This window comes from Janibacter melonis (assembly GCF_003721155.3).
Classification (GTDB): Bacteria; Actinomycetota; Actinomycetes; order Actinomycetales; family Dermatophilaceae; genus Marihabitans; species Marihabitans melonis.
The window spans coordinates 3033521-3143340 of the sequence record NZ_CP044548.2; the positions used below are offsets into that span (position 1 = coordinate 3033521).

The following is a 109820-nucleotide window of genomic DNA, read 5'->3' on the forward strand; positions in this document are numbered from 1 at the left end:
CCGCTCGGCTGGGTGCAGCCCGAGCGTCTCGGCGACTCCTTCGTCGAGGCCGACCTCGCGCTCGGCGGCACCCTCGCCCGCGAGGGCGGCTCGCTGCGCTCCGCGCTCGACGCGGCGTTGTCCTCGCCGAGCCGGCGCGGTGTCGTCGTCGACGCCGACGGCGTGCTCGTCGGCACGTGCCGGGCACCCGAGGTCGTGCGTGTCATCGAGGAGCAGGAGCGTCCCGAGGGAGGCGACGATGGAGTGGATCCTCGAGCATCCTGACGACATCGCCCGGCTGGCGCTGCGGCACACCTGGCTCGCCGGGCTGCCCCTGATCATCGGCCTGGCCATCTCGCTCGTCCTCGGCTGGCTCGCCCACCGGCTGTCCTGGCTGCGCGCCGTCGCGCTCACCGGCTCCGGGCTGCTCTACACGATCCCGTCGCTGGCCCTCTTCGTGCTCATGCCGCTGCTGCTCGGCACGAGCATCCTCTCGCCGGTCAACGTCGTCGTCGCGATGACGATCTACACGATCGCCCTCCTCGTGCGCACGGTGGTCGACGGGCTCGACTCCGTGCCCGCCGAGGCGACCCAGGCGGCGACCGCGATCGGCTACGGCCGCGTCCGCCGGCTGCTCTCCGTCGAGCTGCCGCTCGCCGTGCCGGTCATCGCCGCGGGCCTGCGCGTCGCCGCGGTGAGCAACGTGAGCATCGTCAGCGTCGCCTCGCTCGTCGGCGTCTCCCAGCTCGGCGACCTCCTCGTCGACGGCTTCAACCGCGCCATCGGCGGCGAGCTCGTGGCCGGTGTGCTGGGCTGCGTCGTGCTCGCACTGCTCTTCGACGCGATCATCCGTCTCGCCGAGCGACTGCTCACCCCCTGGCGCCAGAGCACGAAGGGGGCGCGCGCATGACCTCCTCGATCATCGAGTGGCTGACGAGCGCGTCGTCCTGGCAGGGTGACGGCGGCATCGGGGCCCGTCTGCTCGAGCACCTCATGTACACGGCGATCGTCCTCGTCCTCGCGGCTGCCATCGCGATCCCGCTCGGTCTGTGGGTCGGGCACACCGGCCGCGGCCGGTGGCTCGTGTCGCTGGCCAACGCGCTGCGCGCTGTGCCGACCCTCGGTCTGCTCTTCGCGCTCGTGCTGTGGCTCGGACCGCGGCTGAGCGGTGAGCTGTACTTCCTCCTGCCGAGCGTCATCGTGCTCGTCCTGCTCGCCGTGCCCCCGCTGCTCTCGGGCACCTACGCCGGTGTCGAGGCCGTCGACCCGGCTGCCCGCGACGCGGCGAAGGGGGTCGGCCTGTCCTCCGGGCAGGTGCTGCGCCAGGTCGAGATCCCCTGCGCGCTGCCGCTCATGCTGTCCGGGCTGCGCTCCGCGCTGCTCCAGGTCGTCGCCACGGCGACCATCGCCGCCTACGTCGGCCTCGGCGGTCTCGGCCGCTTCATCATCGACGGCCTCGCCGTCCAGGACTACGCGCAGACCGCCGGGGGCGCCGTCCTCGTCGCCCTCCTCGCCGTGCTGCTCGACCTCGTCGCCTCGAGCGTCGGCCGGCTCGTCGTCTCACCAGGCCTTCGGGCCGACCCCACCCGCGCCACCCATCGGCGCACCCCCCTTCGCCGCTCGACGGCACCCACCACAGGAGACATCGCATGAGCACCGTGACCCGCCGATCGGCCCTCGCCCTCACCGGCCTCGCGGCCCTGACCGGACTCGCCGCCTGCGGCGGCGGGGACGACCCGCTGGCCAGCTCGTCCACCTCGCAGGAGGGCGGCGGCGGCTCGGGCAGCGTCGTCGTCGGCTCCGCCGACTTCTCCGAGTCGATCCTGCTCGCCGAGATCTACGCCGGGGCCCTCAAGGCCAAGGGCGTCGACGCCTCGACGAAGACCGGCATCGGCGCCCGCGAGGTCTACCTCAAGGCGCTCGAGGAGGGCTCGGTCCAGGTCGTGCCCGAGTACACCGGCGCGCTCGCCCTGTACTACGACAAGGACTTCGCCGAGACCGACCCGGAGAAGACCTACGAGGCGCTCGAGGCCGCCCTGCCCGACACCCTCGCCGTCCTCGACAAGTCGGCCGCCGAGGACAACGACTCCATCGTCGTCACCAAGGAGACCGCGGACAGCAAGTCGCTGACGAAGGTCTCGGACCTCCAGCCGATCGCCGGTGACCTCACCCTCGCCGCGCCGCCGGAGTTCAAGAGCCGCGCGCAGGGCATCCCCGGGCTGAAGAAGACCTACGACATCACCTTCGGCAGCTTCCGGCCGCTCAAGCCCGGTCAGGCCACGGTGCAGGCGCTGAAGAACGGCCAGGTCGACGCGGCGAACATCTTCAGCACCGACCCCTCGATCGCCGAGAACGACTTCGTCGTGCTCGAGGACGACAAGAAGCTCTACGGCAGCCAGAACATCGTGCCGCTCGTGCGCAAGGACCAGGAGGAGGCCGTCGCCGAGACGCTCAACGCGGTCTCGGAGAAGCTGACGACCGAGGTCGTCGCGGACCTGCTCAAGCGCACGGACATCGACAAGGAGGACCCGAAGGACGTCGCGCAGGCCTTCCTCGAGGAGCAGGGTCTCGCGTGAGCGAGCCCTCGGTCCTCACGCAGGTCCGAGGTGTCCTCGGCGTCATCACGCTCAACCGGCCGCGCGCGATCAACGCGCTCGACCTGTCGATGATGCAGTCGGTCACCGAGGTGCTCGACCGGTGGCGTGACGACGACGCGGTGCACGCGGTCGCGCTCGTCGGGGCGGGGGAGCGGGGGTTCTGCGCGGGGGGCGACGTCCGCGCGGTGCGTCAGGCCCACCTCGACGGCCACGACGCGGCCGCCTTCTTCGCGCAGGAGTACGCGGTCGACCTGGCCCTCGCCGAGTACGCCAAGCCCGTCGTCGCCGTCATGGACGGCATCACGATGGGCGGCGGCGTGGGGCTTGGGATGAACGCCGACCTGCGGCTCGTCACCGAGCGCACGCGGATGGCCATGCCCGAGACGGGGATCGGCTTCTTCCCCGACGTCGGCGCGACCTACCGCCTGTCGCGCTCGCCCGACGAGCTCGGCACGCACGTGGCTCTGACGGGCGCCACCTTCGACGGGCCGGACGCCGTCGTGCTCGGGCTCGCCGACGTCGTCGTCGACTCCGGTGAGGTGGAGGGGCTGCTGGCCTCGATCGCCGACGGAGCGCCCGTCGAGGTCCCGGCGACGGGCGAGGTCGCGTCGTCGCTCGACGCGCAGCGCAGCTGGACCCGCGCGTGCTACGCGGGCGACGACGCCTCGGCAGTCGTCGCCCGGCTCGAGCAGAGCGGCGTCGAGGCGGCACATGAGGCTGCGCAGGTCATCCGGTCGCGATCTCCGCTCGCCGTCGCCATCACCCTGGCGCACCTGCGCCGCGCGGCGTCGGCGGGCTCGCTTGCCGAGGTGCTCGACGCCGACGCGGCCCTCGCCGCGGCGATGCTCGACGGCTCCGACTTCGCCGAAGGGGTCCGCGCCCAGCTCGTCGACAAGGACCGCACCCCCCACTGGCAGCATGAGCGGGTCGAGGACGTCACCCCCGAGCAGGTCGCCGCCTACCTCGGCTGACGAGGACCCGCGCGCTCACCCGAGCGGGCCGACGACGACCTCGTCGCCGACCCGCAGCACCCCGCCGCGCTCGACGTCGAGGTAGACGGCTGCGCACGTCTCGCGCTCGGCGGCCAGGCGCTTGAGCCATCCGTCGCCGGGCGCGATCGCCCCGTCCTGGTCGATGTCGATCATGCGGCACCGGGGGATCCGCTCGGCCACGACGAGGGTGACCTCGCCGACGGCGACCGGGCGGCCGACCCAGTCGTCCTCGACGAAGGGCTCGTCCGTCTCGACGACGAGGTTGGCCCGGAGCCGACGCGGGTCGGCGGCCACCCCCCAGCGCTCCTCGCACCAGGCGAGGGTGGCGGTCCCGACGAGGGAGACGTGACCCGAGTCGAAGTGCGGGGTGCTCGTCTCGGGGAGCACCCGGACCATCGCCCCCATCGCCTCGCTGAGGTGAGCATCGAGGACCGGGTCTTCGGCCGACGCGGACCCACCACCCCACGACACCTCGACGGTGCCGTCGGACCGCGTGGTGGCCCGGTGCTCGAAGACCGCGTCGCGCCGGCGGAAGCGGCGGCTGCTCTTGCCCGACGCGAGCTTGCCGTCGTCGTCGACCACCGCGTACCAGCGATCCCCGACGAGGCCTCGTCGGTCGACGTCGACGTGCTGCAGGTCTTCGCCGCCCATCGACTTCACCGGGTAGCGACGGATGCTGCGCAGGGTCATGGGCACCCGACGACGCTATCGGCTGCCGACCGGCCGGGCCGCAGACACGACGAAGGGGGACCTGCCGGTCGGCGGGTCCCCCTTCGTCATCGGGTGGTCACTCCCAGGAGGGCTTCGCGTTCTGCTGGCGCAGGTCGTCGAGATCGGTGTCCTCGGACGTGGCCGTGGCGGACGGCTCAGCGGGCGAAGGGGTGTCCGCCGCGGGCTCGGTCGGGGTGACCTCGCCGTCGGTGGGCTCCTCGGAGCCGGTGACGGTCTCCTGCCCGGCGACCTCGGGCTCCGTGGCCTCGTCCGCGGCCGGGGACTCCGGCTCGGGCTCGGGCTGTGCAGCCGGGGCGGGGGAGGAGGTCTCCCAGGACGGCGCGGCGTTCTGCGCCGCGAGATCGCCGTCCGACGCCGTGTCGCCGGCCGGGGTCGGCGCATCCGCTGCCGGCTCGGTCGGGGTGACCTCGCCCTGGGTGGGCTCCTCGGAGCCGGTGACGGTCTCCTGTCCGCCGACGTCGGGCTCCGTGGCCTCGCCCGCGGCCGGAGACTCGGGCTCGGGCTCGGCGGCCGGGGCGGGGGAGGAGGTCTCCCAGGAGGGGGCGGCGTTCGCCGAGGCGACCTCGGTCTCCCATGAGGGGGCGGCGTTGGCCGCGGCCTGGTCGGTCGCGGGGGAGGGCTGGTCCGCCGCGGGCTCGGTCGGGGTGACCTCGCCCTGGGTGGGCTCCTCGGAGCCGGTGACGGTCTCCTGCCCGCCGACCTCGGGCTGCGTGGCCTCACCTGCGGCCGGAGACTCCGGCTCGCCCTCGCCCTCGCCGGCAGGGGCGGGCGAGCTGGTCTCCCACGACGGGGCAGCGTTCGCTGCGGCCGTGTCGCTCTCCCAGGACGGAGCGGCGTTGGCCGATGCGGCGCCCTCGGACTCCCACGACGGGGCAGCGTTCGCGGCAGCAGCGTCGGACGGAGCAGCAGCCGGCTCCTCCTTCGCCTCGACCGGGGCAGCCTGCGGGGTCTCGCTCTCCCACGACGGAGCGGAGTTCGCGGCCGCAGCGTCGGAGGGAGCGGTGGCCGGCTCCTCCTTCGCCTCGACCGGAGCAGCCTGCGGGGTCTCGCTCTCCCACGACGGAGCGGCGTTGGCCGACGCGGTGCCCTCGGACTCCCAGGACGGGGCGGAGTTCTGGTCGGCGACGGTCTCGCGACCCTCGACGGCCTCCGGGTCCTCGCCGGCCTCCTCGACGGCTGCCGCCGTCGCGGCGGTCTCGGCCGCGCTCGGGGGCTCGGGGGTCGCCCCCTTCGCGTCCTGGCCGTCCTGCGGGGCGGGCACGGCCGTCTTGGGCTCGGCCTGCGCCTGCTCCTGCGACTCCGTCGTCCCCGCCGTCTCCGGTGCCTCACGGACCGAGGCGAGGAGCATCTGGGCGATGTCGACGACCTCGATGTCCTCGCTCGCGCCCTCGGACTGCTTGGCCGTCAGGCCGTCGCTGAGCATGACGCGACAGAAGGGGCAGCCGACGGCGATGCGCTCGGCACCGGTCGCGATGGCCTCCTCCGTGCGGTTGAGGTTGATCCGCGAGCCGAGCTGCTCCTCCATCCACATGCGCGCGCCACCGGCGCCGCAGCAGAAGGACTTCTCCTTGGTGCGCTCCATCTCGCGCAGCTCGACACCGGGCAGGGCCCCGATGAGCTCCCGCGGCGGGGCGTACACCTGGTTGTGCCGACCGAGGTAGCACGGGTCGTGGTAGGTCACGCTCGTGCCCGTGGAGGCGACGTTCTTCAGGCTCGACTTCTCCGGGGCGCTGGGGCGGCGCACCGGGGCGAGCTTCTTCTCCCGGACGAGACGGTTGAGCAGCTGGGTGTGGTGGAGCACCTCGTAGGTGCCGCCGAGCTGCGGGTACTCGTTCTTGATGGTGTTGAAGCAGTGGGCGCAGGTGACGACGATCTTCGTCGCGCCGACCTCGTCGAGCGTCGCGACGTTCTGCTCGGCGAGCATCTGGAAGAGGACCTCGTTGCCCGCGCGGCGGGCGGAGTCACCGGTGCACGTCTCGCCGTTGCCGAGGACGGCGAAGTCCACCCCGGCGATGTCGAAGAGCTCGGCCACGGCGCGCGTCGTCTTCTTCGCGCGGTCCTCGTAGGCGCCGGCGCAGCCGACCCAGAAGAGGTAGTCGACCTCGTCGGCGGACTCGACGTCCTCGCCGAGCACCTTGACCGTGAAGGGCAGGTCCTTGGCCCAGTCCATGCGCGCCTTCGCGCCCATGCCCCACGGGTTGCCCTTGCTCTCGAGCTTCTTGAAGAGGCCGCCGAGCTCGCTCGGGAAGGCCGACTCGATGAGGTTCTGGTAGCGGCGCATGTCGACGATGTGGTCGACGTGCTCGATGTCGACGGGGCACTGCTCGACGCAGGCGCCGCACGTCGTGCACGACCACAGGACGTCCTCGTCGATGACGGCGTCGGGCCCGTGCGGGTTGTAGGCCGACAGCGGGTTGTCGACGTCGTAGCCGGTCTGGCCGACGAGCGACATCGCGTCCCAGTCGATCGCGGTCGCCGTGGCTACCGATCCACCGTCGGTGGCCGTCTCGTCCGGCCCGGTGGCGAAGGCCGAGGCGGGGATCGCCCCCTTCGCGGTCTGCGGGCTGGCCGAGCCGCTCGAGATGATCCCGGAGACGTCGCGGGCGGCGGCGACGAAGGGGGCCTTGGCGTGCGCGTGATCACGCAGCGTCATCATGAGCATCTTCGGCGAGAGCGGCTTGTCGGTGTTCCACGCGGGGCACTGGCTCTGGCAGCGACCGCACTCCGTGCACGTGGAGAAGTCGAGCAGGCCCTTCCACGTGAAGTCCTCGACCTTGCCGACGCCGAGGCTGATCTCGTCCTCGGTCTCCTCCATCTCCTCCATGACCTCCATGGAGAAGGGCTTGCCGCCCACCGTCATCGGCTGGAGCGCCCCGAGCGAGGTCGCGCCGTCCGCGTGCCGCTTGAAGTAGATGTTGAAGAACGCGAGGAAGCGGTGCCAGGCGACGCCCATCGTCGGGTTGAGCGAGACGGTGATCATCCACGCGTAGGAGATGAGCAGCTTGACGAGCGCGACGACGACGATCGCCGCCTCGAGCGCCCCCACGGACAGACCGCCGAAGATCGCGCCGAGCCATGCGGTGAGCGGGAAGTGCAGCAGCGTGGCCTGCTCGGCCTCGCCCGTGCTGCGCAGGAGCGCGTACTCGAGACCGCGCAGCAGGGTGATGCACAGCGCGACGCCGAGGATCGTCGCCTCGACGTAGTACGCCTGCCAGAAGGTCGAGCCGTAGAAGCGCGAGCGGCGGCCGTCCTCGCCCGCCGCCGAGCGCGGGTGGTTCTTCTGGCGGATCGCGATGAGCGCGACGATGCCGACGAGGCCGCCGACGGCGAAGAGCTCGGTGACCCACTCGTAGGGCCAGAAGTGCCCGATGAGCGGGAGCACGAAGTGGGGGTCGGCCAGCTGGAAGGTGGCCTGGACGAGAGTGAGGAAGAGGATCCCGAAGGAGAGCATCGTCACCCAGTGGGCGATCGCCACGACCGGCAGACGGGCCATGCGGGTGTGCCCGAGGAACTCCCGGAAGAGCGTCGTCGTGCGGACCGCGGGGCGGTCCGTACGGCTCGAGTCGGGCTGGCCGAGCTTGAAGGTGCTGACGAAGTGCCGCACGGCGCGGGCCAGCATGGCCCACCCGACGACGGTCACGGTCAGCCCGATGACGAGGGCGACGATCTCCAGAGCGGACATGTCGCGAATCCTACGGGCGGGTAACGGGCTCGTCGTCCCGGCTGTGACCTTGCTCGCCGCCCCCGGCGTGGCCGGCGTCGGCCGGCTCGGGGCTCGACGCCGACGGCCTGCCGGGCCGCAGTCTTGGGGGCCGGACCAGGTTGTCGCGATCAATAACAGGGTGTTGGAATAGCCATAACGCGATGTTCGTTATGGCGACGAGCATCACCGACCCCTCCCGGAAGGACCGCCGTGCCCATCTACGACGACGTCACCAAGCTCATCGGCCGCACCCCGCTGGTGAAGATCAACCGGATCATCAGCAGCGACGCGACCGTCGCGGCGAAGCTGGAGTTCTACAACCCCGCGAGCTCGGTCAAGGACCGCATCGGCGTCGCGATCGTCGACGCCGCGGAGGCGTCCGGTCAGCTCAAGCCCGGCGGCACCATCGTCGAGGCCACCTCCGGTAACACCGGTATCGCGCTGGCGATGGTCGGCGCCGCCCGTGGCTACGACGTCGTGCTGACGATGCCCGAGACGATGAGCAAGGAGCGTCGCGCGCTCCTGCGCGCGTACGGCGCCGAGCTCATCCTCACCGAGGGCCCGAAGGGCATGAAGGGCGCGGTGGAGAAGGCCAACGAGGTCGCCGCAGACCGCGAGGGCGCAGTCCTCGCCCGCCAGTTCGCGAACGAGGCCAACCCCGAGATCCACCGCCGCACGACGGCAGAGGAGATCTGGGCCGACACCGACGGCCAGGTCGACATCGTCGTCGCGGGCATCGGCACCGGTGGCACCATCACCGGCGTCGGCCAGGTCCTCAAGGAGCGCAAGCCCGGCGTGCAGATCGTCGCGGTCGAGCCCGAGGAGTCCGCCATCCTCAACGGCGGCCAGCCCGGCCCGCACAAGATCCAGGGCATCGGCGCGAACTTCGTCCCCGAGATCCTCGACACCGAGGTCTACGACGAGGTCATCGACATCAACGCCGAGACCTCCGTCGAGTGGGCCCGCAAGGCCGCCACCGACGAGGGCCTGCTCGTCGGCATCTCCTCCGGTGCCGCCCTCGCCGCGGCCGACCAGCTCGCGAAGCGCCCGGAGAACGCCGGCAAGACCATCGTCGTCATCATCCCCAGCTTCGGCGAGCGGTACCTGTCGACGATCCTCTTCTCGGATCTGCTCGACTGACCCCATGGACCTGCTCGCTCCCCCTTCGCCGATGCCGGATCACCCGACCCCGTGGATGACCGTCCGTGAGGACGTCGACGCGGCGATGCGGCGTGACCCCGCGGCGACGTCGCGGCTGGTCGTCCTGCTCACCTCGGCCGGGCTGCACGCGATCTGGCTGCACCGGATCGCCCACCGCTGGTGGCAGCGGCCCGCGACGAGGTGGCCGGCGCGGCTGCTCGCGTACGTCTCGCGGGCGGTGACGGGGGTCGAGATCCACCCGGGGGCGCACATCGGGCGCCGCTTCTTCATCGACCACGGGATGGGTGTCGTCATCGGCGAGACCGCCCAGATCGGTGACGACGTCATGCTCTACCACGGCGTGACGCTCGGCGGGACGTCGCACGCACGGGTCAAGCGGCACCCGACGCTCGGCGACTCCGTGCTCGTCGGCGCCGGGGCGAAGATCCTCGGCCCGGTCCACGTCGGCAGCAACGTCAAGGTCGGCGCCAACTCGGTCGTCGTCAAGGACGTGCCGACCGGCGCGGTCGCGACGGGCGTGCCCGCGGTCTACCGCTTCCCGCAGGTGGAGGAGCAGCGCGCCGTCACCGAGCGTGACGTCGACCCGCTCGACCTGCCCTTCCTCGACCCGGCGATCTTCATCTGAGGACCGTCACGAGGCATGACGAAGGGGGTGCGACCAGGTGGTCGCACCCCCTTCGTCGTGCGTGGGGCGGGTCCGCGTCCGGGCTAGCGCTCGACGCTCGAGCGCACGTCGCGCTCGGAGTCAGCGCTGATCCGGCCGGCGCCCTCGCGCAGGCGGTCCCCGGCGGCGGTGGCCGCGGTGCTCACGGCGTCGAGCGCGGCGGGGGCGACCCGGGTCTTCGCGACGTGGCGTGCGGAGGCGACCTGGCGCTGCACCGGTTGTGAGCGCCACAGCTGGCCGGAGCCGGCCTTGATCTGGGCGTAGCGCTCTCGTCCGGCGCGGGTGCCGAGGACGTACCCGGCCGCGGCACCGGCGATGAAGGTCAGCCTGGCCATGCGGGCTCCTCTCGTCTCGTCTCGGGCGGGCGAGCCGCTCGGATGTGCTGCGACACTACCCGCCGCCTCGGGTTACGGTGAGGCCCGGCGGCCCCCTCGTGGGGCCTCTGGCGGGTTCGCATAGTGGCCGAGTGCAGTCGCCTTGAAAGCGACCAGGGGGAGACCCCTCGTGGGTTCAAATCCCACACCCGCCGCCCTGGACGGGCCGGCTCGGTGCCAGGTCCTACGGCGCGCTCCACCGGGTCGGCTCGCGCGTCATCGCGACGAGCCGGCTCTGCAGCCGGCGCAGACGCGCCGCGTCGACCTCGCCGCCCCACAGCAAGGCCGCGCTCGCGCCGTCGGCTGCGGCGAGCACGAGCTCGACGACGTCCTGCGGGAGGCCGTCGGCCGCGAGGTTCCGCTCCCAGCGCAGCTGGTCGGCGTGCGCGAGCTCGCGCACCGCGGGGATCGTCATGAGCTGGGCGGTGAGCAGGATGTCGTCGCGCAGCCCGTGCGGGTCGAGCGGCTCGTCGAGGCACGTGCGGACGTAGGCGCGGGTGAGGCGGCCCGGGGCCCCGTCATCCGGGTCGTCCGCGGCCTCGACCGCCGCCCGGAAGCGCTCGGTCTGGTCCTCGGCGAGCGCCAGCAGGAGGGTCTCCTTGCTCGCGAAGTGGTAGACGAGCCCGCCCTTGGACAGGCCCGCCTCGGCCGCCACCGCGTCGAGCGTGGCTCCGGGGCCGGTGCGACGGACGACGGCGGCGGCCGCGTCCAGCACGAGACGTCGGGTCTGCTCGGGGTTGCGGCCGGCGGTGCGGGGCATCAGGCTCGGGTCTCCAGGGGCTCGGGGACGGGTGCGGCCTCGGGGGCCGTCTCGGACGGGATGGTGCGCCAGGCGACGAGCGCCGCCACGGCCATGATGGCTGCTGCAGACAGCGAGGCCACCTGCATGGCCCCGACGAAGGCCTCGCGCGCGGCCTCGCCCGCGGGCGAGCCGGCCTCGAGCACGCCGGTGGCCCCGGCGAAAGAGTCCTGCGCCGTGGCTCGGGCCGACGGGGTGATCTCACCGGGCAGATGCAGGCCGGAGCGGTAGGCGAGGGTGACGACGGACCCGAGCACCGCGATGCCCAGGGCGACCCCGAGCTCGTAGGCCGTCTCGGACACCGACGCGGCGGCGCCGGCCCGGGCGCGTGGCACCGCCGAGACGACGGCATCGGTCGCGAGCGTCATCGCCAGCCCGACGCCGAGCCCGATCGGCACGAGGGCCAGGCCGAGCCAGAGGTAGCCAGGGGCGGCCTCGGCGACCGCGACCGCGACGAGGCCGACGGACGCGACGGCCAGGCCTGCGGCGATGGCGCGGCCCATGCCGAGGCGGCGTCGGGCCGCGCCGACGAGCACGACGACGGCGATGGACGCGAGGGTCGCCGGCATCTCGGCCAGCCCGGCGACGAGCGGGCGCATCCCACGGGCCAGCTGCAGGTACTGCGAGAAGAAGAAGAGCAGCCCGGTGAGGGCGAAGATCGAGATGAGGGTCGCGAGCACCGCGCCGGTGAAGGCCGGGTTGCGGAAGAGGCTGACGTCGATCGTCGGGTCGGGGCTGCGGCGCTGCCGGCTGACGAAGGCGAGACCGGCGAGGACGCCGAGCGCGACGAGCCCGATCGTCGTGAGGTCGAGCCCGTGCGTCGTGGCGTGCTTGACCGCGTAGACGACCGGCACCACGGTCACGGCCGACAGTGCGGCGCTCACGAGGTCGAAGCGACCCGGTGCGGGGTTGCGCGACTCGGGCAGCAGGAGCAGGCCGCCGACGACGATGGCGAGGACGACCGGCACGTTGATGAGGAAGACCGAGCCCCACCAGAAGCGCTCGAGCAGCACGCCGCCGACGAGGGGGCCGAGGGCGAGCCCGCCGCCCGAGGCCGCGGCCCAGACGGCGATGGCGCGGCTGCGCTCGACCGGGTCGACGAAGAGGTCTCGGATGATCGACAACGTGCTCGGCATGATCGTCGCCCCGGCGACGCCGAGGAGCAGGCGGGCGGCGATGAGGGCACCTGCGGTGGGGGCGAAGGCCGCTGCCGCCGAGGCCGCCCCGAACGCAGTCGCACCCACGAGCAGGGTGCGGCGCCGCCCGAAGCGGTCGGCGACCGTGCCCATCGTCACGAGCAGCCCGGCGAGGGCGAGCGAGTAGATGTCGCCGATCCACAGGACCTGGGTCCCGCTGGGCGCGAGGTCGCGCGTCAGGCTCGGCACCGCCAGGTAGAGGACGGTGCTGTCGATCGCGAGGAGCAGCACGGCCCCGACGAGGACGGACAGCGCCGCCCAGCGGCGTCGGGGGGAGAGGGGCGTGGCGGTGCTCATCCATTTACTATACCGACTGGTCGGTGCAGTAATCCACTCGTCCCTGTTGTGGCTGTCGGTGCACGGGAGTTACATGGATCCATGAGCCACTGCGCGATCGTCCCGCCGCACCTCCTCGACGCCCTCGCCGCCTCCGGTGACCCCGAGCTCGCCGCCCGCGCGCGGCACGTGCGAGCGGTCGACGCCGAGCTGCGCCGGGCTCGGCGCACGCGCGGCGCGCTCCCGGACGAGGGGGCGACCCCGGCCGCACCTGGCGTGGGCGGCGCCCGCAGCGTCCACGACGCGAAGGGGGAGCAGCAGCTGCCCGGTGACCTCGTGCGCGGCGAGGGCGACCCCGCGACGGGTGACGCGGCCGTCGACGAGGCGTACGGCGGGCTCGGCGCGACCCGCGACTTCTGGCGGACGGTGTACGGCCGTGACTCCCTCGACGGTCGCGGCATGGGCCTCGTCGGCACCGTCCACTACGGCCAGCAGTACGACAACGCCTTCTGGGACGGCTCGCAGATGGTCTTCGGCGACGGCGACGGCGTGATCTTCACCCGCTTCACCGCGAGCCTCGACGTCATCGGCCACGAGCTCGCCCACGGGGTCACCGAGCTCACCTCCGGCCTCGTCTACCAGGGCCAGTCGGGTGCGCTCAACGAGCACGTCTCCGACGTCTTCGGGGTGCTCGTCAAGCAGCGCCACCTCGGCCAGGACGCCGACGCGGCCGACTGGCTCGTCGGTGCCGAGCTGCTCGCCCCGGGGGTGCAGGGTCGGGCGCTGCGCTCGATGTCGGAGCCGGGCACGGCCTACGACGACCCCCGCATGGGCAAGGACCCGCAGCCGGGTCACATGGACGACTTCGTCGTGACGAGCGCCGACAACGGCGGCGTCCACATCAACTCGGGCATCCCGAACCGCGCCTTCTACCTGCTCGCCACGGCGCTGGGCGGGCCCGCGTGGGAGCGCGCCGGCCAGATCTGGGTCGACACGATCCTCGGCGACATCCGGGCCGACTGCGACTTCGCCCGCTTCGCCGCGCTCACCGTGGTCGCCGCCCGGGCCCGCTACGACGACGAGGTCGCCGCCCAGGTGCTCGCCGCCTGGCAGGGCGTCGGCGTGGTCCCGGCCGAGGGCGAGAGCCCCCAGGGGTCCTCGGACGCGTCGGCGGGCGAGCCGCAGCCCGCTCCGACCCACACGACCGAGCTCACGCTCACCCGGTCCGGGGGTGTCGCCGGTCTCGTACGCCGGCGGACCGTCACCCTCGGCGAGCTGCCCGACGACGACCGCACCGCCCTGGCCTCGCTGCTCACCGATCCCGAGCTCGCCGCGTACGCGGCCGCGGAGCCGAGCCGCCCGGACGCCTTCTGCTACGGGCTCTCCTGCGACCAGCCGCCCCTCGACGTGCAGGTCCCCGAGCCGGTGCTCCCGCCTCCGACCCGAGCGCTCCTCGACCGCACCATCGCCGCGGGCGGTCCGCAGGCCGAGCCCCCGGCCGAGCCCGGCGCCGGCCAGTCGTAGGGTGCCCGGGTGAGCGAGCAGGGGCAGACGCAGACGAGCCGGCGCACCGTCGTCGTCCTCAACGGGCCCAACCTCAACCTCCTCGGCGAGCGAGAGCCCCACATCTACGGGCACGAGACGCTGGCCGACGTCGAGGCGATGTGCGCCGCGCGGGCCGGCGAGCTCGGGTGGACGCTCGACTTCCGCCAGACCAACCACGAGGGCGTTCTCATCGACGCCGTCCACGAGGTCCGGCACGACGCCGTCGGCGTAGTGATCAACGCCGGTGGCTGGACCCACACCTCGGTGGCCATCCGCGACGCGCTCACCAACGTCAGCGGCCCGGTCGTCGAGGTCCACATCAGCGACATCCATGCCCGCGAGGCCTTCCGGAGCCACTCCTACATCTCCGACATCGCAGACGACGTGATCGTCGGGCGCGGCACCGCTGGGTACCTCGAGGCGCTCGACGCGATCCGCGCCCGGGTAGCCTCGTCCAGGCCCCCGGCCTGAGCCGGTTCCATCTCACCGGCTCCGCTCAGGGCGCGCACGTCAGCGGCATTGCTGATAGCGTCGGCGCTGAGTTGCAGTACGACTTCGCACGTTGTCGCGGGTCCGGCCCACCAGTCGGTCTGTTGTCGCGGGTAGGGGATCTTTGCAGCTAGCACAAGGAGCTACCTGCTCCACAGATCACACGAAAGAGATTCACCCCATGGCACAGGGCACCGTTAAGTGGTTCAACGCTGAAAAGGGCTTCGGCTTCATCGCCCAGGACGGCGGTGGCCCGGACGTGTTCGTTCACTACTCCGCCATCGACACCACCGGCTACCGCAGCCTCGAAGAGGCGCAGCGCGTCGAGTTCGAGGTCACCGAGGGTCCCAAGGGCCCCCAGGCCGACCGCGTCCGTCCCGTCTGAGGATCTGACGTACGGCGCGCGCAGCGCGCCACCAGCACCGCACCGAGGCCCCCGGCACTGCCGGGGGCCTCGGTCTGCGTCCCGCAGCATTCGGGCTGGATGGTCACGGGTTGATATCGTCGCCGGGCGATGACGGATGACAGCGAGTGGACGCAGCCCGAGGGCGAGCACGAGGGCCACGGCTCCGAGTCCGAGGGGTCCGCTGCCGCGACCCGCTCGCGGCGCCTCGAGGAGCGGCTCCAGCGGCGCCGCCGGCGGCGGCGTCGTCTCCGCGTCGCGGGCATCGCCGTCGCCTGCGTCGTCGGGCTCGTCGGCGCCGGCGTGGCAGTCGCGGGCTACCGCCTCAACGGCAACATCACCCGGGTCGACATCGGCACCGGCTCGACCGCCCGCCCCGAGAACAGCGGCGGACCGGCGGGCCCGCTCAACATCCTCGTCATCGGCTCCGACACCCGCCAGGGGCTCGGGACGACCGAGTACGGCACGGACACCGTCGAGGGCGGGGCGCACTCCGACACCAACCTCGTCGTGCACATCTCCGCCGATCGCAGGTCCGCCTTCGTCGTCTCCATCCCGCGCGACTCGATGACGATGGCGCCCAAGGACTGCGAGGACCCCGCCTCGACCGTGGAGAACGGCGAGATGCGGCAGTGGAACTACAACTTCAACAAGGGCGGCCCGGCCTGCACGGTCAAGACCCTCGAGGGTCTGACCGGGGTGTACGTCGACCACGTCGTCGTCGTCGACTTCTCCGGCTTCCAGAAGATGGTCGACGCGCTCGGCGGCGTCGAGGTGTGCCTGCCCCAGCCGCTCGAGGACTCCGACGCGCACGTCACGCTGCCTGCCGGGCGGCAGAAGGTCGACGGCAAGGAGGCGCTCGGCTACGTCCGCGCCCGCAAGTCGCTCGGCGACGGCTCGGACCTCGGGCGCATCGAGCGCCAGCAGGCCTTCATGTCCTCGATGGCCCAGGAGGCGACGAAGAGCTCGCTGCTCCTGCGCCCCGACCGCCTCTACTCCTTCCTCGACGCCGCTACGGAGTCGATGACCGCTGACGAGGACCTCTCCCTCGGCGTCCTGCGGGACATCGCGAGCAGCCTGCGCGGCTTCGGCATCGACAACCTCTCCTTCGTCACGGTGCCGACCGAGCCCTACCCGGCCGACTCCAACCGCGTGCAGTGGCAGGAGAAGCCGGCGGCCGAGCTGTGGGACGCCGTGCGCGACGACACCGAGCTGCCGGGCGCGAAGAAGAAGACCACGCCCGCCACGCCGCTCACCGTCACCCCCGACAAGATCTCGGTCTCGGTCGTCAACGACACGAGCGCCGAGGGCCTGGCGACCCAGGAGTCCACGGCGCTCGGCGTCCAGGGCTTCGGGGCCACCGTCGCCGGGACCGGGCCCACCGGGCGGGTCACCGGCGTCCAGGTGCGGTACGCCCCGGGCGAGAAGGAGGCGGCCCGGACCGTCGCCGCCGCCTACCCGGGGGCCAAGCTCGTCGAGGACGACAGTGCCACCGACGCGGTGGTCCTCGTGCTCGGCATGGGTGCGCCGACGGCCCGCGAGGTCGAGGGACGCACGGGCACGAAGGACATCCCGGCGCCGACGGTCTCCGCGCCCCCGGCGCCCGGCAAGATCACCCCGCGCACGGCCACCGAGGACATCTGCGGCTGATCGCTTTGGAGACCACGCACTCGGCCGGTTAGTGTGTGCGGGTTGTCTGGAGGCGTCGCCTAGTCCGGTCTATGGCGCCGCACTGCTAATGCGGTTTGGGCTAACCGCCCATCGAGGGTTCAAATCCCTCCGCCTCCGCAGCAGAAGGGCCCCGCACCTCTGGTGCGGGGCCCTTCGTCATGTGCGGTGACCCGCAAGGGGCGCCTCGCGCTCGCTCACCAGCGACGCATGAGGGCGAACTTGGCCACGGTCGCCGCGACGGTGCACCCACCGACGACGAGAGTCTGCAGGGGCGTCGGCGCGTGCGGCAGGACCGCCCCGAGGGCGGCGAGCCCTCCTGCGGTCATGGCCCACGTCGCACCGAAGATCGCCAGGCCCTGGGCCTGGTGACGCAGGGCACCCCTCGCCCCCGACAGGCCGAAGGTCCACCTCCGGTTGGCCGAGGTGTTGACGACGGTCGCGACGAGCAGGGCGAGCAGGTTGCTCGGCTGCGGCGCGACGGCTGTCGCCAGGACTGCGAAGAGCGCGAGGTGGAGCAGCGTCGTGGTCGCCCCGACGAGCGCGAAGCGCACGACCTGCCCGCCGACGACACCGCCCACGGGGGCGTTGCGCCCGACCCGCTCCCGGATCTGCTCGACCGGCAGCTCGCCGCGACGCAGCGCCCGATGGACCCGGCGCATCCCGCGCAGGTCGTCCAGCGCCGTACCGACGACGTCGACCCGGCTGTCCGGGTCGTCCCACCAGTCCACGGGCACCTCGTGGATGCGCAGGCGGCAGCGCTCGGCGAGGACGAGCAGCTCGGTGTCGAAGAACCACGCGGTGTCCTCGACGAGCGGCAGCAGCTCGGCGGCGACGTCGGCGCGCACGGCCTTGAAGCCGCACTGGGCGTCGCTGAACCCGACCCCGAGACCGGCCCGCAGCAGCAGGTTGTACCCGCGCGACGTCGTCTCGCGCAGCGTCCCCCGCACGACACGGCTCGTGCGGTGCAGACGGGTGCCGATCGCGAGATCGCTGTGCCCGGACATGAGCGGCGCGACGAGCGGCCACAGCGCGTCGAGATCGGTGGAGAGGTCGACGTCCATGTATGCGAGCACCGGGGCGTCCGACGCCGCCCACACAGCACGCAGGGCGCGTCCACGCCCCTTGGCGTCGAGGTGCACGGCGGCGACCTCGGGCAGCACCTCGACGAGGTCCAGCGCGACCTGCCACGTGCGGTCCGTGCTCGCGTTGTCGGCCACGGTGATCCGGTAGGGGTAGGGGAAGGTGTCGCGCAGGTGCGCGTGCAGCCGGCGCACGCACGCCGCGAGCGTGACCTCCTCGTCGTAGACCGGCACGACGACGTCGAGCACGGGCGACGGCCCGGGGCGCTCCTGCTGCACCCGGGTCACCGGGTCGGGGGTCGTCGCCGGGGCGAAGGGGGGACCTGTCACCTCGGGCGTCGGCTCGGTGCGCACGAGGGTGCTCATGACGCCGCCTGCGTCGTGGCGAGCGGCGCGGTGAGGTCGTAGAAGGTCGTCCCGTCGATGCTCACCTGCTCGTACCGGCTCGAGGCCCACTCGAGGATCTGCGCGGCCGACCCCGAGCCCGACCCACCCATCCCGCTGCCGGCGAGCAGGTAGTGGATGTCGCCGTCGGCGACGAGCTGCTGCATCTCCTCGAGGGTCGGGCTCGGGTCTGAGCCGTTGAAGCCTCCGATCGCCATGACGGGCAGCTCGGTCGCGAGCTGCAGGCCCGCGGCGTTCTGGCTGCCGACCGCCGCCGCGACCCAGCGGTAGCGGGACGCGTCCTGGGAGAGGGCTGCGACGACCTCGGTGCTCGGGGTGCTGGCGTCGAGCAGCCCACCCATGCCACCGGCACCGCCACCGGCCGGAGCGCCGCCCGGTGCTGCACCCGGCGCGGTGCCCTGCCCGGGCATGGCCTGGGGAGGCTGAGCGCCCTGTCTTCCCTGGCCCCCGGGACCTCCCTGGTTCCCAGGTCCGCCCTGCCCGCCCGGACCTCCCTGACCCCCGGGCCCGCCCCCGCCAGCGGTGCTCGGGCCTGCCGTGACGATCGACCCGGTGTGCGCCTGCGAGATCGTCGTCGCGGAGTAGGCCGTCGGGCCGAGCAGCAGCGCGACGACGGCGGCGCTCGCGACGGCCGCGGCTGCCCGGCGGCTCACCCGTTCGGCGAGGAGCAGACCGAGGGCGGCTGCGAGGCCGAGGACGAGGACGCTCACCCGCAGCCAGTCGCCATACGCGGTCGTGCGGCTGAGCAGGACGGCGGACCACGCCGCTCCGACGGCGGTCGCGCCGGCGAGGACGAGCCTGCCCCCCAGGCGTCCACGAGCCGACCACGCGTCCGCGGCGCCCATGCCGACGAGCGCGGCCACGGCCGGGGCGAGAGCGACGGTGTAGTACTCGTGGAAGATCCCGGCCATGAAGGAGAAGGTGAGGGCGGTGACGACGAGCCAGCCGCCCCACACGACGTAGGCGGCGCGACGCAGGTCGGTGCGCGGGGCGCGTCCCCGCAGCCACAGCCCGGCGACGAGCAGGACGAGCGCGGTGGGGACGAGCCACGAGATCTGCCCGCCGATGCTCGAGGAGAAGAGGCGACCGATGCCGGTCTCGCCCCAGCCACCACCGCCGCCGACCGAGCCCGTCTCCTCGCCGTTGATCCGGCCCAGGCCGTTGTACCCGAAGGTCAGCTCGAGGAAGGAGTTGGTCTGGCTGCCGCCGATGTACGGTCGCATGCTCGCGGGCACGAGCTCGACGACCGCGACCCACCACCCCGCGGACACGACGGCGGCTGCCGACGCGACCAGCGCGCCGAGGGCACGCCGCCGTCCGCTCGTCCGGGCGGCGAGGAGCCAGGCCAGCCCCAGCGCGGGGACGACGAGCAGGACCTGCAGGGTCTTCGTGAGGAAGCCCAGGCCGACGAGCACGCCGACGAGGCCCATCCACCGCACGGAGCCGCGCTCGACGGCACGGACGGTCGCCCAGGCGGCGAGGGCCATGAGCAGCACGAGCAGCGCATCAGGGTTGTTGAAGCGGAACATGAGCACCGCGACCGGGGTGAGTGCGAAGACCGCACCGGCGAGCAGCCCGGCACCGGCCCCCGAGACCCGCTTGGCCGTCGATGCGACGACGCCGGTCGTCGCGACGCCCATGAGCACCTGCGGCAGCAGGATGCTCAGGCTGCTCAGCCCGAGCAGGCGCACCGACAGGGCCATGACCCACAGCGACGCCGGCGGCTTGTCGACGGTGATCGACCCGCTCGCGTCCGACGCCCCGTAGAAGAAGGCCTCCCACGACTGGCTCCCGGCCTGCGCGGCCGCCGAGTAGAAGGAGTTCGCCCAGCCGCTCGCCGTGAGCTGCCAGCTGTACGTCGCGAGGGTGAGGGCGAGCAGGGCGACGAGGGCGGGGCGGGCCCACGCCGGGTCGTCGGCCGGGCCGCGCCACATCCGCGCGAGGCGGTGGCGGGCCGCGGCCGGCCGGGTGCCGACCTGGCGGGCGAAGGGGGAGCCGGCGGCGCCGTCGGCGGTGCGGGGGAGGGTTGTCGAGTGCATGCCGACACGCTCGAGCCCGCCGCTGTGGTCGGCCTGTGGCGGTCCTGAGGTGCGCTCCTGACTGCCTCGCCACCGGCGGTGCAGGGACTCCCTTCGCTGAGCGCACGGTCCTCGCCACCGTCGGATGGCGGCCCTAGCCTGGGGCGGTCATGGCTCGGGGGACGAGAGCGGGGGACACGGTGATGAAGGTGCCGGGGGAGCGGGCGGACCGCGAGGTGCTCACGATGTCGGAGGAGCTCGCCGAGCGCGGTGAGGTGCTCATCGGCACGACGACGTACGAGCCGTCGGTGCAGGAGGCGGAGGCGATGCTCCAGGCCGTGCGCAAGCGCGCTGACGGGTGGCGCAACGGGGTGGGGGCGACCCTCACGCTCGTCCTGGCCAGCCTCGCCGTGAAGCCGGGCGAGGGCTTCATGAAGTACACCGGAGACACCCGTGTCGCGCTCATGCTGCTCATCGGGGGGTCGCTGCTCAGCGCGCTCGTCGCTCTCTTCCTGCTCGTCAACGCGGCGAACGGCCCGACCTGGCTGCGCGAGCTCGTGGGGCACGAGGCGACCCCGCAGCGGTACCTGCGTCGGGTCGTCGGGGCGCGGCGTGACCTGCGGGTCGGCCAGGGCCTCTGGGTCGTGTCGCTGCTGCTCTTCTGCGGTGCGGTCCTCGCGACCTGGCTGACGCCGCTGCCCTGACGCGGTCCGCCGCGCCGTCAGACCGTGTCGAGCCGCACCGCTGCCGCCTTGACGACGAGGTGGACGGTCTCGCCCGGCCCGAGACCGAGGTCGGCCACCGCGGCCGGGGTGAGGTCGGCGACGAGGGCGCCGAGGTCCGTCGTGGCGCGCAGCCGCGCCGCCGAGCCCGAGGGCTCGACTGACACGACCGTGCCGGCGACGACGTTGCGCGGGCTGCCTCCGGGCGGACGGCGGTGCACGGCGACCGTCTCAGGGCGGAAGGTCGCGACGGCCCGCGTGCCCTCCGGCGCGTCGACGGGCAGCCCGTGCAGGACGCCGCCAGAGGTCCGCAGCTCGCCAGGCGGTCCGAGCACACCGCTGACGAGGTTGACCCCGGCCAGCCGGGCGGCGAAGAGGGAGCGCGGGGCGCTCACGAGGTCGCGGACCGGGCCCTGCTCGACGACCCGCCCGCCGTCGACGACGACCGCGTGATCGGCCAGCAACGCTGCGTCGACGACGTCGTGGGTGACGACGACGGCCGTCCTCCCCCGCAGCACCTCGCGCAGGACGTGACGCACCTGGGGCGCGGCGTCGACGTCGAGCGCGGAGAACGGCTCGTCGAGGAGCACCACGTCGGGCTCGGCGGCCAGGGCCCGGGCGAGCGCCACACGTGCGGCCTGGCCGCCGGAGAGGGTGCCCGGACGGCGGTCGGCGAGGTGCCCCGCGCCGACCCGCTCGAGCCAGCGGGCCGCTGACGCGCGTGCCGCGCGCCGGCTTGCACCGCCCGCGCGCGGACCGAAGGCGACGTCGTCGAGCGCGCTGAGGTGGGGCAGCAGCAGCGGGTCCTGCGACAGCAGCGCGACCCGGCGACGATGGGGCGGGAGGTGGTCGAGTCGTCGACCGTCGAGCAGCACGCTCGAGCCCGCGGGACGGTGCACGCCCGCGATCGTCGCGAGCACGGTCGACTTGCCGGTCCCGTTGGGTCCGAGCAGCGCCGTCGTCTGCCCCCCGGGCACGACGAAGGACACGTCCACCCCGCGGTCGGGGTCGCGGACCTCGACCTCGAGGCCGGCGGACGTGCTCATCGGCGCACGTCCGGCCGCGCGAGCGCCATGACGACGACGGCGACGACGACGAGGAGGACCGAGAGCGCGACGGCAGCGTCGGGGTCGCTCTCGCGCTCGAGGTAGATCTGCAGCGGCAGGGTCCGGGTCGTGCCCTGCAAGGACCCGGCGAAGGTGAGGGTCGCGCCGAACTCTCCGAGCGAGCGGGCGAAGGCGAGGACGGTGCCGGAGACGAGCGCCGGCCGCACGAGCGGGAGGGTGACCCGTCGGAAGACGACGGAGGGTGAGGCACCGAGTGTGGCGGCCACCCCTTCGTGCCGGCCGCCGACCGAGCGCAACGCCCCGTCGAGGCTCACGACGAGGAAGGGGAGGGAGACGAAGGTCTGCGCGATGACGACGGCGAGCGTCGTGAAGGCGACCCGGACGCCGAGCGCGTCCAGGTGCGACCCGAGCAGACCCTGCCGCCCGAGGAGGGTGACGAGGGCGATGCCCGCGACGACCGGCGGGAGCACGAGCGGCAGGAGCACGAGGGTGCGCACGACGACGTTGTCGAAGAGGCGGAGCCGGGCGAGCGCGAGGGCGAGCGGCACCCCGAGGAGCAGGCAGAGCACGGTCGACGCGCTCGCGGTGCGCAGGCTGAGCCACAGGGCGTCGAGCGCGCGCTCCGAGGTGAGCAGGGCGGGCAGCCCGGCGACGTCGACGCTCGCGAGCATCCCCACCACGGGCGCGGCGAGGACGAGCGCCCCGAGGACTGCGGGCAGCAGGGCCCAGCGCGGCACCGTCGCGACGTCAGGGCGCGGCAAAGCCGGCCGCCTCCAGGTGCCCCTCTGCATCCCCCGTCGCGTCCGCGAGGACGGCCGCGACGAGCTCGTCGGCGAGGTCGTGGTGCTCGCTGCCGGCGAGCGTGGCGACCGGGTAGGTCGTCGTCGTGTTGTCCTCGTCCGGGATCTCCACCGTGCCGACGTCGTCCGAGCTCTGGGCGTCGGTGACGTAGACGATGCCCGCGTCGGCCTCGCCGCTGGCGACCTTGCCGAGGACGTCGGTGACCTTGGCCTCCTCGGAGACGGGGGCGAAGGTGAGGCCCGACGCCTCCTCGACCCGCTCCGCGGCCGCCCCGCAGGGCACCTGCGGGGCGCACAGGACGAGGTCGACGTCGCCCTCGAGGTCGGCGAGCGAGGTGATCTTCGCGGGGTTGTCCTTCGGCACGACGACGGTCATCGAGTTCGTCGCGAAGGTCTGCGGCGAGCCGGAGACCAGGTCGGCGTCCTCGACGGTGCCCATCGTCCGCTCGTCCGCCGTCGCGAGCACGTCGGCGGGCGCGCCGTCGACGAGCTGGGCGGCGAGGTCCGAGGAGCCGGCGAAGGAGAAGCGCACCGTGACGCCCGGGTGGTCCGCCTCGAAGTCGTCGGCGATCTGCTCGAAGGGGCGCTGCAGGCTGGCGGCGGCGAAGACGGTGAGCTCGCTCGACCCGCCGTCGGCGTCACCCCCGCTGCACGCCGAGAGCCCGAGGGCGACGACGGCCAGGGCCGCGAGGCCGGCGCGGGTCATGCCCGGCCGTCCGGGGTCTCGATGACGACCTGCGTCGACTTGATGACGGCGACCGCGACGACGCCGGGCTCGAGACCCATCTCGCGCACGGCCTCGGCGCTGAGCAGCGAGACGACGCGGAAGGGGCCGCACTGCAGCTCGACCTGAGCCATGACCGTGTCGGCGACGACCTCGGTGACGATGCCGACGAGCCGGTTGCGCGCCGACGTGTGCCGCCCGACCGGGTCGGGCAGCGCGCGCAGGTGCTCACGGGCGTGGTGCGCTACTGAGACCGCGTCGACCGTGCGGCGACCGCCGTCGTCCTCGCCGGCGACGAGCGTGCCCGCATCGACCATCCGTCGGATGGTGTCGGTGCTCACGGCGAGGAAGTCAGCGGCCTCATGGATACGCAGATGCGGCATAAAGGTGACTCTACAGACGCACCTGCGACCTCAGGTCGAGGGTCAGTCGGGCAGGTGCACGGCGAAGGAGGTCTGCCCCGGGCGCGACGCGAGCTCGATGCGGCCGCCGTGCGCGCCGACGACCGACTCGACGATGCTCAGGCCGAGCCCGGTCGACCCGCCGGCGCGGTTGCGCGCGTCGTCTCCCCGGGTGAAGCGCTCGAAGACCTCGGGCTGCAGCTCCTCGGGGACCCCGGGCCCGTCGTCGGTGACGACGAGGACGACCTCGCCGTCCTCCCTTCGCAGGCTCGTCGTCACCGTCGTGCCCGCAGGGGTGTGCGTGCGGGCGTTCGCGAGGAGGTTGACGAGCACCTGACGCAGGCGACCCTCGTCCCCGACGACCTCGACCGGCTCGTCGGGCAGGTCGAGGCGCCAGCGGTGCTCGGGAGCGGCCGCGTGGATGTCGCCGACGGCCGTCATCGCGATCATCGTGAGGTCGACTGGCTCGCGCTCGAGGGCCCGACCCGCGTCGAGCCGCGCGAGCAGGAGGAGGTCCTCGACGAGACCTTGCATCCGCAGCGCCTCGGACTCGACCCGGCCGAGGGCGTGGCGCACCGAGGTCGGCACCGGCTCGCTCTCGCGCCGGGAGAGCTCGGCGTAGCCGCGGATCGAGGCGAGGGGCGTGCGCAGCTCGTGGCTCGCGTCGGCGACGAACTGCCGCACCCGGGACTCCGAGCGCTGGCGCGCCTCGAGGGCCCCGGCGACGTTGTCGAGCATCGAGTTGAGCGCGTGGCCGACCTGGCCCACCTCGGTCCGGGGGTCGGTGTCCTCCTCGGGCACCCGCTCGGCGAGGGCGACCTCGCCGGAGTCGAGGGGGAGCCGGGAGACCTGCGTGGCCGTCGCCGCGACGCGGCGCAGCGGCAGCAGGGAGCGGCGGATGAGCCAGCTGCCGACCGCCACCGTCGCGAGCAGCCCGGCGAGCGAGGCGGAGCCGAGCACGACGAGGAGGCTGCGGGTCGCGTCGGTGGCCGGGGCCAGCGGCTGACCGGTGACGACCGTCGCCCCGCTCGCGGTGCGCAGCGCGACCATCCGGTAGTCGCCGAGCCCCGAGACGTCGACGGTGCGCGGCGCCGGGGCGATCCCGGCGTCGGCAACGGCGGACAGCGCCGCGCTGGGCAGCGCCACCCGCTCGCCCTGCCGGACGACGTACCCGGTCGCCTGGCCGTCCACGAGGCAGACGAGGACCGAGCCCTCGCCGCGACCGGGGCCGCCACGGGTGCACGGGGCCGGGTAGGCGCCGTCGCCGTCGCCGTCACGGTCCTCGTACGGCGGTTCGCGGCGCAGCGTGTCGACCTGGGTCGCGACCTGCTCGTCGATCTGGGCGATGAGCTGGTGGCGCATGAGCAGGACGGTCGCGGTGCCGGTGACGATGGTGACGACGACGAAGAGGGCGACGACGGAGGCGACGAGCTGGGTCGTCAGCGAGGTCCCGCGACCGGGGCGGGCGGTGGTCATCCGACCGGCTTGAGCACGTACCCGGCGCCGCGCATCGTGTGGATCATCGGGTCGCGGCCCGCGTCGATCTTCTTGCGCAGGTAGGAGATGTAGAGCTCGACGACGTTGGCCTGCCCGCCGAAGTCGTAGCTCCACACGCGGTCGAGGATCTGCGCCTTCGAGAGCACCCGGCGGGGGTTGCGCATGAGGTAGCGCAGCAGCTCGAACTCCGTCGCGGTGAGCGAGATCTCCTCGCCGCCCCGGGTCACCTCGTGGCTGTCCTCGTCGAGGGTGAGGTCGCCGACGACGAGCAGCGGGCTGCCCTCTCCGGTGCTCACGGCGGTGCGGCGCATGAGGGCCCGGACCCGCGCGACCACCTCTTCGAGGCTGAAGGGCTTCGTCACGTAGTCGTCGCCCCCGGCGGTGAGCCCGGCGACACGGTCCTCGACGGCGTCCTTCGCGGTGAGGAAGAGCACCGGCACCGCCTCGTCGTGCTCGCGCATCCGGCGCAGCACCTCCATGCCGTCGAAGTCGGGCAGCATCATGTCGAGGACGACCGCGTCGGGTCCGAAGTCCTTGGCCGCGCGCACCGCCGCGGTCCCCGTGCCGGCCGTGCGCACATCCCAGCCCTCGTACCGCAGCGCCATCGACAGCAGCTCGGTGAGGTTGGCCTCGTCGTCGACGACGAGGACGCGCACCGGAGAGCCGTCGGGTCGGGTGAGTCGCGGGGCGGCGGAGGAGCTCGTCATGCGGCCAGTAGACACCTGGGGTCCGGGCGTGCGCTATGGCTCACCTGTGCGATCCCTGTGGGCGACGAAGGGGGGAGTCTCAGCCCGGCGAAGGGGGAGGGACAGCCCCGCCACAGCCGAGCCGGTGAGCCTTCGGTCATGGACACGACGACCACGCCCACGACCCCGTCGACCGCACCTGCTCTGCGCCGCCCGTCGTGGTCGGGCAGGAAGCCCCCGGTCGCCGCCACCCGCGCGAGCGTCGAGGGTCGAGGTGCCCGGGTCGCCGGCCTGGATGACGAGCATCTCGCCGGCCGAGGGGCGAGGGTCTCCCGGCCCGGGTGACCCGGCGCGTGCCGGGGAACCCAAGACGAACCGGGATACCCGAGACGGGCCGGGACGTGTCTCGGTCAGCGGCGGGCGAGCTGGTCCGGGCCGGGGTGCGCGGTCAGCCCTCGGCCTCGAGACCACGTCGTCGGTGGCGGTCAGCTGCCGGGCGAGTACCAGCCGTAGGCGTGGTCACCGGGGGTGAAGCCGGCCTCGGCGTAGAGACGGGCGGCGGCGGTGCCGTCCTCGGCGACGATGACGAGCTCGCGTGCCCCTCGCCGGACCGCCCAGCGGGCCGCGACCCCGAGCAGGTGCCGGGCCAGACCCTGCCGACGGTGGGCGGAGCCGGTGAGGACGGACTGGTAGCGCGCGGTCGTCGGCTCGAGGTCACGCAGCACGACGATGCCCAGCGACGCGGCTAGCCGGTCGTCCTCGTCGAACGCGCCGAACCACGCCGCGTCGCCGTCAGCGACGAGGCGCCGCCGGATCACCGTCTGGCGCATGACGAAGGCCCGGTACTCCTGCGCTGGGTGCTCACCGGTCTCGGCGTTGTGCTCGAGCTCGGCGACGAGCCGGGCACCCCAGTCGGCGTCGCTCTCGAGCGAGGTGACCCGGTAGCCCGTCGGGAGCGGTGTCGTCGGCGGGGCGATCTCGCTCGTCAGGCTCTCGACGACGTCGGGCCGCAGCCCCGCCTCGCGCCAGGCCCCCGCGCAGGACGGCTGCGGCAGGCCGATCGCGCGGTGACGCGCCCGGGGGAACTCACCAGCGAACCGCGCGAGCCATGTCGCCGCGTCATCGGGGTCGCCCGTCGTCACCTGGATGAAGTTGCCCCAGTGGTAGTCGGGCGCGCTCGGCGTGCGCACGACGAGGTGGTCACCGTGGTCGACGACGTCGGCGCCGCCCAGCACGTCGACGGCGATGTCGGTGCGAGTCGAGATGGGCAGCCCGGCGAGCATGCGTCGAACCTAGCCCGACCGACGCCTCCCGGCGCGGTGAGGAGGGCCCGGCGTGCACCCCCTTCGCCCCGCCGGTGCGACGCACGAGCGCGCCCGGGCCGAGTCGGCCCGGGCGCGCCCGGTCATGCGATGCGGATCGGCGTCAGCGACGCAGCACCTGGACCTCGGTCACCGCCATCTTCGCGGCACCGGAGTATGCGGTGGTGCAGTCGGTCGCGTTGTTCGGGTCGTTGTCCTGCTCGCCCTGGAAGGCGGGCCCGCCCGAGCACTGGTTGGTGACCAGCTCGACCTTGACGTGGGTCGCCGGGGTGCGCGGGATCTCGAAGGTGCGCATCTTCAGCTCCGGGGCGACCGGCCGCGGGGCGTCCCCGGGGAAGGCGTCCGCGGGCGAGGTGTAGGCCTCGCTGAAGTCGGCGTCCTGCGAGCAGGTGACGCGACCCTTGGCGTCGCACGTCGAGATCGTGAACTGACGCACGTTCTGGAAGCGACCGGCGACACCCGGCTGCGGGAGAGCGCTCACCTGGACCTTGCGGACCTGCTGGCGGCCACCGACGAGGTCGATGGTGAAGGACCGCTGAGCCGCCGTCGGGGTGGTGACGGTGGTGCCCGTCGTGCCCTCGTCGCCGTCGGCCATCGCCTGCACCGCGGTGCCCTCACCGGTGATGGTGGCACCGGCGGTGGTGTCGGAGAGGTTGTCGATGAGCTTGACCGGCATGTTGCGGGTCTGACCGGCCTTGGCGGAGAAGGTGACGCGGGTCTGCGCCTTGCCCGGTGCGGTCACCGTGTAGGTGCGCTCGCCGGCACCGATCTCGAAGGTCGCCGGCAGGGCCGTCGCCGGGTCGGTGTCGGCCACCGGGGTGGACCGAGCGGTGTACTCGCCGACGTAGACCTTCGTCCCGGGGACCGGGCGGCCGTCCTCGTCGGTCGGCGCCGCGGTGAGCGTGGCCGAGCGGGAGTACGGGGAGCGGAAGGACGGGATCGGGTCGGAGTCGGCCGCGTTGCGCGACGAGGCCCCGTCACCCATGCCGCGACCGGCGAAGCCGTCCCACAGCAGGTCCTGGTTGGCCCCGCCGAAGCGGAGCAGGTCGGCGGCGAGCATCGCGTTGCGCGCGTCGATCATGCTCACCGAGCCCGACGGCATGAGCAGCCAGGCGTCGAAGACGAGCTGCATCCAGCGACGGTTGCCCGGGCAGGTGTTGACGGCCTTGGTGCCCGAGGCGCACGCCTTCTGCTCCTCGGCCGTGCCGGCGCCGTAGCGACCGATGAAGGCGCTGCGGATGTCGCCCTGCGTGGCCGACCAGATCTCGCCGTCCGCGTGCACCTGCGGGCCGGTGAGGTCGTAGCCGACGTTGCTGTAGTTCAGCGGGCTGTCGCTGAAGTTGTAGTTGCGGATGCCGCGGTCGGGGTTGCCCGTGACGAAGGAGCCCATCGGGGTGGCCTTCGGGCCGACCGGCGCGTAGCCCCACTCCTGGAGGTACTCGGTCGCCATGAGGTCCGACCAGCTCTCGCCCATCGCACCGGCCTGCAGACCGGACAGACCCATGTCGGGACCGCCCGCCATGCGGTTGCTGATGCCGTGGCCGTACTCGTGGCCGATGACCGACATGTCGTAGTCGCCGTCGACGCACGGGGCGTAGAAGGCGCCGGCGAGCGGCTGCCACAGGTACATGTTGCTGTAGCCGCTCACGCCGTCCGGCGGGGTGCCGAAGTTGGCGTTGTTGCGGTCACCGCGCAGCGCGCCGGACTGGGAGTAGCCGAGGGTCGGGTCGTTGCCGATGCCGCCCTTGCCGTAGTTGTCGCGCTGGAAGTTCCAGGCCTTCTCGGTGAAGCCGAGGTTGTAGGCCCAGTCGTGCATGCGGTTGTGCATGCCGAAGAGGTTCGCGGTCGCGGCGTCGATGTCGTTGCGCGCCGCGCTCGTGTAGCTCGCCGGGTCGCACTTGCTGTTTGCCCACTGGTTGGTCCAGCTGTAGACGTAGCTGCGGTCGCCGCGCAGCGCGGCGGGGGTGACGGGGCCCGTACCCAGCCAGCGCTCGCCGGCGAAGGTGTTGTTGCCGCTCGTCGTCGTCGTGCTGAGCTTCGTGGCCGGGTCGACGTCCCAGGCGAGCGGGGAGGCGGGGTTGGCCACGGTCTCGGCACAGCCGGCGGCTGCCGTCCAGCACCACTCGACGCGGGTGTCGGGGGCTCCCTCGACACCGCTGGGGGTGCCGGTGAAGACCTTCCAGCGCGGGTTGTCGGAGTCGAAGTCGACGAGGGCCTCACGGGCGATCGTCTCGCCGCTCTGGGCGTCGACGTAGACGGAGTAGCCGCTGTCCTGGTCCTCGCGGACGACGACCTGGTAGGCCTGGCGGGCGTCCTCGCCCGGCACCGGGACGGCGACGAGCTTGGCCTGCTGGGTGCCGTGCAGACCGGAGGCCGTCATGTCGGTCCAGCCCTTGCCGGAGCTGCGCTGCGCAGAGCCCGCGCGCTTGATCCCCTTCGCGTCCGCGCCGACGTCCTCGGCGGCCTTGTCGAGGGCCTCCTCCGGGGTGAGCGCGGCCGCCTTGCGGGCGCCGGTGGCTCCGTCGACGGGGGCGAGGGTGGAGCTGACGTAGCGGACAGAGCCCTTGTCGACCGCGACGACGACCATGCCGTCGATGCCGGCGGGCACGCCGTCGATGACCTGGCGCAGCATGACCACCGAGCTCTTGCCGACCTCGTTGGTCGTCACGTGCTCCATCGCCGAGATGTCGGCCGAGGTGAGCCCGAAGGCAGTGGCGTTGTCCTCGAGGTAGGCGCGAGCCGCGTCGACCGGGTCGGAGCCGAGACCGGTGGCCAGGGGAGAGCTCGCCGACGTCGGGGTCACGGTGTCCACGGAGCCGAAGCGGTTCCACGTGACGACCGGCTCCGAGGTGGCCGAGCGGGCGGTGGCGCTCTTGGCCGACAGACCCTTGCCGGCGGAGCGCTGGGCGCTCGACGGCTTGGCGCTGCCCTTGCGGTTGTCGACGTCGGGCAGGAGGTCGTGCGCGTGCTCGTCCCCGGCGGCCGGTACCCCGGTCGGAGTGGAGGGCGAGGGCGGTGCGCTCGGGGCGGCACTCGCCCCGTCGACGGCCATCGCGAAGACGAGGGCTGCTGAGGCGGCGACTGCTGCCGACGTGGTCAGCCCACGGCGTGGGTGTCTGGTCATGGATGCTCCCTGGTCGGCCCCGGTAGGGGCGGCTGCACGGTGCGGTCAGTCAATCCAGGAAGCGGTATGAGGCGCATCACCTCTTGGTCTGGGTTTGTTCAGGATCTGCCGGTGGTAGGGGCCGGTGGCACACTCGCGGCGTGAGCGACGACTACCTCGCGGTGAACCGCGCGAACTGGGACGACCGGGCCGGTATCCACGAGCACTCGCCGGGCTACGACCGCGAGCGGCTGCTGTCCGGTGAGCACGAGCTGAGCCATGTCGTCGCCTTCGACCGCCCGCGCCTGGGCGACATCAGCGGGCTGCGCACGGTGCACCTGCAGTGCCACATCGGCACCGACACCTTGTCGCTGCACCGGCTCGGGGCGCGGGTCGTCGGGCTCGACCTCTCGCCCTCCTCGCTCGCCGCGGCACGTCGCCTCGCGGCGGACGCCGGGGCCGACGTCGAGTACGTCGAGGCCGACGTCTACTCGGCGCCGAGCGCGCTCGCCGATCACGCCCCCTTCGACCTCGTCTACACCGGGATCGGTGCGCTCGGCTGGCTGCCGAGCATCGACCGGTGGGCCCGGACGGTCGCCGCGCTGCTGCGGCCCGGCGGCCGGCTCTTCATCCGTGAGGGGCACCCCGTGCTGTGGGCGTGCGACGACCCGCGCCCGGACGGTCTCGTCGTCCTCGCATATCCCTACTTCGAGACGCCGGCGCCGACGGTGTGGGACGACGCCTCGACCTACGTCGAGCCGGCGCCGGGGAGCGGCGGGGGCATCACCGCCACCGTGACCCACGAGTGGAACCACGGTCTGGGCGAGATCTTCACGGCGCTGACCCGTCACGGCATGGACGTCGTCGCGCTCGAGGAGCACCGCACCGTGCCCTACCTCGCGCTCGGCGACCAGATGGTGGCCGACCCCGAGCTGCCGGGGGAGTACCGCCTCGCCGAGGGCGACGACCGGCTGCCGCTGACGTACACCTTGCAGGCCGTCCGGCGCGGCTGACCGAGGCTACCCAGCAGTAACGGGACACGTGGGGGCCTTGCCCCCGCATGGAGCGGGCTAGCCCCTCACAGGTCCCGTTGCTGCCGGGTCACCGCGCCGGGGCGGGGACGCGCATGGCGAGCAGCCGGCTGCTCAGCGCCTTGCCGTGCGTGTCGACGGCCAGCGACGTCGTGACGCCGCCGTCGAGCGCGTGCTGGCAGACGAGCTGGACGCCCTGGACGAGCGGCACCTCGTAGCGGGTGACATGACCGCGCAGGTGCTCGCCGAGGTGCTCGACGACGCGCTCGACGGTGAGCACCTCGCACAGCCACCCGTAGTCGGCGTCGTCGAGGGGGAAGACGGACAGGATCGAGGTGTCGCCCTTGTCGCCGGCGCGGGCGTGGGCGAGCTCGTGGAGCAGGACGTCGGTCATCGGGTCTCCAGGACGTCGACGTGGGTACGGACGGCAGAGCGGTCGACGAGCGTCGAGACGATGCCGATGACCTCCTCGACGCGGGTGCGCACGCCACCGCCACCGGCCGGGCCGTTGACGTAGAGCGCCTCGACCTCGTCGCACACCTCACGAGCGGTGTCGGCGTCGGGCGCGGTGGCGGCCACTCGCAGCCGGGTGTCGGAGAGGTTGACGCCCGTGCCCGCGCCGACGACGTCGACGCGCGGGGTGATGCCGAGCGCGGCGAGCCGCGTCGTGACCACCTCACCGGCGAGCCGGGCGCGCTCTACGCACCCGGGCCCCGCGTAGGAGATGCCGCCCTCCGCGCGGTAGCCGGCCGCGTACCCGACGCTGACCTTGAGCTGCTCGGGGGCGGGACGTCCGCGGGCACCGCTGACCCGCACGCGGTTCGGCCCCGCCGTCTCGAGCTGCACGCCGTAGAGGTCGAGCGTGACATCCGGGGTGAGGTACGCGCCGGGGTCGCTGATCTCGTAGAGCAGCTGCTCTCGCACGGTCGCGCGGTCCAGCCGGCCGCCGGTGCCGTCGACCGTGCCGAGCGTCGCCGTGCCGTCCGCGCTGACGTCGGCCCAGGGGAGGCCGACGTGGGCGAGGTCGGGCACCCCCTTCGCGCCGAAGGGGGACGTGGGGTCCGCGAAGTACCCGCCGCTCACCTGGGTGCCGCACTCGAGGAGGTGGCCGACGAGCGTGCCGTGGGCCGCGAGGGCCGGGTCGTCGAGGTCCCAGCCGAGCCGGTGGGCGAGCGGGGCGACGAAGAGCGAGGGGTCGGCGACGCGGCCGGCGAGGACGACCTCCGCCGCGGTGTCGAGCGCGGCCATGAGCGTGGCGGCGCCGGTGTAGGCGTTCGCCGAGATGATCTCGCCGTAGGACGACAGCGGGCGGCCGTGCTCGAGGGAGGGCTGCTCGAGGTCGAGCCCGGCGAGCACGTCGTCACCGGTGACGGCCGCCACCCGGCAGCGCAGCCCGAGCTGCTCGGCGACCGCGACGGTCTCGCGGGCGGCGGCCGTCGGGTTGGCGGCACCGAGGTTGCTGACGATGCGCGTGCCGCGGGGGAGGGCCTCGGGCAGGAGCGCGCGCAGCCGTCGCGAAGTGCGGTCGTCGTGGCCGGTGGTCGGGTCGGCGCGGCGTCGCCGCTGACCGAGGGCGATGGTGCGCTCGGCGAGGCACTCGAGGACGAGGTCGTCGAGCTGCCCGTCGCGCACGAGGTCGACGGCGGGGGCGATGCGGTCACCGGCGAAGCCGGCGCCGCTGCCGATGCGGACGTGGGTGCGGTCGACGGTGCTCACCAGCTGATCGCCCCGGTGAGCAGGGCGACGGTCGTCATGACGAGCGTCGTGCCGAGCGCCCAGCCGAAGAGCCGGCGCTGGTGGGCCCCTAGGTCGACGTCGCTCATCCCGACGAGGATGAAGGTCGCGGCCGTGAGCGGGCTCAGGGGGAAGCCGGTCGTCATCTGGCCGAGGATCGCGGCCCGGCCGATCTCCGCGGGGTCGCCGCCGAGCGAGGTCGTCGTCTCGGCGAGCACGGGCAGCACACCGAAGTAGTACGCGTCAGGGGTGAAGACGAGGCTGGCGGGCATCGAGGTGATGGCGGTGAGCACGGGCAGCGAGCCCCCGGCGGAGGTCGGGATGACGGAGACGAGCGACTCGGCCATCGCGGTGATCATGCCGCTGCCGTTGAGGATGCCGGTGAGCACGCCCGCGGCGAAGATCATCGCGACGACCATGACGACGTTGCCGCCGTGCCGCTCGAAGAGCGCCTGCTGGTCCTCCCACCGGGGCAGGTTGACGAGCAGCGCGATGGCGAAGGCGACGACGAAGACGACGTGCAGCTCGAGCAGCTGGAGCAGCAGGATGACGACGAGGCCGAGCGTGAGGAGCACGTTGACCGCCTGCACCCAGCGCGCCTGACGGCCGACCTGCGGGCGCTCGGGCAGCTGGAGCAGGGCGGTGATGTCGGAGCGGTCGACGCCGTCCTCGGCGTCCTTCGCCCGGATGCGGTCGCGCTCGCGTCGCCCGATGAAGGCGGCGGCGAAGAGGACCCAGATGATGCCGGCGGCCATCGCCGGGATGACCGGCACGAAGATCTCGCTGCTGTCGAGGTCGAGGGTGGCCATCGCCCGGGCGGTGGGGCCGCCCCACGGGATCATGTTCATCACGCCGGCGGCCAGGCCGACGACGCAGGTGAGCACGAGCGGGCTCATCCCGAGACGGCGGTAGATCGGCAGGAAGGTCGAGACCGTGATGAGGAAGGTCGAGGCGCCGTCCCCGTCGAGGGCGACCATGAGGGTGATGACCGCCGTGCCCAGCGCGATCTTCATCGGGTCGGCACCGGCCCAGCGCAGGACGACCCGGATGACGGGGTCGAAGAGCCCGCGGTCGACCATGAGGCTGAAGTAGAGGATCGCGAAGGCGATCATGATCGCGACCGGGGCGACCGTCAGCAGGCCCTTCGCGATGAACTCGCCGAGCTCGCCGGTGAAGCCGCCGAGGACCCCGAAGACGACGGGCACGAGGACGAGCCCGAGCAGCACCGACACCTTGCGGGTGAAGGTGAGGGCGAGGAAGACGCCGACGGTGGCGAATCCGAGGACGGCGAGCATGACGAGACCTCCGTGGGGACGGATCGGCCCCGAGGCGTCGGCGCCGACCGACCGAGTGTGTCGGCGCCTACTTATGCATGTCTAACACCTCTTCTCGATAGATTGATCGGCTGTGAGCATCAACCCGACACTCGCGCAGTGCCGCGCCGTCGTCGCCGTGGCGCGCCATCGCAGCTTCAGCCAGGCGGCCCGCCGGCTGCACGTCGCCCAGTCCTCGCTGAGCCGCACGGTCGCGGAGGTCGAGAGGGCGTGCGGCGTGCAGCTCTTCGCGCGCACGACCCGGCACGTCGCGCCGACCGCCGAGGGGGTCGCCTTCGTCGAGATGGCCGAGCGCATCCTGCGGGTCTACGACGAGGAGCTGGCGCACTTCGGCGGCTACCTCGAGGGCCAGCGGGGGGTCCTGCGGGTCGCCGCGCTCCCGTCGCTCGCCGCGACGCTGCTGCCGCAGGTCGTCGACCGCTTCCGCGAGGCATTGCCGGGGGTTGACGTGCAGCTCGAGGACTCGCTCGCCGCCCAGCTCGCGGCGGCCGTGCGAGCCGGCCGGGTCGACCTCGCCCTCACCGCCGAGACCGGTGGCCTGCCCGGGGCGAAGGGGGATGACCCCTTGCGCTTCGAGGTGGTCGCGGGCGACGACCTCGTGTGCCTCGTCGCGCGAGGCCACCCCTTCGCCCGTCGCGCGGAGCTGGCCTGGGCCGAGCTGGCCAGCGAGCCCTTCATCTCCTTCGACGAGGCGAGCTCGATCCGGGCGATCACGGACGCGACCTTCGCCGCGTGCGACGTCGAGCCGCGTCGGCGGCTCACCGCGCGCAACGTCGCGACGGTCGCGGGCATGTGCGCGGCGGGCCTCGGCGTGACCGCGGTGCCCGGCTTCGTCGTGCCGCTCATGGCCTTCGCCGACCTCGTGCCCGTGCCGCTCGTCGACCCGGTCGTGCGCCGTCAGGTCGGCGTCCTCACCGACCCGCGACGTCAACCGAGCCCGGCCGTGCGCACGATGCTCGAGGTGCTGCGATCCCTGCCGGACGAGCCGGTCGTGCTCCCTCCGGGAGCGGGCTGGGCGGGCGCCGCGACGCGCTGAGCAGAGGTGCGCGACGGCCGATTTCGTCTGCTCGGCACGGACGGGGTAAAGTCGGCCCTCGTCGCCAGGCGTCACGCCGGGAGACACGCGCCCGTAGCTCAACGGATAGAGCATCTGACTACGGATCAGAAGGTTAGGGGTTCGAATCCCTTCGGGCGCACTCTGTGTTGAGACAGAGGGACGAGGGCCTCGGCCCGGCGGATGCGCCGGCCGAGGCCCTCGTCGTGTCCCCGGGGGTGGTCGAGGTGTGAGAGCCGACCGCGGCCGCGACCTCATGACGGTCCACGCCGACCTGCTGCCCTACGCTCGCCGGCATGGGGACGATGCTGCTCTCGGACCGTCGGCTGCTCCGGTCCGGTGGGCGGCGGCGGGGGTGGTCGGCGTGACGACGCCCGAGGAGCACGAGAGCGCACGGGTGCTCGGCAGCCTGCGCGCCGAGGACGGCCGCGGCGTGGTGCGTCTCGAGGACCGCGTCCGGGCGGCGCCCGACGACGTGTGGTCGGCGCTCACCAGTCGTGACCGCCTGGCGGTGTGGCTCGGTGAGGTCGACGGCGACCTGCGCGAAGGGGGCGAGCTGAGAGCCCGCTTCGTCGCGACCGGCTGGGAGGGCGTGGTCCGGGTGCGCGAGTGCCGACCGGGCGAGCGCCTCGTCGTCGAGACGAGCACCCCGGACCAGCCGGACGGGCGCTTCGAGATCAGCCTCGACGTCGAAGGGGAGTGCACCCACCTCGTCGTCGAGGACCACGGCGTCCCGCTTGACCAGGTCGCCGCCTACGCAGCGGGCGACCAGGTGCACGTCGAGGACCTCGTCTCCCACCTCGGCGGAGGTGAGCGCTGCGACGCCCGCGCGCGCTTCGAGGTGCTGCACCCGCTCTACCAGCGGCTCGGCCTGCTCGGCTGACCGACGATGTCGGGGCTCGTTTCTTGCAGGACGTTGCAAGTTCGGGGCCGTTCTCTGCCCGGCATCAGGCCTGGTCAGCAGGCTCGTGACGAGTGGCTCACACTTTCCTGGCGATCCCCGGCCGGGTGGTCTAGCGGGGGTCCCAGGCGTGGTTAGGTGGGCCCGCGGACGCCGTCGCCCGTGGTGACGAGACGAGTCACCCGACGACGTCCTGCGGTCCCGGCGCGGACGCGCCGGGGTGTCATCGAAGGGCGGAGAAGCGTGATCACGACGACGGCCGATGTGGACCAGGCGCTCGAGGCGGCAGGTCTGACCAACGAGTCCGTGGCGCAGTTCGTGCGCCAGTGGGCCGAGCACACCGGTGCAGAGCGGATCGAGGTCGTGAGCGCTGCTGACGACGCGCGCCTCGTGCAGGAGGCGCTCGAGGCCGGCGAGCTCAAGCCGGCGGGCGAGGGGATGTACTACTCCCGCTCCTTCAGCAAGGACACCGCCCGCTCCGAGGAGCGCACCATCGTCGCGACGAGCGACGAGGCCGATCGCGGCCAGTACAACAACTGGAAGCCGGCCTCCGAGGTGCGCCCGGTCGTCGAGGGCCACATGAAGGACGCCCTCGCCGGCAAGACGATGTACGTCATCCCTTACCTCATGGCACCGAAGGGGTCCGCCCTCGCGAAGTTCGCGGCGGGCGTCGAGCTCACCGACAACCGCAACGTCGTCATGCAGATGATCCGCATGGCCCGCGTCGGCGTCGAGTACATCAACGACATGGGTGACGACTTCGTGCGCGCCGTCCACGTCACCGGTGACCTCGAGAACCTCAAGCAGGGCACGCCCGACGACATGCGCAACTTCGTCACCGTCGCCGACGAGCGCACGATCCTGCACTTCGGCAGCTCCTACGGCGGCAACGCGCTGCTCGGCAAGATCGCCCACGGCCTGCGCCAGGGCTCCTACGACGGGTGGAAGAACGGCTTCCTCGTCGAGCAGTTCATGCTCCTCGGCATCACGGACAAGCAGACCGGCAAGAAGTACAACATCGCCGGCGGCTTCCCCAGCGCCTCGGGCAAGACCAACCTCGCGATGACCCTGGCGCCCGACGCCCTCGGTGACCGCTACTACGTCGAGTTCTACGGCGACGACATCGCGTGGATCTGGGTCGACGAGGACGGCGTCCTGCGCGGCTTCAACCCCGAGAACGGCGTCTTCGGCGTCGCCAAGGACACGAACGAGAAGACCAACCCGACGGCGATCGAGTCGATCCAGCCCGGCTCCGGCGCGATCTTCACCAACGTCGCCTACAACGAGAAGACCGGCGACGTGTGGTGGGAGGGCCGCGGCGAGCGCCCGAGCGACCTCGACGGCTGGCTGGACTGGAAGGGCGAGCGCATCGCTGACCGGTCCGAGGACGAGATGGACGCCCCCTGGGCGCACCCGAACTCGCGCTTCACGACCGTCCTGTCACAGGTGCCCAACGTCGCCGACGACTACGAGGACCCCCGCGGTGTCGAGATCCACGGCATCATCTTCGGCGGCCGCACCCGCGACCGCGAGCCGCTCATCCGCGCCATCGACGACCTCGCGGAGGGCGTCTACGACGGCCTGACGCTCGGCGCCGAGGCGACCGCGGCGGCGGACGGCAAGGAGGGCGTGCTGCGTTACGACCCGATGTCGATGCGCCCCTTCATGAGCTACGGCGAGGGTGCCTACGCCCAGCACTGGCTCGACGTCGTCGGCCAGGCGAAGAACCAGCCCGTCTTCGCCCACGTCAACTGGTTCCAGCGCGGCGAGGACGGCCGCTTCCTGTGGCCGGGCTACCGCGAGAACCTGCGGCCCCTCGTGTGGCTCATGCAGTACCGCGCCGGCGAGGTCACCGGTCAGCGCACCCCGGTCGGCGTCATCCCGACCCGTGACGAGCTGCTGCTCGAGGGTCTCGACGAGCAGGCGCTCGCCGACCTCGACACCGTCCTCACGATCGACAAGGCGCGCTGGCAGGAGGAGATGGGCTACCGCGAGGAGCACCTCCGGCAGTTCCACGACCTGCCCGAGCAGATCTGGCAGGCGCACCGCCGGGTCGCGAAGGACCTCGAGGACCTCCAGGGCTGACACCCCCTTCGCCGCAGCGACGAGACCCGCGCACCCGACCACCGGGTGTGCGGGTCTCGTCGTCGCCGCACGGTGCACCCGCCGCACCAAGATGTCGGCGCCAGCCTGAGTCACACCCCACGCTGCCGTCGGCGACCCGATCCAGCCCCGAGAAGTTGGTAGGTGCTCGGGTTGCAGCACGAGCATCTGCCAACTTCTGGGGGCTGTGGAGAACTGAGTGCCGGTCGGCAGGTGCGCCGCAACGATGAGGTGATGGACCCACGACTCGTTGCACGGGCGGTCGCCCGAGGAGACGTCTTCACCCGGGCCGACGTGCTGGCCCTCGACCTCGACGACCGGCATCTACGTCGCATCTGCCGCAGCGGTGAGGCGATCCGGGTGCGACGCAACGCGTACGTCCTCGGCGCCGCGTGGGAAGGAGCCGATCCCACCGAGCGGTTTGCGATGCGGACGCGTGCCGTCCTCGCCGCCCGCCAGAATGCCCACGACATCTCCAGCCATCGCAGTGCTCTGGCCCTCCACGGGCTCCCGGTGCTCGACCCCCACCTCGCCGACGTCGAGCTGGCCTCGGACGTGCTCCGGGTCAGACGTGACCGCGGCTTCCGTCTCTACCCGCGCGCTATCAGCAGCATCGACCCCGAGGTGAGCGGGGCCACCCCCGACGAGCTCGAGAGCGGGCGTCTCGTAGGTGCGGGATCGGCTCCGACCGGGTCATCGCATGCTGTGCCGATCCCCGTCGCGGTTGTCCAGACACTTCTGGGGCACGGGCTTCCCCATGCCCTAGTCGCGCTCGATGCAGCCCTCCACGAGGGCCGGTGCACCACTCACGAGGTCGAAGCGGTCGTCGCTCGGCTCGTCGGGGCGGGCGCGAGGTCTCATGGCTACCGGCTGATCCGTCTCAGCGACCCGAGATGCGAGTCGGTGGGCGAGTCGAGAGCCCGGCTCGTGCTCGTCGAGCTCGGTCTGGACGTCCGTAGCCAGGTGGCGATCTACGACGACGACGGTGACTTCGTCGGACGCGTCGACTTCCTCGTAGACGGCGATGTCGTGGTCGAGTTCGACGGTGCGGTGAAGTACGACGGCGCCGAGGGGCGTGATGCTCTCGTGGCGGAGAAGATCCGCGAGGACCGGCTGCGGGCTCTCGGCTACCGCGTCATCCGCCTCACCTGGGCCGACCTCGACCGCCCGTCGTACGTCGCGGTCTCATCCGACGGGCGCGTGGATCATGAGCCTCGGATCTTGGCAGGTGCGTGAGTTGCAACCAGGGCTGGTGTCAACGTCTCGGGGGAGTGCTCGGGATGTTGGCAGGTGCGTGGGTTGCAACCGGGGCCGGTGTCAACGTCTCGGGGGAGTGCTCGGGATGTTGGCAGGTGCGTGGGTTGCAACCGGGGCTGGTGCCAACGTCTCGGGGGAGTGCTCGGGATGTCGGCAGGTGCGCGGGTTGCAACCGGGGCTGGTGCCAGCCTCTGCGTCAGCGGGCGCGGGGGTCGACGTCCTCGACGGGCTCGAGGCCCTGGGCGGCGCGGGCGGCGTTGACGCGCTCGAGGCGCTCGGCGCGCATCCGGTAGTGGGGGTCGCGCATCCCGCTCTGGGTCGCCGGGCCGAAGAAGGTGTAGAGCACGTAGCGCGTGCGCCACAGCGCCCGGTAGCCCAGGCTCAGCCCGGTGCGGTCCTTGGGGATGTGCTTGGCCATGGCCTGAGCGTAGGACGTGACCGATCGTCGACGGCGACCGGTCGAGGCGAAGGGGGCGGGTCACCCTTTGGCAACGGCCGCGCCGGGGGAGGGGGCGGGCCGCCCCGCAGCGACTAGGTTGCCCGGCATGGCTGATCCCCTCGTCGTGCTCGACGGCGTCAACAAGCACTTCGGCGACCTCCACGTCCTCAAGGACATCGACCTCACCGTGGGTCGCGGCGAGGTCGTCGTCGTCATCGGGCCGTCCGGCTCGGGCAAGTCGACGCTGTGCCGCACCATCAACCGGCTCGAGACCTTCGAGTCCGGCACGATCACCATCGACGGCGAGCCGCTGCCCTCGGAGGGCAAGGCGCTCGCGCGGCTGCGCGCCGACGTCGGCATGGTCTTCCAGTCCTTCAACCTCTTCGCGCACAAGAGCATCCTCGACAACGTCACCCTCGGCCCGATGAAGGTCCGCGGGAAGAAGAAGGCCGAGGCGAACAAGCGCGCCATGGAGCTCCTCGAGCGGGTCGGCGTCGGCCACCAGGCGGGCAAGTACCCGGCCCAGCTCTCCGGGGGTCAGCAGCAGCGCGTCGCCATCGCCCGCAGCCTGGCGATGGACCCGAAGATCATGCTCTTCGACGAGCCGACCTCGGCCCTCGACCCGGAGATGATCAACGAGGTCCTCGACGTCATGACCCAGCTCGCGCAGACCGGCATGACGATGATCGTCGTCACCCACGAGATGGGCTTCGCCCGCCGCGCCGCCGACCGCGTCGTCTTCATGTCCGACGGCGAGATCGTCGAGCAGGCCACGCCCGAGGAGTTCTTCACGAACCCCACGAGCGACCGGGCCAAGGACTTCCTCGGCAAGATCCTCACCCACTGACCCACCTCGATCGACCCCCACGGGCCGTGACCGCGGCCCCGACGAAGGAGAAATCATGAGCAAGCGACGCATCCTCGCCATCGGCTCCGCCGCGGCCCTGGCCCTCGGTCTGACCGCCTGCGGCGGCGACTCGGGCGGCGACGCCGGGGGCGACGGCGGCGGCTCCGGCGACACCGTCAAGGTTGGCATCAAGTTCGACCAGCCCGGCCTGGGCTTCAAGGAGGGCGACACCTACAGCGGCTTCGACGTCGACGTCGCCAACTACGTCGCGAAGGAGATGGGCAAGGAGGTCGAGTTCGTCCAGGCCCCCAGCCCCCAGCGCGAGACCCTCATCGAGACCGGTCAGGTCGACATGATCTTCGCGACCTACTCGATCACCGACGAGCGCAAGGAGAAGGTCTCCTTCGCCGGTCCGTACTTCATCGCCGGTCAGGACCTCCTCGTCGCCAACGACTCCGACATCGCCAGCGTCGACGACCTCGACGGCAAGCGCCTGTGCTCGGTCTCCGGCTCGACCTCCGCCGAGAACGTCAAGGAGGAGGTGCCAGGCGTGCAGCTGCGCGAGTTCGACACCTACTCCGAGTGCCTCGACGGCCTCGTCAACGGCCAGCTCGACGCCCTGACGACGGACAACACCATCCTCGCCGGCTACGCCGCGCAGGACACCTACAAGGGCAAGCTCAAGGTCGTCGGCAAGACCTTCTCCGAGGAGCGCTACGGCGTCGGGATCAAGAAGGGCGACACCGAGATGTGCAACCAGATCAACAAGGCCCTCACGAAGATGGTCGACGACGGCGCCTGGCAGAAGGCGGTCGACGACAACTTCGGCCCGGCCGGCTTCGAGGTCGACGACTCGGTGAACCCGCCGAAGGTCGACGAGTGCGCCTGACCCTCTCGACGCGGTGACGAAGGGGGCGCGGCTGCCGCGCCCCCTTCGTCCCGTCCCGACCCCCTCTCCGCCGCAGCGAAAGGAGCGCCCCGACCATGGGTGAGCTCTTCGACCAGTTCCCGGTCTGGTCCTACTTCTGGATGACCATCAAGCTCTCGCTGTGGTCGGCGCTGTGGGCGAGCCTGCTCGGCACGCTCCTCGCGGTGATGCGGGTCAGCCCGATCCCCGTGCTGCGCGGGGTCGGCACGACGTACGTCAACGTCGTGCGCAACACCCCGCTGACGCTCGTCGTCCTCTTCTCGCTCACCGTGCTCGGCACCCGTCTGGGCATCTCGATCGTCGACCAGACCAGCCAGACGGCGCTCGTCGACGAGGCCGTGCGCTGGGCGATCTTCGGGCTGTCGGTCTACCACGCGGCCTTCGTGTGCGAGGCGCTGCGCTCCGGCGTCAACACCGTGCCGCCCGGCCAGGCCGAGGCGGCCCGCTCGATCGGGCTGGGCTTCGGCCAGTCGCTGCGCCACGTCGTGCTGCCGCAGGCCTTCCGCGGGGCCGTCGCGCCGCTCGCCTCGGTCCTCATCGCGCTCATCAAGAACACGACGGTCGCCTCGATCATCGGGGTCGCGCAGGCCTCGTACTTCATGGCCGAGGGGCTGGAGTTCCGCCCCGACCTCACGTGGCAGCTCTTCGGGCTCATCGCCCTCTTCTTCCTCGCCCTCACCCTGCCCATCGGTGTCGGGCTGACCTCGCTCTCGCGGAAGGTGGCGGTGCGCCGATGAGCACCTCGGTCCTCTTCGACGCCCCCGGCCCCAAGGCCCGCCGGCGTCATCTGATCCTCACGATCCTCTCCGCGCTCGTCCTCGCCGGGCTCGTCTACGTGGCCCTCAGCCGGCTCCAGGAGCGCGGAGAGCTCGAGGCGGCGAAGTGGACGGCGATGTTCACCCGCCAGTCCTGGGAGTTCTACTTCGTCCCCGGGATCATCAGCACGCTGCGCTCGGCGGCGGTCGCCGTCGTCCTCGCCCTCGTCTTCGGCTTCGTCTTCGGCATGGGGCGGCTCTCGCAGCACCGGGCCGTGCGATGGGTGAGCGGCATCGTCGTCGAGTTCTTCCGCGGCGTGCCGGTGCTCATCATGATGATCGCCTTCTTCTACTTCCTCGCGCTGCGCGGGGTCTTCGCACCCGAGACCAACCCCTTCGTCGCCGTCGTCGCGGCGCTGACGCTCTACAACGGCGCCGTCATCGCCGAGCTCGTCCGCTCGGGCGTCGGCTCGCTGCCCGCCGGCCAGGGCGAGGCGGGGCTGTCCATCGGTCTCACCCCGGGGCAGACGCTGCGCGCGATCCAGCTGCCGCAGGCGATCACCGCGATGCTCCCCGCGCTCGTCGGCCAGCTCGTCGTCATCCTCAAGGACAGCGCGCTCGGCGCGATCATCACCTACCCCGAGCTGCTTCGTCAGGCGCGCAACCTCGCCGCCGGCGGCAACACCCTGCAGCCCCTCGTCGTCGCCGCGCTGATCTTCATCGTCCTCAACTTCTCGCTGACGACCTTCGCGGGCTACCTCGAGCGCCGGATCAACCGCCGGGGCAAGGTCGCCGGTGGGGCGGCGCCGGTCGACGAGGCGGGGCCGCAGCCAGCCGGCGGCGTGTGACGTCGGGGCTGTGGTGGGCCTCACCTGAGACGCGGGGTTACCGGTACGCGCGGTAGCAGGTACTGTCGGTATCGCACACCTGGCCGACGTCGCCCTGCGCGACCGGTCGCCGACGAGCGTCACGAAGGGGTATGCCGCATGGCCACCACCGAATCCACGTCGCTGGCCGACAAGGGGCAGCGTCTCGGGCTCCGCCTCATCGCCAAGGCGGGCGGTCTGCCCGGTCTGAAGGACCCGAAGGTCCGGGCGACCGTCGAGCGGTACCTCTACAAGGGCGCGGTGACGAGCTTCCGCGCGCAGACCGCCGCCGGTCGCGCCTTCGCGAAGAAGAAGGGCTCGGGCCAGGCCGCCCGCACCGCACACGCGCGCCCCCGCCAGATGTTCGACCTCACGCCCACCGAGGACCAGCAGATGATCCAGTCGGTGGCGCGCGAGCTCGCCGACGAGGTCGTGCGGCCCGCGGCGAAGCAGGCCGACGCCGAGCGCGCCGTCCCCGCCGAGGTGCGCAGCGCCGCCGCCGAGGTGGGTCTGCACCTCATCGGCGTGCCGGCCGAGCTCGACGGCATCGCCGAGGAGCGCTCGGCCGTCACCGCCGTGCTCGTCCTCGAAGAGCTCGCCCGCGGCGACATGGGCATCGCCACCGCGATCATGGCCCCGGCGGCCGTCGCCACCGCGATCGCCAGCTATGGCGACGCCGACCAGCAGGCGACCTACCTGCCGGAGCTGACGGGGGAGGACCCGCCGGTCGCCGCGCTCGCGCTCATGGAGCCGCAGCCGCTCTTCGACCCGCTCTCGCCCCGCACCACCGGCCGCACCGAGGGCGACGAGGTCGTGCTCGACGGGGTCAAGGCCCTCGTGCCCGGCGCCGACCGGGCCGAGCTCTTCGTCGTCAGCGCGAGCGTCGACGGCCAGGCCCGGCTCGTCCTCGTCGAGCCCGGTACCCCCGGCGTCGAGGTCGAGGACGACCCGGCGATGGGGCTGCGCGCGGCGCGCACCTCGCGCCTGCACCTCACCGGCGTGCGCGTCCCCTCGGCCCACCTCCTCGGCACGACGGACGACCACCTCGACGCGGTGCGTCGCGCCCGGCTCGCGTGGTCGGCCGCCGCCGTCGGCACCGGCCAGGCCGTGCTCGACCAGGTCTCGCAGTACGTCACCGAGCGCACCGCCTTCGGCGAGCCGATCGGTCACCGCCAGGCCGTCGCCTTCACCGTCGCCGACATGGCCGTCGAGATCGCTGCCCTGCGCCTCGTCGTGTGGAAGGCGGCTGCTCGCCTCGACCGCGGCGAGGACGCGTCCGCCGAGATCGCCCAGGCCCGCGCGCTGACGACCCGCCACCTCACCCTCGTCGGGAGCAACGGCGTGCAGATGCTCGGCGGCCACGGCTTCGTCAAGGAGTTCGACAACGAGCGCTGGTACCGCGACCTGCGCGGTGCCGGGCTGCTCGAGGGCACCCTGCTCGTCTGAGCGGGCCGTTCGTCCCCCTTCGCTCATCCCCCTTCGTCCCCCGACACGACAAGGACTGCCGACATGATCGACCTCGAGGTCCCGAAGAAGTTCCGCCCGCTCGTCGCCCAGGCCCGCGGCATGGCCGAGGAGGTCTTCTGGCCGATCTCGCGCAAGTATGACTGCGCGGAGCACGAGTACCCGGCCGAGCTCGACCTCGTCTCGGCCGTCATCGACGGGCTGAGCGACTCGGGCGCCGGCCAGGGCGCCGGCGCGTCCTCCTCGACCCGGGCGAAGGACGACGGCGCGACCGAGGGCGACGTCGCCGCCGTCGGGTCCGGTCGGCGGGCGAAGGGGGAGCGGGAGAACAGGAACGGCTCGAATCTCTCCTCGGTGCTCTCGATCCTCGAGACCTGCCGCGGCGACGTCGGGCTCACCCTGTCGATCCCGCGCCAGGGCCTGGGCAACGCCGCGATCGCGGCCGTCGCCACCGAGGAGCAGAAGGCCCGCTACGCGGGCAAGTGGGCCGCGATGGCGATCACCGAGCCCGAGGTCGGCTCGGACTCCGGGGCGATCCGCACGACGGCGGTCAAGGACGGCGACGAGTACGTCATCAACGGCGAGAAGATCTACGTCACCGCGGGGGAGCGGGCCGAGCTCGTCGTCGTGTGGGCGACCCTCGACCGCAGCCTGGGCAAGCAGGCGATCAAGTCCTTCGTCGTGCGCCGTGACAACCCCGGGATGCGGCTCGTGCGGCTCGAGCACAAGCTCGGCATCCGGGCGAGCGACACCGCCGCCTTCAGCCTCGAGGACTGCCGGGTGCCCGCCGAGGACCTCCTCGGCGACCCGGAGATCCGCATCGAGGGCGGCTTCGGCGGCGCGATGCAGACCTTCGACAACACCCGGCCGCTCGTCGCCGCGATGGCCCTGGGCCTGACCCGCGCGAGCCTGGACCGCACGACCGAGCTGCTCGCCGACGCCGGCGTCGTGCCCGACCCGGACCGGCCGGCGGCCACCCAGCCCGCGGCCGCCGCCCGGCTGCTCCAGATGGAGGCCGACTACCAGGCCGCCTACCTCCTCACCCTTCGTGCGGCCTGGATGGCCGACAACGGCAAGCCCAACTCGATGGAGGCCTCGATGGCCAAGGCGAAGGCCGGGCGCACGTGCGTCGAGGTCTCTCTCGCCTGCGTCGAGCTCGCGGGCGCGACCGGCTACGCCGAGACCGAGCTGCTCGAGAAGTGGGCACGCGACAGCAAGATCCTCGACATCTTCGAGGGCACCCAGCAGATCCAGCTGCTCGTCATCGCCCGCCGGCTGCTCGGCTACTCCAGCCGCGAGCTGAAGTAGTCAGCTCCGGGCCCGACCCGACCCGGGCACCGAGGGCGGCGACGCGGGGCGTCGGCGCCCTCGCGCGTCCTGACCGAATGCAGACCTTTCGGGGTCTTCCCAGCGTGCGGACCTGCCCCCTAGCCTGACGCCTCTCGGCTCCTTGCCGAGGATCATCGGGAGGACATCCATGCGTCACACGAAGCTCATGGCACTGGTCGGGGCCACCGCCCTCGGTGTCACCGGCCTGGCGAGCGCCACGACCGCCACCGCCGCAGCACCTGCAGCACCTGTCTCCGCGCCGGCCGTGGCCGCGCAGCCCTCGGGCCCGTCGATGACGAGCGGCGCCTACGTCGTCCTTGCCGACAAGGGCGCCGACATCGACTCCGTCGTGCGACGGGTCAAGGCCGCCGGCGGCACGGTCACCTCGATCAACCGCCAGATCGGCATGATCACCGTCGACTCGAGCAACCGCGGCTTCGCCTCGAAGGCCCGCGGTCTGGCCGGCGTCAAGCAGGCCGCTGCCGAGATCTCCGTCGGCCGCTCGCCGAAGAGCGTCGTCACCAAGGACCAGGTGCTCCGGGAGCACCAGCGCAGCGCGGCCGCGAAGAAGAGCACGCAGCGCTCCGTCGCCGGCTCGAAGAGCGCGGCCGCGACGAAGGGCGACCCGCTGGACTCCAAGCTGTGGGGCCTGGAGATGGTCGACTCCTTCAAGGCGCGCGCGGTCAACCCGGGCAACCGCCTCGTGCGCGTCGGCGTCATCGACACCGGTGTCCAGGCCAACCACCCCGACATCGCGGGCAACTTCAGCACCGCCCTGTCGAAGAACTTCACCCGCGACATCCCCGCGATCGACGGCGACTGCGAGTACGACGGCTGCGTCGACCCCGCGACGGTCGACCACGGCGGTCACGGCACCCACGTCGCCGGCACCATCGCGGCGAAGGCCAACGGCTTCGGCGTCTCCGGCGTCGCGCCGAACGTCGTCCTCGCCAACGTCCGCGCCGGCCAGGACAGCGGCTACTTCTTCCTCGGGCCGGTGGCCAACGCCATCACCTGGGCCGCCGACAAGCGGATGGACGTCGTCAACATGTCCTTCTACGTCGACCCGTGGGCCTTCAACTGCCGCGGGGGAGCCCCGGAGGACACCCCGGAGCAGGCCGCTCAGCAGGACGTGACGATCGAGACGATGGAGCGGGTCCTCGACTACGCCCACCGCCGCGACGTGACGATGGTCGCCGCGCTCGGCAACGGGCACGACGACCTGTCGAACCCGCGCAACGACCTCGAGAGCCCGAACTTCCCCGAGGGCGTCTCGCACGAGCGCACCATCGACAACGCCACCTGCTTCGACCTGCCGACCGAGGGCGCCAACGTCATCGGCACCTCCGCGGTCGGCCCGTCGGGCAAGAAGGCGGACTACTCGAACTGGGCGACCGACCTCAGCTCGGGCGAGATCGAGGTCTCGGCCCCCGGTGGCTGGTTCCGTGACGGCTTCGGGACCGACACCTTCCGCACGAACGAGAACCTCATCCTCTCGACGGCCTCGCAGCGCTACCTGCAGGAGCAGGGCCTCGTGAGCAAGTGGGGCTACATCACCCAGGACGGCAAGGACGCCGGGGTCATCAAGCAGTGCTCGACGACGCCGGTGAGCAAGGGCGCCAACAAGTGCGGCTACTACGAGTACCTCCAGGGCACCTCGATGGCCGCGCCGCACGCCTCCGGCGTCGCCGCGCTCATCGTGAGCGCACGGGGCTCCGGCAAGGGCATGTGGTTCGGCCACGACTCGCGTGACGTCGCCTACGTGCTGAAGAAGTCGGCTGCCGACCACGCCTGCCCCGAGGGCGGCGTGCAGGAGTACACCAACGAGGGCCGCGACGCGGAGTTCACCGCGACGTGCGTCAGCAAGCCGGGCTTCAACGGCTTCTACGGCGACGGGATCGTCAACGCGTACAACGCGGTGACCTTCAACCGCTGACCCGTCAGCACGACGAAGGGGGACCGGTCGCCACGGCGACCGGTCCCCCTTCGTCGTCCCTCCCGGCGGCTCAGCGCAGCTCGTGGTGGGCCTGCACCATCGCCGGGCCGTACCAGGTGAGCAGCCGCCCGGAGACGAGCCGGGTCGGCGTGCGGGTGAAGGCCTCGGGGCCGTCCTCCTCGGTGAAGACGTACGGCTCGTCGGGCAGCCACACCTCGTCGACGTCGTCGGCGTCGACCTGCGTGATCTCGACGGCGGGGTAGCGCGCGGTGCCGTGGGCGAAGGGGTTGTCGTGCCCCATCCGCCGCAGCAGGTCGGTCGTGTAGGTGCGGGGGCCGACGACCATCCACGGGTCGCGCCAGATCGGCACGGCCACGCGGTCACGGACCGGGGGCGGGGGGCCGCCCCACAGCTCGTCGGCCTCGTCGAGCCAGGTCGGCGCGTCGAGGGCGAGCGGGCCGGTGAGCAGCCGCCGCATCGAGGTCAGGGCCTGCGGCACGGTCTCGATGTCGGTGACCCACACCGCGACCCCGCTCTCGCGCAGCCGGCGCACGTCGAGCTCGCGGTTCTCCTCCTTGTTCGCGACGACGAGGTCGGGGGAGAGGGCTCGGACCGCGGCGAGGTCGGGGTTCTTCGTCCCCCTCACGCGGGCGACGTCGAGGTCCGTCGGGTGCGTGCACCAGTCGGTGGCGCCGACGAGCAGGCCCGGCGCGGTCGCGGCGACCGCCTCGGTGAGGCTGGGGACGAGCGAGACGACCCGGGCCGGTGCGTCGGGCAGGTCGAGGACCGTGCCGAGGTCGTCGGTCAACGAGCGGGTCATCGCGGCGAGGCTACCGGCTGAGCAGCGCGACGAGCTCGGTGACGCCGATGGCGAGGACGGCGAGCGCGAGCAGCGCCGGGGCGCGGCCGTCCCGGCGCCGGCTCGGCTCCTCGTGCGGCGCGAGGTAGCGCCGCCGGCCGAGGACGAAGGCGGCCAGGGCCATGACGAGGCTCGCGGTCATGACGACGACGGCGACCGGTCCGAGGTCGGCGAGCGCGAGGCGACCGACGACGGCGGCACCGGTGGCCGCCGCCAGTGCGGTGCGCTGCCAGGCCAGCGCGGTGCGCTCTGGCTGCGCCCCGGGGGTGGGCGGGCTGGTCGCCGCGTCGGTGCTCACCGCTCGCCGCTCACAGCCCGACGAGGACGAGCAGGACGACGGCGGTGAGCAGCATCAGGCCGGCGACCCCGCCGGCCGCCACGCCGAGACCGGGCAGCGGCTCACGGCGGCGCATCGCGCGCTCGGCGGCCGCCCAGCGCAGCCAGGCGAGCACCGGTGCGAGGACGCCGAGCACGAGCAGGACGACCGCGGCCACCCGCGTCTCGCTCTCGCCGAGCGAGAGGTCGAGGACGTCGATGGCCACACCGGCGGCGAGGAGCGCGAGGCCGGTGCGCAGCCACGCGAGGAAGGTCCGCTCGTTGGCGAGGGAGAAGCGGTAGTCCGGCTCGTCCCCTTCGCCGTAGACCCGGGCCGGCCACCTCTCGCGCGCGCTCACCCGCTCACCGTACTGACGACCCCGCTGGCTCAGACGTTGCGCCGGTACTGGCCGCCGACCTCGAAGAAGGCGTCGGTGACCTGCTGCAGGGTGCACACGCGGGCGGCGTCCATGAGGACGGCGAAGGCGTTCTCGGTGCCGGCCGCGGCCGCCTTGAGCCGGTCGATCGCCTCGGTCGCCTCGTCGCGGTGGGCCTCCTGGTAGGCGCGCACGCGCCGCAGCTGGGACTCCTTCTCCTCCTCGGTGGCCCGGGCCAGCTCGACCTCGACGGGCACCTCGTCGTCACCGCGCTCGGCGAGGAAGGTGTTGACCCCGACGATCGGGAGGCTCCCGTCGTGCTTGCGGTGCTCGTAGAGCATCGACTCGTCCTGGATCCGACCGCGCTGGTAGCCGGTCTCCATCGCGCCGAGCACGCCGCCGCGCTCGTTGATCCGGTCGAACTCGGCGAGCACGGCCTCCTCGACGAGATCCGTTAGCTCGTCGATCACGTAGGAGCCCTGGAGCGGGTTCTCGTTCATCGACAGGCCCCACTCGCGGCTGATGATGAGCTGGATCGCGAGCGCCCGGCGCACCGACTCGGGCGAAGGGGTGGTCACCGCCTCGTCGTAGGCGTTCGTGTGCAGGGAGTTCGCGTTGTCGTAGAGGGCGTTGAGCGCCTGCAGGGTCGTGCGGATGTCGTTGAAGTCCATCTCCTGCGCGTGCAGGCTCCGCCCGCTCGTCTGGATGTGGTACTTCAGCTTCTGGCTGCGCTCGTTGGCGCCGTAGCGCTCGCGCATCGTCACCGCCCAGATCCGCCGGGCGACCCGGCCGAGGACGGCGTACTCGGGGTCCATGCCGGAGGAGAAGAAGAAGGACAGGTTCGGCGCGAAGTCGTCGATGTCCATCCCGCGCGCGAGGTAGGCCTCGACGTAGGTGAAGCCGTTGGCCAGGGTGAAGGCGAGCTGGCTGATGGGGTTCGCCCCGGCCTCGGCGATGTGGTACCCGGAGATCGAGACCGAGTAGAAGTTGCGCACCCCCTGCTCGATGAACCACTCCTGGATGTCGGCCATCATCCGCAGCGAGAACTCGGTGGAGAAGAGGCAGGTGTTCTGCCCCTGGTCCTCCTTGAGGATGTCGGCCTGGACCGTGCCACGCACCTGCTGCAGCGCGCTCGTGCGCACCTCCTCGGCCTCGGCGCCGGTGGGCTCACGGCCCTCGCGGGCGCGGAAGGCCTCGAGCTGCTGGTCGATCGCGGTGTTGAGGAAGAAGGCGAGGACCGTCGGCGCGGGGCCGTTGATCGTCATCGACACCGAGGTCGTCGGGTCGACGAGGTCGAAGCCGTCGTAGAGCTGCTTCATGTCCTCGAGCGTCGCGACGGACACCCCGGACGTGCCGACCTTGCCGTAGATGTCGGGGCGCTCGTCGGGGTCCCGGCCGTAGAGGGTCACCGAGTCGAAGGCGGTGGACAGCCGGGTCGCGCTCTGGCCCTGGGAGAGCAGCTTGAAGCGTCGGTTCGTGCGGAAGGGGTCGCCCTCGCCGGCGAACATCCGGGCGGGGTCCTCCCCTTCGCGCTTGAAGGGGAAGACGCCCGCCGTGTACGGGAAGACGCCGGGCAGCCCCTCGCTGCGCAGGAAGGTGACGAGGTCGCCGTGGTCGGTGTGCCGCGGCAGGGCGACCCGGCTGATCCGGTTGCCCGACAGGCTCTCGCGGGTGAGGCGGGTGCGGATCTCACGGTCGCGGATGCGCACGACCTGCTCGTCGCCCGAGTAGGACTCGACGACGGCGGGCCAGCCCTGCACGAGCTCGGTGACCTCGGCGGGCAGGTCGGCGCGGGCCTGCTCGAGCAGCCGGCGCACGTCGTCGGCGCCCTGCCCCTCGGGCAGCTCCTGCGCGACCGCGCTGATCCGCTGCACGCGACGGGCCGCGGCGGCCAGGCGCCGGGTCTCCTCGTGCCAGCCGCGCACGGTGGCGGTGATCTCGGCGAGGTAGCGCACGCGCTCGGGCGGCACGACCTGGCCGATCCGCGTGGAGTGGCGCGTGTCGACGCGGGGGAGGGTGCCCTCGGTGACGGGCAGCCCGTGCTCGGCGAGCGCGTCGCGCAGGTGCTGGTAGAGCGCGGTGACGCCGTCGTCGTTGAAGGTCGCGGCGCTCGTGCCGAAGACCGGCATGTCGTGGGGCTGGGCGCCGAAGGCCTCGCGGTTGCGCACGAGCTGGCGGCCCACGTCGCGCATCGCGTCGGCGGCACCGCGGCGCTCGTACTTGTTGATCGCGACGGTGTCGGCGAAGTCGAGCATGTCGATCTTCTCGAGCTGGCTGGCCGCGCCGAACTCCGGCGTCATGACGTACATCGAGTGGTCGACGAAGGGGACGATCGCCGCGTCGCCCTGGCCGATGCCGGGGGTCTCGACGAGGACGAGGTCGTGGCCGGAGGCCTTGGCGATGTCGATGACCGCGCTGAGGTGCTCGGGGATCTCGTGCGCCCCGCGGGTGGCCAGGCTGCGGAAGAGGACGGGGCTGGCACCGTCGTCGCCGATCGAGTTCATCCGGATGCGGTCGCCGAGCAGGGCGCCGCCGCCCTTGCGGCGCGTGGGGTCGACGGCGATGACCGCGACCCGCAGCTTGTCCTCCTGGTCGACGCGGAAGCGGCGCACGAGCTCGTCGGTGAGCGAGGACTTGCCCGAGCCGCCGGTGCCGGTGAGCCCGAGGACCGGGGCGGCGTGCTGGGCAGCCGCCTCGCGGATGCGGGCGAGGAAGGTCTCGTCGAGGCGTCCCCCTTCGGCCCCGGTGATCGCCCGGGCGACGGCCGCCCGGTCGCCGGCGAGGACGGCGTCGACGTCGGCCGGCCCCTGCTCCCACAGGTCGACGTCGCACGTCTCGATGAGGGTGTTGATCATGCCCGGCAGGCCGAGGCGCTGGCCGTCCTCGGGCGAGAAGATGCGCACGCCCGCGTCGCGCAGGCGCTGGATCTCGGCGGGGACGATGACACCGCCGCCGCCGCCGAAGACCTGGACGTGCCCGGCGCCGCGCTCGCGGAGCAGCTGGACGAGGTACTCGAAGTACTCGACGTGCCCGCCCTGGTAGGAGCTGATCGCCACGCCCTGGACGTCCTCGTCGATCGCCGCCTGGACCACCTCGGCGACGGAGCGGTTGTGCCCGAGGTGGATGACCTCGGCCCCCTGGCTCTGGAGGATGCGCCGCATGATGTTGATCGACGCGTCGTGCCCGTCGAAGAGGGCGGACGCGGTGACGAAGCGCACCGGGTGGGTGGGCGTGTGCAAAGACATGACTGAGCTCCTGTAGGACGTCGGTGTCACCTCAAACAGTAGGACGTCCAAATATTGCGCGTCAATGTAAGGTGCTGCCGTGCTCTCCTTCGACCCGATCGACGCGGCGCGCACCCAGTGGGTGGAGCGCGGCTGGGTCGAGGCCGCCGACGGGATGGCCGCGGTGACGTCGGTGATCCGGGCGCACGCGATCCTCATGCGCCGGGTCGACGCGGCTCTGCAGGGCAGCGGGGTGACCTTCGCGCGCTACGAGGTGCTCATGCTCCTCGGCTTCACCCGCCACGACGCCCTGCCGATGCGCGCGATCAGCTCGCGCCTGCAGGTCCACCAGAGCAGCGTGACGAACGCGGTCGACCGGCTCGAGGCCGCCGGGCTCGTCGCCCGCAGCCCCCACCCGCAGGACCGCCGCACCGTGCTCGTCGGCATCACCCCCGAGGGCGCCCGCGTCGCGCGGGAGTGCACCCGGCGGCTCAACGACGAGGTCTTCGGCGCCCTCGGCCTCTCGGAGCAGGACACGACCACCCTCGTGGAGGTCCTCGCCCGGATGCGGGCGGGTGCAGGGGACTTCGAGCTCGGGTGAGGGCCGGTCGAGTCCCTCGAGCCCCAAGTTTCTCGGGTCACCCGATAAACCCCGGGTGAGCATGAGTCCGAGACTCGTGCTCACCCGGGGTTTGTCTTGCTGAGCAGGCGCGGACCGGTCCGCTGTGGTGCGATGGGACGGAGCGAAGGGGGAGCCATGGGCATACGGGTCGCGTCACGTGTCGTGGGGTGCCTGGCTGCCGTGACGGTGGTCGGCGGGTGCGGCGAGGGAGTGCCGGCCAGTCCCGGAGGGTCCTCGACCTCGACGCCGCAGCCGAGCAGCACGTCGGGCGCGACGCCGGACCCGACCTCTGACCTCGTCGCTCCCCACCACGAGGAGAACGCCGCGGCCACGCGTCGGCAGGACCCCTCGCCGAGCGACTCGAGTTCCGCCCGGGCGGCCCTGCCGAGAGTGCGCTCGGCGCTCGAGGCCCAGCGCCGCCGCGGTGAGATCGGTGTCGACGAGACGCGGGCGACCGTGCTCGGCCTCGGCTACGACGACGCCGACGTCGAGGTCCTCGACATCGCAGCGCACCTCGGCGACCCGGCGGCCACCCCGGGGGTCCTCGTCGGCATCGCCACCGGCCCGCGCACGTGCCTCGTCGGCGCCGTCACGCAGCGCCGCGTCTCGCTCGAGGTCGACGGCACCGGCCCGCCCGGCGAGTACCGCTGCGTCGCTCCGGTCACCCACTGACCCGGGTCACGACGCGTCGCAGCCGCTGAGGTCGTCGGGAGTGCCGGCCAGGGCGCCGCCCGACCCGTGGGCGGCGGCGTCGCACTCGCTGCGCACGTGCGTGCGCAGCTGCTCGCCGATCTCGCTGAGCGCGGTGATCTGCGAGGCGTCCAAGGGGTCGAGCACGAGATGGCGCACGGCGTCGACGTGGCCCGGGGCCGCGGCGACCACCGTCGACCACCCGACCTCCGTGAGGATCGCGAGGGTGTAGCGCCCGTCCGCGGGGTCGGGCTCGCGCCGCACGAGGCCGCGGTGCTCGAGGCGCTTGACGACGTTCGACAGGCGCGACTGCGAGCCCCCGGTCATGTCCGCGAGCTCACCCATGCGCAGGGTCCGCTCCGGCGCCATCGACAGCCGGCTGACGACGAGGTACTCGAAGAGGTTGATGCCCGCGTCGCGCTGCAGCTGCGCGTCCAGCGCGCCCGGCAGCTGCAGGACGAGCCGGGCGACCGCGATCCAGGCGCGCTGCTCCTCCTCGGACAGCCAGCGCGGGGCCTCCGGGTCGGCGGGCGGCGGGGCGACGGGCATGGCGACACCTTACGACGTAGACCTCACTTGACTTCAAGCGTGAAGTAACGAACGATGGTTTCAACCTTGAAACACTGACATCGGAGGACCGCATGACCCTGTTCCGCCTGGACGCCAGCATCCGCACCGACGGCTCGGCGAGCCGAGAGATCGCCGACGTCGTCGAGTCCGAGTGGCTCGCAGCCCACCCCGGCGACACGGTCGAGCGTCGGCACATCGGTGTCGACGTCCTGCCCGCCGACGCCTGGGGCCACGCGGTCGCCGCGAGCCAGACCCCCGAGGCGGAGCGCACCGAGGAGCAGCGGGCCGCCGCGGCCCTCGCCGCTCAGCTCGTCGACGAGCTCGTCGCCGCCGACGCGATCCTCCTCGCCGTCCCGCTGTACAACTTCGGCGTCTCCCAGCACGTGAAGACGTGGGTCGACCTCGTCATCACGGACCCGCGCGCCGCCGCCGGCGCTCCGCCCTTCCTCGCGGGCACGAAGGTCGTCCTGTGCACCGTGCGCGGCGGGGCCTACGGCGCCGGCACCCCGCGCGAGGGCTGGGACCACGCGACGTCCTACCTGCGTCGCATCGTCGCCGACGTCTGGGGCGCCGACCTCACCGTCGTCGAGCGGGACTTCACGCTCGTCGGGGTCAACCCTGCTCTCGACGACTTCACCGATCTCGCCGCCGAGATGCACGCGGGCGCCCTCGCCTCGGCGCGCGAGGCCGGCCGAGCGCTGTCCGTCCCGCAGGCCGCCTGAGACTCCCCCTTCGCCGGTTGCCGAGGACGGGGCCGGGTCGACCGGCCCCGTCCTGCGGGGAGGGAGGGCGGCGAAGGGGGTCAGGCCAGGGCGCTGCCGAGCGTCCACCCGAGGACGACGACGAGCAGGCAGCCGATCAGGCTCACCGCGAGGTTGACCACCGCGACTCGGGCGCGGCCGGCGCGCAGCGCTGCCGCGACCTCGACCGCGTGGCTGCTGAAGGTCGTGAAGGCGCCGCACCAGCCGGCGCCGACGAGCGCCAGCACCCATCCGGGGCCGCCGGATGCGACGACCGCGGCGACGAGCCCGAGGACGAAGGACCCGACGACGTTGACGAGCACCGTGCCCCCGGTGGGTGTCGCCCCGAGCGCCCGCTGCGCCCACCCGACGACGAGATGACGCGAGCTCGCCCCGGCGGCACCTCCGAGGGCGACGAGCACGAGGTCGAGCCCGCTCACAGCTCGTCCTCCTCGACGACCGACCCGGCGTGGGCGTCGTCGCCGCCGAACCACCGGTGGCCGAGCGAGAGACCCGCCACGGCGGCACCGACGCCGAGCGCGAGCGTCAGCGCGACGTAGAGGAGCGCCTCGCCCGCGCGGCCGTCGGCGAGCGTCGTGCGCACGTCGAGGACGAGGGTGGAGTAGGTGGTCCACCCGCCGAGCAGGCCGACCGTGGCGAAGGGGCGTACAAGCGGGTGCGTGGAGCGACGGGTCTCGAGCCACGCGACGAGCAGCCCCATGGCGAGCGCTCCGCTGAGGTTGACGACGAGGGTCGCCCAGGCCAGCCCGCCGGCCGCACCGGGCAGGGCGAGGCTCACGAGCCACCGGCCGGCCGACCCCAGGGCGCCGCCGAGCGCGACGGCGCCGATCTCGGCGCGAGGGGGTGCCGCGGCGGGCGCGGCGGGGGTCGCCCCCTTCGTGCTCACGCCCGCATCGACTCGAGGAAGTCGCCGATCCGCCCGATGGCCTCGGTGAGCAGCTCCTCGTCGGGCAGGCAGACGACGCGGAAGTGGTCGGGCTCGAACCAGTTGAAGCCGGTGCCGTGGGTGACGAGGATCTTCTTGGCCCGCAGCAGGTCGATGACGAAGGCCTCGTCGTCGGCGACCGGGTAGACCTCCGGGTCGAGCCGGGGGAAGCAGTACAGGGCACCGCGCGGCTCGACGCAGCTGACGCCGGGGATGTCGTTGAGCAGCCTCGAGGCGAGCTTGGCCTGCTCGTAGAAGCGCCCGCCCGGCTCGACGAGCTCGGTGATCGACTGGTAGCCGCCGAGCGCGGTCTGGATCGCGTGCTGCGCGGGGACGTTAGCGCACATGCGCATGTTCGCCAGCAGGGTGAGCCCCTCGAGGAAGTCCTCGGCGAGGTGCTTCGGGCCCGAGATCATCACCCAGCCCGCGCGGTAGCCGCACACCCGGTAGGCCTTGGAGAGCCCCGAGAAGGTGAGGCACAGGACGTCGTCGCCGGCGAAGGACGCGGCGTGGTGGTGGACCGCGTCGTCGAAGATGATCTTCTCGTAGATCTCGTCGGCCATGACGACGAGGTCGTGGCGCCGGGCGATGTCGACGAGCCCCCGGACGGTCGCCTCGCTGTAGACGGCGCCGGTGGGGTTGTTGGGGTTGATGATGACGATCGCGTGGGTGCGCTCGGTGATCTTGGCCTCGATGTCGGCGAGGTCGGGGTCCCACCCGTTGGTCTCGTCGCAGCGGTAGTGCACGGGGGTGCCGCCGGCCAGCGCGACGGCGCCGGTCCACAGGGGGTAGTCGGGGGCGGGCACGAGGATCTCGTTGCCGTCGTCGACGAAGGCCTGGAGCACCATCGAGATGAGCTCGGAGACGCCGTTGCCGATGTAGACGTCCTCGACGGTCGTCTCCCGCAGGCCGCGCGACTGGTAGTACTGCGCGACGGCCGTGCGCGCCGAGTAGATGCCCTTGCTGTCGACGTAGCCCTGCGCGTCGGGCAGGTGCCGGGTCATGTCGGCGACGATCGCCTCCGGCGCCTCGAAGCCGAAGGGGGCGGTGTTGCCGATGTTGAGCTTGAGCACCTTGTGGCCCTCGGCCTCGAGCCGCTGGGCCTCGGCGAGGATCGGTCCCCGGACGTCGTAGCGGACGTGCTGCAGCTTGAGGGACTGGCGGATCGGGCGCATGCCCGCATCCTCGCAGGGCCCCCGCCGGCGCCGCGCCCGGGTTTCGTCCATCGGCGCGTCGCGGGCAGGGGCCTCGAAGGCGTCGTCCTGAGGTGCGACGCAGGAGCCTCGAAGGGGGGAGCCTCAGCGCCCTGTCGCGGTGCAGATGCAGGAGCGGTTGCCGTCGGTGTCCTCGACGACCCAGAAGGAGGGGGCGGCCGCGTCGCTGACGAGCCGACCACCCGCGTCGAGCACGGCCTGGAGCCGGCGCTCGACGTCGTCGTGGGGGACCCACACGTCGAGGTGCCACCGCTGCTCGACGGGCGGCGGCGGCAGGGTCGGGTCGCCGGGGTCGGCGTCGCCCGGGGTCTGCCACCAGATCGTCGGCACCTGGCCGCTGGGGTCGACCGGCTCGCCGTCCTTGAGGTCGCTGCCGAGCAGCGCCGCGTAGTAGGCGCCGTGCGTGCTGCCGTCGTCGGTGTCGAGACCGATGTCGAGCTGGGTGAGGCCGGCGACGTCCGCGGTGACACCGAGCTCGCGGGCGACGGCGGAGATCTCGCGGGCGAGGTCGATGTCGCGGCTGGTGATGCCGTCGACGTCGTGGCTCGACATCGAGATGACCACCTCGGGGTAGGTGAGGGTGATGTCGGGGTGGTGGTCGGCTGCCTCGGCGAGGGCCCCGACCCGGTCGACGAGGGCGAGGCCGGTGGCGAAGTCGCCGGTGCGGTAGCGGGCCCGGATCACCCCCAGGAGCTGGCGCCAGTCGTCGAGGCCGGACTCGACGACCTCCGCGGTGGACAGGGTCTGCTTCGGGTCGCTCATGACGTGATCCTCGCCTGCCCGGCGGCGGTCGTCCAGGGCAGGCGGGGGCCCGCTCGCCGCTAGAGTCGTCGCGACGGCCGCCGGGGTCGTCACCAGCGTCTGCCGGAGGTCCCTGTGGCTGTCGATGTCCTGCTCGCCCTCATCGGTGTCGTGTGCGTGCTCGTCGTCATCGCGGCCGCCGTCGTCGCCTTCGTGCTCATGCGCCGCTCGAAGCAGCAGGAGAGCGCGATGCCCTCGTACGACGCGATCCGTCAGGCGGCCGCCGAGCAGACGCCCGGCGCGCACACCCGCTCGAGCGGCACGGCGCCCTACGTCGCGCCCCACGAGAGCACCTCGCCCTCCGGGGCCTGGGAGGGCTCCGACGAGAGCGGCGCAGCGCCGCGGGAGACCTCGACCGAGCCGACGCAGGTCTTCGAGACGAGCAGCGCCGAGCCGGCGAGCAGCACCGAGGGGACGAGCAGCACCGAGCCGGCGAGCGCCATCACCGAGAGCGCGCCGACCGCAGCCGGCACCGACCCGCAGCAGGCGCCCGTCGTGCACGCGCCGAGCGACGATGTCGAGCAGACGGTGCGCATCTCGCGCAGCTCGGCCCGGCCGGTCGAGGACCTCAGCGCGTCGTTGGGCGCCACCGCGAGCACCCCGCCGCCCCCTTCGCCCGCGGTCTCCCCGTCCGCCGAGCCGATCACGCCCGAGCCGACCACCCCCGAGCCCGGCACACCCGAGCCCACCCCCGCCCCCGAGCCGGTCGCGCACCCGTCGGCCCCCGACCCGGTCGAGCCGCCGCCGGCGCCCGCGCCGGCCGTCACCGACGACCCGGGCCACACGTACTGGGACGACGAGGAGGCCGAGCGCGAGCGTCGGGCCGAGTCGCTCGCCGACGACGACACCACCCCGCCGGCCCGGGCCGTCGTCGACGGCGGCTACGGGTGGGGTTCGGCCGCCCCCTTCGCCGACGGCTCGATGCCCCCGGGGCACCCGGTCAAGGGGCACCGCGAGTGGATGCAGTACCACGAGCCCGGCAGCCCCTGGTACGACGAGACGACGGTCGACGTGTGGTTCGCCGATGCCGCGACGGCCGAGCGGGCGGGCTTCCACCGGGCGTGAGCGACGCCGCGGCCCACCGCGTCTCACCATGTGAGGCGCGGACCTGCGTGCGTCTATCGGTGCGGTCACAAAGTCGGGCGTCGTCGGCGGCGAGGCAATAGGTTCGGGCCAGCCGAGGGCGCCCGCGTGCGTCCTGCCCCCAGCGCTTCGCGAAGGATCGCCGATGCAGGTTGGAGTACCCGCCGAGTCCAGGCCCGGGGAGACCCGGGTGGCCGCGACACCGAAGACCGTGGGGCAGGTCGTCGCCCTCGGCTACGACGTCGTCGTCGAGAGCGGGGCCGGTGCCCGGTCCTCGTACCCCGACGAGGCGTACGCCGAGGCGGGCGCGCAGATCGGCACCGCCGCCCAGGCCTGGGCCGCCGACGTCGTCGTGCGCGTCAACGCGCCCACCGAGGCCGAGCTGGCGATGATGCGGCCCGGGGCCACCCTCGCGAGCCTCCTCGCCCCGGCGATCGACCCCGCGGCCGTCGATCGGGTCACCCGGGCCGGGATCACCGCGCTCGCGATGGACGCGGTCCCGCGCATCTCGCGCGCGCAGTCGCTCGACGTCCTGTCCTCGATGGCCAACATCGCCGGGTACCGCGCCGTCATCGAGGCCGCGGGCGAGTACGGCGGCCTCTTCACCGGCCAGGTGACGGCCGCGGGCAAGATGCCCCCGGCGAAGGTCCTCGTCTGCGGGGCGGGCGTCGCCGGGCTCGCCGCGATCGGCACCGCGGGCAGCCTCGGCGCGATCGTGCGCGCCTTCGACGTGCGGCCCGAGGTCGCCGAGCAGGTCGAGTCGATGGGCGCGGACTTCCTCACCGTCGACGTCGTCACCGAGCGCTCGAGCGACGGCTACGCGAAGGAGGCCGGCGAGGACTTCGACCGGGCAGCCGCGGCGCTCTACCTCGAGCAGGCACGCGACGTCGACATCATCATCACGACCGCGCTCATCCCCGGACGCCCCGCGCCCCGGCTCATCACCGCCGCGATGCTCGACGCGATGCGGCCGGGCTCGGTCGTCGTCGACATGGCCGCGAGCAACGGCGGCAACGTCGAGGGCTCGGTGCCCGACGAGATGGTCGTCACCGACCACGGGGTGAAGATCATCGGATACACCGATCTCGCCGGCCGCCTGCCCACCCAGGCCAGCCAGCTCTACGGGACGAACGTCGTCAACCTGCTCAAGCTGCTGACCCCCGGCAAGGACGGGCAGCTCGTCCTCGACCTCGACGACGTCGTCGTGCGCGGCATGACCGTCGCGCGCGACGGCGAGACGCTGTGGCCCCCGCCGCCGGTGCAGGTCTCGGCCGCCCCGGCCCCACCCCCTTCGGCCGAGGTGGCCCCACCGCCGCCGCCGAAGGAGCCGATGAGCCCGACGACCCGGCTCGCGCTCGGCGGGGCGGGCGCGCTGCTCTTCCTCTTCGTCGCCGCGGTGAGCCCGGCGCCCTTCCTCGGGCACTTCATGGTCTTCATGCTCGCGGTCGTCGTCGGCTTCTACGTCATCGGCCACGTCCACCACGCGCTGCACACGCCGCTCATGTCGGTGACCAACGCGATCAGCGGGATCATCGTCGTCGGTGCGCTCCTGCAGGTCGGGCACGACGGCGGGGTGGCCGTCTCGGCGCTCGCCTTCGTCGCCATCCTCCTCGCGAGCATCAACGTCTTCGGCGGCTTCACGGTCACCGCGCGGATGCTCCAGATGTTCCGGAAGGGTGACGCCTGATGTCGATCCCGCTCACCCTCGTCCAGGGCGCCTACATCGTCGCCGGGCTGCTCTTCATCCTCGCGCTGTCCGGTCTGAGCAAGCACGAGACCGCTCGATCGGGCAACCGCTTCGGCGTCGCCGGCATGGCGATCGCGCTCGTCGTCACCGTCCTCGCCGCGACCGTCGGCACCTCCGTCGGGGGTCTCGAGGTCGACGAGGGCGCCGGTCTGGGCGGCTTCGTCCTCATCGCGCTCGCCATGGGCGTCGGGGGAGCGATCGGCGTCGCCCGGGCCCGCCGGGTCGAGATGACCGGCATGCCCGAGCTCATCGCGCTGCTCCACTCCTTCGTGGGGCTCGCCGCCGTCCTCGTCGGGTGGAACTCCGCCTACGAGGCGAGCGCGAACCCCAAGATCCACGACGGCGAGGTCGCGGTCGGCGTCTTCATCGGTGCCGTGACCTTCACCGGCTCGGTCGTCGCCTACCTCAAGCTGTCGGGACGGATGAAGAGCTCGCCGCTCGTGCTGCCCGCCCGGCACGTGCTCAACCTCGGGGTGCTCGTCGCCTTCGTGCTGCTCACGGTGCTCTACGTCGTCGTGCCGCACGACCAGGACGCGCTGCGCCAGAGCATCCTCGGCGTCATCACCCTGCTCGCCCTCGGTCTTGGCTGGCACCTCGTCGCCTCGATCGGCGGCGGCGACATGCCCGTCGTCGTCTCGATGCTCAACAGCTACTCGGGGTGGGCGGCGGCCGCGGCCGGCTTCCTGCTCGGCAACGACCTGCTCATCATCACCGGTGCGCTCGTCGGCAGCTCGGGTGCGTACCTCAGCTACATCATGTGCCGGGCGATGAACCGCTCCTTCATCTCCGTCATCGCCGGGGGCTTCGGCTCCGACGGCGCGGTGACGGGGGAGGAGCGCGACTACGGCGAGCACCGCGAGATCACCGCCGAGGGGGTGGCCGAGCTGCTCTCGGACGCGTCGTCGGTCGTCATCGCGCCCGGGTACGGCATGGCGGTGGCCCAGGCGCAGTACCCCGTCGCCGACCTCACCGCGCGGCTGCGGGCGAAGGGGGTCGACGTCCGCTTCGGGATCCACCCGGTGGCCGGGCGTCTGCCGGGCCACATGAACGTCCTGCTCGCCGAGGCGAAGGTGCCCTACGACGTCGTGCTCGAGATGGACGAGATCAACGACGACTTCCCGCAGACCGACGTCGTCCTCGTCATCGGGGCGAACGACACCGTCAACCCGGCCGCGGCGGAGGACCCGACGAGCCCGATCGCCGGCATGCCGGTGCTCGAGGTGTGGAACGCCGCGGACGTCGTCGTCTTCAAGCGCTCCATGGCGACGGGGTACGCGGGGGTGCAGAACCCGCTCTTCTTCCGCGAGAACACCCAGATGCTCTTCGGGGACGCGAAGGACCGGGTCTCCGACATCCTCAAGGCCCTCTGACCCCCTTCGCCCGTCCCAGCTTTCCCGCCCAGGGCGGGAAAGCTCGACCTCGGGCAAGAACATGTCCTTCCCAGAGTCGAAGGTTCTTGCCCGAGGTCAGGCGGGGCGGACGTCCTGGCGTGCTCGGCGCACCATGGCGGCGACCTTGCCGGGGACCCGCAGGTCCGCCCACGTCACCCGGACGACGACGTAGCCGAGCCGGCGCAGCGCGTCCTCGCGCTTCTTCTCCCGCCACAGCACCGAGGGGTCGCCGTCGGCGTACTTGATGCGGCCGTCGAACTCGACGACCACCCAGTCGTCGACGAGCAGGTCGACCCGGGCGACGAGCTCGCCGTCCTCGTCGCGGATCTCGACCTGCGGCACCGCCACGATCCCGGCGATGCTCAGCTGGCAGCGGGTCTGGCTCTCCCCGTCGGACTCGGACCGAGCGTCGACGAGCGCCAGCATCGAGCGGACCCGGCCGGCGCGGGGCCACCGGCGGACGTCGTCCAGCGCAGCAGACAGCTGCTCGAGAGTGACCGCCCGGGAGTGCAGGGCGTGGTCCGCGCTGACGACCCCGGCGATCGGTCCGGAGTCCATCGCCACCTCGACGAGCGCCTGGGGGAGCGCGGTCGTCGGGCCGAGCGACGTCTCGACGACAGGGCCGGTGGAGCGTCGGAAGACGGCTCCCTTGACCCCGGTGCCGCGGTCCTTGGACCACCGCAGGACCGGCCGGCTGAGATCCGCACCAGACACGGCCGCGCCGTGCGCGAGGACCGCGCTGACGCCGGTGAGCGCGCCCTGGGGGTACAGCAGCCGCAGCGCTGCGCACAGCCTCAGGTGCCGGCCCTCGGCGTCCTCGCCGGGTGGAGGCGGCAGCGTGTAGACGCCCCGGAAGGGGTGCTCCAGCTGCCGGTGGCCGGCGAGCTCGACGAGGTCGCTCGGGAGGAGGCCCAGGACACGGGCCTGGGCAGTGGTCAGGGCACCGCGCTGACCGTGGGCGAGCTCGACGACCTCGGCGGGGAGAGTGCGCATGCACGAGGGTCTGCTGCTCGCAGGCATGCGTTGCGGCGATGTCCCCGTCCTGTGGATGGCCGCTCCGACAGCTCGTCGTCTGTGGACGGGGTGCGAAGGGGGGACCGGTCCCCCTTCGGGCAAGAAGGTTCGACCTCGGGCAAGGACATTTCCTTCCCGAGGTCGAGCTTTCCCGCCCTGGGCGGGAAAGTGGGGGCAGGTGAGCATGTGCCATAGACAATGGTGTGCGACGCACACTATGGTGTGACGCATGGACGAGGAGCTGGTGGCGGGGCATGTGCAGGAGCTGCGGCGCGGCACGGTCGTCCTCGCGTGCCTGGCGGTCCTCGAGCAGCCCCGGTACGGATACGCCCTGCTCGAGACGCTCGACGCCGGAGGCTTCGCCGTCGACGGCAACACGCTCTACCCGCTGCTGCGGCGCCTGGAGAAGCACGGCCTGCTGACGAGCGAGTGGAACACCGACGAGGCCCGGCCGCGGAAGTTCTACCGCACGAGCCCGGCCGGCGCGCGGGTGCGCGCCCACCTGATGCAGGAGTGGCGGTCGCTCGACCGCGCGATCGACGCACTGGAGACGGAGACGCCATGAGTCCCAGCACCCTCACCGACCGCTACATCTGGACGGTCACCCGACAGCTGCCGCAGGAGAGCGGCCCCGACGTCGCCCGCGAGCTGCGCGTCACCCTCGAGGAGGCCGTCGAGGACCGCGTCGCCGCGGGCGAGGACCCGAGCGCCGCCGAGCGGGCTGCGGTCGCCGAGCTCGGCGACCCGGACGTCCTGGCCCGCGAGTACGGAGGCCGGCCCCAGCACCTCGTCGGCCCGGCCGTCTACGCCGACTACGTCCGTCTGCTCAAGGTGCTGCTCGCCGTCGTCCTGCCGTGCGTCGTCCTCGGGGTGCTCATCACCCAGTCGCTCGCGACCGACCGGGGCTTCGGCGACGTCCTCGGGCGCACGATCGGCGCGGTGCTGCAGACCGGTGTGCACCTCGTCTTCTGGACCACCCTCGTCTTCGTCATCATCGAGCGCAGCCGCAGCGAGTCCGAGCGCGACGCCCCGATCACGCCGTGGGACCCCGACCAGCTGCCCGGCGACGCGCCGTGGCGTGCGCCCCGCTTCGGCGAGATGGCCGCCGAGGTCAGCTTCAGCGCGGCGATGGTCGTCCTGCTCGTCTGGCAGCTCTCCGGGGTGGGGGAGCGAGGCGTGCAGGTGCTCGACCCGCAGCTGCCGCTCGTGTGGAAGCTCGTCCTCGTGGGCCTCTTCGTCCTCGACGCCGCCGTGTCGCTCGCCGCGTGGCGGGTCGGGCGCTGGACGCCCACCCTCGCGGCCGTCAACGTGATCGCGAATGTCGTCTCCGCCGTGCTCCTCGTCTGGCTGCTGCTCAGCGACCAGCTGCTCACGGACCTGCCGAGGGTCTTCGCCGAGCGCTTCGGCACCGACCTCGACTGGTCGGTCTCCTACCCCGCGGTGGCCGTCGGCATCGTCGTCATCTGCGGGTGGGACGCCGTCGCCTCGGTCCGTCGCGCCTGGCTCGTCCGTGACGGCTCGGTGCGCGGCGGGGGCCGCCGGGCGTCGGCTCAGTAGGCGTCGGGGTCGTACGGGGGCAGCTCGCCGGTGTCGTCGTCGCGGGTGCGACGCACGAGGTCGGAGCTGCGGTAGATCGGCTGGTGGTGCGGCGCCGGGTGCGGCGGGGTGCCGACGTAGCGGCCGTCGACGACGCCGAGGCGGGTCGCGTAGTCCTGCGAGGTCTCCCAGGCCCGGTCGTCGCCCCCTTCGTCCTCGTCCTCCTCGCCCGGCACGACGCCGAAGACCACCGAGCAGATCGCCCGGTAGTTCTCGTCGGGGTCGGGGACGAAGGCGATCCGGGAGAGGGCCTGGTCCTGGCCGGCGCTCTCGAGGATGAAGGTGCCGTAGCCGAGGAGGCGCCCGACCAGGGAGCGCTCGTAGCCCATGTCGGTGACCTTCTTCAACGGCATCATCGAGACCTTGTGGTTGATCCACCCCTCGAAGAGCACGACGCGCTTGTCGGTCGCGACGACCCGGGTGTGCCGCCACTCGACCCACTGCCACAGCGCCCACAGGACGACGGCGAGCCAGACCAGCCACACGAAGGACAGCACCTGGCTGCCCGAGTCGGACGTCGAGACGTCGAGCCAGCCGGCGACCACGGTGGCCCCGACGACGGCGAGGGCAGGCTTGAGCAGGACGATCGCGTGGTGACGGATCTCCGCCACCGGGGTCTCGCCGGGGAGGAGATAGCGCCGCAGGCCCCGGTGGGCGACCTCCTCCATCGGGCTTACCTCGCGATCAGCGAGTCGAAGAAGCGGCCGATGTTCGTCACGCCGTTGCCGATGACGTCACCCGCGGTGCCGACGATGTCGGCAGCCTCGCTCGGCGAGGTGAGGATCGCGTAGATGAGGAAGATCGTGAGCAGCCAGAGCAGGATCTTCTTGATCGGTGGCGTGGACATGACTCTCTCTCCGCAGCAGGGGTCGACGACCAGGGGCCGGGCGTCGGCCTGAGGTCAGTGTGGCAGATGTGACTTCTGGGGCCGGTCGTCCGACACGCCGGGGCAGTGACCCTCGGCGAAGGGGGATCAGACGACGCCGTAGAGCCGGTCGCCCGCGTCGCCGAGGCCGGGGACGATGTAGCCCTGCTCGTTGAGCCGCTCGTCGACCGCCCCGGTGACGAGGGTGACGGGCACGTCGAGATCGGCGATCTGCTCGCCGAGGGCCTCGATGCCCTCGGGCGCGGCGAGGAGGGTGACGGCGGTGATGTCGTCGGCGCCGCGGTCGACGAGGTAGCGGATCGACATCGCGAGGGTGCCGCCGGTCGCGAGCATCGGGTCCAGGACGTAGCACTGGCGGCCCGAGAGGTCGTCGGGCAGGCGGTTGGCGTAGGTCTTCGCCTCGAAGGTCTCCTCGTCGCGCAGCATCCCGAGGAAGCCGACCTCGGCCGTCGGCAGGAGCCGCACCATGCCGTCGAGCATGCCGAGCCCGGCGCGCAGGATCGGCACGACGAGCGGCTTGGGCGAGGAGAGCTTGACGCCCTGGGTCGCCGAGACCGGGGTCTCGATGTCGAAGGGCTCGGTGCGCACCTCGCGGGTCGCCTCGTAGGCGAGCAGGGTGACGAGCTCGTCGGCCAGCCGGCGGAAGGTCGGGCTGTCCGTGTCCTTCTTGCGCAGGTAGGTCAGCTTGTGAGCGATCAGCGGGTGGTCGGCGGTCAGGACGCGCATGGCCCCGAACCTACCGCGCGGGGCCGCTCGCGGCGCAGCCCGCGTCGGTGGCCGACAATGCCTGCATGCACCCCCGCGAGAGCGCCCGGCCCGACCGCGCCACCGAGGTCGCTTGGATGCGTCGCGCGCTCGAGCTGGCGGCCGCGGCGGGGGAGCGCGGCGAGATCCCGGTCGGTGCGCTCGTCCTCGACCCGGAGGGAGTGGTCGTCGGCGAAGGGGGAAACACCCGTCAGGGCGAGTCAGACCCGACCGGTCACGCCGAGATGACGGCGCTGCGGCAGGCCGCACGCTCCCTTCGCACCTCGCGTCTGGACGGCTGCACCCTCGTCGTGACGCTCGAGCCGTGCCCCATGTGCGCGGGGGCCAGCGTCCTCGCGCGGGTGGACCGGGTCGTCCTCGGCGCATGGGACCCGAAGACCGGCGCGTGCGGCTCGGTGTGGGACGTCGTGCGCGACCGGCGCTCGCCGCACCGGGTCGAGGTCGTCGGCGGGGTGCTCGAGGAGGAGTGCTCGCGGCTGCTCGTCGACTTCTTCTCGCAGCGACGCTGATTTTTCGCTGCCGACGCCCCGTTGTAGAGTCACCGGCGGTGGCGTGTCCGAGCGGCCTAAGGAGCGCGCCTCGAAAGCGCGTGTGGGTTCACGCCCACCGTGGGTTCAAATCCCACCGCCACCGCCAGGAGAGAGTTGCGAAACCTGCAGCCCTCGAGTGACGAAACCCTGGCCGGACGTCAGTCCGGCCAGGGTTTCGACATGTCCGGGGTCGCTGCGGCCGCTCCGGTGTCGATCGGGGGCTTAGAGCCGGCCGCAGTTGGCTGCTGAATAGATCGAGATGCCTGTGTGGGGCGCACTTATAGCCCGTCAGGCAAGGGCCTGCGGGCATTGGGCGAGTATGTCGACGATGCGGTTGTTGATCGCGTTGATGGGCCGGGGTTGGTCGCCGAAGGTGGCGCCACCTAGCGGCGGCGGCCAGCCGGCTTCGTCATCCGCAGCAAGACGATGACGAAGGCCGACGCGATAACCACGAAGACAGCGGCGATGACCTCAGTGGGCCAGCTCGTCGACACGAACCCGAACAGGAACGCGACGATCAGCCCCAGCGCGATGACGAGGGTGCGCTTGGTGTCTAGCCGGAAGGGTCTGCCCGCCATGAGGTCATCCTGCCCCAGGTCCTCCTGGGCGGCCGGGTACTCGGCGACGATCCTTCGAGGACAGGTCCAGGACCGACCGCCCGGCTGCGAGATGAGGATCCTGCGCTGGCTGACCGCCGATCAGCGGTCCGGTCTGGTCAGCCGCTGTGCCCCTCAGCCGCGGGCGGGGCGGGCGGCCAGGGACGCCAGATCAGGCGGGAGCTCCGCACCAGCCCAGGTGGCCAGGACCAGCAGACCCGTGGACTCGCGCTCCATGGCCATCGCCATGAACCGGCGGGCGCTTCGCCGGCAGTGCGTTCTCGCGCACCATCGTCGCCATGTCGCCGCTGGGGTCGAGCTGAGTCGTGGCCAGCCACGCCAGGACACCTCGGGCTGCCTGCGACGCCGGCACGTCGACGTCGTAGAGGACCTCCTTCGGCCCGGCACGCTCCCCAGGGGCGAAGGAGGTCACCGTCACCCGGGTCATCTCGTCGAGGGACCTCTTCTCACCCAACATGACGGCCAGCCTAGGAGCCCTAGGACGCCACGCGGCAGCACGGCAGCTCTACGCTCGGGCGCATGACCAGCCCAGAGCGCACGCCTGCCGAGGCCGCCTCTGACCTCGACGGGCCTGTCGGGCCGCAACCGGGCTACGACGAGCTGCCAGCGTGCACGGCAGCAGGCTGGGCATCTCTGGCCATGGGGGCCACTGCCCTCACCGTGCTCACACCCCTGAGCGAGGACCCAGTCGGCTTGTACGTGGCTTCCGCGATGTTGGCCGTGGGCTATGCGTACTTGCCGACCGTGGTGTCGTGGCTGGCCGGTGGCGGCGTCGACGGCCTGACCGACGCGCCACGTGTCGTGGGCCGCGCCCCCGACACGCGTGCGCGGGCGGTGCTGAACGGGTTGATCCGGGCAGCGTTCCCCGCAGTCCTGCTGCTGGTTGCGCTCGGGGCGCTCGACTGGTGGCGTGGGAGCGGGTCGTGGGCGGTGCTGCCGGGTTTCCTGCTGGGAAGCGCGATCGCCTACCGACGAGCGATCACGGGACTGCGCCGCCGAGAGCAGCTCACCGGATGCAGGATCTTCCGCCGCGCCGACGCACCACTGATCGGGTGGACCCACGCTCAGGCGATGTCCCAGTACCTGTTGCTGGAGCCACCGCCGCCAGAGGCTGGCCACAGCTGATCGTCACCACCCGCACCAGGACCGCGGGCCTCTGCGCGAGCCGCACAAGCACCGCCGTCACGAGCGGCGCACCCGGAGGCGCCGACCAGCAAGCTCTGGTCCGCAGCACCACGAGGCTGAGTCCTGCCCTAGACCGGCTCGCGGAGGATGTCGCGGGTCAGGTCGCGCAGGGTGGCGTAGTCGACCGCGCCCAGCGCGACGGCGGCCACCCGTCCTGAACGGTCGAGGACCGCCGTCGCTGGTTGGCCACGCAGCATCCCGTTCATCTGCACGGCAGTGATCCCTGCGTCGTCGAAGATCGAGTCGTAGGGCAGACCCCACGCCTCGGCCTGCGACCGGCCGGTCTCTCTAGAGCTCTCGCGGTAGTCGATCCCGATGAACCGCACCGGGTCCTTGCCTGTAGCGAGCTCGCCGTGGGCGCGAACCAGGTCTGGGGCTTCTTCGTGGCAGGGCCCGCACCACGACACCCAGGAGTTGACGACCACGACCGAACCGGCGTGATCACCGACGGACCAGGAGGTGCCCTGCAACGTCTGCCCGGCAAGTGTCACGGCCTCGCCGCGCTCGGTCTGCGTCACCTGGCGTACCGACCCGTCGCCGGAGATGTACCCCTGCCGGTTCCCGGAGGCCTGCTTGGCCCGACCCCGCACCGAGTTCTCATCCGCACCGAGGGCGGAGCATCCCGGCAGCAGGACCGCTGAGGCCAAAGCCGCGGACAACGCTCGTCGCCGAGACACCGCTGCGGTCATGACATCCATCCTCTGCTCCGGTTCGCACCACGGTATCCGCGTCGCCGGTTCACGGCACGACGTCGCTGATCTCCATGCCGATCGCTCCAGCGCGGTGGGGTCCGATCAGGACGTCGGCCAAGGCCTGCTTCGTCAGGGCACGAACCGTGGACCCGTCGTCGATCCCGCGGTGGGCACAGCCGGCATAGCGCAGCACGACCTCGTGGGTGCGGCCGCTGGTGTCGCTCATCCGCAGCAGTGTCACCTGGTCGCCGTAGCTGCCGCTGCAGACACTGCGGTCGGGTGTGCCGCCCTGTGGCGCTGAGCTGAGTGCCTCGACGGTGCGGCGGATGGCCGAGCTGGGCAGCTGTGTGGCCGCCCGCAGACCCCCATCTGCTCCGATGTCGTAGGTGCACACGGCGACATCGGTGACGGGGTCGGGGCGCGGCAGCCGCTGTGCAGCGGGTCGCCAGGACGGGTCGTCCACCAGGGGCACGTCACGACGGCACCCGTTGGCGCCCGTCACGGGAAGCGGGGTGATCGTGGCCAGGATCTGGTCGCGCAGAGGCTGCCGGGCCTGCACCTCTATGGCCGTGGCCCCGACGATCCGCGTCGTGCGATCGCCGGTGCTCTCACCGTCGGCGACCTTCGGCACCCGGTAGCGAAGATCTCGACTCGGGCTCATGTCGACGAAGGTGCCGGCGACTGCGACCATGTCTGGCTGGAGACCCCCGCTACAACCCATGAGCGGCACCGCCCCCGGTCGTCCGACCGTGGTGCGTTCGGCGACGTCTTTGACCGCGCAGTAGGGGACGCCGCTGGTGCCGTACCCCCAGGTGTCCGGGACCGCGACGGCGACGTCGTGGTACGCCTCCCACCTCCACCCGTCCGGGATCGCGGGGAGCGGACCCCGAGCGGTGCCGACCGTGTAGCGATCTGACGGCGGTGGTGTTGCATCGCGGGCCGCGACAGACAGCCACCCCATGACGAGAGCAGCGGCGGCGGCCGACCCGATCAGCGCTGCTCGCCAGGGGCGCCGCGTCTGCTGTGTCGCGATGGTTTCTAGGACGGCCTCGCTGTCACTGGCCGGTGCCTGCTCGGCGAGGTGGCGCAGGCGCGCACGCAGTAGCTCTTCAAGGTCAGGGTCGATGGTCGGGTGGGTCATGGGGTCTCCACCTCCTGGGCGGTCAGCACGTCACGAAGGGCAGCCAAGCCGCGCGCGCGGTGGGAGCGCACCGTCGCGCGGGGCAGGTCGAGGGCCTCGGCGATATCCTCGTCGGGCAGGTCCTCGAGGTAGGACATGGCGATGACGGCGCGCCGTACGGGTGGCAAGCCGGTCATCGCCACGAGGAGCGCGTCGCGGTCGTCGACCCCCCGGACGCGATCGGCTGGATCGGGCCGGTCAGGTACTGGATCGTGGGTCTCGCGACGCCAGGGGCGCCGGGTCTCGTCGATGAACGCGTTCGTCACCGATCGCCGCACATATGCCTCGGGGCGACCGGTCGAGATCTGGGGCCAGCGTGGGTAGGCGCCGGACAGGGCCTGCTGCACCAGGTCTTGAGCGAGATCAGCATCGCCGCACAGCACGTACGCGTAGCGCACGAGCCCCGCGTGCCGGGCTCGTACGAAGTCTTCGAAGCCAACCACCCCACCACCACCTCCCGAGCTCGCAGTCTTTCCCGTCGTCACATCAACGGAGCTACACCGCCCCGGTGTTGCACGGCCAGCGGCAACAGGTGACCGATGTGTCCAGCCCGGGCTGCTCATGGGCAGGCACCACGCGCAAGGTCGTCTGCGGCAGCGTCAACAACGCATGCTGAGCCGCGTGAGCGGTACCGGCCCGACAGGACACGTCAGGCCCGCGGCCTGACACTCATCCAGGTGCGAGCCCGCGCCTCTAGGCGAGGGCCCGCACCGGCCAGAGCGCGGCTTTCGGGGTAGAGAGGCGGCATGGCGCAGGTGGGCGGGTCAGCCCACGCGCCAGGACGCCACCTCGCCGGCAGGGTTGCCGTAGTCAATGGTGGCGGGCTTGGTGCTGGCGTCGAGGGCGAACATGATCCAGCCCTGCACGCACTGACCCGTGAGGTACGAGCGGTCTCCACCGAAGGGGTACTCGGGGCGGGGGAAGTCGCTCCAGGTGCTGTCGGAGGCGGGGTATGTCCCCCCGTCCTTGCCGGTGATGCTCCACGGGCTCCAGCTGAAGGAGACCCCGTCCTGGCCCTCCTCAAGCTTCTTCACGCAGGACTTGGCCTTGACCGCCCACCACTGCTGGTCACTGGGCAGCTGGGAGTAGGGCGAGCTGGCCTTCTTGACCTCCAGCGGCGTGATGCTGGAGAAGGCGGTGGTGAACGATCGGCGCAGCGGCAGATCGAGGGAGTTCGCTGGGGCATCAGTGGTCGCTACGGGAGAGGACTTCGAGCCGGGTGATCCGCTGGCAGCGGACGACGTCGTCGAAGACGAGCCTCCTGGGCGGGAGGTGGAGTCCTTCGCGGACGGTTCGCTGCTCGAGCAGGCGCTGGTCATCAGTGCTGTCGCGGCGCACAGCGCCACCCCCGTGCTTCTTATGGGCATAGTCCTACATGTGTGGCGACACTTCGGTGGCTCTCAACGCGCCGCCAGGGGCATCACGGGGGGCTGATGTCGAGCCCAACTCGTCGACCAACCTCGGGGACTGCGATCGTCGCCAGCGGCGACGAAGACCGTGGCTGGCCCCATCTTGTTCTGTGCGACGCGATCCATGTGGTGCAGCAGGACCGGTCTTGCCCACGCCGCGCGGGCCTGCCAGCACCATCACACGACCCACCAGGAGGGCTCAGGGCCGCGCCTGGCTGAGCACGCCGACCGACTCGTCGAGTCGACTACTGCGCGCAGTGAGGCATAGCGCCATCTCCCTGGTGATCGCCGGCCTGTCCTTGATCGCTGCCTCGCGGCCTTCACCTTTTCTGTGGTGAGCACGCTTGTCGACGGTCGGCGCAGCGAGCGCCGCATGCCTCTGTCTGACCTCGAGCTGCATGAGTCGGCACGTGCGTTTGCGGCGCCAGGCAGGTCGGGGATTGCGTGGCGGGGTCTGGGTCCGAACCGTCTGATGCATGAACAACACGACGAACCGACACCCCGCCCCGCGCTCCGTGAACACGTCGCGCTCTACCCACGCCAGCACCTTCGACCCGTTCGCCATCGCCACCAGCTGTCCCTCCCGCGCGCTCGCCGGTGGCTTGCCGCAGTGGAACCTCGCGTTCCCCCGCAGGAGTGCCGTCGAGGCTGCTTTCGGAGCGCTCAAGGCAGGAGAGCGCTGAAGGCAGCAGCCCAAGCCGATGCGATACACCCGCGCCGCGGTCAGGACCGAACCGCCTCACGGGCCGACATGACGTGCCTCAAGTGGGGATCCCACTGCGTCGCGCATGCCCCAGGTCCTACCCAAGAGGAAGAGCTCTAGTCGGGCTGGTACCGCGCCCGCCCAGGGACGGCACGGGCCTGCGTGCGACCAGTCGCAAGCACTCATCTGCGCCAGCACCGTTTCGGGAACCCTTTCGTCGGCGCAAGGGTTCCCGAAACGCCTGGGTTGACGCGCCGCACTGGTCGAAGCTGACCCCGTACGTCATGCTCGGTGCCAGTCGCAGGGGCCGTCTCGACATCGATAGCAGAGGCTGCCCCCGGCGCAGCGTCCATCAGGGGCAGCACGAGGAGGCTCCGAGCCCACTCCGCCAGGCTGGCAAGTCGGCCCATCCTCAAGGGGCCATCACGCCAGCCACCGTCGAGGTGCGATGTGATCCTCGTGGGCTCGGCAGGCACCGTTGACTCCGGCCGCGCCGGTAGTGCACCGGGTGGGGAGGGTAGAGCGGATCCTGAGCGACCGGGCATGTCGGTTGAAGGGGGAACCATTACGCCTCCCCAGCGTCATATGGGTATGAAGCAGCCGGCAGAGGACGAGGTTGAGCAGATCTACCTCGCCTTCTACCCGCGACTTGTCGGTGAGCTCACGGTGGTGACCGGTTCACGCGCCACGGCAGAAGACTGCGCCCACGAAGCCTTCACCCGGCTGGTGCTGCATTGGAACAAGGTCTCGAACCACAACAGCCCCATCGCGTGGCTACGTACCGTGGGCTACCGCCTCGCCATCGACGAGATCCGCCGCGCGGGACGCCTGGCCGCGCTGTCTGAGCACGACCCGCAGCCCCGGCTGGACCACGACCAGCTGCGCAACCGCGAGATCTGGCAAGCGGTGCTGGAACTGCCAGCCCATCAGCGCGAGATCCTTGTCCGCAGAGCAGTGCACGACCTCAGCGACGCCGAGATCGCCGACGACCTCACCCTGCCCATCGGCACCGTGAAATCCCGCCTGTCACGTGCGCGCACCGCGCTCAGGGCTCGCCTAGGAGAACCGTCATGACCAAGCCCGACCTCGATCTCTCCGATGTGCGCGCACTGGTCGACGAGGAAGCCGACCATGCGCGGCGAGATATGCCGCCATTCGCGTCGATCAGCGATGCAGCCCACTCGCGACGCCTGAGGACCAAGGGCGCAGCCCTGGGCGCCGCGCTGTGCGCTGCTGCCGTCGCGGTGGGAGTCGCCGTCGCGTGGGGCTCGGGAACACAGCAGACCAGCCCGGCAACTAGCTCGACGCCGACAGCGGCGGTTCGCCTAGACACATCGAGGCTGCCGGACCATCCCCGCGTCGACCAGGTCGCGGACAGCATCGCCTCCGCCCTGGGGCACCTCGGCCGAGACGGCGGGGGTACGTGGATCTCGGAGCACAAGACTTTGAACATCTACGTCGCTGGTCCGAGCAAGGGCATGGACCAGGTCGTCGTCGAGATTCAACGTCAGGCAGACGAGGTGACTCGATCTACGGACTTCGAAGTCAAGGTCCACGCCGGCGGCGTACGCACCCAGGACCAGCTCGTGAAGATCATGGACAAGGTCAGTGACACCTCCAGCTATGACTCGGATGGAGTTGTCACCGTTCGGGGCCAGCGCATCAACTACTCATCCGGTCGTGTCTCCGTCGACGTCACCAGTCAGCCAGCTGCTGACGTGGTCAAGCGCACCTTCGGCGACGCGGTCGAAGTGCAGGTCAAACCTCCGTGGACGCAGGAAGAGCTCGAGGAGATGTTCGGGATGCCTGGGATCGCCCCGCCCGGGTCCCTCAGCCAGCAGAGCACCGCCTCGAGCACCTCACGCCGCTGACCCCCCCCGCTCTGACGTCGTACGCCTGGGACCCGCGCACAGGGACTCGCTCGCCTCCGACCCTGTCCCTGCCGCATCGGCGGACGCCCCCCACCGTGCCGATCCCCAAACGTCATCGACGGCGAGAAGAGACCGCGTCGCATCTATTGTCCGAGAACAGCACTGGTGGGACTAGGCGCTCATGGTCGACGACACGCTGCCGTGGAGGTGCTGCAATCTCTTGCCCGTTGTCGGTTGTCACGGATCGACGAAGAGCCCCTCCGGGGGGATTGCGGTGGTGTGTGGGTGTTCGCACGGTCGGGGTCATGAACACGATGAGATGGACTGACCCCAACCTGCTGGTTCACAACCAGGTCCTGATCGCGACGGCCCTGAGCAAGGTCGACGCTGCCGCCTCGCGGCACATCCACGACGAGGCGAGCCGTGCCTTGGCTGACGTGGTGCCCGCTCGCTTCGACAGCGTCTGCCCCCACGGCACGAGCAGCATGTTCGCCTTCAACGCGCACACCGGTGTCGACCGGGCGATGTACTGGGCCATGGCGGGCATGGTGTGCCAGCAGTGTGCTGACCGGCTGGGTGAGGACGGTGAGATCTACGTGGTCCTGCCCGAGTCCGGCCTGGCGTGCCTGCTCGGGCGCGGCAGCCGCACCGGTGGCGAGCTGTGCTTGCTGCGGGTGATCGACGACGAGCCCTGGCAGGTCCGTCAGGTGAAGCTGGCGATGCTGATGGTGCAGCTCGAGGAGTTGCGGTGGGCGGTGGAGGACACGCTCCAGGCGGCGCGGGAGGCTGTGATGGAGCTGATCCCCGCGTCCGAGCTGCCCAGGGCATCCATGCTCATCGACGACGACAAGGACATCGCCGCCTCGCGGCTGTACTCGGGGTGCATATACAGCGCCGAGGCGAACCGGTTCTAGCCCCTCACCCCACCTGCCCTAACGAGCGACCACAGCTCCCAAGTACCCCTGATCCCACGACGAGGCGCCGGCACCCAGTGCCGGCGCCTCACCCATACCCACACACCAACGCACCACCCTCACCCGCACGGGTCACCTGGAGTCCTGCACCCCAGCAGCACCCCACCGTCAACAGGTGTGGGGACCCCCCTGCCCGCGCACCACCCCGCGGGACGACGCGCAGATGTAAGAACCTATGAAGGCGTATAAAGACTTCATATAAGCCTAACGAGATCCTTATAACCCACCCCGGACGCCGACAGACCCAACTACGCAACCCGATGACGTGGGCGCCTCGCGCGCTACCCACCGTGCTGAGGTGTTGGACGCGCTCGACTGGGCCGGGCCTCACCCGGACGGGTCGAGGCTGGACAACTTGTTGCCGCTCTCGACATGGCCTTGGTTGTGTGTGCGCATGACCTTCGGACTGTGGATCTCGGTGCTGCCGCTGCTCGCCGTCGCGGTGGCCTGCGTGCACGTCCTGGTGGCCAAGCCCCGCTGACGCGTCCCCCCTTCGCTCTCTCGGAGGGCTAGTGGGGCATGCTGCCGCCCGGGAGGGCCAGTCGTTCCAAGTGGGGTACGCCTGGCCCTTCCGCCTCAGACCCGCCCGTGCGTGGCGACTCCGCTGAAATGACCTCACCCGAGCAGGTCGTCGGCTTTGTGTGCAGGGCAGAGGGCTTGACTGGCGATCCGTACTCTTTGGCCGGTGAACCAGTCGAGTAGTGCCCCGGGGTCCGGGGATGCGTCCGCGGGTGATCAGATCGACCCGAGTTGCCCCCTTGACGCCAAGGGCCCGTTCCGCTTGCGGTTCGGGCTCTTGCTGTTGATCGGACTGTGCATGTTCGTCCCCCACTGGGCCCTGGTCGCCACGAGCTGGGTAGGCACCTTCGCGCTCACGTACCCGGGCTGGAAGGTCCCGTTCACCGAAACTGTGTGGAGGGGCAACCGCCCGTGGGAGTCCTTCAACTGCTGGATCGCCGGCATGACCCTCGCCTCTGCATTTCCTCCGGCTGCGGTTGTCCTCCTGGGGTCGTCCTGGGGTGTTGCGAAGAACATGCAGCCCAAGGTCGATGGTGGGGGCAGCTGATCGCCAAGACGAGCCCGTCCTGATGCGCCTAGGGGGCTCACCTAACTGAGCGTCGAGAGGGCCCGGGCAGTTGGTGAGGATCAGTCCTGGGGCAAGGAGGGCGTGACGCCTAGCTCGAGGCGCTCTGCTAGTCGGCGAGTTAAGGCGCTTACGTCCTCCCGAGCCAGTGCCACGGGGTCGATGGCGCGCATGGTCTTCACGGGCCGCCAGACGTCTGCCGACACCTTGCGCCCGACGCGCACTCGTGGGCCTGCGCGTTCGGTGTCGAACCAGATGACGATCTCAGCGATCTTCACCGGGGATCTCGCCCACCATCGGACCCACTCGCCGCTGCTCGTGACGTGGTCGAGCAGCCGCTCGACCTCGGGGAGGTAGTCACCCGGTACCCCGTTGGTCGGCCCGCCGCCGATGAACACAATCTCGTGTGGCTGCTCGGGTGCGCTCACCCCTCGTCCGGCCGCGGTGACGTCGAATCCTGACGGCGCTGGCGCTGATGGGCCAGCTACGGCGAGGCGGGCCGAGCGGATCAAGGCGTCGACAGTGCCGAGATCCCACTGCCTGGCCTCTGCGAGCCGCTTCGTTCCCGCATCAACCACATCGCAGAGAAGCAGAGTCTGCTCGTCGCCCGACAGGCCGGCCACGACGCGGGGCAAGACGGCGGTGATGAGTTCTGAGCCGTCTGGTTTGTCGCAATAGGCCAGGACCAAAATCGCGCGGTCGTCTCCTTCGCCCCAGTGGAGCGCGACATCGATGCGCGATATGGGTCCCACGAGACCCGACGCAGCTGCCGCGGCAGAGTAGTGATGGCTTACTAGCTCCATGGACCGATGAAGTGGTGACGCATCCCCCTCAAGCGCAGCAACGTCGCACACATCGATAGTGCGTAGACGGCCCATGCCCCAACCCTAAGCCGCCATCTAGCACGGCTCAGTGACGATCGTCACTGAGCACGCATGGAGGGCGGTCGAGCTGGGCTGGTGGGCGAATCCTCGAACCAGCTGTGGTTCGACGTGGCACTCTGACGCCCGTGCGAGCCAGAGACGCCTTGAAGCAGGCCCTGCGAGAAGAGTTCGTCCCCACCCTGCGCGCCGCCGGGTTCAAAGGCACCTACCCCACATGGCGCCTGCCGGCCGGTGACGCCGTCGCAGTCGTCTCCATATACGCCGGCCAGTACAACGAAGGGACGTACGGCACCTTCGACGTCATGATGGCCGTCGTCACCCCCGCCTGGAGCGAATGGCAGGCCGACGACGTCTCTGGGATATGGGGCAGCCCCACCAAGCCCGGCCGCGAGCGGTACTGGGATGGCATCGCCCGCCTCACGCTCACCCCGCTCACCCCCACCAACAGCCTCTACGACTGGATGATCAACTCCGTCAAGGACGCCCAGACCGTGGCCCACCAGATGACCCAAGCCCTCAACGCCGGCCAGCTCGCCAACCTCCTACGCCTGACCAACCCCGACGAGCTCCTCGCAGACCTCACCACCATCGCAAACCTCCCACCCGGCAAAGTCCACACCTACGGCTGGCAGTGGGACTACGGCCCGCACATGGCTCTCGTGGCGCACGCCGTGCTGCTCAGCGACCACGGCGGCCCCGAACTCGAAGCGGCCTGCCAACGCCTCGAGCAGTGGAAAGACCCCGATCCGGCACGGACCCAGCGCCCCAGCCTCCTCCCCGAGACAGCGCAATGGGCTCGAGACCGAGCCGCGCGCCTCGCGGAGGAACGGCAGTCGAATCATCACTGAGCAGACCTACGCACGAGTCGTCGCCGTCCGAAACCATCGTCACTGAGCGCCCATCAAGGGGCAGTCGGGTTGTTGAGTCCGACGATCGGCCAGGATGCCGCTAGCAAAGGACGGCCAGGCCGTACGACTACCCCAGGACACAGAGATGGTTTTCCACCACCACCGGTACGCCGGCGAGCACCTGACACGAGATGCCCTCACGACGCTGCTCGCGAACATGAAGCGCCCATCGGCCACGCTGATGATCGACGCCCTCGAAGAAGGGGGTCATGTGTTCGACCAGGTCCATGCGACTCCTGACGTCGTTCTCGAAGCCGTAGCCCAGCCGGGGAACCCCGGGTGCCAGCCACCATTTGTGAACATTTCCTCGGGCGGGACCTTCGTCGCGCGCGTCGAGCACAACAGCCTCCTGGTGATGGAGCCCGGACCCTGGATCGACGAGCTGAGCCACCTCCCGCACGAGCGCGTGCCCTGGTCCTGGCTGAGCACGTACTTCGGCGGCGAGGGCTACCCGCCCCCGGAGATGGAGCGCGCGCAGAAAGCAGTCATCGACGTGGCCAAGAGCCAAGGTGAAGCCGTCGCGATCCGCCGGCTCGGGGTGGGCGACGTCGACCGGGACGTCGAGGCCTACCTGGACCGACCTGGAGCTCGCGCTGCCTGGGTCGCGCGCAGCAAGCGCCGCCTGGGGTACTCCCAGCCCTGGGTCGACACCGGCGACCTAGACGCCGACGCCACGACGTGGTGGGACAAGTTCGTGAAGAAGATCAACCCCTCCGCCGACACCGCTGCGCCCACCGAGCACCTCCTGCGCTACTCGCTCACCGAAGCCGACTCGCTCGGCCTCATCCCAGATGACGTCGAGGAAGCCGTCGACGACGCAGTCGCCGCTCACGGCGGGGAGACCGACAACCCCACCGAGACCGGCGACTACCTCGAGATCCCCATCATCGGCAGTACCACCGCCGGCCTCGCGGCAGCGATCAAAGCGCTCCACGACCTGGGCCTGATCTCAGCCCACGAGGCATAACCGAGGCTCGTCGTCGAAGGCTGCGCGGCGGTCTGCTCGAAAAGATCAACCCACCCTCACTGGGCGGCCACACGCCGACTTTCGAACCATCACTGAGCAGCCCGACGCCCGTCGGTCGTCGCCGTTCGAAAACCATGGGTTTCGAACGACGGCATGCGACGCGCGGGGCTCGGCTCAGAGATGGTTCGAAAGTCGCTGAGCAGCCGCTCGGAAGGGTGCTCTGCGGAGTTTCGAGCAGCACAGCATCGACCTGCAGATGTGGTGGGCCCGGTTAGCCATCGGTCGAAGGCTCCATCGAGAGCGGTGTAGTGCCTGGGTCTGCGATCGAACCTCGTGGGTCTCGGCTGCGGGCCCATGGATGGCCACTTGGTCACGAGTGCGCAACTACGGGCATGTCCGATGGAACTATCAGCACCTCGTGACGTCTGTATAGGCATGAATCTGCGTGACCGCGAGGGCCTAGAGGCGCTCTACCTCGCCTGCTATCCCAGGCTCGTAGCGGAGCTGTCGTTGGTGACAGGTTCGAGGGCCTCCGGCGAGGACTGCGCTAACGAGGCGTTCACCCGCCTGGTCAAGCACTGGAACAAGGTGTCTACCTACGAGCGACCCGTTGCCTGGGTCCGGACAGTTGGCTACCGCCTGGCCGTCGACGAGCTGCGAAGACGCGCGCGTCACACACCTCTGCCCGATTACGAGGTGAAAGTCGGGGGTGCTGTGCCGGATGGTGCGTCGCAGTACGAGATCTGGGAGGCGATACGGCATCTGCCCATCGATCAGAGAGAGGTGCTGATCCGCCACGCATCTCAAGGGCAGAGCGACAGCGAGATCGCCGCACACCTCGACGTCCCGATCGGAACCGTCAATCCCGTCTGTCACGCGCGCGACGCAGCCTGCGATCGCGGTTAGGAGATGCGTCATGAACACGCCCACACCAGAACAGGTGAGAACCCTCCTGGACGAGGAGGCCGAGCGCGTCGCGCGCGGCATGCCTCCGATCGACACCTTCATACAGCGTGTCTCCTCTGAACGTCGACGCCGCCGCGGCATGACCTTCGGGGTGACCGTGACCGCGGCGGCGGTCATCGTCGGGGGAACGGTCGCCCTTGACAGCTCGCGGGACGAAGTCGCTCGGCCTGCAGCGACATCAGCGCCATTCCCGGTGCTGGAGCGACCCGTGACCATCCTCCCGGTGGGGGCGTACCAGGAGCTGCAGGTGAGCGAGACGGGTTGCCCATACGTGACCGTCCCCAAGGGGGACCCCACCCGAGCGGCGCCCGGCAAATACGTGCTCGCCACCAGTGCTGTCAGCGGCTGGACCCTGCAACGCGATCAGCCGGGCGACACCTGGTCTGTGCGCGACCGCAACGGCAGTTCTGTAGCCACTGTGGGAGACACCGTGGTCCACACCCCGGAACCGGGGTTGAAGGACGTCCTCGACAGCGCCTCCGCCTGCTCTCCCATGCTCGCGGCTGGGGCGCAGCCGAGCGTGTTCGGAGCGTTCAACCCACCCGCTGCCCCATGACGGCGAACACCTGGTGGGCCACCGGGCGGCCCGACGGAACGGAGGCGGCGGCCCGGCCGACCTCATTTGCAAGACGTCGCTTCCCACCGAGTGACGGCAAGACCTTATGCAACCTCTACAACGAGCTAGGAGCGGCTCACTGACGATCGGTTGTGAGCAGTCACTAGAGCTCCGCGTCGAGGAAGAGGCGTCGAACGAGGTCGGGCATGCCCAAACCCTCCTGACACGTGCGGACGACGTGGCACCCTGACGCCGTGCGAGCCAGAGACTCCCTGAAGCAGGCCCTACGTGACGACTTCGTACCCACCCTGCGCGCCGCCGGGTTCAAGGGCACCTACCCCACGTGGCGCCTGCACACCGGCGACACCGTCGCCGTCGTCACCGTCCTGGCCGGCCAGTACAACGAGGGCACCTACGGCACCTTCGAGGTCATGATGTCCGTAGTCACCCCTGCCTATAAGGAGTGGCTGGAGGCCAAGTACCTCAGACATGGGTGGAAGCCGAGGAAACCGGGCCGCGAGCAGGTCTGGGACGGCATCGCCCGCATGACGCTCACCCCGCTCAACCCACGCGACGGCCGCCACGACTGGACCATCGACTCCGTCGCCGACGCCCAGACCGCCGCCCGCCAGATGACCGAGACCCTCAACGCCGACCAGCTCGCCAACCTCCTGCGCCTGACCGACCCCGCCGAGCTCCTCACCGACCTCACTGCCATCACCAACCTCCCACTCACCAAGTTCCGAGACAACAGGTGGCACTGGGACACCGGCCGCCCGGACGCCCTGATCGCGCATGCCGTCCTGCTCAGCGACCACGGCGGCCCCGAGTTCGACGCCGCGTGCGAGCGACTCGAGCGATGGGAGAACCCCGACCCGCACCTGACCGGACTGACCCGCCATGTCGCCGACGCCGCCCAGTGGGCTCGAGCACGAGCCGCACGCCTCGCCGGGGAGCGGAAGGCGCTCACCAGCTAGCTGCCGAGGCCCCTCGACCCGGACCGACTCCTCGCGGTGGTCTCCGCAACTGACCGGCGTACCCGGCGGCATCGAGCGTTGGCCTGCGGTGCGCAATCCCCGGGGAGGAGCACCCCCACCTCCACCCATCTGGTGCACCCTCCGCGCGGGAGAGCGGAAGAATCCGGCTCGCCGGCCCGCCCAGGCACCGTGAAGCACGACTTCCCCGCGAAACGGAACCTTCACGCCCGCTGTGCGTGTCAGTGTCGTGACCGTGCACGACGAGCAAGCTCTCGAAGAGCTCTACGCCGCCCACTACCCCCGGCTGGTGGCGGAGCTCGCCCTGGTCACGGGGTCGGTCGCGGCAGGCGAGGACTGCGCCAACGAGGCCTTCACCCGCCTCGTCCTGCACTGGGAGAAGGTGTCCCGCTTCGAGCGTCCGGTCGCCTGGGTGCGCCGGGTGGGCTACCACCTCGCGGTCGACGAGTACCGCCGGCAACGGCGCCACGGACGACGACGCGAGGGCGACCCGGAGCCCGAGGTGCAGCCCGACCACGGCGACTACGCCGGCATCTGGTCAGCGATCCGCGACCTGCCCATCGCCCAGCGCGAAATCGTCGTCCAACGAGCCGCGCACGGCCTCACCAACGCCGAGATCGCCGACGCCCTCGATCTGCCGCTCGGCACCGTCAAGTCCCGACTCTCCCGAGCCCGGACCACCCTTCGCACCCGCCTGGGAGGCCTGTGATGGACCAGCAAGACCTCGAGGACGTCCGCCGCCTCCTCGCCCACGAGACCGACCGGGCGCAGGAGAGCATGCCGCCCTTCGCCACGCTGCTGACCGCAGCCACCACCCGCCGCCGCCGCCGTCGGGTAGCTGCGGTCGGTGTGTCCACCGCCGCAGCCATGCTCGTCGCCGGAGGCATCGCGGTCTCGCTGCCGCTCGGAGGTGGCACCGGCCCGATGCCGCCCTCCCCGGCGCAGCCCGCCGGGCCAAGCGCGCTCGCCTTCCCGTCCGTGCGCGCCGTGACCGCGACGACACCAGACTTCAGGGGCACGCTGCAGGTCACCCCGGCAGGATGTCCGGTCGTCTCACCGGTCCCCGGCTCGCGACTGCCGGCCGGCGGACCCTTCGGGCTGGTCGAGACCGGACCCGGCCGGTGGACTCTCGAAGAGGTCGACGGGCGGTGGGTCGTCAAGGACTCCTCCGGTGAGGAGGTGGTCGCAGAGGGCGACCGGGTTATCCTCGCGGGCGGGGTCGACCCCGGCAGCCCCGTCGAGGACGCCGACGCGTGCGGTGGGCTCCTGGACCGCGACGAGCGCCTCTTGGTGCTCGTGCAGCGTGACGAGTCGCCTCGGCTCGAGACCCCGACCGCCGCGAGCACCTCGCGGTGGAAGCCCACCTTCAAGAAGAACGCGAAGGGGGAGACCTACGGGTCGGGCGCGTACGCGATGAGTCCCGAGGAGGAGCCGGACCTCATGGCGGCCGTGGCGACGAACGGCAAGAGCGGGTACATCCGTACCTCCGAGCTCGAGGCCGCCGACCCGCCGCCCGCCAACCCGGAGGAGGCGGCGAAGAACGACGGACCGCTGCGCGACAGCGTCCCCGTCTACGAGTCCGACGGCACGACGATCATCGGGGAGTTCCGCTTCGGCGGCGGGGGCTCGGAGACGGCCACGCACACCTTCACCCGCCCCGACGGGTCGACGGTCATCGAGGAGACCGTCACTGAGACGGTCACGCCCCAGCCCTAGCCCAGGGCGCGTCGCATCACGATTCGCGACTTCTGGAGCCGACGGCGTCGGTGACGCACGCCTGCTAAGACCACCCGCGCCCCGACGAAGGGCATCGTCGTGTCCACCCGCCCGTCCAGCTCGACGTTGTGACCCTCGGCCGCGGGCTCCGCGATGGCACCCGACCCGCACCGCATGGACGCCGCCGAGGCCGTCACTGACCGGCTGGCCTTCCTCGACGCGCAGACCCAGCCACCCGGCGCGGCGCCCGCGCTCATCGTCACCGGTCCTCCGCAGCCCGACGACGGTTGGTGTCTGCGCGAGGCGCTGCTGGCTGTGATGTGCCCACCGCTGCTGACTCGCGGCTCGCGGGTCCTGCGCTCGACGACCGCTTCGCTGGCGCACCGCCTCGCCCAGGCGTGCCAAGCCCGGCAGCTGCGCGTCCTAGAGTGCCCGCTGAGCAACGAGCAGGTAGCGGCGCTGCCTCAGGCCTGGTCGCTCCGCCAGGACCTGAACGGGCAGATCGACGCGCTGATGGCGGCGACCACATAAGTGCGCCGGCCAGGCGGCGACCATCACTCGAGCCGTGCGGCTGATGGCCCTTCCGGATCAAGGAAGGGTCCAGTCCCCATCGCGCCGTCCCCGGCGCAGCACGTACCCGGCGCAGCATCCTCCCGTCAGGGCGGCGACGCACAGACTAGCCCTCAGGTCCACCAGGACTGGGTTGCTGCTGAAGATGAAGAACGGCAGCACGATGGGCAGGGAGGTCAAGGTGAGCGCGCCCACGATCGTCGCGATTCGTAGGAGCAGCCGGGGGAAGAAGTAGGAGATGACGAACCCGAGGGTGACCGCAGCCAGGGCGATGGGACCGCCGCCGGACAGCTCTTGATCCTCGGTGCTCGCCGAGACAGACAGAAGGGCTACAAGTGCCACCACCAGTGCGCGCTGGGCGACCGTCGCGGTCCGGCCCTCGCCCATCTGGTCGTGCGCGGACGTATCCCCAGGTTCGGGGGTGCTACTCGACTGGTTCACCGGCCACAGGGTACGGATGAGCAAGCCCGCCGGTCCTGCACACGAAGCAGTCTGGCCCGCTAGCGGGACCTCCGCGTACCGGGCCACTGCCACGCGCGGGGTGCCCCGGAGACGGGGTCTGCTTCGAATAGAACCCCTTCGTCCCACTTGAGCCATTACGCATGGGGGTGGTCGGTGACGCACGCGCGTTGACGGAGGCGCGGTCACGGAGGTCCCCCTGCATGGCGTCCCACCGAGCAGCGCCTGCGCGTGCTGATTCTCAACGTCGGGTTTCCGTGACCGCCCAGCGCGAGGAACGACTGGCAACCCTGACGCGGCTGAACGAGGTCTCGACGTCCATGTGCTGTGCCTGCAGGATGATCCGTGGTGCAGAGGGCGATGTCCGCGGGCTCAGGTCCTTGGGCCTCCGGGGTCTGCTGGGTCTCGTTGCCGTCGGCGCAGGTCGCGCTGGGTAGCGACGATGTTGCTCCAGAGCCCGATGGACACCAGCACGGTCAAGATCACCACGACGCTCAACGCGACCTTGATCCATGACGCATCTGGGAAGGCCGCGCGCAGGACCCACCAGGTCCCCCACAATCCGAACAGCGCCACCGACCACAAGCAGCCCGAGCGCCGCTGCGCGGGTGAGGGAGTCGGGTCGTTGACCTCCCACCGCGACGGCCCGCTCACCGCTGGGTGTCCTTGAACCAGGTGAAGAACGCCGTCATGGTGCACGCGAACATCGCCACGGTCAGGATCGAGTTGACCCACACCGCCGCCTCGCCCTGCCACCAGATCCGCGACAGCTGCAGCGCCCCCATGAGCACGAAACTCGCGACCAACCACTTCATCGCCTTCGACATGCCGGGCAGTCAAGCAGGCGACGGGGGCGCAGCGGGGCCTGCGCGGGCGCCGACGGGCCATCCCATCGTCCGCAGCACCGCGGCGGCCAGCCGTATCCGACCAACGCGCGGTCGGTCGCACCACCGTCGCGTCATGGGCCCCGACAGCTACCTCGCATTCGGCATCTCCATGGTGGTGTTCGCCGTGACGGGGCTCCTTGTCGGCGTCGTGTTCGACCTGACGGGCATCGGTGCGAACTGGACCGTGTCGATCACGATGGCCGTGTGCGGGACGCTGATGGGGGCGACGGCACTGGCCATGTGGGTCCGGCAACGCCGCTAGACCCTCCCTGATGTACCGCGGTGGATGCGAGCGATGGTCGCGCAGCAGAGGAGGAGCCGGATGGACCGCACCAGCAGCGGCGGTGACAGCCGCGCAGGTGAGCCGGCCAGCAGGCTGGAACGCGAGGAAGAGGAGCAGCGACGTATGTCGCGGAGGTCGGTGTCCCTCGTGCTGTCTGTGCTCGGTCTGCTGATGTCGCTGGTCATCCTCGGTCTGCTGACCGTCGATGGCGCAGGCCCGGTGAACGTGGCGCTCATGGCAGCGAGCTACATCCTTGCTGGTGGGGTAGGGGTCTATGCCGCTCTGCGCCGTCAGCGTCAGCTGGATGCCGAGCGTGGTGACGGGCCAGGCAGCGTGCGGCGCGGTCCTGGAAGCGGGGAGATGACGTGATGGGCCAAGCGGGCAGGGACTCCGCGCCTCGTGTTCAGACCCAACCTCGAACGCACGACGGGTACGGGCCGCGAGACCGTGGAGTGGGTGACGAGCTGTCATGGCGGGTGCGACGCGTGCCGGTGGCGGCCTGACGTTCGTGTGGGTGCTGTCCATCGTGTTGGTGACGGTCGGAACGGTCGTCGCTGTCGTGCATGGGGTGTGGCTGGTCGCAGCTGGTGGTGCCGTGATCCTGATGTTCGGGTGGGTGAGCGGCAGCTGGGTGCGCGCGGCCACCGTCGAATCTAGGTGGGTGACCGTCTGGCCTGGACGGATGTGACGCTTCGATCAGCTCGGCCTCGTCAGCGCCCACCGTGCCGTGGTCCTGCCAGGATCATGGGTGCGTTGCGATACGAAGGGGGCCAGTGAGCCGTCAGGAACGGTGGGACCTCGAGCCTGCTCCGTCCGCCCGGTGGTGGGCCAGGCACTCGACCGCGATCAGTGTGGGGTGCGTCCTGATGATGATGGCCTCAGCTGTTCTGGCGGTGCTGTCGTTGGCGGACGGCGCTCGCCAGAGTGCGTTGGTGTGGGCCTTGATGAGTGCGGGATGGTCCAGCCCGCTGCTGAGCGTGCGGGGTATCGCGAAGAACGTTCGGGCGTACGACGAGCGGAAGAACGGCGAGGGCTGAGCGGTTGACGTGCGCCCGGCCCTTTGCTGGGTTCGAGGTGTGCGAGCGTGCGGTGTGTGCGCATACTTGCCGCGTCATCGTCGGGGTCGGGTGTGGAGTGTTCATGCGGGGTTGGGTTTTCGGGCGGGCTGTGGCTGCAGGCGCGGTAGTCGCGATGGGGATCGGTGCACTCGGTGTGGGCGTCGCGCCTGCGGCATCGGCCGGTGAGGCGTGGGTCGCTCGTGAGGTGCCGATTGCAGGTGGGGCCGTGCTGAACGTGGGGACCTACCAGGAGGGGCTGGTCCTCGGGTCGAGGATGAAGGCGGGCTACAGCCCTTATGGGGTGGCCGTGGTGTACGACATGGCGTCCGGGGAGCTGCGTGAACTGGGCACCCTGCCTGGCCAGCAGAGCTCGATGGCGACGGGTATCAGCGGCAGGATCGTGACCGGCGTGAGCTACGACGAGAACCGGGAGAACGAGCCGTTCGTGTACGACCTGGACACCGGAGTGATGCGACCGCTGACCGGTCAGGTGCGCGATTCCGGGTCGATCACGGACATCTCGGGAAATCGAGTTGTGGGGTACTACTCCTCCGACTTCGAGTACCGCGGCTTCATCTACGACCTCACCACCGGGACCACGCAGGACATCCCAGCGCTGCCTGGTAGCAAGTACACCCTCCCATCGCAGATCGAAGGTGACTGGGTGATCGGGAAGTCGGGCCGCGCGTTCGCCTACAACGTCGCGACGAAGGAGCTGCGAGACCTAGGCGTGCTGCCCGGTCACACGTCCTCGGCCGCCACGGCGATGTACGGGACGACGGTCGTGGGCCGATCGGGTGGAATCGAGGACCAGGCTGCGACCATCACGACCCTTGGCTCGAAGCAACCGACGCGGCTGCCTGGGCTGCCCTCGGATCTGCGATCGAGCGCAGGTCCGATCAATGCCTCGTGGATTGCCGGGTCGGTGGGTTATCGCACGCCCTGGGTTGCCAGCCGCAAGACCGGCGAGGTGACCTACCTGCAATCACCGCCAGGTGACGACGGGCTGCAGGTGATCGGTATGGACGGTGACGTCATCGCTGGCGCGCCCGCAGACCTTCGTGCTGTGGACCGGTTGACGCTGTGGGAGAGGCGTCCAGCAGTGGACCGAGTCACCCCGTCGATCGGCGGCACGGCTCGTGTCGGGTCTAAGTTGTGGGCCTACGCGGGCCCGTGGGGGCCTGAGGGAGTGAGTGTCTCCTACCAGTGGTACCGCGACGGCAAGGCCATCGCGGGAGCGACCGGCCGTACCCGGCTGCTCACGACGATGGACGCGAAGTCGCGCATGAGCGTCGAGGTCACCGGTCGCAAGGCTGGCCTCGCATCCCAATCGGCGACCTCGACACCGACCAGCCGAGTCGCGCTCGGAGTCCTCAGAGCACCCACACCGACCCTGTCAGGAACGCCTCGGGTGGGATCAACGCTCAGGCTCTACCGTGGGGCGTGGTCTCCTCGTGGTGTCGAGCTCTCTCAGCGGTGGTACCGCGACGGCCGGATCATCTTCGGCGAGTTTGGCCCCACCCGGAAGGTGACCTCTGCAGATCGAGGCCACCGGATCACTGCCAAGGTCACGGGTCGACGGTTCGGGTATAGCAACCTGGTCAAGACCACGGCAGCAACGACCCGGGCTCGCTGAGAGCTCCCGCCGCTCCTCGAGCCGACTAATCACAGGCCCATCAGGTCACGGTCAGCAGCCCGACGGCTCAGTCGCGCTCGTACTCCGCGACAGCCCTACGTGCCCGTATGGCTGTCGCTCCGAGCGTGACGCACGGCAGCACGACCACGCCTCGCCACCACTGACCTGCGCCGTGCCGAGCAACGGTCATCGCCGTCAAGACGACCAAGAGCACCCCAAGCACTGACAACCCCACGACCAACGGAATGCAGTACGTGCTGAGCCACCGTTCCGTCCCGGTCGGAGGCTGCTGCTGGGGAGGGGCCATGGTGCAAGGTACCGAGCCCGACGGTGCCTGAGGCGGTCGTGAGCTGGCCCGTACCAGCGTCAGCAAGGGCGGGTGGGGTCGCCCAAGGTGAAGTTCTGCAGTCACGTCAGGCCCGGTATCCCGGGGATGCTCGAAGACCGTACGAGATGTGGGGGACGGTTTCGCGAAATGGGTGGGGGATGGCCTTCGAGCTAGTCTGCAGGCCCCGCCAGTAGCGGGGCCTGCAGGGGTTTCGTCATCGTCTCGCCAGCCAGCATCGCCGAAGCCCGGTGGACCGTCACGGTCCACCGGGCTTCGTCGTGCAGGGGGAGAGCTGAGGCCTATGCTCCGCAGACATCCCCCCTCCTGATCGGAGCGACGACGTCGACCTCATGGCTCAGGCACCCTGACGGCACTCTGTGTCGTCGACGAGTCCTAGCAGTCGTCCTGGGGCTGGTCTTCCTCGGCGTGGTCGCCGCCGGGGCGGCGGGCTACGTCTCCGGCCCGCTCTACTGGGGGCTGTACGTCGCTCCCGTCGCGGTGCAGGTGGTGCTGCCCTCCTGCCGCAAGCAAAGGACTGCGGTCGTCTAGAGCGCCAGTACCACCGAAGCCCGGTGGACCATCACGGTCCACCGGGCTTCGTCGTGCTGAAGGCGTGAGCTCGTCAGCGGTGGCTGCCGGCGCTCATCACGACGTTCGCCACGGTCAGGACGACCGCCACCACGAGTGCCAGGGAGCGCGACGAGGAGCATGACCATCAGGGCGGCGGTGGGGAAGGCGTACGCGGTGATCAGGAGCAGGCCTGCGCCTGCCGCGACCACCGACCAGGTGATGCGCTCACGCCGCCTGTCGTCCATCGCGGGACCCCGCCTCATCCGCGTCGGGCCTGACTCAACCGCGCACGACCCGGCGCACTACCGCGCCGGCGCCCAGGAGGAGCCCGCCGACGAGCACGAGCCCGCCGACCGGGCTGCGGTCGAGCGAGCCGCCGTCGGTCTGGACCACGGCGGGCACACGGGGGGCCTCGTCAGCCGGGTCGACCGTGCCCGGCGCGCCGTCGACGTCCACCGGGGTGACCGGGGGCGTCGGCTCCGAGGTCGTGTCGTCGCAGAACTCTACGTAGACCATTCCTTCGCCGAAGAAGAACTCCCCGGACTCGAAGCCGTCGATGATGACCCCCAGCTCGCTGATCAGCTGCAGCTCCTGGTCGGTGATGACGTAGTCGTCCGGATCCGCGACTCGTCCCCCAAGTGCTCGGGGGAGCTTCTTCAACGCGCTCTCGACGGACTTCTTCGTCAAATCGGTCCCCGTCGCAGAGCTCTCGAGCTCGCCCTCCTCGAGATCACCGGTGAGCCACGGGCTCGCCGCGCGCGAGTCCACACCGAACCATTCGTACTCGCCCTCAACCATCGTGAGGGTCGACGTGGCTCCCGGCGCGAGGGTCTCCTCGACGTAGCCCGTCGGCTCCCAGCTGGACCAGTCATCGAGCGTGACGGTCACCTCGCTGCTTGACGGGTTGGTGAGGGTCAGGCTTTCGCACTCGTCGCTCCTCACCTCGACGGACGGCTGTTCCACCTGCGGGCAGCCGGTGGCGTCAACCGTCACCACAACCGTGGTGGGGGTGCCTGTCGCCAGCACGTAGCCCTCGTCCGCCGTGACGTCGAGCGTCACGGACACCTCGTCATCCCAGATCGCGAAGGGATCCCCTTCAGAACCAGTGGACGCCAGGGCCACGAGCGCGCCGGGCAGCTCGACCCCCTCCGGGAGGATCACGCGCTCTCGCTCTGCGGTGAAGGAGTACGTCACGCCCTCGGTCTCCGGGATGAGGACAGTGTCCTGGCCGATCCCGCAGGTCTGGTCCGAGACGACCGGCGTGGCCGCGGTGACAGGCACCGGGTCGGCGGCGTGGGCGGTGGCGACCGGTGCCCCGAGCGTCAGCCCGGTGAAGGCGAGCAGGGTGGCGGCAGTTCGGGTGCGCGAGGGCATGAGGAGGTCTCCGGAGGAACAGGCCGTGGCGGGCGAAGGGGGTGGCGGGGCTCAACCTAGACGGTCCAGGACGATCTGACAGGCCGTCCTGAACTATTGCTCCGAATCGGTACCGACGCGGAGCCAGCACCGGTCCGACGACGGCGTCGCGGCCCGCCCGGACGCCATGATGGACCTGTGATGACCCTGCGGCCCGACCTCCCCTCCGCCCTGCGACGGGCCGCCGCGGAGCAGCCCGCTCCGGGGGTGGCGGGCTGGCTGACGGCACCGCCGCCGAGGACCCACCACGTCGAGCGCGTCCAGCCGCTGCCGGCCGGCGCGGACGTCGACCGCTGCGCCGATGCCCTCATGTCCTGGGGGATGCACCGCGACGCCGGGCTCCAGGTCGTCGCCGACCGGGATGTCGAGCTCGGCGCGACCGTCGTCCTCGGTCTGCGGCTCGGCCCGGTCGTCGCCGTCTCGCCCTGCCGCGTCACCTCCGTCGTGCGCGAGGACGGGCGCGTCGGCTTCGAGTACACGACCCTGCCCGGCCACCCCGAGACCGGCGTCGAGCGCTTCGAGGTCGTGCGCGACGAGCGCGGCGCGCGCGTCGAGATCTCCGCGGTGAGCCGGCCCGCCTTCGTCGGGAGCCGGGTCGCCCCCTTCGTCTCCCGTCGGGTGCAGGCCGCGATCACCGACCGCTACCTCGCGGCCGCGCTCGCGGCGGCCTCCGGCCGGTAGGGCGGGGGAGGGCTCCCCTTCGCGCGGCCGGGGCCGCTCTGGTTGGGTGGGGCCATGCGCGCACGAGCCACCGGATCCCTGCTGGCCCTCGCCCTGACGACCGCGGCGCTCGCCGGCTGCCAGGTCGACACGTGGTCGGAGAAGTGCACGACCGACACCCAGCTGCGCAGCTGCGAGATCTCCGTCTCGGGCGACAAGTTCAACGACCTGCCCTTCCCCGTCTCCGGACCTGTCCTCGGCAGCGTCGGCGACCGCTTCCGGCTCGAGTCGGCCACCGAAGGGGGAGCCGCCACCTTCTCCGCCGGGGGCACCGAGGGCGGCACCTACACGTGCGAGCAGGGGCAGAGCGTCTCCGTCGGGGACAGCTCGCTCGAGTGCCGCGCCGTGGGCGACGGCTCGCTCGACTTCACCATCAGCCGCGTGCGCTGACCCCCCGGCGCTCTCAGCAGCGGCGGGCGACGGAGAGGGGCTCGAGGTCCTCGAAGTCCTTGCCGACGACGACGTCGATGATCGAGCGCACGCGCTTGTCGCGGACCTTCTGCATCGCGCCGGCGTGCCGCCCGACGACCTTGACCTTCGGGGCGCCCTTGTCGCCGTAGCGGATGAGCCCGACCCCGCCGACGCGCCCGCCGTGGTAGTTCTCGATCTTGCGGATCTGGAAGCCGCGCTTGCGCAGGTCACGCGCGACCGATGCCGCGAGCCCGTCCCGGCCGGTGCCGTTGTAGACGTTGACGACGACGTCCTTCGGCTGGATCGCGCACACCGAGCTCGTCGACGCCGACGCGCCCGGCTGGCGACGGCCCTCCTCGTCGGCGCGGATGTAGCTCATCGCGTACCAGAAGGCGAAGAAGAGCAGGAGGAGCACGACGAGCACCGTGACGAAGGTGCGCCGTCCCTGCGACCGACCCCGGTCGGCCTCCTCGTAGTCCCCCCGCGCCATCGTCAGCCCTCGAGCTCCAGCACCCGTGCGTGGATCGTCGGACGCTGCTGCAGCGCGGCGCGCACCGCGCGATGGAGCCCGTCCTCGAGGAAGAGCCGGTCGCGCCAAGACACGACGTGCGGGAAGAGGTCGCCGTAGAAGGTCGAGTCCTCGGCGAGCAGGTTGTGCAGGTCCAGCGAGCTGCGCGTCGTCGTCAGCAGGTCCAGACGGATCATCCGCGGCGGGATCTGCGCCCAGTCGCGGGCGGAGTCGTACCCGTGGTCGGGGTACGGGCGCGAGTCGCCCACGGCCTTGAAGATCACGCCGCCACGATAGGGGCACGACCCGTCAGCGCCCACCCGGGGCGGGGCGCCGTGACCGACTCGTCACCACCCCTTCGCCCGCCGCTGTGTCCTACGCTCGGGCGGGTGACGACGACGCCGCTCCTCGACCAGATCCGCGCCGGCTACACCTTCGACGGGCCGGTGCTCGAGCTCGGCGCCGCCGTCGTCGACGGCGCGACCCATGCCGACACCCCCGTGCGCATCCCGCTGTCGGTGCTCAACCGTCATGGGCTCGTCGCGGGCGCGACCGGCACCGGCAAGACCAAGACGCTTCAGGTCATGGCCGAGCAGCTCGCGGCCCAGGGCGTCCCCGTCTTCCTCGCCGACATCAAGGGCGACCTCTCCGGTTTGGCGAGCCCGGGCGAAGGGGGAGAGAAGCTCACCTCGCGCGCGGCGGAGGTCGGGCAGACGTGGACCGCAGCGGGCTTCCCCACCGAGTTCCTCTCGCTCGGCGGCATGGGCAAGGGCATCCCCGTGCGCACGACGATCACGTCCTTCGGGCCGACGCTGCTCAGCAAGGTCCTCGGGCTCAACGACACCCAGGAGTCGAGCCTCGGCCTCGTCTTCCACTACGCGGACAAGCAGGGCCTGGCGCTGCTCGACCTCAAGGACCTGCGGGCGGTCATCACCCACCTCACGTCCGACGAGGGCAAGGAGGAGCTGAAGTCTCTCGGCGGCCTGTCGAAGGCCACGGCCGGGGTCATCCTGCGCAACCTCATCGCTTTCGAGGACCAGGGCGCCGACGTCTTCTTCGGCGAGCCCGAGCTCGACACGGCCGACCTCCTGCGGGTCGCGCCGGACGGCCGCGGGATGGTCACCTGCCTCGAGCTGCCCGCGGTGCAGGACCGCCCCCAGCTCTTCTCGACCTTCCTCATGTGGATGCTCGCCGACCTCTTCCACGACCTGCCCGAGGTCGGCGACGTCGACAAGCCCAAGCTCGTCTTCTTCTTCGACGAGGCGCACCTGCTCTTCGACGACGCGTCCAAGCCCTTCCTCGACGCGATCGAGCAGACGGTGCGGCTCATCCGCAGCAAGGGCGTCGGCGTCTTCTTCGTCACCCAGAGCCCGAAGGACGTGCCCTCGGGCGTGCTCGCCCAGCTCGGCAACCGTGTGCAGCACGCGCTGCGCGCCTTCACGCCGGAGGACAGCAAGGCGCTCAAGGCCGCGGTCTCGACCTACCCCCACACCGAGTACGACCTCGCCGAGCTGCTGACGACGCTCGGCACCGGCGAGGCCGTCGTCACCGTGCTCTCCGAGCGGGGCGCTCCCACCCCCGTCGCGTGGACGAAGATGCGCGCGCCCGAGTCGCTCATGGCTCCCAGCGCCGAGGGCGTCGTCGACGGCGCGATCGCCGGCTCGGCCCTCGCCCCGAAGTACGCCGAGCCGGTCGACCGGGAGTCGGCCTACGAGCTGCTCGCCGCCCGCCTGACGAAGGCGCCGACCCCCGAGCAGGCGCCGGCGCCGGCTCCCACCCAGCCGCCGGCGCCGCAGGGCGCCCCGCCGGCACCCGCACCCCGGGGCCGGGCGCCCAAGGAGCAGCCCGGGGTGGTCGAGCAGGTCGTGCAGTCCTCGGCCTTCCGCTCCGCGCTGCGCTCGGCCGGCACCGTCATCGGGCGCGAGATCACCCGCTCCCTCTTCGGCACCTCGCGCCGCCGCCGCTGACGGCCGAGGCCGGGCGCTACAGGTCGAGCGCGACGTCGAGCCACGGGGCGCTGTGGGTGAGCGCCCCCGCGGAGATGACGTCGGCACCGGCCTCGGCGAGCGCGCGGATGCTCGTCTCGGTGACACCGCCGGAGACCTCGACGAGCAGACCGCTGCGCGCGGAGCGGATCGCCGCCACCGCCGCTCGGACCTCGTCGGGCCCCATGTTGTCGAGCAGGACGACGTCGACGACCGGTCGAGCGCCCGCTGCGACCTGCTCGGACTCGATCGCGAGGAGCTCGTCGAGCTGGTCGAGGGAGTCGACCTCGACCTCCACCCGCGTCATGTGCCCCACCGGGCCCGGGCGTCGACGCACCCGCTCCAGCGCGGGTGCGAGACCGCCGGCGAGACCGAGGTGGTTGTCCTTGACCATGACCGCGTCGTCGAGCCCGAGGCGGTGGTTGGCACCACCGCCGTGGCGCACGGCCCGCTTCTGCGCGGCGCGCAGGCCCGGCACCGTCTTGCGGGTGTCGACGACGACCGCGCCCGTGCCCTCGACGAGGTCGACGAGCCGGGCGGTGGCGGTGGCGACCCCGCTGAGCAGGCCGACGAAGTTCAACGCCACCCGCTCGCCCGTGAGCAGCGAGCGTGACGGTCCCTCGACGTGCGCGACGACGTCGCCGGCGCTCACCCGGTCGCCGTCCTCCGACGAGAGCCGCACCCGCACCTGCGGGTCGACCTGCGCGTAGGTCTCGACGACGAAGTCGGTGCCCGAGACCACCCCGTCGGCCCGGGCGACGAGCGTCGCTTCGCCGCGGGCGTCGCGGGCGATCGTCGCGAGCGAGGTGATGTCGCCGAGCGTGCCGAGGTCCTCGTCGAGAGCGGCCCGGACGAGCGGCGCGACGTCGCGGGGGGCCGTCATCACGCCACCGCCGGGGCGGGGGCGTCGGCGCGCAGGTGGGCCCCGAGGCTCTCGCGGCGGGCCAGAGCCCGGCGGGCGACGAGCCCGCCGAGGAGGGCGTCGTCGCCGGGCAGGTCGTCGAGCCGGCCGATGGCCTGCGCGAGGCCGTCGGCGTCGCGCACGACACCGACGAGGTCGGACATCACGGCGCGCACCTCGACCGAGGCGATCTCCGGCGACGTGGGCGAGCCGCGTCGTCCGTCGACGGGCGCGAGGGTGGTCGTCCGCTCGGGCGGCACCGGGTCGACGCGGTCCGTGGCCCATGAGGCGGTCCGCCCGGGCCAGCAGGCGGCGTCCTGCGCGACCGCAGTGCCCATCACCCCCGCCTCGAGCAGCGAGTTCGAGGCCAGCCGGTTGGCCCCGTGCAGACCGGTGCACGCGACCTCTCCGCACGCCCAGAGCCCGGGCACGTCGGTACGGCCGCGGGCATCGGTGAGCACGCCGCCCATCTGGTAGTGGGCGGCGGGGCGCACCGGCAGGAGGTCGCGTGCGGGGTCCAGCCCCATGTCGGCACACCGCTGCGCGAGGCCGCGGAAGTGCTCGAGCAGGTCGGGGACGTGGCGGCAGTCGAGCGCGACCTGGCGCCCGAGCACGCGCTCGCGGTGGACCGCGGCGGCGACGACGTCGCGCGGGCTCACCTCGTCGACGAAGCGTCGCCCGTCGGAGAGGAGGTGAGCGCCGGCGCCACGGACCGCCTCGGTGACCAGCGGCAGGGGAGCCCCCGAGCCGCCGCCGACGTCGAGGCTCGTGGGGTGGAACTGCACGAGCTCGAGGTCGGCGAGCCGGGCCCCGGCACGTCCGGCGAGGACCACCCCGCTGCCCCAGGAGCCGAGCGGGTTCGTCGTGTCGCGGTAGAGGGCGGCGCCGCCACCCGTCGCGAGCACGACGCGGCGGGTCCGCAGCTCCAGCGGACCGTCAGGATCCAGCACGAGGACGCCGGCGACGCCGTCGTCGTCGACGAGCAGCTCCAGCGCTCGCCCGCGGACGACGGCGACGTCGGAGGTGGCGGCGACCTGCGGCGCGAGGGTGTCGACGACCGCCGCTCCTGTGCGGTCGCCGCCGACGTGGCAGACCCGGTGCCGGCCGTGGCCCCCTTCGCGCCCGAGGGAGAGCTCACCGGAGGCGTCCCGGTCGAAGGGGACGCCGGCCGCCACGAGCTCGGCGACGAGAGCGGGGGCGGCCTGGGTCATCCGGGCGATCGTCGCGGTGTCACCGGCGAAGGACCCGGCCCGCGCGGTGTCGTCCGCGTGCTGCTGCGGGTCGTCCCCGGGGCCCACCGCCGCGGCGATGCCGCCCTGCGCCCAGGCGCTCGCCGTGCCCTCGCCGAGGCCGGCGGGGGCGACGACGATGCACGGGCCGCCGAGGTGACGGGCGACGCTCAGCCCGGCGAGCCCGGACCCCACGACGACCGGGGCGTCGGTCTCGACGACGCACGCGCTCACGACAGCTCCAGCATGCGCTCGACCGCGCGGCGGGCGGCCGCGGCGGTGGTCGGGTCGAGGACGATCTCCGGGCCGCCCGTCTCGAGGGCGAGACGGATCTTCGTGAGGGTCGACCGGCGCATGTGCGGGCAGATGTTGCACGGCTGGACGTAGTGCAGCCCGGGGTCGGCCGCGCGGATGTTGTCGGCCATCGAGCACTCGGTGATGAGAGCGACGTGCGGCGGTCGGTGGGCGGTCACGTAGTCGATCATCTGGGCCGTGGAGCCCGCGACGTCGGCGGCGGCGACGACCTCGGGCGAGCACTCCGGGTGCGCGAGGACGGTGAGCCCGGGGGTCTCGGCCCGCAGCTGCTCGACCTGCGCGACGTCGAAGCGCTCGTGCACCTCGCAGCGGGTCGGGTGGGTGATGACGTCGACCCCGGTCGCCCGTGCGACGTTGCGGGCGAGGTACTCGTCGGGGATGAGGATGACGCGGTCGACGCCGAGGTGGCGCACGACCCGCTCGACGTTGCCCGAGGTGCAGCAGATGTCGCTCACGGCCTTCACCGCGGCGCTGGAGTTGACGTAGGTGACGACCGGCACGCCCGGGTGCTCGGCCCGCAGGGCGAGGACGTCCTCGGCGGTGATGCCGTCGGCGAGCGAGCAGCCCGCGGTGATGTCGGGGACGAGCACGGTCTTCGCGGGGTTGAGCAGCTTCGCCGTCTCGGCCATGAAGGGCACGCCGGCGAGCAGGATGACGTCGGCGTCGACGTCCTGGGCACGCTGGGCGAGGAGCAGCGAGTCGCCGACGACGTCCGCGACCCCGTGAAAGATCTCCGGCGTCTGGTAGTTGTGCGCGAGGACGACGGCCCGCTTCGAGCGCTTGAGCTCCTGGATCGCGACGACGTCCTGCGCGAAGGTCGCCCACTCCGCCTCGGGGATGACGTGGCGCACCCGCTCGTAGACGTCGCGGGTCGCCTCGACGGCGTCGTGCGCAGGACGGGTCCCCGGGGTGGGGAGGCTGGTGACGGACATCTGCAGCTCCTTCTGCTGACTATGAGCACATGCTCAGGTTGAGCATAAGCAGGGGAGGCGAGCCGCGGCAAGCCGGTGAGACCCGGGATGTCGGCAGATGCGTGGGTTGTGACTGGCGCGGGTGCCAACGTCTCGGGGGAGGGGTCCGGGATGCTGGCAGATGCGTGGGTTGTGACTGGCGCGGGTGCCAACGTCTCGGGGGAGGGGTCCGGGGCGTTGGCAAGTGCGTGGGTTGTGACTGACGCGGGTGCCAACGCCTCGGGGGAGGGGTCCGGGGCGTTGGCAAGTGCGCGGGTTGTGACTGGCGCGGGTGCCAGCTTCTAGGGGTGGGTTGGCGAGAGGGGTGGGTTGGCGAGAGGGGGCGACGGGGGAGGAGGTCAGCGGGTGCGGGGGCGGGGGAGCTTCGTGCCGACGTGGCGGCGCTCGGCGTGCACCTCGCTGCGGAAGCGGTAGAGCGCGGCGGGGCGGCCGCCGGTGTCGCGCTCGGTCTCGCCGGTGGGCTCGACGAGACCCAGCTGGTCCTGGACGGTCCGCCGGAAGTTCTGCTTGTGCAGGCGCTGGCCTGCGAGCGACTCGACCGTCGCCTGCAGCCCGCCGAGGGTGAAGTCCGGGGGCATGAGCTCGAAGATCACCGGTCGGTACTGCAGCGTCGAGCGCAGCCGGGCCAGGCCCGTCGCGAGGATGCGGCGGTGGTCGTGGAGCATCGCCGGCCCGAGGCCGTCGCCGTCGCCGTCGCGATCGCCGGACTCGGCGACGAGACCCGCCTCCCAGAGCAGCTCGTAGCGCTGGAGCACGAGCTCGGGGCGCCAGGCCCAGTCCGCCATGCCGAAGGCGTGCCGGGCCCGCTCGAGCCGCTCGGCGTCGTCACCGGCCCAGCGCAGCGCGCGCTCGCCGAGCTCGCGGGCGAGCTCGGGGACGCCGTCCCGGGCGTCCTCCCACGGCAGCAGGTCGTAGACGTCGAGCCAGCCGCGCTCCCCCTTCGCCCGCGTCAGTCCGAGGTAGGAGATGGCCACGGTGCGCCCCGCCCGGCCCGAGCGGCCGACGTCGGCGAAGGTGTAGAGCTGCTCGACGAAGCCGAGCTCGACCCCTTCGCGCTCGCGGGTCCACGCCCGCAGACCCGCCTGGAGGGAGCGGTGCTCCGGCTCGAGCGGTCCGTGGGGCAGGGCCGGCGGGGCGCCGGACGCCAGCACGCGGGGGCTCCCCTCGTCGACGCTGAGGATCACAGCGACGAGCTCGGCGGCGATGGAGGAGGGCACGGGCGCTATCTCAGCACGCGGCGAAGGGGGCCGTCACGCCAGCCCGAGGGCGGCGGCCTCCTCCCACAGCTCGTCGCGCACGCTCGGGTGGGCCGCCTCCTCGATGAGGTGGCGCGCCTGCGCGCGCTCGTCGTGGCCGGCGATCCAGGCGACGCCCTGCTCGGTGACGACGGCGCTGTGCTGGAAGGAGGTCACCGGCTCGTCGACGAGAGGGACGATCGTCGAGACGTCAGCGCGCGGGTGCCAGCTGCGCAGCGCCATGAAGGCGCGGCCGCCCTCGCTGTGCGAGGCCCCGACCGTGAAGTCGGTCTGCCCGCCGAAGCCGGAGTAGATGCGCGCCCGGATCCGCGAGGCGTTGGCCTGGTCGAGCAGGTCGACCTGCAGCGCCGTGTTGACCGAGGTCATCCGCGGCTGCTGGGCGATGCGGGCGGGGGAGTTCGTCGTCTCGGTGCGGGTCAGACGCACACGCGGGTTGTCGTGCACCCACGCGTAGAGCTCGGCGGTGCCGAAGACGAAGGAGGTGACGAGGGGGACGTCGGGGTCGAGCGCGCCGGCCTGCTCGAGGCGCAGCACGCCGTCGCCGAACATCTCGGTCCACACGCGCAGGCCGCGGCGCTGCGCGATGCCGGCCATGACGGCGTCGGGCACCTCGCCGATCCCGGCCTGGAGGGTCGAGCCGTCGCGGATCTCGGCGGCGACCCGCGCGCCGATGACCGCGGACGCGTCGTCGACCCCGGCGCGAGCCGGGTGGGTGAGCAGCGGTGCCTCGACCTCGACGAGGCCGTCGAGCAGGTCGACCGACAGCTCGGCGTCGCCGGAGGTCCACGGCATGCGCGGGTTGGCCATCGCGACCACCGGGGCACCGACGGCCCGGGCCGCCTCGACCGCGCCGGGGAGGATGTTGCACTCGAGGCCCAGGCTCACGCGGCCGTCGCGGGGCGGGGTCGTGTGGAGCAGCACGGCGTCGGGCCGCAGCGCGCCGTGGAAGAGGCGCGGCACCATCGACAGCCGGCTCGGCACGTAGGACAGGCGGGGATGGCGCCGGAAGCCCGGTCCGACGAAGGTCGTCTCCGGCACGACCCCGTCGTGGACCGGCAGCCCGGGCTGGGCGTTGAGCAGGTGCAGGCGGGCGCGGGGGAGGCGGGCGAGCACCGCCTCGACGAGCGGCACGGGTGTCGCGAAGTTGCCCGAGGCGACGACCCGGGGCTCGGCAGCCCCTCGTGCCTCGACGAGCGATGCGGCCTGGTCCAGGGTCATGGACTGCATGCACCCATCCTGCCCCGGCCCCGCGCCGCTCCGGTTGCGGGCCCGCTGTGCTGTGACTAACTTCCATCGAAGACGTATGACGCGTGAAATTTTCACGCACCCACCCGGTCGACGAAGACCCCCAGGAGGCGTCATGAGCCAGTACCGACCGTCCCGCCGCACCGTCGTCACGGGGAGCGCCGCCGCCGTCCTGGCCGCGGCCACCCCCGTCGGCCACGCCGTCGCCTCGCCGGGGCCGGGCGGCCCCGGGCACGGCGACGGCCGCCACCGGGCCTGGGCCCGCAAGACCCTGCGCGAGATGACCCTCGAGCAGAAGGTCGGCCAGCTCTTCGTCCAGCACGTCTACGGCTCGGACGCGACGACCCCCGACCAGCGCAACGTGCCGCTCTACGGCGTCGCCGCCCCCGCCGATGTCATCCGCCGCTACCACCTCGGCGGCGTCTGCTACTTCGCGTGGACCGACAGCGTGCGCGACCCCGAGCAGATCCTCGGGCTGTCCAACGGCCTCCAGCGAGCCGCGCTCGGCGCCGACCGCCAGGGCAGGGGTGGGCCCGGCCGCGGCAAGGGCGCACGCGTGCCGCTGACGATCTCGGTCGACCAGGAGCAGGGCGTCGTCACGCGCATCGGTCCGCCGGCCACCCAGCTGCCCGGGTCGATGGCGCTCGGCGCGGGCCGCAGCGCGACCGACGCCCGCACGGCCGCCGCGATCACCGGTCGCGAGCTGCGGGCCATGGGCATCACGACCGACTTCGCCCCGGTGTGCGACGTCAACGTCAACCCGCTCAACCCCGTCATCGGGACCCGCTCCTTCTCCTCGCGCCCCGAGCTCGCCGCCGAGATGGTGCGCGCGCAGGTCCGCGGCTACCAGCGCGACGGCTCGGTCTCCTCCTCGGGCAAGCACTTCCCGGGCCACGGCGACACGGCGACCGACAGCCACGTCGCCTTCCCCGTCATCACGCACAGCCGCGAGGAGTGGGAGGAGCTGGACGCTCCCCCCTTCGTCGCCGCGATCGCCGAGGGCATCGACATGATCATGACCGCGCACCTGGCGATGCCGGCCTTCGACGACTCGGGCGACCCGGCCACCCTCAGCCGGCCGATCCTCACCGGTCTGCTGCGCGAGGAGCTCGGCTACGAGGGCGTCATCATCACCGACTCCCTCGAGATGGAGGGCGTGCGCCAGAAGTACGGCGACGCCGAGGTCGCGGTCCGTGCCCTCGAGGCCGGCGCCGACCAGCTGCTCATGTCGCCCGCGCTGCAGAAGGCGCTCCCGGCCGTCGTCGCCGCCGTCGAGAGCGGACGGATCAGCCGCCGCGAGCTCGACGCGAAGGTCACCCGCGTCCTGCTCATGAAGGCCCGCCGGGGCGTCGTCGACCACCCGTACGCCGACCCCGCCCGTCTCTCCTCCGTCGTCGGCACCCCGCGCAACCTCGCGGCCGCCGACGCCATCACCGACCGCACGACGACCCTCGTCACCAACGCCGACGGCGTGCTGCCGATGACCGCGGCGGGGTCCACGGTGCTCGTCACCGGGTGGGGGGCGACGACGACGAAGACCGTCGCCGACGAGCTCACGGCGGCCGGTGCCACGACGACGCTGTCGACGACGGGTGCCTCGCCCACCGACGCGCAGATCGCCTCCGCAGTCGCGGCGGCGCGCGGCAAGGACGCCGTCGTCGTGCTGACGATGAAGGCCTGGGACACCGCCGTCACCGACAAGGCCCGCGGTCAGCAGAAGCTCGTCGCCGCGCTGCAGGCCAGCGGCGTGCCGACCGTCGTCGTCGCCGTGCGCGACCCCTACGACATCGCCCACCTCGGTGACGTCCCGACCTACCTCGCGACCTACGCCTATAACGCCGTCGCGATGGGAGCCCTCGTGCGGGTGCTCACCGGCGAGGTCGAGCCCACCGGCACCCTGCCCGTCGACATCCCCGCCGCCGACGACCCCGGCACCGTCCTCTACCCCTTCGGCCACGGCCTTCGCTACTGATCAGGAGCACGTGATGAGCACCCCCAGCAGACGACTCTTCATGGCCGGCGCCGGCGGCACCGCCGTCGCCGCCACCGCGGGCGCGGTCCCCGCGGCCGCCCACGGCCGCCCCGGCGGGCGCCGGGTGCGCACCGGCGCCGACATCGCCGCCGCGAGCGGGTGGTCGACCCTGCGCGGCCAGAAGGTCGGCGTCATCACCAACCCGACGGGGGTCACGGCCGACCTGCGCTCGATCGTCGACGTCATGCACGAGTCGGGGCAGGTCGACGTCGTCGGCGTCTTCGGCCCGGAGCACGGCTTCCGCGGCACCGCGCAGGCCGGCGAGTCCGAGGGCACCTCGGTCGACCCCCGCACCGGCATCACCGTCTACGACGCGTACGGCGCCGGGCCGGACGCGCTGACGACGATGTTCCGCACCGCGGGCGTCGAGACCGTCGTCTTCGACATCCAGGACGTCGGCTCGCGCTTCTACACCTACATCTGGACGATGTACACGGGCATGCGCGCCGCCCACCGCGTCGGCGCCCGTTTCGTCGTCCTCGACCGGCCCAACCCGATCGGCGGAGTGGCGCGGGGTCCGATGATGACGGAGAAGTACACGTCGGGCGTCGGTGCCGAGGCGGTCGTCCAGGCCCACGGCATGACCGTCGGCGAGGTCGCGCGGTACGCGAACCGTCACTTCATGGACGAGGACGAAGGGGGACGCCTCGCCGACCTCGACGTCGTCGAGTGCACGGGGTGGCGGCGCGACATGCTGCACGCCGACACCGGACTGCACTGGGTCATGCCGAGCCCGAACATGCCGACCGCCGACACCGCCCTGCTCTACCCGGGCACGGGGATGTTCGAGGGGACCAACCTCAGCGAGGGCCGTGGCACGACCCGCCCCTTCGAGCTCGTCGGGGCGCCCTACGTCGACCACCGCTGGGCCGAGCGCCTCGAGCGGGCGGACGTGCCCGGCGTGCTCTTCCGCGAGGCGTACTTCACCCCGACCTTCTCCAAGCACTCCGGTGCCGTCTGCGGCGGGGTCCAGGTGCACGTCACCGACGCCGCGAAGGTCGACCCGATCCGGGTGGGCGTCGAGATGCTTGTCGCCCTCAGGGCCCTCTACCCCGACTTCGCGTGGCGCCAGGACAGCTGGGACACCGCCCGGCCGTACTGGATCGACAAGCTCACCGGCTCGACCCGCCTGCGCGAGATGGTGACGGCCGGGTCCTCGGCCCGCGAGGTCATGGCCGCGTGGCGCTCCGAGCTCGCCGACTTCGAGCGGCGCCGTCAGCCCGTGCTGCTCTACCCGGGCCCGCGTCGGGCGGGGCGCTGAGATGGCCGCCGTGGGCCGGCGCGCCGTGCTCGCGTCGATGGGCGGCGCAGGGGTGACCTTCCTCGGCGCCGGGCCCTCCCTCGCCGGCGGGGGGCGTCGGCCGGAGGTGCTGCGTCCCGGGCGCCCTCACCACGTCGGGCTCGACCCGGCGCCGATCGAGGCGGCCCGGGCGGCGATCCGCGGGTACATGGAGCCGCAGGCGAACGGCTACCCGATGTACCCCGGGGCCGTCGGCCTCATGGCGCACCGCGCCCGCGTCGTCGCCGTCGAGGTGTGCGGCGACGCCGTGCGCTACGCCGACGCGACGACCGAGCTGCCCCCGCACGAGCGGGTCGAGATGCGCCGCGACACGGTCTTCGACCTCGCGTCGGTGAGCAAGCTCTTCACCTCGATCGCGGCCGTGCAGCTCATCGAGGAGGGACGCGTCGAGCTCGGTGCACCGGTCGCGCGCTACCTGCCCGAGTTCGCCGCCGGGGGCAAGGAGGGCGTGACCGTCCAGCACCTGCTGACGCACACGTCGGGCTTCGTCGCGTGGCTGCCGCTGTGGAGCGCCCACCCCGACCGCGCCGCGCGCATCGCCGCGGTGATGCGCCAGTCCACCCAGGACCCGCCCGGCACGGTCTACCGCTACTCCGACCTCAACCTCATCGCGCTCGGCGTGCTCGTCGAGCGGCTCCGGGGCAGGCCCCTCGACGTCGTCGTCCGTGACCGCATCACCCGCCCGATCGGCATGCGCAGCACGGGCTACACCCCCCGGCGCGCGTCTCGCTGCGCGGCGACCGAGTACCAGGCCTCGCCGCCGCGCGGGATGGTCCGCGGCGAGGTGCACGACGAGAACGCGTGGTCGCTCGGCGGCGTCGCCGGGCACGCCGGCGTCTTCTCCACCGTCGACGACCTGGCAGTGCTCGCGCAGGCCTTGCTCAACGGCGGCAGCTACCGCCGCGGGAGGATCCTGCGCCCGAGCTCGGTCGAGCTGCTCGTCACGGACTACAACGCCGCCTTCCCCGGCAACGCGCACGGGCTGGGCTTCGAGCTCGACCAGCCCTGGTACATGGACGCCCTGTCGGGCCCGCGCACCGCCGGGCACACCGGGTACACGGGCACCTCGCTCGTCGTCGACTTCTCCTCGCAGTCCTTCGCGATCCTGCTGACCAACCGCGTGCACCCGTCGCGGTCGTGGGGGAGCGTCAACCCCGCTCGGCAGGCGTGGGCGCGCGGCCTGGCGCTCGCCCAGGGCCGCGAGCCGCTGCCGTCGGCGCGGCGTGCGAGCGACCCGCCGGGCTACACCGCCCAGGACGCGGAGACCCGCGGCGCGGCGTCGTAGCGTATGGCCATGACGCGACGGCCCGAGGACCACGACCACCTCGGGACCTCGTTGCTCGTGCGTCTGCGCGGGGCGCGGCCCGGTCTCTCGCCCGCCGAGGACCGGGTCGCCGAGCTCGTCCTCGCCGACCCGCGCGCGGTCGCCGGCCTGACGATCTCCGAGCTCGCCGGGCAGGCCCGGACGTCGGAGACGACCGTCCTGCGCTTCTGCCGGCGGCTCGGTCTGCGCGGCTACCCGCAGCTGCGGCTCGCCCTCGCCGAGGAGTCGGCCCGCACCCCGGCGAAGGGGGTGGGCACCGGCGACATCAGCGCGCGCGACACCGTGCAGGACGTCATCGCGAAGGTCGCCTACGCCGACACCCTCGCCGTCGAGGAGACCGTCCAGCAGCTCGACGAGGCCTCGCTCGTCGCCGCCGCCGACGCGATCGCCGGCGCCGGCCGGGTCGACGTCTACGGCATCGCCGCCTCGGGGATCGTCGCCGCGGACCTGCAGCAGAAGCTGCACCGCATCGGCATCCCCGCCTTCGCCTGGCTCGACCCCCACCTCGCCCTGACGAGCGCGACGCTCCTCGGCCGCGGAGACGTCGCTGTGGGCATCTCGCACTCGGGCACGACGGTCGAGGTCCACGACGTGCTGAGCGCCGCCGCCGAGCGTGGTGCGCGCACCGTCGCCGTGACCAACCACCCGGGCAGCCCGCTCGCCAGGGCAGCCGACGTCGTGCTCACGACGGCGGCCCGTGAGACCGAGCTGCGCTCGGGCGCGACCGCGAGCCGGATCGCCGCGCTCACCGTCGTCGACTGCCTCTACATCCTCGTCGCGCAGCGCAACCTGCGTCGCGCGCGCCGAGCCGTCGAGGAGACGAAGCAGGCGGTCGCCCGCCGGCACATCCGCAACTGATTTACATCTGTTGCCGCCTCGATGTAAATCGTTTACGTTGCTCGTGTGCACAGCGACGTCACGGTGATCTCCCCGACCGAGGGGCGCAACCCCGCCACGGTGGGGCTCGACACGATGAGCACCCTCGCGCTCCTCGAGGCCCTCAACGCCCAGGACGCGATGGTGGCCCCCGCGGTCGCGCAGACCCTCCCCGAGCTCTCCGTGCTCGTCGACTCCGCGGTCGCCGCGATCCGCGCGGGCGGGCGGGTCCACTACGTCGGTGCCGGCACCTCCGGCCGGCTCGGCGTCCTCGACGCCGCCGAGCTGCGCCCCACCTTCAACGCCCCCGACGGCATGGTCGTCGCCCATCACGCCGGCGGCCCGTCGGCCCTGCTGCGCGCGGTCGAGAACGTCGAGGACGACGTCGAGCAGGGGGCGGCCGACCTCGCCGGGGCCACCGGTCTCGACGTCGTCATCGGCCTCACCGCCTCCGGGCGCACCCCCTACGTCGCCGGCGCGCTGCGCCGGGCCCGTGAGGTCGGCGCCGTCACCGCCCTGGTGACCTCGAACCCCCAGGCCGAGCTCGCCCCCTTCGTCGACCACGTCGTCGCCCCCGACACCGGGCCCGAGGCCCTCTCCGGGTCGACCCGGCTCAAGGCGGGCACGGCGCTCAAGCTCGTGCTCAACGCCTTCTCCACGGCCGTCATGGTCCGGCTCGGCCGGACCTGGTCCAACCTCATGGTCGACGTCGTCGCGACGAACGCGAAGCTGCGCGGGCGCCTCGTCGTCATCCTCGTCGAGTCGACCGGCGCCTCGCCCGAGCAGGCCCGCGAGCGTCTCGCCCAGGCCGACGGCGAGCTCAAGCCGGCCCTGCTCTCCCTGCTCGCGGACGTCGACCTGCCGACCGCCCGCGACGCCCTCCACGAGGCCCAGGGCGTGCTCGCCGACGCCCTGCGCCGGCTCGACCCCTCGGCGACCGGCCCCGCAGCGGGCCCCACGACGACGTCCGGCACGGCCGCGACGGGCACCACGGACAGCATCACTAGGAACGGAGACACGCCATGATCGGTCAGCGCGGACGGGCCCTGGCTCTCGCGACCACCCTCGGTCTGGGGATCGGCCTCGCCGGCTGCGCCCCCTCGAGCTCGGAGAGCGGCAGCGGCAGCGGGGGCGAAGGGGGCGAGACGACGCTGACCGTGTGGTCGTGGCGCGTCGAGGACCAGGCGGCCTACGAGAAGATCTTCGACGCCTACGAGGCGAAGAACGAGGGCGTGACCGTCGACTTCAAGACCTTCAAGGCCACGGAGTACAACAAGATCCTCGCGACCGGCCTCTCGGGCTCGGACGGCCCGGACGTGCCGCAGGTGCGCTCCTACGGGCAGCTGCAGCCGACGATCGCCTCCGGCTCCCTCGTCCCCCTCGACGACGAGATCGACCTCGAGGGCTGGGACGACAACGCCGTGGCGAGCGCGAAGGGGACCGACGGCTCCCTGTACTCCGTGCCGCTCGCGACCCAGACGGTCCAGATGTTCTACAACAAGGGTCTGCTGGAGGAGAAGGGCCTCGAGGTCCCCACGTCGTGGGAGGACTTCGTCACGATGAACGACGCGCTCCTGGCCGACGAGATCACCCCGATCGCCGTCGGGGCGAAGGACGACTGGACCCTGCCGATCGTCCACGAGGTGCTCGCCGCGCCGCGCTTCGGCGGGGCGGACTTCCAGGACGCCGTGGCCACCGGCGAGAAGGACTTCACCGACCCCGACTGGGTCGCCTCGGTCCAGGTGGTCGGCGACCTCAAGAAGTACATGCCCAAGGACGTCACCGGTCTGGCCGCGACCGACGCCCAGACGATGTTCACCTCCGAGCAGGCCGCGATGATCCCCGGCGGGTCCTTCGACCTCGCCGTGCTGCAGAAGGGCAACCCCGAGATGGAGATCGGCACCTTCCAGGTGCCCGCGCCCCCCGGCTCGCCCGAGGGCTCGGAGGCGACGACCGCCGGCTGGTCCGACGGCAACTTCGCGGTGTCGAAGAAGTCCGAGCACCAGGAGGAGGCCATGGAGCTCGTGCGCTGGATGGCCACGAAGGAGTTCGGCCAGATGGTCGCCGACGAGGTCAAGCAGCTCTCCGCCGTCCCCGGCGTCACCTACGGCGATCCCGTGCTCGGCGAGATGGCGAAGAGCTACGAGGCCAACCCCTCGCCGTACCTGCTGCTCACCGACTTCCGCTACGGCTCGCCCGCCGGCACCGACCTGCTCGGCACCGGGATCCAGGAGATGCTCCTCGGCGACAAGGACGCGACCCAGGTCAGCTCCGAGCTCGACAAGGGCGTGAAGTCCTGGTTCGAGCCGACGAAGAAGTGATCGCGGCCCCCGTCGCCGCGCGCGTGCGTCGCCTCCTCGGGAGCGCCCGATGAGGCGACGCACCTCGCTGCTCTTCGTCACCCCCGCCCTGCTCGTCTTCGGCGTCTTCGTCCTCTACCCGATGGTCACGGCCTTCTCCTACGCCTTCTACTCGTGGGAGGGGACGCGGCAGGTCGGCTTCGCGGGGATCACGAACTTCCAGGCGCTCGTCACCAGGGAGCCCTTCCGCACCGACCTGCCCCGCGCGCTGTCGCACAACCTCATCTTCTTCGCCGGGACGATGCTGCTGCAGAACACCGTCGGTCTGGGGATCGCCGTGCTCCTGCACACCCGTGAGCGCACCCGGCGCATGCTCCAGACCCTCTACGCCATGCCCTACCTCGTCAGCCCGATCGTCATCGGCTACCTGTGGACCCTGCTGCTCTCGCCGGCCTTCGGACCGGTCAACACGCTCCTCGACGCGGTGGGTCTGGAGAGCTGGGCGCGGCCCTGGCTCGGTGACCCCGACACGGCCCTGTGGGTCGTCGTGCTCGTCAGCGTGTGGCAGTGGATCGGCTTCCCGGTGCTGCTCTACGGCGCGGCGCTCGGCGGCATCCCCGAGGAGCTCGGCGAGGCGGCACGCGTCGACGGCGCGAGCCACTGGCAGGCCTTCCGCAAGGTGACCCTGCCCCTCCTCGTGCCGGCCATCGGCACGGTGAGCGTGCTGACCTTCATCTTCGCGATGGAGGCCTTCGCCCTGCCGTACGCCTTCGGCGGGTCGAC

At 71.7% G+C, this 109820-nt stretch carries 110 protein-coding genes and 4 tRNA genes (2 of these 114 running past the window's edge); 64 read left to right on the top strand and 50 right to left on the bottom strand.

From position 1 onward, the window contains the following. The 5 genes in view from EEW87_RS14525 to EEW87_RS14545 are tightly spaced (each overlapping or abutting the next) and all read left to right on the top strand, a layout consistent with a single transcriptional unit that may run on beyond the window. On the top strand, positions 1-264 hold the final stretch of the coding sequence (locus EEW87_RS14525) for an ABC transporter ATP-binding protein (protein ID WP_123091481.1). The gene continues 861 nt to the left of window position 1, outside the view; 264 of the gene's 1125 nt are visible here — the last part of the coding sequence; its start codon lies beyond the left edge, outside the window; the stop codon is at positions 262-264. Next, complete coding sequence (locus EEW87_RS14530) at positions 239-889, top strand: ABC transporter permease (protein WP_068272559.1); 651 nt, start codon at positions 239-241, stop codon at positions 887-889. Before EEW87_RS14525 ends, EEW87_RS14530 begins: the two co-directional genes overlap by 26 nt. Then, positions 886-1632, top strand: a complete 747-nt coding sequence (locus EEW87_RS14535; RefSeq protein WP_123091480.1) for an ABC transporter permease — start codon at positions 886-888, stop codon at positions 1630-1632. The genes EEW87_RS14530 and EEW87_RS14535 overlap by 4 nt, the downstream gene beginning before the upstream one ends. Further along, the gene (locus EEW87_RS14540; RefSeq protein ID WP_123091479.1) at positions 1629-2555 is read left to right on the top strand and encodes an ABC transporter substrate-binding protein; all 927 of its coding nucleotides are present in this window, start codon (positions 1629-1631) and stop codon (positions 2553-2555) included. The genes EEW87_RS14535 and EEW87_RS14540 overlap by 4 nt, the downstream gene beginning before the upstream one ends. Continuing rightward, positions 2552-3547 carry an enoyl-CoA hydratase/isomerase family protein gene (locus EEW87_RS14545; RefSeq protein WP_123091478.1) on the top strand — a complete coding sequence of 332 codons (996 nt, stop codon included), beginning with the start codon at positions 2552-2554 and terminating at the stop codon, positions 3545-3547. Before EEW87_RS14540 ends, EEW87_RS14545 begins: the two co-directional genes overlap by 4 nt. 15 nt (positions 3548-3562) lie before the next feature. Here EEW87_RS14545 and EEW87_RS14550 read toward each other — a convergent pair whose 3' ends face one another. Then, positions 3563-4258: an MOSC domain-containing protein gene (locus EEW87_RS14550; RefSeq protein ID WP_123091477.1), complete on the bottom strand. Its 696-nt coding sequence runs from the start codon at positions 4256-4258 to the stop codon at positions 3563-3565. Between the two features lie 97 nt (positions 4259-4355). Further along, positions 4356-7982, bottom strand: coding sequence for a heterodisulfide reductase-related iron-sulfur binding cluster (locus EEW87_RS14555; protein ID WP_163562468.1), 3627 nt, complete (start codon positions 7980-7982; stop codon positions 4356-4358). 231 nt (positions 7983-8213) lie between these two features. Between EEW87_RS14555 and cysK the strand changes: the two genes are divergently transcribed. Both cysK and cysE read left to right on the top strand, forming a co-directional pair. Further along, a complete protein-coding gene (gene cysK / locus EEW87_RS14560) occupies positions 8214-9143 on the top strand; it encodes a cysteine synthase A (protein WP_123091476.1) in 930 nt (309 codons plus the stop codon). Positions 9144-9147: 4 nt separating this feature from the next. Next, the gene (cysE, locus tag EEW87_RS14565; RefSeq protein ID WP_224767028.1) at positions 9148-9789 is read left to right on the top strand and encodes a serine O-acetyltransferase; all 642 of its coding nucleotides are present in this window, start codon (positions 9148-9150) and stop codon (positions 9787-9789) included. An 83-nt stretch (positions 9790-9872) separates the two neighbouring features. On the opposite strand, the gene EEW87_RS16860 is transcribed toward cysE, so the two are convergent. Beyond that, the gene (locus tag EEW87_RS16860) at positions 9873-10163 is read right to left on the bottom strand and encodes a protoporphyrinogen oxidase (protein WP_205473739.1); all 291 of its coding nucleotides are present in this window, start codon (positions 10161-10163) and stop codon (positions 9873-9875) included. Positions 10164-10272: 109 nt separating this feature from the next. Between EEW87_RS16860 and EEW87_RS14575 the strand changes: the two genes are divergently transcribed. Continuing rightward, positions 10273-10357: transfer RNA gene (locus EEW87_RS14575), tRNA-Ser, on the top strand. Positions 10358-10386: 29 nt separating this feature from the next. Here EEW87_RS14575 and EEW87_RS14580 read toward each other — a convergent pair. Together EEW87_RS14580 and EEW87_RS14585 are read right to left on the bottom strand one after the other, a co-directional pair. Next, positions 10387-10962 (bottom strand): TetR/AcrR family transcriptional regulator, encoded by a 576-nt coding sequence (locus EEW87_RS14580; protein ID WP_123091475.1) that lies wholly within the window; start codon positions 10960-10962, stop codon positions 10387-10389. Beyond that, complete coding sequence (locus EEW87_RS14585; protein WP_123091474.1) at positions 10962-12494, bottom strand: MFS transporter; 1533 nt, start codon at positions 12492-12494, stop codon at positions 10962-10964. The genes EEW87_RS14580 and EEW87_RS14585 overlap by 1 nt, the downstream gene beginning before the upstream one ends. Positions 12495-12575: 81 nt before the next feature. Here EEW87_RS14585 and EEW87_RS14590 point away from each other — a divergent pair, with 81 nt between their 5' ends. The 5 genes from EEW87_RS14590 to EEW87_RS14610 all read left to right on the top strand — a co-directional run bounded on the left by EEW87_RS14590 (position 12576) and on the right by EEW87_RS14610 (position 16698). After that, complete coding sequence (locus tag EEW87_RS14590) at positions 12576-13997, top strand: protealysin inhibitor emfourin (RefSeq protein WP_123091473.1); 1422 nt, start codon at positions 12576-12578, stop codon at positions 13995-13997. A 9-nt stretch (positions 13998-14006) separates the two neighbouring features. After that, on the top strand, positions 14007-14489 hold the full coding sequence (gene aroQ, locus EEW87_RS14595) for a type II 3-dehydroquinate dehydratase (RefSeq protein ID WP_123091472.1): 483 nt from the start codon (positions 14007-14009) through the stop codon (positions 14487-14489). Positions 14490-14688: 199 nt separating this feature from the next. After that, complete coding sequence (locus EEW87_RS14600; RefSeq protein ID WP_068272603.1) at positions 14689-14892, top strand: cold-shock protein; 204 nt, start codon at positions 14689-14691, stop codon at positions 14890-14892. A 129-nt stretch (positions 14893-15021) separates the two neighbouring features. Beyond that, positions 15022-16560, top strand: a complete 1539-nt coding sequence (locus tag EEW87_RS14605) for an LCP family protein (protein ID WP_123091471.1) — start codon at positions 15022-15024, stop codon at positions 16558-16560. A gap of 48 nt (positions 16561-16608) precedes the next feature. Then, positions 16609-16698 (top strand) — tRNA-Ser (locus EEW87_RS14610). 77 nt (positions 16699-16775) lie between these two features. On the opposite strand, the gene EEW87_RS14615 is transcribed toward EEW87_RS14610, so the two are convergent. Next, entirely contained in the window at positions 16776-18026 is a 1251-nt protein-coding gene (locus tag EEW87_RS14615) for a bifunctional glycosyltransferase family 2/GtrA family protein (RefSeq protein WP_123091470.1), read from the bottom strand. After that, positions 18023-20104, bottom strand: a complete 2082-nt coding sequence (locus EEW87_RS14620; protein WP_123091469.1) for a glycosyltransferase family 39 protein — start codon at positions 20102-20104, stop codon at positions 18023-18025. Before EEW87_RS14620 ends, EEW87_RS14615 begins: the two co-directional genes overlap by 4 nt. Positions 20105-20253: 149 nt before the next feature. On the opposite strand from EEW87_RS14620, the gene EEW87_RS14625 reads away from it, so the two are divergent. Next, positions 20254-20787, top strand: coding sequence for a hypothetical protein (locus EEW87_RS14625; RefSeq protein ID WP_148041557.1), 534 nt, complete (start codon positions 20254-20256; stop codon positions 20785-20787). A gap of 17 nt (positions 20788-20804) precedes the next feature. Here EEW87_RS14625 and EEW87_RS14630 read toward each other — a convergent pair whose 3' ends face one another. The 8 genes from EEW87_RS14630 to EEW87_RS14665 all read right to left on the bottom strand — a co-directional run bounded on the left by EEW87_RS14630 (position 20805) and on the right by EEW87_RS14665 (position 30426). Next, positions 20805-21851 (bottom strand): sulfate/molybdate ABC transporter ATP-binding protein, encoded by a 1047-nt coding sequence (locus tag EEW87_RS14630; protein WP_123091467.1) that lies wholly within the window; start codon positions 21849-21851, stop codon positions 20805-20807. Further along, positions 21848-22633, bottom strand: a complete 786-nt coding sequence (locus EEW87_RS14635; protein ID WP_068272611.1) for an ABC transporter permease — start codon at positions 22631-22633, stop codon at positions 21848-21850. The genes EEW87_RS14630 and EEW87_RS14635 overlap by 4 nt, the downstream gene beginning before the upstream one ends. Then, positions 22620-23378: a molybdate ABC transporter substrate-binding protein gene (gene modA, locus EEW87_RS14640; RefSeq protein WP_123091465.1), complete on the bottom strand. Its 759-nt coding sequence runs from the start codon at positions 23376-23378 to the stop codon at positions 22620-22622. The genes EEW87_RS14635 and modA overlap by 14 nt, the downstream gene beginning before the upstream one ends. Continuing rightward, on the bottom strand, positions 23375-23779 hold the full coding sequence (locus tag EEW87_RS14645; RefSeq protein WP_068272616.1) for a TOBE domain-containing protein: 405 nt from the start codon (positions 23777-23779) through the stop codon (positions 23375-23377). The genes modA and EEW87_RS14645 overlap by 4 nt, the downstream gene beginning before the upstream one ends. A gap of 42 nt (positions 23780-23821) precedes the next feature. Continuing rightward, positions 23822-25273: a sensor histidine kinase gene (locus tag EEW87_RS14650; RefSeq protein WP_123091464.1), complete on the bottom strand. Its 1452-nt coding sequence runs from the start codon at positions 25271-25273 to the stop codon at positions 23822-23824. Beyond that, the gene (locus EEW87_RS14655; RefSeq protein WP_123091463.1) at positions 25270-26001 is read right to left on the bottom strand and encodes a response regulator transcription factor; all 732 of its coding nucleotides are present in this window, start codon (positions 25999-26001) and stop codon (positions 25270-25272) included. The genes EEW87_RS14650 and EEW87_RS14655 overlap by 4 nt, the downstream gene beginning before the upstream one ends. A gap of 464 nt (positions 26002-26465) precedes the next feature. Continuing rightward, positions 26466-27263, bottom strand: a complete 798-nt coding sequence (locus EEW87_RS14660; protein WP_123091462.1) for a GNAT family N-acetyltransferase — start codon at positions 27261-27263, stop codon at positions 26466-26468. A gap of 142 nt (positions 27264-27405) precedes the next feature. Further along, positions 27406-30426: a M36 family metallopeptidase gene (locus tag EEW87_RS14665; protein ID WP_123091461.1), complete on the bottom strand. Its 3021-nt coding sequence runs from the start codon at positions 30424-30426 to the stop codon at positions 27406-27408. 140 nt (positions 30427-30566) lie between these two features. Here EEW87_RS14665 and EEW87_RS14670 point away from each other — a divergent pair, with 140 nt between their 5' ends. After that, a complete protein-coding gene (locus EEW87_RS14670) occupies positions 30567-31418 on the top strand; it encodes a class I SAM-dependent methyltransferase (RefSeq protein WP_123091460.1) in 852 nt (283 codons plus the stop codon). An 88-nt stretch (positions 31419-31506) separates the two neighbouring features. On the opposite strand, the gene EEW87_RS14675 is transcribed toward EEW87_RS14670, so the two are convergent. The 3 genes from EEW87_RS14675 to EEW87_RS14685 are packed head-to-tail and all read right to left on the bottom strand — an operon-like array spanning position 31507 to position 34465. After that, the gene (locus EEW87_RS14675; RefSeq protein ID WP_123091459.1) at positions 31507-31830 is read right to left on the bottom strand and encodes an AtuA-related protein; all 324 of its coding nucleotides are present in this window, start codon (positions 31828-31830) and stop codon (positions 31507-31509) included. Beyond that, the gene (locus tag EEW87_RS14680) at positions 31827-33152 is read right to left on the bottom strand and encodes an acyclic terpene utilization AtuA family protein (RefSeq protein ID WP_123091458.1); all 1326 of its coding nucleotides are present in this window, start codon (positions 33150-33152) and stop codon (positions 31827-31829) included. Before EEW87_RS14680 ends, EEW87_RS14675 begins: the two co-directional genes overlap by 4 nt. Continuing rightward, positions 33149-34465 carry a CitMHS family transporter gene (locus EEW87_RS14685; protein WP_123091457.1) on the bottom strand — a complete coding sequence of 439 codons (1317 nt, stop codon included), beginning with the start codon at positions 34463-34465 and terminating at the stop codon, positions 33149-33151. Before EEW87_RS14685 ends, EEW87_RS14680 begins: the two co-directional genes overlap by 4 nt. A gap of 112 nt (positions 34466-34577) precedes the next feature. Here EEW87_RS14685 and EEW87_RS14690 point away from each other — a divergent pair, with 112 nt between their 5' ends. From EEW87_RS14690 to EEW87_RS14710, 5 genes are all read left to right on the top strand, one after another. Next, on the top strand, positions 34578-35540 hold the full coding sequence (locus EEW87_RS14690) for a LysR family transcriptional regulator (protein WP_123091456.1): 963 nt from the start codon (positions 34578-34580) through the stop codon (positions 35538-35540). A gap of 87 nt (positions 35541-35627) precedes the next feature. Beyond that, positions 35628-35700: transfer RNA gene (locus EEW87_RS14695), tRNA-Arg, on the top strand. 222 nt (positions 35701-35922) lie between these two features. Then, positions 35923-36441 (top strand): SRPBCC domain-containing protein, encoded by a 519-nt coding sequence (locus EEW87_RS14700; protein WP_205473741.1) that lies wholly within the window; start codon positions 35923-35925, stop codon positions 36439-36441. A 261-nt stretch (positions 36442-36702) separates the two neighbouring features. Beyond that, the gene (locus EEW87_RS14705) at positions 36703-38544 is read left to right on the top strand and encodes a phosphoenolpyruvate carboxykinase (GTP) (RefSeq protein WP_240341614.1); all 1842 of its coding nucleotides are present in this window, start codon (positions 36703-36705) and stop codon (positions 38542-38544) included. A gap of 252 nt (positions 38545-38796) precedes the next feature. Further along, complete coding sequence (locus tag EEW87_RS14710) at positions 38797-39798, top strand: type IV toxin-antitoxin system AbiEi family antitoxin domain-containing protein (RefSeq protein WP_123091455.1); 1002 nt, start codon at positions 38797-38799, stop codon at positions 39796-39798. 217 nt (positions 39799-40015) lie between these two features. Here the strand turns inward: EEW87_RS14710 and EEW87_RS14715 are convergent, their stop codons facing one another. Continuing rightward, positions 40016-40237 (bottom strand): hypothetical protein, encoded by a 222-nt coding sequence (locus EEW87_RS14715; protein ID WP_123091454.1) that lies wholly within the window; start codon positions 40235-40237, stop codon positions 40016-40018. Positions 40238-40364: 127 nt separating this feature from the next. Here EEW87_RS14715 and EEW87_RS14720 point away from each other — a divergent pair, with 127 nt between their 5' ends. The 7 genes from EEW87_RS14720 to EEW87_RS14750 all read left to right on the top strand — a co-directional run bounded on the left by EEW87_RS14720 (position 40365) and on the right by EEW87_RS14750 (position 48383). After that, positions 40365-41105 carry an amino acid ABC transporter ATP-binding protein gene (locus tag EEW87_RS14720; protein WP_068272648.1) on the top strand — a complete coding sequence of 247 codons (741 nt, stop codon included), beginning with the start codon at positions 40365-40367 and terminating at the stop codon, positions 41103-41105. A 55-nt stretch (positions 41106-41160) separates the two neighbouring features. After that, positions 41161-41994, top strand: a complete 834-nt coding sequence (locus EEW87_RS14725) for a glutamate ABC transporter substrate-binding protein (RefSeq protein ID WP_123091453.1) — start codon at positions 41161-41163, stop codon at positions 41992-41994. A 95-nt stretch (positions 41995-42089) separates the two neighbouring features. Then, the gene (locus EEW87_RS14730) at positions 42090-42770 is read left to right on the top strand and encodes an amino acid ABC transporter permease (RefSeq protein ID WP_068272654.1); all 681 of its coding nucleotides are present in this window, start codon (positions 42090-42092) and stop codon (positions 42768-42770) included. Beyond that, positions 42767-43636: an amino acid ABC transporter permease gene (locus EEW87_RS14735; RefSeq protein ID WP_123091452.1), complete on the top strand. Its 870-nt coding sequence runs from the start codon at positions 42767-42769 to the stop codon at positions 43634-43636. Before EEW87_RS14730 ends, EEW87_RS14735 begins: the two co-directional genes overlap by 4 nt. Before the next feature lie 138 nt (positions 43637-43774). Further along, entirely contained in the window at positions 43775-45100 is a 1326-nt protein-coding gene (locus tag EEW87_RS14740; protein ID WP_123091451.1) for an acyl-CoA dehydrogenase family protein, read from the top strand. A 63-nt stretch (positions 45101-45163) separates the two neighbouring features. Continuing rightward, positions 45164-46426, top strand: coding sequence for an acyl-CoA dehydrogenase family protein (locus EEW87_RS14745; RefSeq protein ID WP_123091450.1), 1263 nt, complete (start codon positions 45164-45166; stop codon positions 46424-46426). Between the two features lie 169 nt (positions 46427-46595). Further along, positions 46596-48383: a S8 family serine peptidase gene (locus EEW87_RS14750; RefSeq protein WP_123091449.1), complete on the top strand. Its 1788-nt coding sequence runs from the start codon at positions 46596-46598 to the stop codon at positions 48381-48383. Between the two features lie 70 nt (positions 48384-48453). On the opposite strand, the gene EEW87_RS14755 is transcribed toward EEW87_RS14750, so the two are convergent. The 4 genes from EEW87_RS14755 to icmF are packed head-to-tail and all read right to left on the bottom strand — an operon-like array spanning position 48454 to position 53179. Next, positions 48454-49203, bottom strand: coding sequence for a helical backbone metal receptor (locus EEW87_RS14755; RefSeq protein WP_123091448.1), 750 nt, complete (start codon positions 49201-49203; stop codon positions 48454-48456). 10 nt (positions 49204-49213) lie between these two features. Further along, the gene (locus tag EEW87_RS14760) at positions 49214-49540 is read right to left on the bottom strand and encodes a DUF202 domain-containing protein (protein ID WP_068272668.1); all 327 of its coding nucleotides are present in this window, start codon (positions 49538-49540) and stop codon (positions 49214-49216) included. 10 nt (positions 49541-49550) lie between these two features. Continuing rightward, positions 49551-49916: a YidH family protein gene (locus EEW87_RS14765; RefSeq protein WP_123091447.1), complete on the bottom strand. Its 366-nt coding sequence runs from the start codon at positions 49914-49916 to the stop codon at positions 49551-49553. A gap of 29 nt (positions 49917-49945) precedes the next feature. Further along, positions 49946-53179 (bottom strand): fused isobutyryl-CoA mutase/GTPase IcmF, encoded by a 3234-nt coding sequence (gene icmF, locus EEW87_RS14770; RefSeq protein WP_123091446.1) that lies wholly within the window; start codon positions 53177-53179, stop codon positions 49946-49948. A 79-nt stretch (positions 53180-53258) separates the two neighbouring features. Here icmF and EEW87_RS14775 point away from each other — a divergent pair, with 79 nt between their 5' ends. Both EEW87_RS14775 and EEW87_RS14780 read left to right on the top strand, forming a co-directional pair. After that, entirely contained in the window at positions 53259-53759 is a 501-nt protein-coding gene (locus tag EEW87_RS14775) for a MarR family winged helix-turn-helix transcriptional regulator (RefSeq protein ID WP_068272677.1), read from the top strand. 156 nt (positions 53760-53915) lie between these two features. Then, complete coding sequence (locus EEW87_RS14780; RefSeq protein ID WP_148041555.1) at positions 53916-54452, top strand: hypothetical protein; 537 nt, start codon at positions 53916-53918, stop codon at positions 54450-54452. Between the two features lie 6 nt (positions 54453-54458). Here the strand turns inward: EEW87_RS14780 and EEW87_RS14785 are convergent, their stop codons facing one another. Then, positions 54459-55019 (bottom strand): MarR family winged helix-turn-helix transcriptional regulator, encoded by a 561-nt coding sequence (locus EEW87_RS14785; protein ID WP_123091444.1) that lies wholly within the window; start codon positions 55017-55019, stop codon positions 54459-54461. 92 nt (positions 55020-55111) lie between these two features. Between EEW87_RS14785 and EEW87_RS14790 the strand changes: the two genes are divergently transcribed. Continuing rightward, the gene (locus tag EEW87_RS14790) at positions 55112-55762 is read left to right on the top strand and encodes an FMN-dependent NADH-azoreductase (RefSeq protein WP_123091443.1); all 651 of its coding nucleotides are present in this window, start codon (positions 55112-55114) and stop codon (positions 55760-55762) included. A gap of 80 nt (positions 55763-55842) precedes the next feature. On the opposite strand, the gene EEW87_RS14795 is transcribed toward EEW87_RS14790, so the two are convergent. The 4 genes from EEW87_RS14795 to EEW87_RS14810 all read right to left on the bottom strand — a co-directional run bounded on the left by EEW87_RS14795 (position 55843) and on the right by EEW87_RS14810 (position 58702). After that, positions 55843-56220 (bottom strand): fluoride efflux transporter FluC, encoded by a 378-nt coding sequence (locus EEW87_RS14795; RefSeq protein WP_123091442.1) that lies wholly within the window; start codon positions 56218-56220, stop codon positions 55843-55845. After that, complete coding sequence (locus EEW87_RS14800; RefSeq protein WP_163562469.1) at positions 56217-56687, bottom strand: fluoride efflux transporter FluC; 471 nt, start codon at positions 56685-56687, stop codon at positions 56217-56219. The genes EEW87_RS14795 and EEW87_RS14800 overlap by 4 nt, the downstream gene beginning before the upstream one ends. After that, a complete protein-coding gene (locus tag EEW87_RS14805) occupies positions 56684-57901 on the bottom strand; it encodes a pyridoxal phosphate-dependent aminotransferase (RefSeq protein ID WP_123091440.1) in 1218 nt (405 codons plus the stop codon). The genes EEW87_RS14800 and EEW87_RS14805 overlap by 4 nt, the downstream gene beginning before the upstream one ends. 123 nt (positions 57902-58024) lie before the next feature. Continuing rightward, positions 58025-58702 (bottom strand): 4a-hydroxytetrahydrobiopterin dehydratase, encoded by a 678-nt coding sequence (locus EEW87_RS14810; protein ID WP_123091439.1) that lies wholly within the window; start codon positions 58700-58702, stop codon positions 58025-58027. Positions 58703-58816: 114 nt separating this feature from the next. On the opposite strand from EEW87_RS14810, the gene EEW87_RS14815 reads away from it, so the two are divergent. The 3 genes from EEW87_RS14815 (at position 58817) to pntB (ending at position 62941) form a co-directional block, all read left to right on the top strand. Then, positions 58817-59806, top strand: a complete 990-nt coding sequence (locus EEW87_RS14815) for a sunset domain-containing protein (protein ID WP_123091438.1) — start codon at positions 58817-58819, stop codon at positions 59804-59806. Between the two features lie 163 nt (positions 59807-59969). Continuing rightward, complete coding sequence (locus tag EEW87_RS14820; RefSeq protein WP_123091437.1) at positions 59970-61511, top strand: Re/Si-specific NAD(P)(+) transhydrogenase subunit alpha; 1542 nt, start codon at positions 59970-59972, stop codon at positions 61509-61511. Beyond that, on the top strand, positions 61511-62941 hold the full coding sequence (gene pntB / locus EEW87_RS14825; RefSeq protein ID WP_123091436.1) for a Re/Si-specific NAD(P)(+) transhydrogenase subunit beta: 1431 nt from the start codon (positions 61511-61513) through the stop codon (positions 62939-62941). The genes EEW87_RS14820 and pntB overlap by 1 nt, the downstream gene beginning before the upstream one ends. A 96-nt stretch (positions 62942-63037) precedes the next feature. On the opposite strand, the gene EEW87_RS14830 is transcribed toward pntB, so the two are convergent. Next, positions 63038-63955 carry a type IV toxin-antitoxin system AbiEi family antitoxin domain-containing protein gene (locus EEW87_RS14830; protein WP_123091435.1) on the bottom strand — a complete coding sequence of 306 codons (918 nt, stop codon included), beginning with the start codon at positions 63953-63955 and terminating at the stop codon, positions 63038-63040. Positions 63956-64205: 250 nt separating this feature from the next. On the opposite strand from EEW87_RS14830, the gene EEW87_RS14835 reads away from it, so the two are divergent. Both EEW87_RS14835 and EEW87_RS14840 read left to right on the top strand, forming a co-directional pair. After that, complete coding sequence (locus tag EEW87_RS14835; RefSeq protein ID WP_123091434.1) at positions 64206-64541, top strand: PadR family transcriptional regulator; 336 nt, start codon at positions 64206-64208, stop codon at positions 64539-64541. After that, entirely contained in the window at positions 64538-65533 is a 996-nt protein-coding gene (locus EEW87_RS14840) for a permease prefix domain 1-containing protein (protein ID WP_123091433.1), read from the top strand. The genes EEW87_RS14835 and EEW87_RS14840 overlap by 4 nt, the downstream gene beginning before the upstream one ends. Here EEW87_RS14840 and EEW87_RS14845 read toward each other — a convergent pair. The 3 genes from EEW87_RS14845 to upp form a co-directional block, all read right to left on the bottom strand. After that, a complete protein-coding gene (locus EEW87_RS14845; RefSeq protein ID WP_123091432.1) occupies positions 65527-66240 on the bottom strand; it encodes a PH domain-containing protein in 714 nt (237 codons plus the stop codon). The genes EEW87_RS14840 and EEW87_RS14845 overlap by 7 nt on opposite strands. Before the next feature lie 5 nt (positions 66241-66245). After that, positions 66246-66419: a hypothetical protein gene (locus EEW87_RS16865; RefSeq protein ID WP_191564115.1), complete on the bottom strand. Its 174-nt coding sequence runs from the start codon at positions 66417-66419 to the stop codon at positions 66246-66248. 126 nt (positions 66420-66545) lie between these two features. After that, entirely contained in the window at positions 66546-67184 is a 639-nt protein-coding gene (gene upp, locus EEW87_RS14850; RefSeq protein ID WP_123091431.1) for a uracil phosphoribosyltransferase, read from the bottom strand. Between the two features lie 65 nt (positions 67185-67249). Between upp and tadA the strand changes: the two genes are divergently transcribed. Both tadA and EEW87_RS14860 read left to right on the top strand, forming a co-directional pair. Further along, positions 67250-67732 carry a tRNA adenosine(34) deaminase TadA gene (gene tadA, locus EEW87_RS14855; RefSeq protein WP_396326595.1) on the top strand — a complete coding sequence of 161 codons (483 nt, stop codon included), beginning with the start codon at positions 67250-67252 and terminating at the stop codon, positions 67730-67732. 37 nt (positions 67733-67769) lie between these two features. Beyond that, positions 67770-67859 (top strand) — tRNA-Ser (locus tag EEW87_RS14860). A 277-nt stretch (positions 67860-68136) separates the two neighbouring features. Here EEW87_RS14860 and EEW87_RS14865 read toward each other — a convergent pair. After that, entirely contained in the window at positions 68137-68331 is a 195-nt protein-coding gene (locus tag EEW87_RS14865) for a hypothetical protein (RefSeq protein ID WP_123091430.1), read from the bottom strand. 558 nt (positions 68332-68889) lie between these two features. Between EEW87_RS14865 and EEW87_RS14870 the strand changes: the two genes are divergently transcribed. Beyond that, positions 68890-69495: a hypothetical protein gene (locus tag EEW87_RS14870; protein WP_148041554.1), complete on the top strand. Its 606-nt coding sequence runs from the start codon at positions 68890-68892 to the stop codon at positions 69493-69495. A 128-nt stretch (positions 69496-69623) separates the two neighbouring features. Here the strand turns inward: EEW87_RS14870 and EEW87_RS14875 are convergent, their stop codons facing one another. The 4 genes from EEW87_RS14875 to EEW87_RS14890 all read right to left on the bottom strand — a co-directional run bounded on the left by EEW87_RS14875 (position 69624) and on the right by EEW87_RS14890 (position 72461). After that, positions 69624-70244: a TlpA family protein disulfide reductase gene (locus EEW87_RS14875; RefSeq protein WP_163562470.1), complete on the bottom strand. Its 621-nt coding sequence runs from the start codon at positions 70242-70244 to the stop codon at positions 69624-69626. Between the two features lie 49 nt (positions 70245-70293). Beyond that, on the bottom strand, positions 70294-71388 hold the full coding sequence (locus tag EEW87_RS14880) for a hypothetical protein (protein WP_123091427.1): 1095 nt from the start codon (positions 71386-71388) through the stop codon (positions 70294-70296). Next, entirely contained in the window at positions 71385-71990 is a 606-nt protein-coding gene (locus tag EEW87_RS14885) for a SigE family RNA polymerase sigma factor (protein ID WP_123091426.1), read from the bottom strand. The genes EEW87_RS14880 and EEW87_RS14885 overlap by 4 nt, the downstream gene beginning before the upstream one ends. 201 nt (positions 71991-72191) lie before the next feature. Continuing rightward, positions 72192-72461: a hypothetical protein gene (locus EEW87_RS14890; protein ID WP_123091425.1), complete on the bottom strand. Its 270-nt coding sequence runs from the start codon at positions 72459-72461 to the stop codon at positions 72192-72194. Between the two features lie 70 nt (positions 72462-72531). Between EEW87_RS14890 and EEW87_RS14895 the strand changes: the two genes are divergently transcribed. After that, the gene (locus tag EEW87_RS14895; protein ID WP_148041553.1) at positions 72532-72861 is read left to right on the top strand and encodes a hypothetical protein; all 330 of its coding nucleotides are present in this window, start codon (positions 72532-72534) and stop codon (positions 72859-72861) included. Positions 72862-73035: 174 nt separating this feature from the next. On the opposite strand, the gene EEW87_RS14900 is transcribed toward EEW87_RS14895, so the two are convergent. After that, positions 73036-73407, bottom strand: coding sequence for a hypothetical protein (locus EEW87_RS14900; RefSeq protein WP_123091423.1), 372 nt, complete (start codon positions 73405-73407; stop codon positions 73036-73038). A gap of 723 nt (positions 73408-74130) precedes the next feature. Here EEW87_RS14900 and EEW87_RS14905 point away from each other — a divergent pair. The 3 genes from EEW87_RS14905 (at position 74131) to EEW87_RS14915 (ending at position 76324) form a co-directional block, all read left to right on the top strand. Beyond that, positions 74131-74613 carry an RNA polymerase sigma factor gene (locus EEW87_RS14905; protein WP_163562472.1) on the top strand — a complete coding sequence of 161 codons (483 nt, stop codon included), beginning with the start codon at positions 74131-74133 and terminating at the stop codon, positions 74611-74613. Beyond that, on the top strand, positions 74610-75410 hold the full coding sequence (locus EEW87_RS14910) for a hypothetical protein (protein ID WP_123091421.1): 801 nt from the start codon (positions 74610-74612) through the stop codon (positions 75408-75410). Before EEW87_RS14905 ends, EEW87_RS14910 begins: the two co-directional genes overlap by 4 nt. Before the next feature lie 305 nt (positions 75411-75715). Next, a complete protein-coding gene (locus tag EEW87_RS14915; RefSeq protein ID WP_148041552.1) occupies positions 75716-76324 on the top strand; it encodes a hypothetical protein in 609 nt (202 codons plus the stop codon). A 1206-nt stretch (positions 76325-77530) separates the two neighbouring features. Here EEW87_RS14915 and EEW87_RS14920 read toward each other — a convergent pair. Next, positions 77531-78271, bottom strand: coding sequence for a hypothetical protein (locus tag EEW87_RS14920; protein ID WP_148041551.1), 741 nt, complete (start codon positions 78269-78271; stop codon positions 77531-77533). A gap of 206 nt (positions 78272-78477) precedes the next feature. On the opposite strand from EEW87_RS14920, the gene EEW87_RS14925 reads away from it, so the two are divergent. From EEW87_RS14925 to EEW87_RS14960, 8 genes are all read left to right on the top strand, one after another. After that, positions 78478-79200, top strand: a complete 723-nt coding sequence (locus tag EEW87_RS14925; RefSeq protein ID WP_163562473.1) for a DUF4304 domain-containing protein — start codon at positions 78478-78480, stop codon at positions 79198-79200. 145 nt (positions 79201-79345) lie between these two features. Beyond that, a complete protein-coding gene (locus tag EEW87_RS14930; protein WP_123091415.1) occupies positions 79346-80227 on the top strand; it encodes a hypothetical protein in 882 nt (293 codons plus the stop codon). A 435-nt stretch (positions 80228-80662) separates the two neighbouring features. Beyond that, on the top strand, positions 80663-81133 hold the full coding sequence (locus tag EEW87_RS14935) for an RNA polymerase sigma factor (RefSeq protein ID WP_163562474.1): 471 nt from the start codon (positions 80663-80665) through the stop codon (positions 81131-81133). Positions 81134-81143: 10 nt separating this feature from the next. Then, the gene (locus tag EEW87_RS14940; RefSeq protein ID WP_148041549.1) at positions 81144-81749 is read left to right on the top strand and encodes a hypothetical protein; all 606 of its coding nucleotides are present in this window, start codon (positions 81144-81146) and stop codon (positions 81747-81749) included. A gap of 254 nt (positions 81750-82003) precedes the next feature. Then, on the top strand, positions 82004-82726 hold the full coding sequence (locus EEW87_RS14945) for a DUF4304 domain-containing protein (RefSeq protein ID WP_163562476.1): 723 nt from the start codon (positions 82004-82006) through the stop codon (positions 82724-82726). Between the two features lie 253 nt (positions 82727-82979). After that, the gene (locus tag EEW87_RS14950) at positions 82980-83453 is read left to right on the top strand and encodes an RNA polymerase sigma factor (protein ID WP_163562477.1); all 474 of its coding nucleotides are present in this window, start codon (positions 82980-82982) and stop codon (positions 83451-83453) included. Continuing rightward, a complete protein-coding gene (locus EEW87_RS14955; protein ID WP_123091410.1) occupies positions 83453-84460 on the top strand; it encodes a hypothetical protein in 1008 nt (335 codons plus the stop codon). The genes EEW87_RS14950 and EEW87_RS14955 overlap by 1 nt, the downstream gene beginning before the upstream one ends. A gap of 174 nt (positions 84461-84634) precedes the next feature. Next, positions 84635-84991, top strand: coding sequence for a hypothetical protein (locus EEW87_RS14960; RefSeq protein ID WP_123091408.1), 357 nt, complete (start codon positions 84635-84637; stop codon positions 84989-84991). 57 nt (positions 84992-85048) lie between these two features. Here the strand turns inward: EEW87_RS14960 and EEW87_RS14965 are convergent, their stop codons facing one another. Further along, a complete protein-coding gene (locus tag EEW87_RS14965; protein ID WP_148041548.1) occupies positions 85049-85471 on the bottom strand; it encodes a hypothetical protein in 423 nt (140 codons plus the stop codon). A 668-nt stretch (positions 85472-86139) separates the two neighbouring features. Then, the gene (locus tag EEW87_RS14970) at positions 86140-86316 is read right to left on the bottom strand and encodes a hypothetical protein (protein WP_163562478.1); all 177 of its coding nucleotides are present in this window, start codon (positions 86314-86316) and stop codon (positions 86140-86142) included. Between the two features lie 133 nt (positions 86317-86449). Here EEW87_RS14970 and EEW87_RS14975 point away from each other — a divergent pair, with 133 nt between their 5' ends. The 4 genes from EEW87_RS14975 to EEW87_RS14990 all read left to right on the top strand — a co-directional run bounded on the left by EEW87_RS14975 (position 86450) and on the right by EEW87_RS14990 (position 89353). After that, positions 86450-86638, top strand: coding sequence for a hypothetical protein (locus EEW87_RS14975; RefSeq protein WP_123091405.1), 189 nt, complete (start codon positions 86450-86452; stop codon positions 86636-86638). A 60-nt stretch (positions 86639-86698) separates the two neighbouring features. Continuing rightward, the gene (locus EEW87_RS14980) at positions 86699-87028 is read left to right on the top strand and encodes a hypothetical protein (protein ID WP_148041547.1); all 330 of its coding nucleotides are present in this window, start codon (positions 86699-86701) and stop codon (positions 87026-87028) included. Between the two features lie 100 nt (positions 87029-87128). After that, on the top strand, positions 87129-87347 hold the full coding sequence (locus tag EEW87_RS14985; protein WP_123091403.1) for a hypothetical protein: 219 nt from the start codon (positions 87129-87131) through the stop codon (positions 87345-87347). A 479-nt stretch (positions 87348-87826) separates the two neighbouring features. Continuing rightward, on the top strand, positions 87827-89353 hold the full coding sequence (locus tag EEW87_RS14990) for a hypothetical protein (protein ID WP_163562479.1): 1527 nt from the start codon (positions 87827-87829) through the stop codon (positions 89351-89353). An 873-nt stretch (positions 89354-90226) separates the two neighbouring features. On the opposite strand, the gene EEW87_RS14995 is transcribed toward EEW87_RS14990, so the two are convergent. Both EEW87_RS14995 and EEW87_RS15000 read right to left on the bottom strand, forming a co-directional pair. Beyond that, positions 90227-90496: a hypothetical protein gene (locus EEW87_RS14995; protein ID WP_123091399.1), complete on the bottom strand. Its 270-nt coding sequence runs from the start codon at positions 90494-90496 to the stop codon at positions 90227-90229. A 34-nt stretch (positions 90497-90530) separates the two neighbouring features. Continuing rightward, entirely contained in the window at positions 90531-91625 is a 1095-nt protein-coding gene (locus tag EEW87_RS15000; protein WP_123091398.1) for a hypothetical protein, read from the bottom strand. Positions 91626-91805: 180 nt separating this feature from the next. On the opposite strand from EEW87_RS15000, the gene EEW87_RS15005 reads away from it, so the two are divergent. Both EEW87_RS15005 and EEW87_RS15010 read left to right on the top strand, forming a co-directional pair. Further along, complete coding sequence (locus tag EEW87_RS15005; RefSeq protein WP_123091397.1) at positions 91806-92345, top strand: DUF1990 family protein; 540 nt, start codon at positions 91806-91808, stop codon at positions 92343-92345. Between the two features lie 54 nt (positions 92346-92399). Further along, positions 92400-92774, top strand: a complete 375-nt coding sequence (locus EEW87_RS15010; RefSeq protein WP_123091396.1) for a hypothetical protein — start codon at positions 92400-92402, stop codon at positions 92772-92774. Between the two features lie 13 nt (positions 92775-92787). Here EEW87_RS15010 and EEW87_RS15015 read toward each other — a convergent pair whose 3' ends face one another. After that, positions 92788-93285, bottom strand: coding sequence for a LytR C-terminal domain-containing protein (locus EEW87_RS15015; protein WP_123091395.1), 498 nt, complete (start codon positions 93283-93285; stop codon positions 92788-92790). A 2-nt stretch (positions 93286-93287) separates the two neighbouring features. Beyond that, on the bottom strand, positions 93288-93587 hold the full coding sequence (locus EEW87_RS16870) for a type II toxin-antitoxin system VapB family antitoxin (protein WP_068272770.1): 300 nt from the start codon (positions 93585-93587) through the stop codon (positions 93288-93290). Positions 93588-93692: 105 nt separating this feature from the next. Here EEW87_RS16870 and EEW87_RS15020 point away from each other — a divergent pair, with 105 nt between their 5' ends. After that, positions 93693-95270, top strand: coding sequence for a helicase HerA-like domain-containing protein (locus EEW87_RS15020; protein ID WP_068272773.1), 1578 nt, complete (start codon positions 93693-93695; stop codon positions 95268-95270). A 16-nt stretch (positions 95271-95286) separates the two neighbouring features. Here EEW87_RS15020 and nadC read toward each other — a convergent pair whose 3' ends face one another. The 5 genes from nadC to EEW87_RS15045 all read right to left on the bottom strand — a co-directional run bounded on the left by nadC (position 95287) and on the right by EEW87_RS15045 (position 101187). Next, positions 95287-96171, bottom strand: a complete 885-nt coding sequence (gene nadC, locus EEW87_RS15025; protein WP_123091394.1) for a carboxylating nicotinate-nucleotide diphosphorylase — start codon at positions 96169-96171, stop codon at positions 95287-95289. Next, positions 96171-97652, bottom strand: a complete 1482-nt coding sequence (locus EEW87_RS15030; RefSeq protein ID WP_123091393.1) for an L-aspartate oxidase — start codon at positions 97650-97652, stop codon at positions 96171-96173. Before EEW87_RS15030 ends, nadC begins: the two co-directional genes overlap by 1 nt. Continuing rightward, a complete protein-coding gene (nadA, locus tag EEW87_RS15035) occupies positions 97649-98665 on the bottom strand; it encodes a quinolinate synthase NadA (RefSeq protein WP_123091392.1) in 1017 nt (338 codons plus the stop codon). The genes EEW87_RS15030 and nadA overlap by 4 nt, the downstream gene beginning before the upstream one ends. A 377-nt stretch (positions 98666-99042) precedes the next feature. Beyond that, positions 99043-99921 (bottom strand): NUDIX hydrolase, encoded by an 879-nt coding sequence (locus EEW87_RS15040; protein WP_123091391.1) that lies wholly within the window; start codon positions 99919-99921, stop codon positions 99043-99045. A gap of 33 nt (positions 99922-99954) precedes the next feature. Continuing rightward, positions 99955-101187, bottom strand: a complete 1233-nt coding sequence (locus EEW87_RS15045) for an acetyl-CoA hydrolase/transferase family protein (protein WP_123091390.1) — start codon at positions 101185-101187, stop codon at positions 99955-99957. Positions 101188-101320: 133 nt separating this feature from the next. On the opposite strand from EEW87_RS15045, the gene EEW87_RS15050 reads away from it, so the two are divergent. The 7 genes in view from EEW87_RS15050 to EEW87_RS15080 are tightly spaced (at most 49 nt apart) and all read left to right on the top strand, a layout consistent with a single transcriptional unit that may run on beyond the window. Next, positions 101321-103177 (top strand): glycoside hydrolase family 3 protein, encoded by a 1857-nt coding sequence (locus EEW87_RS15050; protein ID WP_123091389.1) that lies wholly within the window; start codon positions 101321-101323, stop codon positions 103175-103177. A gap of 13 nt (positions 103178-103190) precedes the next feature. Further along, a complete protein-coding gene (locus tag EEW87_RS15055; RefSeq protein ID WP_123091388.1) occupies positions 103191-104498 on the top strand; it encodes an exo-beta-N-acetylmuramidase NamZ family protein in 1308 nt (435 codons plus the stop codon). A 1-nt stretch (position 104499) separates the two neighbouring features. Continuing rightward, complete coding sequence (locus EEW87_RS15060) at positions 104500-105822, top strand: serine hydrolase domain-containing protein (RefSeq protein WP_123091387.1); 1323 nt, start codon at positions 104500-104502, stop codon at positions 105820-105822. A 9-nt stretch (positions 105823-105831) separates the two neighbouring features. Next, positions 105832-106719, top strand: coding sequence for a MurR/RpiR family transcriptional regulator (locus tag EEW87_RS15065; RefSeq protein ID WP_083968653.1), 888 nt, complete (start codon positions 105832-105834; stop codon positions 106717-106719). 45 nt (positions 106720-106764) lie between these two features. Then, a complete protein-coding gene (murQ, locus tag EEW87_RS15070; protein ID WP_205473743.1) occupies positions 106765-107763 on the top strand; it encodes an N-acetylmuramic acid 6-phosphate etherase in 999 nt (332 codons plus the stop codon). Continuing rightward, the gene (locus EEW87_RS15075) at positions 107760-109058 is read left to right on the top strand and encodes an ABC transporter substrate-binding protein (RefSeq protein ID WP_123091386.1); all 1299 of its coding nucleotides are present in this window, start codon (positions 107760-107762) and stop codon (positions 109056-109058) included. Before murQ ends, EEW87_RS15075 begins: the two co-directional genes overlap by 4 nt. Positions 109059-109107: 49 nt before the next feature. Beyond that, a protein-coding gene (locus tag EEW87_RS15080) for a carbohydrate ABC transporter permease (protein WP_123091385.1) crosses the window boundary here: on the top strand, positions 109108-109820 show its 5' portion. The gene runs 187 nt beyond the window's last position; 713 of the gene's 900 nt are visible here — the first part of the coding sequence; it begins with the start codon at positions 109108-109110; the stop codon falls past the right edge of the window.

Excerpts from the sequence above, each read along its gene's own strand:
- EEW87_RS14530 (WP_068272559.1), top strand. The coding sequence starts at position 239 with ATGGAGTGGATCCTCGAGCATCCTGACGACATCGCCCGGCTGGCGCTG.
- EEW87_RS14535 (WP_123091480.1), top strand. The coding sequence starts at position 886 with ATGACCTCCTCGATCATCGAGTGGCTGACGAGCGCGTCGTCCTGGCAG.
- EEW87_RS14540 (WP_123091479.1), top strand. The coding sequence starts at position 1,629 with ATGAGCACCGTGACCCGCCGATCGGCCCTCGCCCTCACCGGCCTCGCG.
- EEW87_RS14550 (WP_123091477.1), bottom strand. The coding sequence starts at position 4,258 with ATGACCCTGCGCAGCATCCGTCGCTACCCGGTGAAGTCGATGGGCGGC.
- EEW87_RS14555 (WP_163562468.1), bottom strand. The coding sequence starts at position 7,982 with ATGTCCGCTCTGGAGATCGTCGCCCTCGTCATCGGGCTGACCGTGACC.
- cysE (WP_224767028.1), top strand. The coding sequence starts at position 9,148 with ATGGACCTGCTCGCTCCCCCTTCGCCGATGCCGGATCACCCGACCCCG.
- EEW87_RS16860 (WP_205473739.1), bottom strand. The coding sequence starts at position 10,163 with ATGGCCAGGCTGACCTTCATCGCCGGTGCCGCGGCCGGGTACGTCCTC.
- EEW87_RS14580 (WP_123091475.1), bottom strand. The coding sequence starts at position 10,962 with ATGCCCCGCACCGCCGGCCGCAACCCCGAGCAGACCCGACGTCTCGTG.
- EEW87_RS14585 (WP_123091474.1), bottom strand. The coding sequence starts at position 12,494 with ATGAGCACCGCCACGCCCCTCTCCCCCCGACGCCGCTGGGCGGCGCTG.
- EEW87_RS14590 (WP_123091473.1), top strand. The coding sequence starts at position 12,576 with ATGAGCCACTGCGCGATCGTCCCGCCGCACCTCCTCGACGCCCTCGCC.
- EEW87_RS14600 (WP_068272603.1), top strand. The coding sequence starts at position 14,689 with ATGGCACAGGGCACCGTTAAGTGGTTCAACGCTGAAAAGGGCTTCGGC.
- EEW87_RS14605 (WP_123091471.1), top strand. The coding sequence starts at position 15,022 with ATGACGGATGACAGCGAGTGGACGCAGCCCGAGGGCGAGCACGAGGGC.
- EEW87_RS14615 (WP_123091470.1), bottom strand. The coding sequence starts at position 18,026 with ATGAGCACCCTCGTGCGCACCGAGCCGACGCCCGAGGTGACAGGTCCC.
- EEW87_RS14620 (WP_123091469.1), bottom strand. The coding sequence starts at position 20,104 with ATGCACTCGACAACCCTCCCCCGCACCGCCGACGGCGCCGCCGGCTCC.
- EEW87_RS14625 (WP_148041557.1), top strand. The coding sequence starts at position 20,254 with ATGGCTCGGGGGACGAGAGCGGGGGACACGGTGATGAAGGTGCCGGGG.
- EEW87_RS14630 (WP_123091467.1), bottom strand. The coding sequence starts at position 21,851 with ATGAGCACGTCCGCCGGCCTCGAGGTCGAGGTCCGCGACCCCGACCGC.
- modA (WP_123091465.1), bottom strand. The coding sequence starts at position 23,378 with ATGACCCGCGCCGGCCTCGCGGCCCTGGCCGTCGTCGCCCTCGGGCTC.
- EEW87_RS14645 (WP_068272616.1), bottom strand. The coding sequence starts at position 23,779 with ATGCCGCATCTGCGTATCCATGAGGCCGCTGACTTCCTCGCCGTGAGC.
- EEW87_RS14650 (WP_123091464.1), bottom strand. The coding sequence starts at position 25,273 with ATGACCACCGCCCGCCCCGGTCGCGGGACCTCGCTGACGACCCAGCTC.
- EEW87_RS14655 (WP_123091463.1), bottom strand. The coding sequence starts at position 26,001 with ATGACGAGCTCCTCCGCCGCCCCGCGACTCACCCGACCCGACGGCTCT.
- EEW87_RS14660 (WP_123091462.1), bottom strand. The coding sequence starts at position 27,263 with ATGCTCGCCGGGCTGCCCATCTCGACTCGCACCGACATCGCCGTCGAC.
- EEW87_RS14665 (WP_123091461.1), bottom strand. The coding sequence starts at position 30,426 with ATGACCAGACACCCACGCCGTGGGCTGACCACGTCGGCAGCAGTCGCC.
- EEW87_RS14675 (WP_123091459.1), bottom strand. The coding sequence starts at position 31,830 with ATGACCGACGTCCTGCTCCACGAGCTCGCCCACGCCCGCGCCGGCGAC.
- EEW87_RS14685 (WP_123091457.1), bottom strand. The coding sequence starts at position 34,465 with ATGCTCGCCGTCCTCGGATTCGCCACCGTCGGCGTCTTCCTCGCCCTC.
- EEW87_RS14710 (WP_123091455.1), top strand. The coding sequence starts at position 38,797 with ATGGACCCACGACTCGTTGCACGGGCGGTCGCCCGAGGAGACGTCTTC.
- EEW87_RS14715 (WP_123091454.1), bottom strand. The coding sequence starts at position 40,237 with ATGGCCAAGCACATCCCCAAGGACCGCACCGGGCTGAGCCTGGGCTAC.
- EEW87_RS14720 (WP_068272648.1), top strand. The coding sequence starts at position 40,365 with ATGGCTGATCCCCTCGTCGTGCTCGACGGCGTCAACAAGCACTTCGGC.
- EEW87_RS14725 (WP_123091453.1), top strand. The coding sequence starts at position 41,161 with ATGAGCAAGCGACGCATCCTCGCCATCGGCTCCGCCGCGGCCCTGGCC.
- EEW87_RS14730 (WP_068272654.1), top strand. The coding sequence starts at position 42,090 with ATGGGTGAGCTCTTCGACCAGTTCCCGGTCTGGTCCTACTTCTGGATG.
- EEW87_RS14735 (WP_123091452.1), top strand. The coding sequence starts at position 42,767 with ATGAGCACCTCGGTCCTCTTCGACGCCCCCGGCCCCAAGGCCCGCCGG.
- EEW87_RS14740 (WP_123091451.1), top strand. The coding sequence starts at position 43,775 with ATGGCCACCACCGAATCCACGTCGCTGGCCGACAAGGGGCAGCGTCTC.
- EEW87_RS14745 (WP_123091450.1), top strand. The coding sequence starts at position 45,164 with ATGATCGACCTCGAGGTCCCGAAGAAGTTCCGCCCGCTCGTCGCCCAG.
- EEW87_RS14750 (WP_123091449.1), top strand. The coding sequence starts at position 46,596 with ATGCGTCACACGAAGCTCATGGCACTGGTCGGGGCCACCGCCCTCGGT.
- EEW87_RS14755 (WP_123091448.1), bottom strand. The coding sequence starts at position 49,203 with ATGACCCGCTCGTTGACCGACGACCTCGGCACGGTCCTCGACCTGCCC.
- icmF (WP_123091446.1), bottom strand. The coding sequence starts at position 53,179 with ATGTCTTTGCACACGCCCACCCACCCGGTGCGCTTCGTCACCGCGTCC.
- EEW87_RS14780 (WP_148041555.1), top strand. The coding sequence starts at position 53,916 with ATGGGCATACGGGTCGCGTCACGTGTCGTGGGGTGCCTGGCTGCCGTG.
- EEW87_RS14785 (WP_123091444.1), bottom strand. The coding sequence starts at position 55,019 with ATGCCCGTCGCCCCGCCGCCCGCCGACCCGGAGGCCCCGCGCTGGCTG.
- EEW87_RS14790 (WP_123091443.1), top strand. The coding sequence starts at position 55,112 with ATGACCCTGTTCCGCCTGGACGCCAGCATCCGCACCGACGGCTCGGCG.
- EEW87_RS14805 (WP_123091440.1), bottom strand. The coding sequence starts at position 57,901 with ATGCGCCCGATCCGCCAGTCCCTCAAGCTGCAGCACGTCCGCTACGAC.
- EEW87_RS14810 (WP_123091439.1), bottom strand. The coding sequence starts at position 58,702 with ATGAGCGACCCGAAGCAGACCCTGTCCACCGCGGAGGTCGTCGAGTCC.
- EEW87_RS14820 (WP_123091437.1), top strand. The coding sequence starts at position 59,970 with ATGCAGGTTGGAGTACCCGCCGAGTCCAGGCCCGGGGAGACCCGGGTG.
- pntB (WP_123091436.1), top strand. The coding sequence starts at position 61,511 with ATGTCGATCCCGCTCACCCTCGTCCAGGGCGCCTACATCGTCGCCGGG.
- EEW87_RS14830 (WP_123091435.1), bottom strand. The coding sequence starts at position 63,955 with ATGCGCACTCTCCCCGCCGAGGTCGTCGAGCTCGCCCACGGTCAGCGC.
- EEW87_RS14835 (WP_123091434.1), top strand. The coding sequence starts at position 64,206 with ATGGACGAGGAGCTGGTGGCGGGGCATGTGCAGGAGCTGCGGCGCGGC.
- EEW87_RS14840 (WP_123091433.1), top strand. The coding sequence starts at position 64,538 with ATGAGTCCCAGCACCCTCACCGACCGCTACATCTGGACGGTCACCCGA.
- EEW87_RS14845 (WP_123091432.1), bottom strand. The coding sequence starts at position 66,240 with ATGGAGGAGGTCGCCCACCGGGGCCTGCGGCGCTATCTCCTCCCCGGC.
- EEW87_RS16865 (WP_191564115.1), bottom strand. The coding sequence starts at position 66,419 with ATGTCCACGCCACCGATCAAGAAGATCCTGCTCTGGCTGCTCACGATC.
- upp (WP_123091431.1), bottom strand. The coding sequence starts at position 67,184 with ATGCGCGTCCTGACCGCCGACCACCCGCTGATCGCTCACAAGCTGACC.
- tadA (WP_396326595.1), top strand. The coding sequence starts at position 67,250 with ATGCACCCCCGCGAGAGCGCCCGGCCCGACCGCGCCACCGAGGTCGCT.
- EEW87_RS14865 (WP_123091430.1), bottom strand. The coding sequence starts at position 68,331 with ATGGCGGGCAGACCCTTCCGGCTAGACACCAAGCGCACCCTCGTCATC.
- EEW87_RS14870 (WP_148041554.1), top strand. The coding sequence starts at position 68,890 with ATGACCAGCCCAGAGCGCACGCCTGCCGAGGCCGCCTCTGACCTCGAC.
- EEW87_RS14875 (WP_163562470.1), bottom strand. The coding sequence starts at position 70,244 with ATGACCGCAGCGGTGTCTCGGCGACGAGCGTTGTCCGCGGCTTTGGCC.
- EEW87_RS14880 (WP_123091427.1), bottom strand. The coding sequence starts at position 71,388 with ATGACCCACCCGACCATCGACCCTGACCTTGAAGAGCTACTGCGTGCG.
- EEW87_RS14885 (WP_123091426.1), bottom strand. The coding sequence starts at position 71,990 with ATGAGCAGCCCGGGCTGGACACATCGGTCACCTGTTGCCGCTGGCCGT.
- EEW87_RS14905 (WP_163562472.1), top strand. The coding sequence starts at position 74,131 with ATGAAGCAGCCGGCAGAGGACGAGGTTGAGCAGATCTACCTCGCCTTC.
- EEW87_RS14910 (WP_123091421.1), top strand. The coding sequence starts at position 74,610 with ATGACCAAGCCCGACCTCGATCTCTCCGATGTGCGCGCACTGGTCGAC.
- EEW87_RS14915 (WP_148041552.1), top strand. The coding sequence starts at position 75,716 with ATGAACACGATGAGATGGACTGACCCCAACCTGCTGGTTCACAACCAG.
- EEW87_RS14920 (WP_148041551.1), bottom strand. The coding sequence starts at position 78,271 with ATGGAGCTAGTAAGCCATCACTACTCTGCCGCGGCAGCTGCGTCGGGT.
- EEW87_RS14930 (WP_123091415.1), top strand. The coding sequence starts at position 79,346 with ATGGTTTTCCACCACCACCGGTACGCCGGCGAGCACCTGACACGAGAT.
- EEW87_RS14935 (WP_163562474.1), top strand. The coding sequence starts at position 80,663 with ATGAATCTGCGTGACCGCGAGGGCCTAGAGGCGCTCTACCTCGCCTGC.
- EEW87_RS14940 (WP_148041549.1), top strand. The coding sequence starts at position 81,144 with ATGAACACGCCCACACCAGAACAGGTGAGAACCCTCCTGGACGAGGAG.
- EEW87_RS14955 (WP_123091410.1), top strand. The coding sequence starts at position 83,453 with ATGGACCAGCAAGACCTCGAGGACGTCCGCCGCCTCCTCGCCCACGAG.
- EEW87_RS14960 (WP_123091408.1), top strand. The coding sequence starts at position 84,635 with ATGGACGCCGCCGAGGCCGTCACTGACCGGCTGGCCTTCCTCGACGCG.
- EEW87_RS14970 (WP_163562478.1), bottom strand. The coding sequence starts at position 86,316 with ATGTCGAAGGCGATGAAGTGGTTGGTCGCGAGTTTCGTGCTCATGGGG.
- EEW87_RS14975 (WP_123091405.1), top strand. The coding sequence starts at position 86,450 with ATGGGCCCCGACAGCTACCTCGCATTCGGCATCTCCATGGTGGTGTTC.
- EEW87_RS14980 (WP_148041547.1), top strand. The coding sequence starts at position 86,699 with ATGGACCGCACCAGCAGCGGCGGTGACAGCCGCGCAGGTGAGCCGGCC.
- EEW87_RS14985 (WP_123091403.1), top strand. The coding sequence starts at position 87,129 with ATGGCGGGTGCGACGCGTGCCGGTGGCGGCCTGACGTTCGTGTGGGTG.
- EEW87_RS14995 (WP_123091399.1), bottom strand. The coding sequence starts at position 90,496 with ATGGACGACAGGCGGCGTGAGCGCATCACCTGGTCGGTGGTCGCGGCA.
- EEW87_RS15000 (WP_123091398.1), bottom strand. The coding sequence starts at position 91,625 with ATGCCCTCGCGCACCCGAACTGCCGCCACCCTGCTCGCCTTCACCGGG.
- EEW87_RS15005 (WP_123091397.1), top strand. The coding sequence starts at position 91,806 with ATGACCCTGCGGCCCGACCTCCCCTCCGCCCTGCGACGGGCCGCCGCG.
- EEW87_RS15010 (WP_123091396.1), top strand. The coding sequence starts at position 92,400 with ATGCGCGCACGAGCCACCGGATCCCTGCTGGCCCTCGCCCTGACGACC.
- EEW87_RS15015 (WP_123091395.1), bottom strand. The coding sequence starts at position 93,285 with ATGGCGCGGGGGGACTACGAGGAGGCCGACCGGGGTCGGTCGCAGGGA.
- nadC (WP_123091394.1), bottom strand. The coding sequence starts at position 96,171 with ATGACGGCCCCCCGCGACGTCGCGCCGCTCGTCCGGGCCGCTCTCGAC.
- nadA (WP_123091392.1), bottom strand. The coding sequence starts at position 98,665 with ATGTCCGTCACCAGCCTCCCCACCCCGGGGACCCGTCCTGCGCACGAC.
- EEW87_RS15045 (WP_123091390.1), bottom strand. The coding sequence starts at position 101,187 with ATGCAGTCCATGACCCTGGACCAGGCCGCATCGCTCGTCGAGGCACGA.
- EEW87_RS15050 (WP_123091389.1), top strand. The coding sequence starts at position 101,321 with ATGAGCCAGTACCGACCGTCCCGCCGCACCGTCGTCACGGGGAGCGCC.
- EEW87_RS15055 (WP_123091388.1), top strand. The coding sequence starts at position 103,191 with ATGAGCACCCCCAGCAGACGACTCTTCATGGCCGGCGCCGGCGGCACC.
- EEW87_RS15060 (WP_123091387.1), top strand. The coding sequence starts at position 104,500 with ATGGCCGCCGTGGGCCGGCGCGCCGTGCTCGCGTCGATGGGCGGCGCA.
- EEW87_RS15065 (WP_083968653.1), top strand. The coding sequence starts at position 105,832 with ATGACGCGACGGCCCGAGGACCACGACCACCTCGGGACCTCGTTGCTC.
- EEW87_RS15075 (WP_123091386.1), top strand. The coding sequence starts at position 107,760 with ATGATCGGTCAGCGCGGACGGGCCCTGGCTCTCGCGACCACCCTCGGT.